This window comes from Hyphomonas sp. (genome assembly GCF_013823385.1).
GTDB lineage: Bacteria > Pseudomonadota > Alphaproteobacteria > Caulobacterales > Hyphomonadaceae > Hyphomonas.
This window is the reverse complement of the sequence record NZ_PNMA01000004.1, coordinates 1-115,343: the sequence shown is the minus strand read 5'-3', so window position 1 is coordinate 115,343 and position 115,343 is coordinate 1. Positions and strand designations below refer to the sequence as shown.

Below are 115,343 nucleotides of genomic sequence, written 5' to 3'. Positions count from 1 at the left end.
CGTAATCCGCATCGCCGACCAGCGTAAACGCGACCGCCGGCGCAGCGAGCCGGTTATCTTTGCCGACAATGACGACACCGAAGACCGCGTCGCCCGCATGTTCGGCACATCCAATCGCCGCTAAGCCGGCGCGCGGCGTCTAGACCAGGATTTCGTAGAGATCGGTTCTCCGGTCACGGAAGAAACCCCAGGCAGCCCGCGCCCGGTCGATATGGTCGAGGTCAAAGGTGGCGAGGATCACGCCCTCTTCCTTGCGGTCCATATCCGTGACGATTTCGCCGGTCTCATCGGTGATGAAGCTGGTTCCATAGAAAACCTGCCCCTGCTCATCGCCGACCCGGTTTGCCGCAACCACGGGGATGACATTGGCAACGGCATGGCCCTGCATGCCCCGGCGCCAGCGCGCGGCGGTATCAAGCGAAGCGTCCTGCGGCTCAGCGCCGATCGCAGTAGGATAGAGCAGCACATCCGCGCCCATCAGAGCCATTGAGCGGGCCGCCTCGGGGAACCACTGATCCCAGCAGATGCCGACGCCAATGCGGCCCTTCATCGTATTCCAGACGCGAAAGCCGGTATCGCCCGGCCGGAAATAGAACTTTTCCTGATAGCCGGGACCATCGGGAATATGGCTCTTGCGATAGACACCGAGCGGGGTTCCGTCCGCATCGATCACAACGATGGAGTTGAAATAGAGCGGGCCTTCCTTCTCATAGATCGAGACCGGAATGACGACGCCCAACTCTGCGGCAAGCTCCGAGAGCTGATCAACAGCCGGATGCGCCTGCCATTCGATGGCGCGGGCGAAATGCTCTTCTTCCTGCGTCTTACAGAAATAGTGGCCGCAGAAAAGCTCTGGCGGCAGAATGACGTCTGCGCCCCTGGCTGCAGCTTCGCGGACGAAGCCGGCAACCCGGTCGATATTCTCCTGAACATCATCGGTGGGCGTGAACTGGATGGCGGCGAGCGTGATCTTCCGGGTCAAGGGCAGAGCCTCCTTCTCAGGCAGGGATTTCGCGGGTCATGCAGTGGAAACTTCCACCGCCCGCCAGAATAGCGCGCGCCGGCAGGCCAATGACTTCGCGGCCCGGAAACAGCGCCTTGAGTTCAGACAGGGCAACCGCCGAGAAACGGTCTTCGTAGACCGGCACCAGCACAGCGCGGTTGGTGATCGTGAAGTTCATATGGCTTGCCGGAACCGGAACGCCATCCCCGAAATGCACGAGGCCCGGCGAAGGAATGCTGGACACCATCAAGCCGTGCGATACGAGCGTCCGCTCGATTTCCTGCAGCGTCTCGGCATTGGGATCATTCCGGTCGGCCGGATGCTGGCAGAGCACATGGCCGGGCGCGATGAAGCGCGCGATATTGTCGACATGGCCATCGGTATGGTCGTTCATCAGACCGTCGCCGAGCCAGATGAACTCGTCCACGCCGAGCGCCGCCGTCAGGCTCGCCTCGATCTGCGCCTGAGAGAGGGCCGGGTTGCGATTGGGGTTGAGCAGGCATTGGCGGGTGGTCAGCAGGCGGCCTTCGCCGTCCGCATCGATGCCGCCGCCTTCCAGGATCATGGCATGGCGGCGCGTGGGCAGGCCCTCCACGCCAGCAACGGCACCGGCCGTCTCGGTGTCGCCCTCCATCAGGTATTTGCCGCCCCAGCCGTTGAACTGGAACAGCTGCGCCTGGCGGGAAGCGCCTGCCCCGGTCACGATGGGGCCGGTATCGCGCAGCCAGATGTCACCCGTCGGGATCTCGACGATCTCCCCTGCCCCGCCCGTGGCAAGACGCGCAGAGGCGGCCGCTTCCCGCGATCCGCAGGCAATCTTGACCGGCACATAATCTGCCGCCTTGCGGATGAAGCCAGCGATTTCCGAGCGGGCAGCGGTCAGATCACCGCCCCATTCCTCGGCAAGGCGGGGCCAGCCCGCCCAGAGGGCGGCTTGCGGAGCCCATTCGGGCGGAAGATGCAGGGTCATATCAGTCATGTCACGCGGGCCTTGCCACAGCTTGGGTCAAACGAAAAGGGCGGCCCCGTAAGGCCGCCCCCTCATATAGTGAGCCTTCAGCGGATTTCCGCTTAGAACTCGTAACGGATGCCGATGCGAGCGCGCCAGGTCGAGAGCGAGTTCGAGCGGAAAGCGTTCGGCTGAGCCGTGAAGGAGTTGTAGCGGTACACGCAATCGCCTTCGGAGAGGCAGTTGACACGTGCCAGGTCGTTGTTGAGGGCAGGCGCGCCTGCAACACCGAGGTTGGCGACGTCCGAAGCCCGGACGAGGTCAGCCCGCACGATCGGCGACTGGCCGAAGTTGGGACCGTTGTAGAAAGTGCCCCAGTCATTGTTGAGCAGGTTCGCGAAGTTCTCGATGTCGAGCACCAGCTTGAACCGGTTTTCGCCAACAAAGTTCTCAGCGCCCCAGATGCCCGGCAGATCCTGCTGGAAGCGGAGATCCCAGCGCTGGTTCCAGGGCGACTCGTCGGAGTTCACTTCGTGGATCGATCCACGCTTGATACCGCGGGCTTCGATGAACGAGTTGAACGCCGCCTGGTTGAAGCCTGCTGCGTACACAACGCGGCTGTCGTTCAGGTTCGGAATGTAGACCGGGTTGTTGTCGTTCGGGTTTTCACCCAGGCCGGTCCGGCCGAAGAGGGCGTTGTTGTTGTCGATGTCGAAGGTGTAGGTGAACGGGCTGCCCGAGGTGAACTGGCCGAACACATCGATACGGCTGGCGAGGTCACGGATCAGCTTGCGCTCGAAGGAGAGGCCAAGCTTGAAGGCATGCTCGGTCTGGTAGATCGAGGTGCGCGCTTCAGGATAGTTCCGGTCTGCTGCGACCTGGCCACGATAGGCCGAAACGCCGCGGGAAGAAGAGCCTTCCGTCAGGGCTTCAATGTCCTGGTAGCTGTAGGAGCCGAACACGTCGACGCCGATGTCGAAGGTCTTGCCGAGCGAGAGCGTGTAGACGGTGCTGTCGCCGCCATAGCCGTTGGTGAGAACGGTACGGTTCGACGCGCCGAGGGCCTGGAGGTCCGCGTAGATCGGACGGCCATCGGGGGCAACACCGGGCGTGCGGCCGGCATTCGTGTGACCGTATTCACGCCACAGGAACGATTCCAGACCTTCCGTGTGGAGGACCTGAGCCGAGGCAACGTAGTTCTGGCCGAGGTTCACGAAACCGAAGTCCAGATCGAACTGCTGGTCGATCCGCAGAGAGGACTTGCGGTCGCGCGGGATCTGGAAGCTCGGGTCGAGAGCGTCGATGGCACGAACAACGCCGTTGGCCACGCCGGTGAGCGCGGCTGCCGGAATGACCGTCGGGTCGACGTTCGGGACGTTGGAGAGCTGCGAGGTGGCTACCAGCGGCGCAATCGCGTTGAGCGTCCAGACGCCCGGATCACCACCGGCGAACACACCGAAACCACCGGTGATCGTCGTGCGGTCAAACGGCGTGTAGCGGAAGCCGAAGCGCGGCATCAGCAGGTCAAGACCATCGGTCGTCGTGGTGTTCGGGATACCAACGTCGGCAGCGAAGGTCGGGTCGGTGACCGGCACATCATCCGTGAACAGACGCTCGTAACGCAGACCAGCGGTCAGCTCGAGCTCAGGCAGAACCTGAATACGTGCCTGGCCGAAGAGGGCAGCGCGGTCGTAGGCAAACTGCGTGATGTACTCGCTGGCGTCGTTGGAGCGGACGTTGCGGTACTGGAACGCGTTGGCCGTGCCTGCGAGGAGGTTGGGAACCAGCGTGGTGTTGCCAGCTGCGTTGGCACCAAAGGTGTAGAGGCCGCGCGAGAACTGCGAGAAGGCGTTCGCTGCTTCGATGGTCTCATATTCACCGCCAACGGTGAAGATGAAGTCACCCATCGTGTAGTCAGCAACGCCGGAGAACTGCAGGCGCTCGTCGGCGTAGGTGTTGGTGTGACGGAACTGGTCGCATCCGCCGACCACCAGACGGTTGGTCGTGGAGGTAACCGTACCGGCCAGCGGCGAACCGGCAACGTTGGCCGAAGCCGCGGTCACGTTGAAGTTCAGAGCGCCCACGCCGTCGCCGGCAAAGCAGTTCTGCTGGCGGTCATTCTCGGTATAGTTCACACGCAGACGGGTGGAGAGATTGTCCGTCCAGTCGGAGAAGAGCTGGACGCCATAGCTGTTGAGCTTGTTGGGCGACTGGTACCAGGCGGACTGGAAGGTCAGGGCGCCCACGCCTTCGACCACGACTTCTTCAGTCTGCTGGAGGTTCACCTGCAGACGGTGATTGTCGTTAATGTTCCAGTCGATACGGGCGAAGATACGCTCGGATTCTTCCGGCAGCGAGGTCGAGGACGGACGGCCGCCCATGTCGATACCGTAGCGGTCGAGCACGAGCTGGTTGAGAGCCGTGAAGAATTCCGGGGTCAGGCCGTTGTTGGCGTCAGCAGCTTCGAAGTCGACGCTGCGCGCATCCTGGAACTTGGAGTAGTTGACGAGGAAGAACAGGCGGTCCCGGATGATCGGGCCGCTGACGGTGAGGCCGTATTCTTTTTCCTCGAACACGCCGGGATTGAAGCTGCTTTCACCACCAAAGGTCTTGCTGCCAACGAAGTCCTGGTCGCGGTAGTAATAGTAGGCTGCGCCATCAAACTCGTTCGTACCGCCCTTGGTGACAACGTTCACGCCGCCGCCGGTGAAGTTGGAAGCGGTGACGGAGTAGTCTGCAGCAACGAGCTGCACGGACTCGACAATATCAAGGTCGATCGGCGAACGGCGGGTTGCGGCGAGGCCGGTGCCAAGGCCGAGATTGTCTTTCTGCACGGCGCCGTCGATGGTGACGCTGTTGAAACGCGGGTTCACACCGGCGATCGAGAGGTTGTTCGGGCCGCCCGAGATGGACAGCGGATCGCGCGCGAGAACAGAAGCGAGATCGCGGTTCAGCGTGGGCTGGTTTGCAATGTCGCGGGCGGTGAGGTTGGAGCCGACGCCGCTGTTGAGGTCGAGGACGTTGACGGCCGAGCCGGTCACCACAACGGTGTCGAGAACCGCAGTGTCGTCAGCAGCGCGCAGCGTGATGCGCAGGGGCGATTGCGGGCCGGGCGCGAAGTTCAGACCAGCGACCGCGCCACCTTCGAAACCGGGCGCCGACACGGTGATCGTGTACGGACCGCCGGTGCGCAGACCGGTCTGGAAGAAGTTGCCGTTGGAAGAAGTCGAGAGTGTGCTGGTTGTGCCAGTCGGCTCGTGCACAATCGTGACTGTCGCGCCGGTGACCGCAGCACCGGTGTCGCTAACCACAGTACCACGTACTTCAGATGCGGTTTCCTGAGCGTAGACGGCGGCAACCGGCGCAAGCGCCGCGAGAGCCGCAATCGATGCGCTGCGCGCAAAGAAATTCTTGATCATTTGGACTTCCCCGAAATTCGACCATCACCACAGCCCCCTCGCGAGACCGGGTTTGGCGAGGCCTTAACCCCGCTGAGTGACAGATTAGTGACAAGCGTTTGAAGGTTCAGCATCGCATTTCCACGGGCGTACGGTTTTTCCGCTGCGATGCAAAAATGACACGCTGTTAATACCTCAGAGGCGCCTCGAAGCGGCCTCTGCCCCTGTATCTGGGGCGATAATCCGGCCATAAGACAGGCACCAACCTCCCTGGAAGTGGCCATGACTCATTCGACAGCCCCCGCCCCAACGCCGCCTCAGACCTTTGAGCGGCTGATCCTGGCGGTCCTTGGTCTTCTGCTGATTCTGCGGCTCATTGCCGTGATCGCCTCCCCGCTCGACCTCTATGCCGACGAGGCCCAATACTGGCGCTGGGGCCAGACGCTGGAATGGGGCTACTATTCCAAGCCGCCGATGATTGCCTGGGTGATCCATGTGACCACGGCGCTGTTTGGAATACACGAATGGTCGGTGCGGCTGGCCGCGCCGCTGCTCCACACCGCAGCAGCGGGCCTGATCTTCCTCACCGGGCGCGCCATGCTCGATGCGCGCGCAGGCTTCTTTGCCGCCCTGCTCTACGCGCTGATGCCATCGGTGGTGCTCTCGTCCAATGTGCTGTCGACCGATGGCGTGCTGATGCCCTTCTGGTGCGCCGGGCTCTACCTTCTCTGGCGCCTGCGCAGCGGCGAGGGACGCTGGATCACGGCCGCCCTGCTCGGAGGCGCGATCGGTGCGGGCATGCTGTCGAAGTATGCGATGCTGTATTTCCTGATCGGCCTGGCGCTCACCTGCTTGATAGATGCGCCGACACGGCGGGCCATCCTCACGCCGCGCGGGCTGCTGGCGGGCGTCATCGCCGCGCTGATCGTGGCGCCGCATTTTGCCTGGAACGCCGCCAACGACTTTGCCACCGTCAGCCACACGGTGGACAATGCCAATCTCGGGGGGGACCTGTTCAATCCGGAAAACGCACTGACCTGGTTTGCAGACCAACTCGGCATGTTTGGGCCGGTCAGCTTCATCGCGCTGCTGGTGGGCCTCGTCCTCAACCGGTCGCGCAAGGGCGAGGCAGCCAGCCCTGAGCGCTGGCTGCTCTGCTTCGTCCTGCCGGTGCTGATCTTCATCCTCTGCCAGGCGGTTCTCTCGCGCGCCCACGCCAACTGGACCGCCACGGCCTATCCCGGCGCTGCGCTGCTGGTGGCCATCTGGTTCAGCCGGGGCAAGGCCCTGACGCTGTGGGCAAGTCTGGGGCTGAACGTGATGGTCGCGGGGCTGTTCATGGCAATGACGCTGCTCCCGCCCGCCGCCACGACCCATCTGGGGCTGGACAATGCCATGAAGCGGACGCGCGGCTGGGAGGCTTCTGCCCAGCAGGTATTCGCTGAGGCGGAGCGCCTCGGCGCAACCGCAGTTCTGGTGGATGAGCGCGAGGCCTGGCACGGGCTGGACTTCTATGCCCGCGACCGGACGCTGCCGCTGATTTCCTGGCGCCGCTATCCCGGACCGAAAAGCTTTTCAGAGAGACAGCCATTGGAAGGCGCGATTGCCGACCGGGTGCTGATCGCTTCGGTTCATGCGGATCTGCGGCCGCATATGCGCAGTGACTTTGCCCGCTTCGAGCCGGTGGGCCAGGTGCGGATAGACCTTGGCAAGCGCGGCAATGGCTGCCCGATCACCCGGGTGTTCCAGCTCTATATCGGAGAAGGGTACAGCCCGGCCGAGCGCACGCGCGAATGGGAGAACCGGTTCATCGGCGAGATGGAATTTCGAGAGCCGCCCTGCCCGACAGCCGCCTTTGGCGGCTGAAAAAGCTCAGAGTGCCGGGACCTTGGTGCCCCATACTTCCATGAGACGCTGATCGCGCCCGCAGGCTTCGCGCTTGCTGGCATATTTCGAGGCATTCTTCACATGGTAGTCCTGATACTGTTCCTCGGCAGGCCAGAACACCGTCAGTGGACGGATTTCTGTGGCGACGTTCTGGCCAAGAACGCGCTGCGCGCCGGAAACGGTGGCAACCGCCGCGTTCCGCTCGCTGCTGCCGGATACGAAGATCGCGCTGCGGAACGGCTCGCCCTTGTCGCAGAACTGACCGTTATCGTCGGTCGGGTCGATGGTGCGGATGAAGTTGGCGGCGAGCGCTTCGTAGGAAATCCGCGCCGGGTCATAGGTCACCTTGACCGCCTCGTAATGTCCGGTTTCGCCGGATTCAACCTGCTTGTGGGTGGGGCGCTCGACGCTGCCGCCAGTATAGCCCACAACCGTCTCGATCACGCCGGTCATTTTGTCGAAATCCGCCTCGACACAGGCAAGGCACCCGCCGGCAAACACAGCGGTCGCCACGCGAATAGGAGCGTACTCGGCCCGGCGGTCATCCACGCCGCCGCCAGACATGAACGCGATGCTCGAAGCGGCGAGCCCCGAAGCAATGGCAATAAGGACGGCTGGACGATTGGTAAGCACGCTGGACTGTTAACTCTTACTTTGCCGGCACCCAAAGGGGCGCTTTTACACGGCAAATCCGAATTAGTTGCTACAGGCGGCACAAAAAAGGCATCGAATGCGTAATACTGTATTTTATCTCGCGGCTGTGACCTGATGCACACAGACCGGTCAGGCGGGGTCTTCCGTCAGCACACGAACCCGCACCCGGCTGGACCGGCCAGCCCCGTCCACCGCCGTGACCAGATAGAAGCCTGGCTGAGCGGGCCGCCAGACTGCCGCGCCGGCATCGTCCAGCGGCGCAGGCTCCCCATCAATGAACCAGCTGAGCGCGCCCGCCCCCCTGCCCGCCAGCACGAAAGGCCGGGGCGCGCGCCCGTCCACCGTGCCTGCCCAGAGTTCAGCGCCCTGGGGCGGAAAGAGAATTTCCGGCGGCCGGTCAGTTGAAAAGGCCCGCAGAGCGCCTTTTGAGGGCGTCAGCGGGGCGGCGCTGAGGCGCAGCTCGCTATCGCCATCGTCGCGCAGATGGTGGGCAGCCCTGTCTGCCATTTCGAAGAGGATCGGCAAGGCGATGTCCCGCCCGGTCACGCCGGTGCGCGGGGCGCCGTCCGCGCGGCCGACCCAGACGATGATGACATGCTGGCCGGAAACCGCCGCCGCCCATGCATCCCGGTAGCCATAGGAGGTGCCGGTCTTGAAGGCGATCTGGGGCGCGTCCTGTGTCAGGCGTCCGGGCATCCGGCCTGCCGGCGAGGGAGAACCTTGCAGGATACGGAGAATTTCGGCCGCGCTTGCCTCGCCCATCAGGCGCCGGCCGGGATCGGCCTGGCTCGCGCGTTCTTCCTCTGCCCGCCAGACGAGCGGTTTGGCCACCCCGCCATCCCCCAGCGCTGAATAGAGCACCGCCAGCTCACGCCCGGTGAGCCCTGCCCCGCCAAGCGCAATTGCCAGACCTGCGGACTGCCCCCTCGCTCCGGAGACACGCGGCCGGGCCCCGGCAATCGCCAGCTGCGCCGAGAAACGCTCGGCGCCGACGCGGTCGAGCATCAGCACGGCGGGGACGTTCAGCGAATGCTGAAGCGCATCGGAGACGCGCACATCCCCATGGAACATCCGGTCGAAATTCTCCGGCTGATATCCGGCAAAGCGGCTGGGCAGATCCTGAATGCGCGTATCCGCAGAGGCCGTGCCATCATCGAAAGCGAGCGCATAAATGAAGGGTTTGAGCGTCGAGCCGGGCGAGCGCGGGCGGTTGGTGAGGTCGAGCCAGCCGCCTGCCCGCTCCCGCGAGGCGGAGCCGACCAGCGCGCGCACCGCGCGGGTGGGCACATGCACGACAATGGCGGAGACCTGAACATCCGTTCCTTCAAGCTGGGCCCGTGTCAGGGCGATGCGCTCCAGCTCTGCCTGCAGGGCAGCGTCCAGCGTCGAGCGGACATCCTCGCGCGGGCCGCTGGCGAGCGCCGCGTCTGCCCCATGCCAGGCACGGTCCGGGAAATCGAGACGGCGGGCGGGGATGGCGCTTGCGGCTACTTCCAGAACGTCATTTTCGGAGAAGACGCCATAGCGGGCGAGCTTTTCGGCCACCCAGTCGCGCGCGCGGGCGGCAAATTCCGGGCGGCGGTCCGGGCGGCGCACTTCGGGCGATTGCGGCAGGGCAATCAGCAGCGCGATCTCGTCAGTCGACAGCCGGTCTGCCTCATGCCCGAAATAGCTCCAGCTGGCGGCGCGCACGCCTTCCAGGTTTCCGCCATAGGGCGTCAGCGAGAGGTAAAGCTCCAGGATTTCCCGCTTGGAGAGGCGGCGTTCCAGCTGATTTGCCCGCCAGATCTCGATCAGCTTGGAGCCGGCATTGCGCGGGCGCGGCTCCAGCATGCGCGCTGTCTGCATCGTCAGGGTTGAGCCCCCCGAGACGATCTGCCCGGCCGCAGCACTGTCAAACGCCGCCCGGAAAAGTCCCAGCCAGTCCGTCCCATGATGATCCCAGAAGCGCTTGTCTTCCACCCGGATCAGCGCATCGACGAAATCCGGGTCGATCTGGTCAAGGTCAACACCGAAGCGCCAGCGGCCATCGGGCGTCGGGAAAGCCCGCAGGGGCTTGCCCGCACGATCGGTGACAAGCACGGAAACGCCCCCCGCCCTTTCAAGGGGCGGAGGGAAGATCACGTCAATCAGAAGGACGGCCGCAATCAGCGCGGCCAGTCCGGCAAGGAGGCGTTTCGGCACAGACTGGCCCAAACTGCCCTCCCTCTCGATCAGCGGCCGCCGGCTGCGCCCTGCGCGGCGAGCACGGTCACACGGCCGGGCGCCGAACGGGCGAAGACGTCGGGGCGGTACATGTCCTCGGCGACAACACCGGGGATGGCGAAGCTGCCGGGGCTGACCGCGCGAACCACATAGGCAAGCGTCACCGGGTTCTCGATCACATCGATGGCCGCCACAAAGCGGTCATCCTGAGACTGAGAGCTTTGCGCCCGGGCGATCTCACCGAGGAAACCGAAGGCGCCGGCACGCACGCGGTCTTCCCCCGAGCGCCAGTCATACTCGACGAGGCGCCCATCGGCAGGCCGCAGGATTGCCTCGATCTCGAAACCGGCGGGCAGAAGGTCGGCCACGATCACAGGGTTCACACGGCGTTCCTCCGGCGTGATCGTCAGTGCCACAACAACGCGCTCGCCCTGGCGGATCTGGTCAAGCTTTGTCTGTTCACCCCCCAGGCCATAGAAGCGTTTGTCGACGCTGAGCTTGGACGAGGCAGCAGGCGGCGGCGCAGACGGCGCGCCGGTAACCAGCACGGTGCGGAACAGGGGCGTGTCGCCGCCAAGGCGGAGGCTGACGCCGCTGCGGGCCTGGGCTTCGGTCAGGCTGTACTGGCGCTGATTGTCATTGCCCGTGCCGAGCCCTTCGGCCTTCACCTGAACATTGGCTTCACCCTTGCTGAGGCTGTTCACGGCGAGGAGAAGATAGGCCTTCTCCTGCGTCGTCAGGCTGGGCGCATCGGGCACATCCTTGCCAAGACGCTCTCCCAGACGGGCGACAACTTCCGGGAGCTGAGCTTCACCGGCGAGGGCAACAATGGCAGCCAGATCGCGCAGCGGCGTCTGGTAGTAATCGCCCGTGTTGCGATAGCCGAGCTTCTGTTCTGCAGACTTGAACGCCGAGGCGGCGCGTGCCCGGTCGCCAAGATAGGCGAGGCCTGCCCCGATATGGGCGCGGGCCAGCGGGCTCTCGATATTGCTGAGTTCCCGGTCATGCAGGTAACGCAGGCGGGAAATGTCGGCTTCCCCGGCCTTGGCCAGCACATAGAGCGCATAGGCCGAGGAGCGATACATCATCTGCTGCACGCTATCGTTGGAATAGCGGCTCTCATACACATCCGTGTCATAGCCATAGACCCGCCAGGTATCGCCGGTGGCGACAGAGCGCAGCGCGCCATAGGCCCGGGTGAGCGCTTCCTCCGGCACGGCATAGCCGGCCTCCTTGGCGCGGAAGATGAAGTCCGTCGCATAGGCGCCAAGCCAGGGGCTGGCATAACCGTCCCCTTCCCGCCACAGGCCGAACGCGCCGTCCGCCCCCTGACGGTTCAGCACGGTGTTCACGGCCGTCTGGATCTTGTCGCGCGGATTGTCCCGCGCTTCCTTGGCGCCCATCGTAACGAGCTGCTGCGAATAGAGAAGCGGCACGGCGCGGCTGGTGATCTGCTCGGTGCATCCATAGGGATAGCGGTCGAGCGAGGCATAGAGCGTCGGCGCGTCAATCGGCAGCGGCGAGAAGCCGACCGAGATTTCCGCCGAGCCCGGCACAAAGCCCGCCAGCGCCGCCTGGCTGATCGAGAAGGTCTCGCCCGGCCGCATCAGCTGCGTGGTCGCCCGCGTGACTGGCAGATAGGGTGAACGCGTCTGGATCTCGTAGGTCCGGTCGGTCTTGTAATTGTCCGGGCCGGTGACATTCAGGCTGAGGCTGGAAATGCCTTCGCCCGAGGCCGAAACGCGCACGGGAATATCCGCGCGCTGACCTTTCTGCAGGGTGCGCATCAGGGCGGCTTCGGCCACGCTGATCTGGCCGGTGCCGGCGACCCTGGCATTGAACTGGCCACTGGCAAGCTCGACGTTGTCGATGCTGGCGGTGATGATGGCTTCATCGCCCGGCGCCAGGAAGCGCGGCATGATGAGATCGGCCGGCGCCCGGTCGCGCACGATCATCTTCTTGTCGGCCGAGCCCACGCCGGTTTTGGACCAGGCCACCGCCATGATCCGCAACTGGCCATTGAACTCGGGAATATCAAGACGGATGCGTGCCTTGCCCGACCGGCCAACCTCGACCAGGCCGGAATAGAGCACGACCGACTTCACCGGAACGACCGAGAGCCCTTCCCCGCCAAGCTGGTCACCGCCGGAGCGGACCTCCGCCGGCATGCCCAGATTGGGATCAAGCAGGCGGCCATAATCGTCATAAAGCTCAACGCCGAGCGCCTTGCGGCCAAAGTAATGAGCCACCGGATCGGGCGACTTGAATTTGGTGAGTTGCAGAATGCCTTCGTCCACGGCGGCAACGGTCAGGAAGACCGGCTCACGCGGCCCGCCCTTGATGTCGACCTCCACCATCTGCTCCGCGCGGGGGCGGGCAAGGTCGGGGGAGTTGATTGTCAGGGCGAAGGTGCGCGCGGCCATATCCACCGGCACATGGGCAATGCCCACAGCGCGGCGGGGCTTGGCCCGTAGAACGGGATCGCGGCCCGAATAGACCGACACCATGACATAGGCGCCCTCGCCCCATTCTTCCGTAACCGGAAGGGTGATGCGGGTGCCTGAGGCGCTGACGGCAAGGTTCTGGACCGACAGCACGCGGTCTGTTGCGACCACCACCTGAGCCTGGCCGTCATAGGGCGGCAGGATGGTCATTTCGGCATTCTGGCCCACTTTGGGGGTCTTCTCGGCGGCCATGACCTTCACGCGGTCAGGCGCTTCGGTGCCGTCCGCGCTCGTCCAGCCACCCCAGCCGACATAGAAGCTGGTGGAAGCGCCCACCGAGGCATTGGCGCCCTGGCCTTCGACCACGAGTTCATGGCTGCCCCAGTCAAGCGCCGGCACCTTGATCTCAGCGGTGCCGCCGGCGGGCGTGTTGACGACGCCCTCATTGACCTTGGTGACCGTGCGCGAGCGGCGCCAGTTCCAGCTGTCGCCTTCGCGGTACCAGTCATAATGGAAGTCCACCTGCAGCACTTTCCAGCTAAGGCGCTGGGCAGAGGCTTCGCCATCGGCGTTGACGGCGACGACTTCAAATTTCGCTTCGCCGCCTTCCTGCACGGAGCTGTCAAAGCCGGGCTTGAGACCGACATAGAGGTTCTCCGGTCGGTACGGCACGCGGACACTTTCGGACACGGCGCGGCCACCGGGCTCAAGCACGCTGACAACCGTGTTGAGGCGCAGCGGAATGCCGGAATTGGACCCGGCGGTGCCGGGCGAGAGGCGCACCAGCGCCTTGCCGGCGCCATCGGTGGTCACGTCGTCAAATTCGAGGATCTGCTGCTCGAAGGTCTGATCATGGCGGCCATAGGTGAAGCCGTCGAACGCCTTGAAGGGTTTGGGGTCGGGCTCCATCCGCGCTTCGGTTTTTACCGTCAGGCCGGCGCCGGGGGCGCCATAGAGGAAGCGGGCGGCAATATCGACCGGGCGCGTGGCGCCCGCCTTCATCGGTTTTTCCTGATCGGCGGTCACATCCACCGCGATGCGCTGGGGCACGAAGTCCTCGACCGCAAAGCGCATTTCGCCGGCAGGGGCAGACAGCCCGTCAATCTCGATGCTGGCACGCCATTCGCCGCGCGAAGCCCCGCGCGGGACCGCAAAGCTCTGGGTCACCGCGCCGGATTTGGGATCGGTGAAGCGGGTCTTCGACGCGACGAGACCGTTCGGGCGGTAGATCACCAGATGACCATTGCGGCCGGTGACCTGGCGCCCTGCCCGGTCGCGCAGCATGGCGGTCAGCTCGACCGTTTCGCCGGGGCGGTAGATGCCGCGATCGGAGTAGACATAAGCATCCACCGGGCCGGGGGTGCGGCGCCCGCCGACGGTGTATTCGGAGAGATCCACCGGGGAGCGGTTGAGATCGAGCGCCGCGAGTTCGCCCTTCGCATTGGTGGCAACCACCAAGCGCGGCGCCATGGTGCCCCGGCCGCTCATCAGAGGCTTGTCGAAGGAGACGCGGCCAGAGGAGTCCGGCTTCTTCTCGGCCAGAACGGAGTTGTTGGACGCGATCAGCTGGACGGTGGCGTCGCTGACCGTCTTGCCATCCTTCAGGGAGCGGAGGGTCACGTCGAGGCCATGCTCGCCATGATAGGCTGTCAGCGCCAGATCAGTCAGCAGGATCCAACGGCCGGAGGCAGCGGGCGGGCCTTCGCCATCGGTGATCTTGGCCGCGTCTTCAACGCGGACGAAATAGGCGCCGGGCTTCATCGGGCCGACGACATCCTGCAGCGGAAACACCGTGATGACGGGCGCGTTCTGGACATTGGCCACGTCCATCTTGCCGGAGAAGATTTCCTCGCCGACATCCTCGGGCGAATCCTCGCCCCACAGCCAGAACCATTGGCCCTGACGGGTCGTCTGGCCTTCGCTGACATTCTTGAACACGATGGCGCGGTCGTTGACGCGGGTGACGGTGACTTTCACCTCGTCGACATTCACCGTTTCCACAGGGAGGCCGTCAGCATTCTCGCGGGGCAGGATCACGCCGGTGCCCTTGAAGCCGACGAAAGCGGGGCGGTCGGCAAAGTCGATCGGGACGGTTTCGCCGCGCTTCAGGGTGCGGCCGTCAGCAGCGGGGAGACCGGCGAGGATGGTGGCGGTGCGGCTGGTGCCGAAGGCGAGGCCGCCGACGCACAGCTCGCGGCCTTCCACGGTCAGGGCAGCGCGGAAGGAGGGGCGGAATTCGACATAGGGCGAATAGTCGGTCTGCGGATCAAGGGCGGCAGAAAACACAAAGCAGGCAAGGGGTTGCTCGGTGGAGGTGTCGATCCGGTAGCGGAAATAGGAGAAGTCCTGCGTCTCGGCTTCGCGGGCCTTGCGGCGGGCTTCCTCGCGCTTGCGGGCGGCGACCTGGTCGGACGGAGAGCGCTCGACCATGACGCGGGCATCGGCATCCTCATCCGCCGTGGTGGCCGTCTGCGAGCCGCCACAGGCAGCGAGACCTGCCAAAAGCAGAGAAAAAACAACCGTCTTGAGACCCTTAAGAGTCCCGCGAGTCTGCAATGCCATGATATACGTCCTCCGGAGTCCACCCATCTCACCTTACACCTGATAAGGTCGGCGCCAACAGGGCGCGAATGCGGCTAAGGCGCGAAAATCAGGGAAATATTTTGTCTGATTCTGCTGCCAGAATGGCGGCGAGGCCTTCGCGGTAGGTGGGATAGGCGGGGCGCCAGCCGAGGGCAGCCTTGGCCCGGGCATTGGAGACGCGCTTACACTCGGCATAGAAGCTGGCCGCCATGGGGGATAGGTCTGCGTCCTCAAACGCAATTTCCGGCGGCGGCGCGACGCCGAGCAATTCCGCGGCATAGGCGACGACGTCCTGCGGCGGGGCGGGCAGCTCGTCACAGAGATGAAAAACCCCCGTCACTTCAGGGCGCTGCATCAGGGCTTCCAGGCCCGAGGCGATGTCATCGACATGCACGCGGGAGAAGACCTGACCTTCCTTGACGATCCGCTGGGCCGTGCCGTCGCGCAGGCGGTCAAAGGCAGACCGGCCGGGTCCGTAGATGCCCGGCAGGCGGACAAGGCGGGCCTTGCCCCCCGTCAGCGCCTGCCATTGGGCCTCAGCCCGGACCCGCGCCGCGCCCCTGGGAGACCCCGGCGAAACCGGGCTCCACTCGGTCACCCAGCCGCCATTCATGTCCCCATAGACGCCAGTTGTGGACAGATAGGTGACAGTTTCGGACAAATCCGGACAGTTTGTGACAGCCTGCGCCGCCGGGCAGCCCTCCTTGCCGGGCGGCAGGGTGACCAGCCAATGGGCCCCGGCCGGCACGTCCACCGGCCCCTCCCCCGGCCAGACCTGGGCGGCGATCCCCCGCGACCGGAGCGCGGCGGCCTTCGCCTCGCTGCGCACCGTTCCGGCAACCTGCCAGCCGGCCGGCATCAGGCGGCTGGCCAACTGCTGGGCAGAGTAGCCAAGCCCGAAAACAAACAGCAGAGATGGCTGAGATGTCATTTGCCAAGGGTGCTCCGGTTGCGCCTAAGAACAATGAGATAGAGGCTTTGGAGTGTCCTGCCCATGTCGCTGATTGCCATGGCCGCCGGTGCGGCGCTTTTCCTGCAGCAGAATGCCAGCGCCGAGTTCGCTTCCGCTGAAGCCAGACGGCTGGAAGCCTGCGTTGCCAAGATCGAGCAGTCACCGGAAGAGGCCTATGAGGACGGCCTGGCCTGGAGCTTTGAGGGCAACCGCCCCGGCGCGCGCCAGTGCACCGCCCTCGCCCTTATTGCTCTTGGCAATGTGGAAGAAGGCGCCGTGCGGCTGGAGAACCTCTCCATGTCCAGCGATGGCGGCACGATGGAACAGCGCGCGGTGTATCTGTCTCAGGCGGGCAATGCCTGGCTGCAGATCGGCGCGGCGGAGGCGGCGGCGGTCTCCTTCACCGAGGCGCTGAAACTGGCGCCGGGCGAGAACGACCTGCTGCTGGACCGGGCAACGGCCTATATGCTGATCGACAAATGGGACGAGGCGCTGGTGGACCTCAACACCGCCATCGCCAATGAGCCGGGCGACGCGATTGCCCATCAGATGCGCGCCGAGGTTCACCTCAACAAGGACGCGCTCGACCTCGCCCTGAAGGATGTGGAAACCTCCATGGCCGCCGACCCGAAGAATATCGACACGCTGCTGGTGCGCGGGCGCGTGCGCGAAGCGATGCGGATAAAGGCGGGGAATTAGCGCTTCGCGCAAACCGTCTGCTCACAGAGCGGCGCCCGCCCTCCGGCAGCGCTGAGGAAGCCTTTCGCCGGGCATAACTGTTCCGATCCCAGCACGAAAAGCCGGACAGGGGCGACCCTTCCGGTTTTGCTGAAATGTGGCAGGCGGAGGCGGAATGCGCCGCGTGCGATGACGAGAGATGCGAGATGGAAGGTTCGCGACGCCCTCCGCCTCCACTGCCGGGGCCTGGCGAGCCCCTCACCCCGCGCCAGAAGGAAGAACATGCGCGCGGCGACAGGCGGGAATGTGCGCCCGGAGCGTTATGCGGCGGATAGCGCGGGCGGGATCTGGCGTGGAGGCTGGGCGGAGGGGGTGGACAAGGCACGGACTTGTTCGCGGATTGTGTGGGCCGGGAAGGAACGGAAAGAGGGACGTCCCTCCTTTCCTCATGTTCCGCGCCATCTCTACCCCGTCATCCCGGTTTCGCCGCAGGCGAAGACCGGGACCCCGACAAGGCGGGCGCTATGATTGCCATTTCTGGGTCCCGGATATTTGCTTCGCAAATTCCGGGATGACGGTGGAGAGGGTGTTCTGTTCAGGCCGCCGGGTAGCGTTTTTCCAGCATGGCGAAGACGGCGCGCAGGCCGCAGGCGGCGGCGCCATCCGGGCGGCCATACTTGGACTTGCGCCAGGCCCAGATGTCGAAATGCGCCCAGCTTTTGGCCGAGACGAACTGTTTGAGGAAAACCGCTGCGGTGATCGAGCCGGCCATGCCGGCGCCGCCGGAGTTTACAAGGTCCGCCACCGGGCTTTGCAGATAGGCGAGATAGGGATCCCAGAGCGGCATGCGCCAGACCGGGTCGCCCACCTCTTCGGCGGCGGCGAGGATGTCGGCGGCGAGCGCTTCGTCATCGGTGTAGAGCGGGGCAAGGTCCGGGCCGAGGGCGACCCGGGCCGCGCCGGTGAGGGTGGCAAAGTCGATCAGCAGGTCTGGCTGGTCTTCGCAGGCGCGGGCGAGCGCGTCGGCCAGCACGAGGCGGCCTTCGGCATCTGTATTGTCGATCTCGACGGTCAGGCCCTTGCGGCTCTGCAGGATGTCTCCGGGGCGGAAAGCATCCCCCGCGATGGCGTTTTCAGCGGCCGACACGAAGAGACGCAGATGCACGGGCAGGCGCGCCTCCATCACCAGCTGGGCAAGCGCGATGGCATGGGCGGCCCCGCCCATATCCTTCTTCATGATGCGCATGCCGTCGCCCACCTTGATGTTGAGGCCGCCGGTATCGAAGGTGATGCCCTTGCCGCAGAGGGAGACTTTCGGCGCGCCGGGCGTGCCCCATTCCAGCATCAGGAAGCGCGGCGCCTTGACGGCGGCGCGCCCGACGGCATGGACCATCGGGTAGTTTTCCTCGATCAGGGCCTCCCCCACCACAGCGGCAACGCGGGCGCCGTGGCGTTCGCCCAGCGCAGTCATGCGGGCGTGGATCTGTTCGGGGCCCATATCGGCGGCGGGCGTGTTGACGAGATCGCGCAGGGCGGCGACGGCGTCTGCCTCCTGCGACAGGCGGGCGGCGTTTTCGCTGGCCGGGATGAGGAGGCGCGGCGGGGCGGCCTTCTCGGTCCTGTAGCCATCGAAACGGTAGGCCCCGTCTGCCCAACCTGCGGCAATGGCCGCGAAGGGATAACCGCCCATAGAGGCGATTTCATAGTCAGCTTCCGGCAGCCGGGCCGAGAGGGCAGCTGCCGCCAGCTGGTCCTGACCGGCGCCGAGGCCATGAAGGACATGCGCCGTGCGCCCGTCCGGGCCGGGCACCAGAACGGTCTGCCCTGCCGCCCCGGTGAAGCCCTGCGCCCCGGCAATCGCCCGCGCATTCGGGAACGGATCGTTCTCCAATGCGCCGAACTGGCTGGCCGTATAGAGCCAGACCCGGACGGGAGCGGTTGCTTCGGACGTGAAGGATTTGTGCATTTCGGCGCCTTTCCGGGCTTCTCGGTGGTTAATGGCTGGGGCGGCGGCGTTAACCGAACCTTGACCCCGGCGGGGGCAATATATGCCCGACCTTCAGGGATACATACACGGAGCCTGCTGATGTCCAGTGCCAAAACACCCCTTCTCGGCTTCGCGCTCGCGCTGACGGCGCTGAGCAGCGCCTGCGCCTCAACCGGGGTGAGCAAGGAAGAGAAGGCTTTGGCGCAGGCCGTGGAAGCGGCGCTGGCGCCCGCCTCTCAGGAAGAACGCGAGGCGGCCAACCGGGCCGATCCGCTTACCCGCGCGAATTTCTGGGGCAAGGAATATCAGAAAGACCCGCAGAGCATCGAAAACGCCCTGCAATTTGCCGACGCCCTGCGCGCCATCGGCAGCCAGGATCGGGCGATTGATGTGGTGGGCAAGACGCTGGTGCTCCATCCGGGGAATGCGGACCTCTTGATGATGAGCGGGCGCATCCTGATGGCGCAGGGCAATCATGAAGCCGCCCGGGCCAGCTTTGAACAGGTGACCCGCGCCGCGCCCGGCCGGGCCGATGGCTGGGCCGCGCTGGGCACGGCATTCGACCAGATGGAAATGCACCGCCAGGCGCAGATGAACTATCAGCGGGCGCTGAGCATCGAGCCTGCCCGTGTGACGACGCTGACCAATTATGGGCTGTCGCTGCTGCTGTCGGGCGATCTGGCGGGTGCTGAGGCGCAGCTGCGCGCGGCCGCCGCCCAGCCGGACGCGGGCCCCCGCGTGACGGAAAACCTCGCCCTCGTGATCGGCCTGCAGGGGCGGTTTGACGAGATGAAGGAAGTCAGCGCCCAGAACGCGCCGGACAAGGTGGCCGAGCAGAACGCCGCCCTGCTGCGCGGGCTGGTGCAGCCGGCGCGCACCTATGACGCGCTGATCGGCGGGGGCAACACGTCCACCTCCACCGCGCCGGGCAGCAAGCGGCAGCTGCGCGGCACGCTGAACCAGTAATCCGCCTGCGGACCCTAATCCGGCAGGTCGAAGCGGATGCCCTGGGCGAGCGGCAGCGCGCGGGAATAGTTGACCGTGTTGGTGGCCCGCCGCATGTAGCCTTTCCAGGCGTCTGAACCGGATTCGCGCCCGCCGCCGGTTTCCTTCTCGCCGCCGAACGCCCCGCCGATCTCTGCGCCGGAGGTGCCGATGTTGACGTTGGCGATGCCGCAGTCAGACCCCGCTGCGGAGAGGAAGGTTTCGGCTTCGCGCAGGTCTGTGGTGAAGATGGCGGAGGAAAGGCCTGCGCCCGCGGCATTGTTCAGGTCGATGGCCTGCGAAAGATCCGTATAGGGCAGAACATAGAGGATGGGCGCGAAGGTTTCGCGCAGCATCGGGCCGGTTTGCGCGGGCATTTCCACCAGGGCCGGGCGGACATAGACGCCGGGGCCGGAAAGACGCTCGCCGCCGGTGACCACTGCGCCGAGCGCGCGGGCTTCTTCCAAGGCGGCCTGCATGGCCTCGGCGGCGGCCTCATCGATCAGCGGGCCGAGCAGCACCCCTTCCCCGCGCGGATCCCCCACTTTTGCCGAGGCGAAGGCGGATTTGAGGCGCGGCAGGAGCGTGTCCATCACGCTTTGGTGCACGAAGAGGCGGCGCATCGTGGTGCAGCGCTGGCCGGCGGTGCCGAGGGCGGAGAAGGCAATCGCGCGCAGGGCAAGGTCAATATCCGCAGACGGACAGACAATGCCGGCATTGTTGCCGCCAAGCTCAAGGATCATCTTGCCGAAACGGGCGGCGACGACGGGCGCCACGGCGCGGCCCATCCGCGTGGAGCCGGTGGCGGAGAGGACCGCGATGCGGGGGTCTTCCGCCAGGCGGGCGCCGGCATCTGCCCCGCCAATGAGGCAGGCTAGGAGGCCATCGGGCACGCCGCCGAACTTCTCGGCTGCCCGGGCGGCCACGGCACTGACCGCGCGCGCGGTGAGCGGGGTTTTCTCCGACGGTTTCCAGATCACCGGATTGCCGCAGACCAGCGCCAGCGCGGCGTTCCAGGCCCAGACGGCGACGGGGAAGTTGAAGGCGGTGATGACGGCGGTGATCCCGGCCGGGTGCCAGGTTTCCATCATCCGGTGGCCGGGGCGTTCCGACGCGATGGTGAGGCCGTGAAGCTGGCGGGAGAGGCCGGTGGCAAAGTCGCAGATGTCGATCATCTCCTGCACCTCGCCGGCCGCTTCGGCGGGGATCTTGCCCGCCTCCAGCGTGACGAGGGCGGCGAGGTCATCCTTGGCAGCGCGCAGCTCCTCCCCCAGCAGGCGGACGAATTCACCGCGCCGGGGCGCGGGCACCTCGCGCCAGCGGAGAAATGCATCGGCCGCGCGGCTGACAGCGGCTTCATGGTCCACAGCCGTGGCGGCGGGAAGATATCCGAGTACGGAGCCATCGAGCGGCGAGCGGCAGGCAATGGCGCCGCTGGCGGCGGGCATGGGAACGCCGAGACGGGCGAGGCTGGCGGCGGCAAGATCAAGCGGTGTCATGCCAGCGGTCTAGCCGCCCGGCGCGGCGGGGGGAAGCCCTCAGGCGAGATCGCTGGACGGCGGCGCCTGCGTAACCTGCGGGGCGGCCTCGTTTTCCTTCTGCATCGCATTGTACTTGATATAGGCCGGGCCGAGCACGACCAGGAACAGCACGGGCAGGAAGAAAAGGATCATCGGCACGGTGAGCTTGGCCGGCAGGGCGGCGGCCTTCTTTTCGGCCTCCGACATGCGCATCTCGCGGTTTTCCTTGGCCATCAGACGCAGCGCGTCGCCCAGCGGCGTGCCGTAACGCTCAGCCTGGCCCAGCGCCATACAGACAGCCTTCACGCCTTCATGGCCGGTCCGCAGGGCGAGGTTTTCATAGGCCTGGCGGCGGTCTGGCAGATAGGAAAGCTCGGCCACCGTGATACCGAATTCCTCGGCAAGCTCGGGAGAGGCCGAGCCGATTTCCTGGCTGACCTTGTTGAAGCCCATCTCAATCGACATGCCCGCCTCGACGCAGATCAGCAGCATGTCGAGCGCGTCGGGAAAGGCGCGCATGATGGACTTCTGGCGCTTCTGGGCGAGGTTGGAGATATAGAGGTTTGGCGCATAGAAGCCGGCGGCAGCGCCAAAGATGACCGAGCCATATTTCATGAACTGGCTGAGGCCAAAATCATTGACGAAGAAGATGTAGAAGAAGGTGAGCACGGCCCCGGCAAAGGGCATGGCCATCCGCGCGAAATAGAAGGCCGAGATCGGCCCCGGACCGCGCAGGCCGGCCTGGTTCATCAGCTTGACGACGTTGGGATCTTCCAGCGCCTGGGCGAGGTTCAGCTTGGAGGAAATCGAACCGACGACGCTGTCATCCTTGCGGCGCAGACCTTTCTTCTCCAGCGCTGCGCGGCTCTGCTTGCGGAGCTTTTCGCGCTGGCTGGCCACCGCCTTGAGACGGGTTTCCAGCTTGTTGCCCTGCAGATAGGGCAGGAAAATCGTCAGGAAGGTGCCGAACACGGCGGCCGCCACCAGCCAGGCGGCCAGCGTCTGTGGCTTGGTGAAGGAGAGAAGAAGATCGTACATCCTGCGCCGCGCCTCACATATCGAAATTGATCATGTTGCGCATGACCGTGATGCCGGTGCCCATCATGCCGGCGGCCATCACGAGGATGACGTGTCCGGTCTCTGTACGGAATAGCTCCATGATGTAATCCGGCGTGGTGAGAAACACCATGATGCCCACGGCAAAGGGAAGACAGCCGATGATCATGGCCGACGCCTTGGCCTCCGACGAGAGGGCCTTTACCTTCTCGCGCATCATCTTCCGGGAGCGGATGACGGTGGAGAGGTTATGCAGGGCTTCGGAAAGGTTGCCCCCGGCCTTGGACTGGATCATCAGCACGATGGCAAAGAAGTTGATTTCCTGCAGCGGCATCCGCTTGTAGAGCGCCGCCAGCGAGCGGTCGAGGCCCGCGCCCATTGCCAGATTGTCGGCAAAGGTCATGAATTCCTTGCGCAGGGGCTCGGGGCTTTCCTTGGCAATGACGCGGATACATTCGTTGAGCGGCAGGCCGGAGCGCACGCCGCGCACGATGATGTCGAGCGCATCGGCAAACTGGTTCACCATCTTGGTGTGGCGGCCCTTGATGAGGAAGTTCAGGATGAATTGCGGGACGCCCAGCGTGCCGCCGAAAAAGGCCGCAGCCACCAGAACGGGCCGGCTTTTGAGGGAAATGCCGTTGATCACCAGGCCATCGGCGCCCGAAATGTAGACAACCCCAGCGCAGACCAATCCGCACACAGCCGAAAGCATCCAGAACATCGGCACCGGAATTTCGAGGCCGGCTTGGGTGAGCTTTGACCCGATGTTCCGCATGGGATCATTCCGGCGACGTTCCTTGTCCTGCCTGCGCAGGCCTTCGAGCATTTCCTGGGTCTTGGCGCGGCGGCGGGCGTTTTCGTCGGCGAGCTTGCTGCCCTTGACCGGCCCTCCCCCGGCGCTGATCGCCCTGGCGCGCTTGCGCGCGGCATCATCGCGGTTGCCGGTGAGCACAAGACCGACGCCGACGATGGCAAAGAAGGCCAGCGCCGCAACAATATAGGGGACCATCGAACCCGCCATCAGCCGCCATTTACCTCATCAAGAGCTGCGGCGAGTTCCCGCTCGAGGTTATAGTAGGATGCCCGTTCCCAGAAGCGCGGGCGGCCTATGCCCATGCCCCGGTGGCGGCCGACGATCTTGCCGTTCTCGTCTTCGCCTTCGATCTCGTATTTGAGAATGTCCTGAAGAACGATGGTGTCGCCCTCAAGGCCGAGCACCTCGGTGATGCACATGATGCGGCGGGAGCCATCGCGCAGACGCGAAGCCTGGACGACCACATCAATCGAGCCGACGATCATTTCACGGATGGTTTTTGCCGGCAGCGAGAAGCCGCCCATGGTGATCATGGATTCCACACGGCTCAAGGCTTCGCGCGGGCTGTTGGCGTGCAGCGTGCCCATCGAGCCATCATGGCCCGTATTCATCGCCTGCAGAAGGTCGAACGCTTCGGGGCCGCGCACCTCGCCCACGATGATCCGTTCCGGGCGCATACGCAGACAGTTCTTGACGAGTTCACGCATGGTGACCTCGCCGGAGCCTTCGATGTTGGGCGGGCGGGTTTCCAGGCGCACGACATGGGGCTGCTGAAGCTGAAGTTCGGCGGAGTCTTCGCAGGTGATGACGCGTTCGCCCGGCTCGATGAAGCCGGTGAGACAGTTGAGCAGCGTGGTCTTGCCCGAGCCCGTACCGCCGGAGATCAGCACGTTGCAGCGGCTGTGGCCAATGATGCGCAGGATCTCGGCGCCAGGCTCGCTGATCGATCCGAAGCGGACAAGATCGTCAAGCTTCAGCTTGTCCTTCTTGAACTTACGGATGGTGAGCGTGGGGCCGTCAATGGCGAGCGGCGGGGCAATCACGTTGACGCGGGAGCCATCCAGCAGGCGGGCGTCGCAGATCGGAGAGCTTTCATCGACGCGCCGGCCAACCTGAGACACGATCCGTTGGCAGATGTTCATCAGCTGGGCATTGTCGCGGAAGCGGATATTCGTCCGCTCGATCTTGCCGTTGACCTCGATATAGGTCGTGTCGGCACCGTTGACCATGATATCGGCGATGTCGTCCCGCGCCAGAAGCGGCTCCAGCGGGCCATAGCCGAGCACATCGTTACAGATGTCGTCGAGCAGGTATTCCTGCTCGGAAATCGACATCACGACATTCTTGATGCTGATGATCTCGACGACGATATCGCGGATTTCCTCACGCGCGCTCTCGGTGTCGAGCTGGGCGAGCTGGGAAAGGTCGATCGTGTCGATCAGCGCGTTGAAGATGGTGGTCTTGGTGGCGTAATACTGATCGGAATGCTGGTTGACCTTGCGGACCGGCTCCGGCTTGACCTCAGGGGTCTTGAGCTTTGTTGCCGCAACGGGCGCGGGCTCCGGCGCGCGCGGCTTGACAGGCGCAGACGGGGCGGCCGGCGTGGGGGCAGCCGGCTTCGGCGCCGCCGCAGGCGCCGGCGAGGGCAGCGTTGCGGAAGATGTAACCGAGCGTTTGCCAAAAGCCATGATCTAACCCGTTATCTCAATCGTCCTACTTACCCAGCAGTTTCTTGAGGAATGATTTCTCAACCCTCTGGATCGTCCGCCCGCTCAGGGCCGCTGCCAGTTCATCGATGGCGATGGCCGGGCGCGATGCCGGGCCGGTTTCGGAAATCATCTGGCCATTATTGGCCGCCGTGCCGAAGACTTCAGGATCGAAGGGCACGATGATCTCCGGCTCCACGCCGATGGCGGCAGCGAAATCCTTCACCGGAATTTCCGGCCGCTTGGGCACGCCGCACATGTTCAGCACCAGCCGGGGCGGGTTGTCATTGACGCGGTGGCCCTTGAGCTGGTCGATCAGGTTCTTGCCGTTACGCAGGGAGGCAAGGTCTGGCTGGCAGACGACGATCACTTCGTCAGACTGGATCAGCGTGGTGCGCAGCCACTGGTTCCAGACATGCGGCAGATCCAGCACCATGAAAGGCACATTCCGGCGCACGCCCTGGATAACGGTCGTGTACGCATCATCGGGAATATCGATGATCTGGTTGATATGGGCCGGCGCGGTGAAGAGGGAAAGCCGCTCCGTGGCGCGGGCCAGCAGGCGTTCGATCACGGCGTCGTCGGCGCGCTCGGGCGCGAGCAGCGCGTCGGCAATCGTCTGGGGCGTTTCCTGGTTGAAGTCGAGCGCGGTGGTGCCGAAAGAGAGGTCAAGGTCGACGAGCGTGGTGTTGACCTTGATATTTTCCGCCAGCGACCAGGCAAGGTTGTGGGCGATGGTGGAGGCCCCTACCCCGCCCTTGGCGCCAACCACCGAAATCTGGCGGCCGACGAAGGGCGCGTCCGGATCGGTGAAGAGGCCCGAGATGGCACGGATGATCTGCAGCGGCTGGAACGGCGGAACAAGATATTCCGACACGCCGCGCGCCATCAGCTGGCGGTAGAGCATGATGTCGTTGACCGAGCCGATGACGACGACCTTCACATGCTCGTCGCAATGCTCGGCCAGAGCATCGACCTCGGCGATCACCTGCTCGGCCACCGAGCCGGACTCGATGAGGATGAGATTGGGTGTCGGGTTGCCCTGCAGATAATGGATCGCAGACGGAATACCGCCGGGCAGGCATTCGACCGTGGCACGGCCCATGCGCCGGTCCTGCGCGCAGAGTTCCATCAGCAGGCGGGTTTCCTCGCGCTCATAGAACAGCTTGATCGAAATTGCCGGCAGCAGGGCGTCGCCGCCCTCATCCCCGGACGAGAAGACCGGCATGTTGTAATTGGCCGGGCGCGCCGCGAAATCCACCACCGGCTGGACCGGCGAGGCCGCCGCAGGCGTTTCGCCAAAGATTGTCGCTGTCGCCCTGCCTATCGGCGTCGAGGGGCCCTCTTCGCCGAAGACATCTTCGAACTCAGGGTCGATGTCGTCTTCGAACATCGGATTGTCTTTGCCCATCTTCTTTGTGCTCCCCGTGGCTCCTGCCAAAACTTTACCGGACCGCCGATGAAACAGCGCCGGACTCCTGGTTCGACCGCGCGGATGCCGTGGTTTCTCCGGCACGGAACTTCTCCAGAATGACCTGGCGGCGGGAAAGATCGGACGGATCAAGCGCGCGCTTTCCGAGAAGATCACCCGGATCAATGATCATGGCGGCCAGATTGGTGCGGACCGAACAGCCCAGCGTCGGCAGCTGGTTGTTGGAATCGATATTGCTGAAATCCACAGTCGATTTGGGCGGGCAGTAAGGCGCAATCGCCTCATAGCTCTGATAGGCGAGGATCATCGGCTCACTGACGGGCGAACCGGCGCCGTGTGCGCGGCCTGTCATTTCCTCATACTCGACGCCGAGATCCCAGGCGATGGCGCGGGCCTCTGCGACGGCCGCGACCGCAAGCTGCGGATTGGCCGAGACCTGAGGCATCGACAGGACGAGCGGGCCGTGGCCGCGCTTCACATACCCGGCCAGGAATTCGCGGATACGCGCGCGGTCGCTGCTGGAAAGCTCGCTGGCCTGCGCATCGATGGCCACTTCCAGAAACTCGGTGCGCTTTTCGACCTGGATCGGATTGAGATCGAGCGGCGAGTTTTCAAGATAGGCCGCCGGCACCGCGGTCGGCGCGACACTGGCGCAGGCCGATATGGCCGCGGCGCCCGCGCCAAGGGCGATGAGAGCTGGTAGCGAACGGATCTGACGGGTCATGGTCTGTCTTGCCCTACTCTTCCATAAAGCCCACAGGGGCACGATATTCGTCAGCCTTGATGGGAGCGCCATCGCGGCCATAGGTTTCATTCAGCTTGCCGAAGAAGATGGTCTTGGCGTCCGAAGCATTGGCATAGCCGTCGGCAGGAGATTTCATGTTTGCCTTGCCGGCCGGGCCAACGAGATACGGCGTCACCATCACGACGAGTTCGGTTTCATCGGACAGGAAGTCCCGCGACTGGAACAGGGCGCCCAGAATGGGGAGCTTCTTGAGGCCGGGAAGCTGGTCGATGGTCTGGCGATCTTTCACCGAGATGAGACCGGCCATCATCATCGAGCCACCCGAAGGAAGTTCGACCACGGACTCTGCCCGGCGCACCGATAGTGCCGGCAGGGTTGCGCCCTGGATGATGGTGGTGTTGCCATCGGAGTCCGTGAAGGTCTGCGCGGCGCCCTGGAAGGCGCCCTGCGAGGTCAGCTCCGACACTTCCGTCGAGACTTTCAGCGAGATGCGGCCCTCCGAAAGGACGACCGGGGTGAAGGCAAGCCCCACACCATAGGGTTTGAACTCGACCGTGATCTGACCGTTCTGGTTCTGGCCGACCGGCACGGGGAATTCACCGCCCGCGAGGAATTTTGCGCTCTCGCCCGACATCGCCACGATGTTGGGCTCTGCCAGCGTGCGGACGATGCCGACACGTTCCATGGCATCGATGGCCGCCCCAACGGAGGATTGCAGGCGGCCGTTATTATAGTTGGTGTAGCCCGTTTTCAGGGACACCCCGCCCAGAGCCTGGCCCTGAACGTTGAAACTGTTGGACGCGCTGGCGCTCAATGTGTTGCTGGACGGGCCCGTGGGCTGGAGCATCTGAACGGCGGTGCCCTGCCCTGTGGTATTGTATTGGCCCGAGTCCGGATCAAAGAACAGCGGCAGGCCGCCCTGGAACACCTGCTGCAGCGACTGACTGGCAAGTTCGCCAAAGCTGGTGGAGCCGGAAAGGTTGATGCCGAGCTGCTTGATCACGCTGCGCTGCATTTCGACAATGCGCACTTCCAGCAGAACCTGATCCGCCGCATTGACGTTCAGCATATTGACGATCTGCAGGTTGCCGCCGGAGGACGCTTCTGGGAAGAAGGCCTTGACCAGGCGGCTGACCTGATCGGACTGGGAGAGGTTGTCCACCATCCCGGTAAGGATGATGCTGCCATTGACGCTTTCAATCTTCACCCGCGCATCAGGAACATGCCGGGAAATGGTGTCTTCCAGCGCGGCAAGGTCTGTCTCGACGGAGATGTTGAGATCCAGCAGCGTGCGCCCTGCCCGGTCGAAGATCAGCGCATTCGTCTGGCCGAACCTGATGCCGCGGAAGATGATCCGCTGAGCCGTCTGGACCACGGCGTCCGCAATGGCGGGATTGGAAATCACCACATCGGCGGCCGGCGCTTCCAGATCGACAATCATCGACTTGTTGACCCCGAGCGTCACCCGGCGGGAAACGGCCTGGTCACCCGGCTTGGTAATGCTGGTGCCCATGCCGTTGGGCACGGTCTGGGCCAGCGCCACCGGGCCAGCGGCCAATGCAAGGAGGGTCGCGCAGGTCAGCGCCTTCAGCGTGCGCATATCAGTTGCTCCCCATGGCTGTAAGTGTTGGCCGGCTATTGCGGATGATCATGATGGCGCTTCCGGCTTCATCGCCGCCATTGAGTTCCAGGCGCGGCGTGCGCGGGGCGCTGACAGCTTCCTCACTGAGCGGACGCAGAGCCAGAGAAAGCTGACCCTTGCTTTGCGACAGGGCCACCAGTTCGGCTTCGGCAGGCGTTACCTCAAGCGTGGCGGTGCGGCCAATGCGTGTGGACTCCTGCGGCGTGCTGGGCGCATAGGCCTGGTCAATCGCCAGCACACGCACATTCTGAAGGATGATCTTGGAGATCGTGCGCTCATCCGTGAGGCCGTTGGTCGCAGTGGGCTTCTGCTCATAGGTGAGGATCAGGTCCACCCGGTCATTGGGCAGAATGAAGCCGCCCGAGGCCGACTCAGGCGAAATGCCCACCGAGACAGCCCGCATGTCGGCGCCCATCAGCACGGGCAGAAGGCCTGCTTCGCCGCGCTTGACGATGCGCTGGGGCATCAGAGGTTCTGCCTTGTAGATCGGCATCTTCACCACCGCCCCGGCAATCTCCTCGATCGCGTTGGGCGCGGCGGTTTCGATAAACTGTCCCTCGACAACGCCTTTTTCAGGCCAGACGGACCATCGCAGATCCTCTGCCTTGATCTGTTCACCGATGGCGAAATCCCGCTTGGCGGTCAGAACCTTGATCTCGGAGACCTGTTCTGTCTGTACGATGGTATTGTCGCGGGTGAGCGTCTCGGTCACGACCTGCGGCTGGCTCATACGGCTTACAAGCAGGGCGGCCCCGCCGGCGGCCACAAGCGCCAGCACCAGGATAATAATGCGTATCGGCGACATGCGGCGCCTCTCCCTCCCAATTCCGTATGCAAAGGTAAATGCATACGGCCAGCCAGTTCATACTGTTGGGAAAATTGCACGCGCCGCCTAAAGGATCGTTAACCGGTAAATCCCGCTGCGCGGTAAAGGTCTGCCAGCAGGGGCGAGGCGGCGCCGGCCAGGAGAGCGCCCGCCGCAATCGCGACGCCATAAGGAACGCCGGCCTTGGGCTCGAACGGGGCACGCATGAAGCCGGGAATGGTTTCAGCCGGGGCGGTGCGGCGGACGGCCAGGATGAGGGTGGCGCAGATACCGCCGGCAATCGCCATCTTGAACGCGAACGGAAAGGCCGCTTCCGGCCCCATCCAGAGCACGACGGCGGGGATCATCTTGGCGTCCCCTCCTCCGAAGATGCGGAAAGCGTAGAGGCCAAAGGCAATCAGGAAGGCCAGGCCCCCGGCCATCAGATGGCCGCCGATGATTTCCAGCGGCAGGCCGGAAACGGCCGCAGCCGGAACAAAGAGGCCGGCGAGGGTAAGGTTCAGCCAGTTGGGGATCTTCAGCTGGTTTACATCATAAAGCGCCGCCAGCACGCAAAGGCAGAGGAAAAGGGCGGCGAGAACCATGAGCACCATAAGACGTCTCCCAAACATCAAGGTCAGCGGCCGAGCATGGCGCAAAAGCCTGAAAGAAGGCTTGAGGCGCGCGGGGGTAGGGCCGGAAAGAAAAGAGCCGCCGGTTATCCGGCGGCTCTCTGATATCGGATACGGACTACCGATTACTCGGTTTCGCCACCGCCATCAGCGCCGGCGGTGCCCATTTTGGCGGCAACCGTTTCGAACGTGGAATTGGCGTTCGAGCCAAGAGCCGAAACACCACCGATGATGGCGACAGCGATGAGAGCGGCGATCAGGCCGTACTCAATAGCGGTTGCGCCGGACTCGTCTTTCAGAAAACGTGCAAACATTGGAAACTCCCATCATGCGTTTGACAAGTTCCGGCTTGAAACTTTTTTTCCCGGAACAGGGATGGTTCTACAGGAGCAACTTTGAGATCTCGTTTCCGCAGTCAGAAAATTCATGAAGCGAAATCAGGGGGTTGTTTACTGATTCTGCTGTTGCACCTCCGGCACCTTCGCGCGCGCGATTCCTTATATATACACCTTGGGAAATCCCCTTCCCGGCGCAATGCCTGCGCGCCCGCCGAAAACGCATTAGGAAATGGGAAACCAAAATAGGCGAGGTTCCGGAAAACATGCGCCGGAGTTTCCGTATAATGAACATCCTCGTGAAGCCTGCCCTTGCTGCCCTCGCCAGCCTGGTTCTCGCCGGTGCCGCCCAGGCCCAGCAGCTGTCCATCGAGGCTTCCAAAACCGTTCCGCTGCGCCTCTCCGGCCCTGCCTCCAGCATCGTGGTGGGCAACAAGAACATCGCCGATGTGGCCGTGCATGACGAACGGCTGATCTTCGTGACCGGCAAGAGCTATGGCACCACCAATCTGATGGTGTTCAACAAGGCCGGTGAGGAGGTTTACAGCGCCGAAGTGGTCGTCACCGCCAACTCGTCCAATCTGGTGACCGTCAACCGCGCCGGCCAGAACCAGACCTATGACTGCGCCCCGGTCTGCCGGTCCGCCCTCAGCCTGGGGGATGATCCGGCCTACTTCTCCCGCCTCCTCCAGCAGCAGCTGCAATCGCAGGCCCTGACCGGCGGCAACTGACAACCGGCGGGCGATGCATGAAATTGCATCGACCTGCTAAACCAGCCACAAACCGGAACATGCTAGATCTGCAGGCTGATCCCATTGGGGGGAATAGCCTGATGATGCCCAGCATCCGTTACAGCCTTGCGGCGCGCCTGCAGGCGCGCTTTCGCGACTACGCCTGCGACCATCGGGGCGTCGCGGCGGTGGAGTTTGCGCTGATCGCCGCCCCTTTCTTCTTTCTGATCTTCGGCCTGCTGGAGGTCTGCATGATCTTCATCATGGCAGCGATCCTTGACCATGGCATCGCCGACGCCAGCCGGCCGCTGCGCACCGGCGCCGTGCAACAGGCAGGCGTGACCCCGGAAGAGTTCCGGGAACTGCTCTGCAGCAAGCTGATGGGCATGATGGATTGCAAGAACCGCCTGTATTTCGATGTGCAGACCATTGACGGCTTCAACCACGTTCCGATGGGCTCGCCCCTCAACGAAGCCGGCGCCATCAATGGCGAGGAGTTCGGCTTTCTTCCGGGCGGCCCCAACGACATCGTCGCCGTCCGCGTATTCTATGAATGGGATCTGATGACACCGGTCCTCAGCGCCCCGCTGTCCAACATGGCCGGCCACAAACACCTGATCCAGTCCAACGTCGTGTTCCGCAACGAGCCTTTCGGGAGCGAATCCTAATGCTGCTCAACCGCTATTTCAAAGCCCGGCTGGAGCGGAAGAACGCTCCCCGGAAGCTCGGCCTGAAGAGCCTCCTGCGCAATGAGGATGGGGTCTCTGCCGTCGAGTTTGCCTTTATCGCGCCGCTCATGGTGCTGATCTTCTTCGGCTGTATCGAGCTGAGTTTCATGATGCGCGCCGATCGCCGTGTCACCGCCACAGCCTCCAGCCTCGGGGACCTCACCTCCCGCCTTGCCTCGGTAACCGATGACGACATGCGGGAACTTTACAACGCCGCCACGGTGATGATGCAGCCCTATCACGCTTCGGAAACGCGTATGCGGATCACCTCCATCGTCGATAGCGGGAATGGCCAGAAGCGTGTGGCCTGGTCGGACGGTTACAAGATGGAACCGCGCGTCGCCGGCTCCATCGTGCCGGTGCCCGATGGCATTGTGCCCCAGCCCGGCTCGGTGATCCTGACCGAGATCGAGTATGACTATAAAAGCGGGTTCAGCGTGGTGATCGATACGTCGATCACGATGAGCGACACCTTCTACCTTCGCCCCCGGCGTGTTTCGAATATCGAACGCATCCGCCAGGGCGGCGGTGGACCGCCTGCCTTCGGCCCCACAAGCTAGGACCTAGCGCGCCCGCCGCGCTGGCGGATCGGACTTGACGGTGAGCAGCACCGCCAGTCCCAGGAAGAACAGAAACGCGATGGCCGACATGCCGATCCGCTGATCTCCCGACCAGCGGGTGAACTGCTCGATCAGCAGTGGCCCGAGCCAGACCGTCACCGTTCCGGCAATCGCAAACAGGCCGAAGAACTCGCCTCGCATATGCGCCGGCGCGACATGGATCAGCATCGAGCGGCTGGAGGAAATGTTCGCCGTGGCGAAGATGGCAATCAGCGCGCCTTGGACGAGATAGATCAGGTCGGACGATCCGGAGAAGAACGGGGCGTTCCACACGGTCACATTCGGCACCAGGCCGAAGAAGGCTGAGTCCCGCGTGACTGAAAGGCCAAGGAACAGGATCACCACAATGGCGGCGATCTCGACGATCAGCGCATTCTTGGGGCCAAGCCGCTGATCCAGCCAGCCGCCGAAAATGCCCCCTGCCACGCCCCAGGCAGACGCCCAGATGGCATAGATCGTCAGCTCGATTAGGCCCCAGCCGAGGAACAGGCTGACATACACCGCGCCGATGGTGAGGAGGGCGAACATGCCGTCGGCGTAGATGGTCCGGGCAATGAGGAATTTGAACGCCTCGCGGTGATGGGCTGCCTGGCGGATGGTGCGGATCACCCCCTGGGCGCCTTCCCGGATCGCCCGCACGGGCGAGGTACCTTTGACGCCCGTATCCTTGGCGTGGAGGAAGAAGGGAATCATCGCGGCCAGCATCCAGACCCCGCAGATCGGCCCGGCAATGCGGAACTGTTCGTACTGCGCCGGATCAATTCCGAAGAGTGGCTCAGGGAAAGGCCAGGCCCGCTCAATCGGCAGGGCAAACATGAAGACGATGGCGACGAACATCAGCGTGGCCATGCCATTGCCAAGCGCGAGCCCGAGCCCTGACACGGCCGGCAAGGCATCCAGCCGCGCCGCATCCGGCAGCATCGAATTATGCGCCACCTCGCTATAGCTGTAGCAGACATAGGCGATGATCAGCAGTGACATGACCGCGCCGGTCGACAGGCCTGCCGGGCCGGGGATCGCCCACCAGAGGGAAATACCTACCAGCGAGATCAGCGACAGGCAGAGGAAGATCAGCGGCTTGCGGCGCAGGCCCCGGTCAAAGGCGGCGCCGAGGAAGGGCGCGGTCAGGGCTGCGATATAGCCGGCCGTCTTCGACAGATTGGCGACCATCGCCTGGCCTTCGGCGCCCGCCACCCGGTGGGCCTCGTCCGGCGAAAGCCCGTCCAGCTTGCCGCTGGCCAGGATATCGGCGCCGACAATGTCCCGCGCGAAATACGGCGCGAACACATAGATGACGATCAGGATGTAGTAGGGGTTCCGCGCCGCCTCGAACCAGGCCCAGGAGAAGCCGGTCTTGCCGAGCGCGCCGCCTTCTCCCTTGTGAGTGTGAGCCAGGTTGCCGCCAGCGGCATCCACAATCGCTTGCGCCATTCGCATCCTCCCGGCGCGTATGCCCGCGCGTTATGCGGCGAGACTAGTCGCTATTACACAAAGCGGAAGGCGGTTTTGTCTGTGACCCAGCGTCAGCCCTGAAGCTTGCTGGCAAGCTCCCCGGCATAGCGGGTGATGTCCCCTGCTCCCAGGCAGACGACCATGGCGCCCGGCCCGGCCAGCGCCTTCACGGCTTCGGGCAGATCGGCGAGCGATGCCAGCGCGCGCGCGCTGCGATGGCCGTGCCGCTGGACCGAGCGGACAAGGGCTTCATGCGTGATGCCGGGGATGGGCGTCTCGCCCGCCTCATAGACCGGCGCGACCAGAACATGGTCGGCCTGGTCGAAGCAGCGGGAGAACTCCTCAAAGAGGTCGCTGAGCCGCGAATAGCGGTGGGGCTGGCAGACGGCGATCAGCGTGCGGTCGCCCTGCATGGCCCGGCCCGCCTTCAGCACGGCCGCAATCTCCACCGGGTGGTGGCCATAATCATCAATGATCTTGACTGGCTCCTGACCCGGCGCGGACACCCAATCACCCACCGGCGTGAAGCGCCGCTTGACGCCGCCGAACTTTGCCAGTGACCCGCGTATCTGCTCATCGGTTGCGCCCAGTTCGAGTGCCACGGTGATGGCGGCCAGCGCGTTCTGAACGTTATGCTCGCCCGCCATCGGCAGGGTCAGCCCGTCAATCCGGCGCGGCGCCTCGTCTTTTCCGCGGCGGATCTCGACATCAAAATGCGCCCCGGAAAGATCGGTGCGCAGGTTCACCGCGCGCACATCGGCCTGAAGATTGAAGCCATAGGTGATGCGGCGCCGGTCAGTCACGCGGGCGGCCAGCGCCTGCACTTCGGGATGATCCGTACAGAGAACGGCAAAGCCATAGAAAGGCAGGTTTTCGACGAAGGTGTCGAACGCCTCGCGCAGATTTTCCATGGTGCCGTAATGGTCCATATGCTCGGGGTCGATATTGGTGACGATGGCACAGGTGGGGTGGAGCTTGGCGAAGGTGCCGTCGCTCTCATCGCTTTCCACCACCATCCAGTCGCTCTCGCCGGCTTTGTAGTTCGAGCCATAGGCGTGGATGATGCCGCCATTGATCACCGTGGGATCGATGCCCGCGCCATCCAGCAGGCAGGCGACCAGCGAGGTGGTCGTCGTCTTGCCATGCGTTCCGGCGATGCAGACGGTGTATTTGAGGCGGGTGATCTCGGCCAGCATGTTGGCCCGGCGCACAACCGGGATGCCGGCTGCGCGGGCGGCCAGCACTTCGGGATTATCCCGGCGGATGGCAGTGGAGATGATGACGGTGCCCGCGCCGGAAACATTCTCGGCCTTGTGGCCGATGAACACTTTCACCCCGCGCGCCCGCAGGCGCTCGACATTGGCGCTGTCAGACACATCCGAGCCCTGAACCTCATAGCCCATGGTCAGCATCACATCGGCAATGCCCGACATGCCGATGCCGCCAATGCCGACGATATGCGCCGGGCCTACCGGAAACGGGGTTGGGGTGGTCATGGAAAACCTCGCGCTTCTAAATCGTCCGCCGCGTCAGAGACATCAAAAGCCCGGCAATCGCAACGACCAGCATCAGGCCCATCACCAGCGTCATCGGGCCTTCGCCCTTTTGCACCTGGGTGCCTTCGACCAGAACCTGCACATGCGTGAAATACGACATCCAGAAGATGCCGACCGTGACACCCCATGCGGCTGACAGCATGCGGGAGGAGCCCTGGTTCAGGGTGCGCAGGCCGCCCCAGATGAGCGCGCCTGCCGTGATGAAACTGACGAGCCAGAATGGCCAGGGCAGCCAGTGGCCCCAATTGCGCACGATCTCGAAGATCGTGAGGAACAGGCCAAACACGAGCGCGATGTAAGCAGACTTGCGGATCATAACTCCGCGATCCTCTCCGCCATTTCCGCCAGTTTCTGGGCCGCATCCGGGCGCGCGGCAGACTTTGCAGCGGCCGCGCGCGCCGCAAGGTCTGCGCCGTCGGAGAGGCGCGCCGAGATAAGCTCGCCCAAGAGCTTTGGCGTCACATTGGCTTCCAGGATCATGTCGGCGGCGCCAACTCCGGTCAGCGCTTCGGCGTTCGCCGTCTGATGGTCGTCCATGGCGATGGCGAGCGGAATGAGGATGGACGGGCGCCCGACAGCGGCCAGTTCACTGACCGTGCCGGCGCCCGAGCGGGCGATCACGAGGTGTGCTGCGGCCAGGCGTTCGGGCATGTCGCGGAAGAAGGCCGACAGCTCGCAGGCGACGCCTGAATTGCGGTAGATGTTCGAGACAATCTCATACTGTTCCTCGCGCACCTGCTGCACCACTTTGAGGCGCACGCGCAGCGGCGGGGAGACATGGTTTGCAATCGCCAGCGGCACAACCTCGCCGATGATGCGCGAGCCCTGGCTGCCGCCGGTGATGAAGATGTTCAGCGTCTCGTCCGTAGGCGGATAGGGAATCTGCCCGGCTTCCAGGATCGGCGCGCGCACGGGATTGCCAAGCGGCATATGGGCCGAGCCGGGGGGCAGGCGGTCAAGCCGGTCAAACCCGCTCGCCACCAGCTTGGCATGTCTGGCAAACTGGCGGTTGACCCGGCCGAGTACGGCATTCTGTTCATGGATGATGATTGGCACGCCGAGGCGGCGCGCCGCCGCCAGGGCCGGAAAAGCCGGATAGCCGCCGAAGCCGGCCACCAGCGCCGGGCGGTGCTGTTTCATCAGACGGCGGGCGCGGCTGATCCCGGCATTGATCTTCAGCGCGGCGCCCGGAACCGTCCAGGGTTTGCGGAAGTTGGGGCTGGCAGCCTCGATTTCTTCTTTCCAGTCTGCCGGGAAGTCAGCGGCATATTTCAAGCCGCGCGTGTCGGAAATCAGCGCCGTGTTCCAGCCGCGCGCGCGCATTTCATCGGCGAAGGCGCGGGCGGGGAACATGTGGCCGCCGGTGCCCCCGGCTGCGATGATGACGAGTTTTGAATCGGGTGTGTCAGCCATACTGGCCACGGCTCCTTGTGCCTTCGCCGCGGACGAGAGCAAGCGCAAGGCCGAGCGTCAATCCCATACCCACCATGGAAGAGCCGCCATAGGAGACAAAAGGCAGTGTCACGCCGGTTGGCGGCAGAACGGCGAGGTTTACGCCTATATTCACGACCGCCTGAAGGCTAAACAGGGTGAAGAGACCGGCCGCCGCCGTGCGGGCATAGCCGTCCTCGATACGGGCGGCGGCGCGGAAGCCGCGGATCGCCATCATCGCAAAGATCGCCATCAGCACGACAATCGCCACCAGGCCAAACTCCTCGGCCATCACCGCGAAGATGAAATCGGTATGCGCGTCTGGCAGCCGGGCCTTGACCAGGCCCTCCCCCGGACCGACGCCGAACAGGCCACCCCGGCTGATGGCTTCGGCCGCCTTGTCGAGCTGGTAGCGGTCCACAGTGGCGGGGTTGAGGAACACGTCCACCCGCGCCTTCACATAGGGCAGCAGGTTATAGAGCAGCACGGCGAGCACGCCGCCGCCCAGGCCAAAGATCCCCACCCAGCGTTTGGGCAGGCCGCTGACGAAGAAGGTTGTCAGGAAAGCCGCCGTCAGCAGCACCGCCTGGCTGACATCCGGCTGCAGCAGCAGCAGGCCAAGCGTCACCGCATAGAAGATGAAGGCGACCAGCGCCCAGGGGCCTTTGGGATAAAGCTCCCGCTGCGCCAGCAACCAGCCGCAGAGCAGGATGAGCGCCGGCTTCACCGTCTCGCTCGGCTGGATGGAAAAACCGGCAAAGCGCAGCCAGCGCTGGGCGCCCTTGGCCTCATGCCCGAAGCCGAGCACGGCAATCATCATCACGATACTGACGAGGAAAATCGCCGTGGCCGTGCGCCGCGCCCATTTCCGGTCAAGCGCGCTGAAACCCATCATGATCGTGAAGCCGAGCGCCGCCAGCCCCGCCTGCCGGTAGACGAAGTAATAGGCATCCCCATACCCGATCCGCGCCGAAGCAGACGGCCCGGCGGCGAGCGACATTAGAAGCCCGATGCTCAGCAGCAGGACAGCGCCGGCAACCAGCCCCCAGTCCAGCGTGCGGCGCCATTCGGTAAACCAGGATGTATCCGAACGCGGCAGAAGCGGTGCGTTGGCCGTGTAGCTCACGCGGTCACCTTGAGGCTCGCCGGCATCATGCCCTGCACGAGACGGCGGAACGCGTCGCCCCGCTGCTCATAATCCTTGAACTGATCAAAGCTGGCACAGGCCGGCGACAGGAGAACGACCGCGCCGGGCTCACCGGCCGCCTTGGCGTCCCGGTAGGCAGCTTCCACGGCCCGGTCGAGCGCGCCACACACCTGGCTGGGCACCTTGCCGTGCAGCGTGGCGGCAAAGACATCTTCCGCCTGGCCGATCAGATACGCCTTGGTGATGTTGGGAAAAAGCGGAGCCAGCGGGGCAATGCCTTCAGCCTTGGGCACGCCGCCGGCAATCCAGTAGATGTTCTTGAATGATCTCAGCGCCTGCTCGGCCGCCTGGGCGTTCGTGGCTTTTGAATCATTGATGAAGCGGATGCCGTCGATCTCGCCGACCGCTTCCATCCGGTGGGCAAGGCCCGGGAAGGAGCGCAGCCCCGCCATGATCGTTCCCGGATCAAGGCCGAGCGCCCGGCAGGCGGCATAGGCAGCAGCAGCGTTCTGGTAATTGTGACGGCCCAGCAGCGCAGGGCATTCGTCGAGCTTGCCGACGAACTCCGCCTTGCCCGACTGGTTGTCATAGAGGCGGCCATCGACCGCGCTGATGCCCTTGCCGAGGGTATAGGTGGAGGAAATCTGCACCACTTTCTGGGGGCCCTTGGCCGAGAGGCCAATGGCGATCGACTGGGTGTAGACATCATCAAACCCGATGACGGCGACATCTTTCTCCGTCTGGTTCTGGAAGATGCGCATCTTCGCAGCCTGATAGCCATCCATGCTGCCATGCCGGTCGAGATGGTCCGGCGAGAGGTTCAGGAAGACGGCCACATCGCAGCGCAGGCTCTTCACCAGGTCGAGCTGATAGGACGACATCTCCAGCACATAGACCGCGTTGGAATGCAGCGCGGCGAGATCGAGCACGCCGGTGCCGATATTGCCGCCAACGCGGACATCGCGGCCGGCCTGTTTCAGGATATGGCCGATCAGCGCGGTGGTGGTGGATTTGCCATTGGTGCCGGTGATGGCGACGATCTTCGGACGCGCCCGCTCCGGCAGAGCCTGAACCGCGCGGGCGAAGAGTTCCATGTCCCCGATCACCGGAACGCCGGTCATCTCTGCCATGCGCACAAGGCGGTGGGGCTGGGGATATTTGTAAGGGATGCCCGGCGACAGGACGAGCGCGGCAAAAGTCTGCCAGTCGCGCTTGTTGATGTCGGAAAGGGCGATGCCGGCGGCTTCGGCCTTGGCGCGGGTTTCCTCATTATCGTCCCACGCATGGACGCGCGCACCGCCAGCCTTCAGGGCTTTGGCCGCGCTGAGACCGGTGCGGCCGAGGCCGTACACCGCAACGTCTTTTCCAGCGTATTCGGTAATGGGGATCATGGCGCCTGCATCACCTCAGCTTCAGGGTGGCAAGGCCCATCAGGGCGAACAGGACGGAGAGAATCCAGAAGCGCACGACCACGCGCGTTTCCGGCCAGTTCTTCTTCTGGAAATGGTGGTGCAGGGGCGCCATCAGGAAGATGCGCTTGCCCTCGCCCGTCAGGCGCTTGGTGATCTTGAACCAGCCGATCTGGGTCAGCACCGACAGCGCTTCCAGCACGAACAGGCCGCCGATCACGACCAGCGCGAACTCATGCTTGGTTGCCACGGCGACCACACCGAGCATGGCGCCGAGGCCAAGCGAGCCGGTATCGCCCATGAAGACCTTCGCCGGATAGGCGTTGAACCAGAGGAAGCCCATGCCTGCCCCGATCACCGCGCCGAGGATCACGGCAAGCTCGCCCGCGCCTGGCGCAAACTGGATGCCGAGATAGGAGGCGAACACGAAGTTACCGGTGAGATAGGCAATCATCGCATAGGCGGCAGCGGCAAAGGTCATCGGCACGATGGCGAGGCCATCAAGGCCGTCGGTAAAGTTCACCGCATTGGCCGCGCCGACGATGACGATCATCCCGAAGAGGATGAAGAAGCCGCCGAGCGGCAGGAAGTAGTTGTTGACGAAAGGCACGGCCACGCCGCCCGAGAAATTCGGGTCTGCCGGCTGGACAGAGGTTTTCGGCGCAAAGCCGGCGATCCATTCCGCCAGCGGATTGAGCGGGCCCCATTCGGCATGGCCGGCGGGCGTGTGCGCCCCGTGCAGGCCCATGATGATGGCGCAGGCGAGCGCCGCGATGCCGAAGCCGGCGAGCAGCCGCGCCCCGGCGGACACGCCATCGGTCGAATGCTTCGTGACCTTGGCATAGTCATCCAGGAAACCGAGGAAGGCATAGGAGAAAGTGACGGCGAGGGTGACCCAGACATAGGGGTTCTGCCAGTTGCCCCAGAGGGCGACGGCGACGATCAGGCCGACCCAGATCAGCAGGCCGCCCATGGTGGGCGTGCCCTTCTTCGAGAGCTGCGCTTCGAGCGAGAGATCGCGGATCGGCTGGCCCTTGCCCTGGCGTGCGCGCAGGAAGTTGATCAGCCCGTCACCGATCAGCACCGTCACCAGAAATGCCGTGACGACCGCCGCACCGGTGCGGAAGGTAATGTAGTTCAGAAGATTGAATACGCCGCTGTCCGCGGCCAGCAGTTCATACAGCATCAGCTTACCCTCGCAGCTCCTTCTGAGCCGCCATCCATCTTGCCCATTCCGGCCGTCTGGCTCCATTGGCGCAGCCGGTCCGCTATTCGTCCCATCCCGGACGCATTCGACCCTTTGATCAAGAGCACATCCCCAGCGCGCAGTGCTTTTTGCAGCTGATTCCACAACTCATCCGCCGTCTGAGCAGATATTTGCTGCAAATCACGCGGAAGCGCCTCGGAAAGGTGTTGCATTTCAGTACCAGCCAGAAAGACCCCATCAACCCCTGCCTCAACGATCGGCCCGGCAAGGTTGCGGTGTTCCTCAACCGAAGAGTCGCCGATCTCGCGCATGTCGCCCAGCGCGGCGAGGCGGCGGGTGCCTGCGCGTTGAGAGAGGCCCTTGAGGGCGGCGCGCATGCTGGCCGGGTTGGCGTTGTAAGCGTCGTCGATCAGCGTGATTTCGCCGATTTCCGGCAGGTTGAGCGTTTCGGAAGTGCCCCGGCCCGGCGGCGGCGCGTAGCCTGACAGCGCCTCGGCACAATCTGTGACAGAGAGGCCGGACTGGCTGGCAGCGAGCAGGGCGGCGGCTACATTCTGCGCCCAGTGAGCGCCGACGGCATTCAGCGTCACACTCGCCCGGCGGCCGACGATATCCACATCCACCCGGCTGGTGTGGCCATCGGTTTCATAGGCGGTGATGCGCGCGGTTGCCTCCGGGGAGGTTCCGAACGTCTCGACATTGCCGGTGGGGCAAAAACTCCGGGCACGTTCGGAAAGATAGTCCAGGAATTTATCGTCCGCTGGCAGAATGATTGTGCCGCCCGCTTCCAGTCCGGCAAAGATGTTCGACTTCTCCTCGGCGATGCCTTCGACCGAGCCAAGCCCCTGAAGATGGGCCGCAGCAATGCAGGTGACGATGCCGGTATGCGGGCGCACCATATGGCTGCGCGGGGCGATCTCGCCGGGCGTGTTCATGCCGATCTCGAAGACAGCGCGCGCGGTGTTTTCCGGCATCCGCGCCAGCGTCAGCGGCACGCCCCAGTGATTGTTGAAACTCTTGACGTTCCAGTGGGCCGGGCCAAAGGCGCGGTAGATCTGCGCCAGCATCTCCTTCACAGATGTCTTGCCTGCAGAGCCGGTGACCGCCGTGCGATGGGCGCCGCAGCGCACGCGCGCGGCAATGCCGAGCTGGGTCAGCGCGTCAAGCACATCGGCCACCTGCACCACAGCCCCGCCGGAGATCGGCCGGGCCACCAGCGCCCCCGCAGCACCTGCCTTGAAAGCTGCTTCAACGAAATCATGCCCGTCGCGCTGATCCTTCAGCGCCACGAAGAGATCACCCTTCTGCAGGGTGCGTGTGTCGATGGAGATCGAGCCGGTCACCTCGAAAGGCGCGCTGGCCGCGCCGCCGGTGACGAGTTCGATATCGCTGGAGGTCCAGAGCGGCGTTGTCATCGGGCGGTCGCTTTCAGGGCGGCCAGCGCCTCATCCTGGTCGGAGAAGGGCAGCACCTGGGAACCGATGATCTGGCCCGTCTCATGCCCCTTGCCGGCGATCACCAGCGTGTCGCCTTTTTTCAGCTCACGGATTACGGTGTGAATGGCTTCGGCCCGGTCGCCGATTTCGCGGGCGCCCCTCGTGCCCCCGAGGATCGTGGCGCGGATCTTTGCCGGGTCTTCCGAGCGCGGGTTGTCATCGGTGACGATCACATCATCGGCCTGGCGGCTGGCGATCTCGCCCATGATCGGGCGCTTCCTGGCGTCCCGGTCGCCGCCGCAGCCGAAGATCACCTTCAGCCGCCCGGCCGTGTGCGGACGGACCGCGCGCAGCAGCACGTCGAGCCCATCGGGCGTATGGGCATAGTCCACGAACACGCCCGCGCCGGTCTCGGTCTTGCCGACAAATTCGAGGCGGCCCTTGACCGGCTTGAGGTTTGCCAGCCCCTCGGCCACGGCCGGGAACTCCATGCCCAACGACAGGCAGAGCGCAGCAGCTGCCAAAGCGTTCAGCGTCTGGAACTCGCCGATCAGCGGCAGCTCGATCGGCTTCTGCTCGACATCTTTCCAGTAAAGGAACAGCGTCTGGCCGGTGGCCTTGGGCATCAGCTCGTCGATCCAGAGATCCTCGCCGCGCCAGCCGAAAGAAACGACCTGAAGCCCGGCCTTGCGCGCGGTTTCCTCGACGATCTCGCGGTGATCGCTGTCAGCATTGACGATGGCGGGAATGCCCCTGGGCGCCAGATCGCGGAAGAGGCGCAGCTTGGCATCGAGATAGGCGTCCATCGTCGGATGGTAATCCAGATGGTCCTGGGTGAGGTTGAGGAAGGCGACCGCCGACAGGTCCACCCCGTCGAGGCGGTGCTGCTCAAGGCCATGGCTGGAGGCTTCCATCGCGCAATGCGTCACGCCCTGGCCCGCCAGCAATTTCATCGTTTCACTGACGGTTACCGGGTCGGGCGTCGTATGGCCGATATCGATCTTGCCGCCCGGGCCGATGGCGCCCAGCGTGCCCATGGAGGCGGCCTTGATCCCTGCCCGGCTCCAGATCTGGCGGGCAAAATCCACCGTCGAGGATTTGCCATTGGTGCCGGTGACGGCCACGACGAATTCGGGCTGCGCGCCGTAAAAGCGCCTGGCGGCCAGCGCCAGCGCGCGGCGCGGCTCATCGGCAATCACATGCGGCACGGACACCTCGCCCACACTGCCATCCGACAGGATCGCGGCGGCGCCCTGCGCGATGGCCTGGGGCACAAACCGCCCCCCGTCATGCACGCTGCCTTTCAAGGCCGCAAATAGCCAGCCGGGCTGCACCTTGCGGCTGTCAGCCGTCATTCCGAGGATCTCGGTCTCGCCATTCTCGGCAAGTGGGAAAAGGTCCCTGAGGTTCAAAGTTCACTCCTGTTCTGGGAGAGGGTCTGGGGCGGCGTGCTGGCAGGCCGGAGATCCTCAAATCGCGGATCGACCTCGAGCAGCGGCGCCACGCGTTCAATGATCCGCCCGGCAACCGGCGCAGCATTCACAGCCGCGGTCATGCTTCCGTCCTCGATGGCCTTGGGCTCATCCAGCGTCACAATCAGGGCATATTGGGGGCTGTCTGCAGGAAACACCGCAGCAAAGCTCGAAACATTCCGGTCCTTGGCATAGCCGCCAGGCACCGGCTTCTCGGCCGTGCCGGTTTTCCCGGCCACGCGATATCCGGGCACCTCTGCGCGCCGCGCCGTGCCGCCCACCACGGTCTGGCGCATCATCTCGGTTACGAGATGGGCCGTCTCTTTGGAGAAGAGGCGCACAGGCTCCGCCGTCGGTGCAGCTTCATCTTCCACCAGCACCGGCGCCACCATCAGCCCGTCATTGCCCAACGCAGAGAAGGCCAGCAGGAACGCCATGGGCGTGACCGAAATGCCATGGCCATAGGAAACCGTCGCCGCCGTCACTTCATCAAGCCGTCGCGGCACCAGCGGCGCTGCCGAGCCGGGCAGGCCCACCGGCGCGCGGCGGGTGAGGCCGGCGAGTTCCAGAAACTGCTGCTGGCGCTGGGCGCCCAGCGCATAGTTCACCTGCACGGTGCCGATGTTTGAACTTTCCGACAGGATCTTCCAGGCGTTGGCCTCGCGGGCAAACCAGTGCGTATCGGAAATCCGCCGGCCCTGGATCAGTAGCGGCTGGCCCACCTGAAACCGGTCTTCGGGCTTGATCGCGCCCACATCGAGGGCGGCAGCAATCGTCAGCGGCTTGAAGATCGAGCCGAGTTCATAAACCGCGCTGATCGCCCGGTTGGTGCGGGAAGGGTCGTCCGCAGGCGTATCACTGGCGCGGTTGGGGTCGAAAGGCGGCCAGCTTGCCATGCCGCGGATGGCGCCGGTGCGCGTGTCCATCAGGATCGCGGCGCCGCCTTTCATGTCATAATCCATCGCCGCGGTGGCAAGCTCTGCCTCCAGCGCGGCCTGCGCCCCGATGTCCAGCGTCAGCCGGACCGGCGCTGCCCCGCCCTGAAGCGCGGCCTCCTGGGCAAGCTCGACCCCGGCAATGCCCTGGCCGTCAACATTGGTATAGCCCAGCACCTGCCCGGCCAGCACGCCGCGCGGATAGGCCCGGCGGGCCTCCTCACGGAAATCGAGCCCTTCCAGGCCGAGCGCAGCGATCTGCGCCCGCTGGCGGGGCGTCAGCCCGCGCTTGACCCAGACAAATTTGCGCTTGGGATCAGACAGGCGGGCGGCAAGATCGGCCTCATTCAGGTCCGGCAGCACACGGACAAGCTGCCCGGCGACATCCGCGCCGTCCCAGATCAGGCTGGGATTGGCCCAGAGGGACCAGGAAACCACCGAAGTTGCCAGCAGTTCGCCATTACGGTCCACAATGTCCGCACGCTGCTGAAGCGCCGCCGTCATCGGCCGGGCCGCAGAACTGGACGGCGCGTCCGACAGGGCCAGATAACCGCCCCGGCCCGCCATCAGCACGAAGAGCAGGCCGATGGCCAGCCCGACGAACCGTGTACGATGCCGGGAGGCTTCGCTCATCTGGGCGCCTCCGCAACCGCGCCGGCCTCTTGATCCGCATCCGTCTTGCCGGCGGCCTCACCGGATACCGACATCACCTTCAGGGTGGTCACCGGCGGGCCAACCACCTCGTCGAGATCGCCCTCATTGGCCATCTGGCCGGGCTTGGGCGGGGCCATGCCCAGCTCCTTGCGGGCATATTCCTCGATCCAGTCCCGCCGGCTCATATGGGCGAGTTCGGTTTCCAGCAGCGCCTTCTCGCGCTGCGCTTCCTCGATCTGGGCCTCGACCGCCATCAGTTCGGCGGCTGTGTCCTTGGCGCCATATTTTGCCCGGTAGAGGCTGAAAATCAGCAACCCGGCGACCAGAAGACCAAAGAAAAATACCTTGCGGCTCATCGCGACTTCTCCAGCTCCGCGAGCGGCGGCAAGTTCATACCATCGCTCGCCTCATCCAGGGCCGCGTCCGCGTTGGTGCGGATCGCCGCCCGCAACTTTGCAGACCGTGCGCGTGGATTGGTTTCCACTTCCTTTTCAGACGGCTGCACCGCCTTGTTTTCCTGCAGTTCAAAGGCCGGTTTCGGCCCCTTGGACAGCAGCGGCATGTGGCGCGAGCCGGACGGGACAGCGCCCGCCTTCTGCTTCATCCACTGCTTTACCAGCCGGTCTTCCAGCGAATGGAAGGTAACAACCACCAGCCGGCCGCCCGGCTTCAGGATGCGCTCGGCCGCGCGCAGGCCGCGCGCCAGTTCGCCCAACTCGTCATTCACATACATGCGAATCGCCTGAAACGTCTGGGTGGCGGGATGGGACCGCGCCCCGCGCCGCCCGCCAACCGCCTCTTCAACCACAGCGGCAAGATCTGCTGTCGTTTCAAACGGCGCCTCTGCCCGGCGCTGCACCAGAACACGGGCAATCCGGCGGGAGTTTTTCTCTTCACCCAGACGGAAGATCACGTCCGCCAGGCCCTTTTCGCTCATCCTGTTGACGACATCGGCCGCTGACGGGCCGCTGCCGCCCATCCGCATGTCGAGCGGGCCGTCCTTCATGAAGGAAAAGCCGCGCTCAGCCTGGTCGATCTGGAAACTGGAGACCCCGATATCGAGCACAACGCCGTCCACGGACGCATAGCCTGCCTGCTCTGCCAGCGTGTCGAGATCGCCGAAGCAGCCGAGCAGGGGCACGAGGCGGGGATTGGCCTCAGCCATCTTCTCGGCCCGGACGATTGCGTCGAGGTCGCGGTCTATGCCGAGCACGGTGCAATTGGCAGCCTGCAGGATGGCGCTGGTATAGCCGCCGCCACCGAAGGTGCCGTCAATGATGACGTCGCCGTCCGCCGGGGCGAGGGCGGTGAGCACTTCGGCCAGCATTACCGGCAGATGGCCGGGTTCAGCAGGGCTGCGGGGCGTGGCGCGCACCGACATCAGCCAACCTCCCCACGTCCAGCCGCCGCACGGCGCTGGCGCACCCTGTTATAGGCAGTGGCAAACGCATCGAGCGTTTCGGGCGCATTGACGATCGACCGCATCCGCATCTGGTGCAGGCTGAACCGCTCCGGATTCCAGATCCGGAAACTGTCCATCTGGCCGGAGAACTTGATCTTGCCACTGAGGTCTGCCGCTTCGCAGAGATCCTCGGGCAGCTTCACCCGGCCGGTATCGTCGATCTTGAGATCTGCCGACGCGGCGATGATGCAGGTGACGATGGCTTCGCGGATGGGGGATTGCAGCGGCAGTTCGGCGAGGGTTTCGCGGTAGAGCTCCATCAGCTCCTCGCCACCCCCCTCCAGCGCGCCGGAACCATCCGGGGCCTGCCAGACGAAAACGCGGTTTGATCCGCCCAATGCGGCGCGGAAAGGCGCCGGGATCGAAACCCTGCCCTTTGCGTCAATAGCGCCCTCATAGGTGGAAACAAACACCCGCCTAGCCCAATCTTATCTGCCTAAACCCCGCCATGGGTAAACCATGTGTAAATTTGGACTATCATGGGCACGCATGGGCCTCAATGGGCACCACTGGCGAATCAGAATTTCCACATTGGACCAATTCCAGAACAAAAAGCGCTCAACTGCGGAACGCCAGATGACGCGCAGATGGGCGGGCATGGGAAACAGGGCAAAACCCGAAGAGAAACCGGGGTTTAGAGGGCCGTGTTGCGATGCCGCATCGGTTGCGCGCCAGAGATGTAATCGCGCAGCTTTTGCCCAATTCCTTACCAAGAATACATGCGCGCCGCACGGGGATTTCCCATGACAGTCCCCTCCCCGCCCAAAAAGAAGCCCCCGGGCCCATAAAGGCCCAGGGGCTCCCAATCGGGATTCGGAAAAAGGCTCAGGCCGGCTGGCCAGCCAGCGCTGCTTCCGCCGCCAGAATACGGGCCGCCGCATTGACCACCGCGCCAATACGGATGGCCGCCTGGATCTGCTCGCTGGTCATGCCATGCTTGCGCAGCTCAGCTTCATGCGCGTCGAGGCACATGCCGCAGCCATTGATGGCGGAGACTGCCAGCGACCACAGCTCGAAATCCGCCTTCTCGACACCCGGATTGCCGATGACGTTCATCCGCAGGCGGGCGGGCAGCGTGGTGTAGGTGGTGTTCGAAACCAGGTGCGTGGCGCGGTAATAGACATTGTTCATGCCCATGATGGCGCTGGCCGCCTTGGCCGCGTTCAGCGCTTCGGCCGAGAGCTTGCCGCGCACTTCCGCTTCGATGGCGCGCAACGTCTGGGGCTCGCCCACGGCATGGGCCGAGGCCAGATAGCAGCCATATTTCTGCTGGTCGTTCAGGATGGTTTCGTTCGCCAGAGAACCGATATTGAGACGGATATCCTTGGCGTAGTCCGGAATCAGGGTCTTCAGGGTTTCAAGCGACATCGCGCCCTCCTGTCAGTATTCGGAAAATTGAAATGGGAATAACCAGCTGGTCCCGGCCGCGCCCGCCAGGGGCGGGGGGACGTGGGGCAGGCGCAAGGCCCGGAACCAGCTGGCATTCAGTCTCGCTTAGGCGAGCTCAAGCGTCTTGCCGCCAACCGGGCGGTTACATGGGCAAAGCTCGTCGGTCTGCAGCGCGTCGAGCACGCGCAGCGTGTCCTGCGGGTTACGGCCAACGTTCAGGTTGGTGACGTAGACGTGCTGGATGACATTGTGCGGGTCGACGATGAAGGTAGCGCGGTAAGCAACGCCGGCGCCTTCTTCACGCACGCCGAGGCCATCGACGAGCGAGCCGTTGGTGTCCGCAAATTGCCAGATCGGCAGTTCTTTCAGGTCGCCATGTTCACGGCGCCAGGCAAGCTTCACGAACTCGTTGTCGGTCGAGCCGCCGAGCACCACCGCATCGCGGTCAGCAAACTCAGGCGCAAGGCGCGCAAATTCGGCGATCTCGGTCGGGCAGACGAAGGTGAAGTCCTTCGGGTAGAAGAAGATGACTTTCCAGAGGCCGGGGAAGCTGTCCTGGGTCAGCGGCTCGAAAGCGCTTTCGCCATTCTGCTCGTGTTGCATGAATTTCGGTTTCACGCCGGTGATCTGGAAGTCAGGCAGTTTCTGGCCAATGCCAAGCATAGGGAGGTCTCCTCAAACGGGTTGCTGGCCTGCTTCGGTGGCTGCAGGCAGTTCCCGAATTGGTGCAGTGCACGCAATAAAGAAAATTGATAATTCCGATTTATCGTATAGATTATCCCTATGATCCTTCCGACCCTCCGCCAGCTTCAATTCCTCGTCGCCCTGGGCGAAACGGGCTCTTTCTCCCGTGCCGCCGAGGCATGTCACGTCACCCAGCCCACCCTTTCGGCGGGCATAAAGGAGCTCGAAGATCTCTTCGGAGTTTCGCTGGCCGAGCGGGAATCCCGCGGCGCCACATTGACGCATGCCGGGGAAATAGCCGTCGCGCGCGCCTCCGCCCTGCTGGCAGACGCGCACGCCCTCGTTCAGGCCGTCACCAGCGCCGGCGCCCTCTTCTCCGGCCCGTTCCATCTCGGCGCCATCCCCACCATCGCGCCCTTCGTGCTGCCCCAGATCGTCGGCCAGCTCACCCGGCGCTATCCCGACCTCAAACTCTACCTCACCGAAGACCGCACCCACCGCCTGATCGACCAGCTGCGCGCCCGGACCCTGGACGCAGCCTTCATCGCGCTGCCCTGGGAAGCGCCGGGCATTGAGGTGATGACCCTGTTCGACGACGAATTCCTGCTCGCCGCCCCGGCCAGCCACCCGCTCAGCCGCAAGAACGGCCTCTCCCCGGAAGACCTTCAGGGCGAAGACGTGCTGCTGCTGGAAGATGGCCACTGCCTGCGCGATCATGCCGTCTCGGTCTGCCGCCTGAAGGCCGGCGCCGGGCGCGAGCAGGTCGCCGCCACCTCGCTCGGCACACTGGTGAACATGGTCGCCGGCGGCCTCGGCGTCTCGCTCATCCCGCGCCTGGCGGCCGATAACGGCCTCACCCTCGGCCCGGATGTCGCCGTGCGCTCCTTCGTCAACCCGATCATCGGCCGCCAGGTCGGCATCGCCTGGAAGTCCGGCAGCCCGCGCGAAGCCGAAGCCCGCAAGCTCGGCGAACTGGTACGCGAACGCCTGCGGCCCGATGGCAGCGCCATGACCTGAAAAGTCTTGGGCTGAGCCCCTACCGCATGCCCCCCAAGCAGAGTATCAGCGGAAAATCGGGGGCGTGGGACAAGGGACTTTGCATCAGCCATGACAGGGCCTGCAGCAGGGGTCAGCGGTAAGCCATCATGGGCCTGAGCGCATCCTGGCGCGCCGCGCTGGCGGCGGGCGCTGTCAATCTCGTGCTCGGCGCAAACCTGCCCTACCTGCCGGTCTGGATGGAACGCGTGGCCGGCATGTCCGGCGCCGAGATTGCGGGCGCCAGCACGCTCGCCATCCTAATCCGCATCTTCGCCGGCCCGCTGACCGCCGGCATCGCCCAGGATCACGGCCTGCGTGGCACACTCGCCGCCGTCATGGCGATTGCCCTGGGCGGTTATGTGCTGCTCTTCCCGGATACGCCGCGCGCGGTCGATTTCTTCCTCTGTGTCGTGATCTACAGCGCCATGAATGTGATGGGGCCGCTCTTCGAGGCGGTCCTCGTCTTTGGCACCCGCAATGGCCGGCCCGATTATGGCGAGGGGCGCGCCATCGCCTCGGCCGCCTTCGTCATTGCCAATCTTGCCGGCGGCGCCATCCTGGGCGCCTGGGGGCCGGACTGGGTTCTGATCTATCTGATCGCCGCCTGCGTGATCGCTGCCATCGCGCCCCTCTTCACCAAGCAGGGCGCGCGCGCCGCCGTGGCCCGCCGCCCGCTGATCTCCACCTTCACCGACTCCTTCACCCTTTACCGGATACCGGGCGTGTTCGTGTTCCTCATCGCCGCCGCCCTGATCCAGGCAAGCCATGGGGCGTACTATGCGTTCGCCTCCAATATCTGGATCGCCCAGGGCATCGATGGCAGCCATATCGGCGCCCTCTGGGCCATCGGGGTGGCCGCGGAAATCCTGCTGCTGCTGGTCTCGCGCCGGCTTCTGAAGAACACGAACTATTACGCCATGCTCTGGATCGGCGGGCTTGGCGCCCTGATCCGCTGGACGGCGGCGGGCTTCGTGCTGCCGGTCGAAGCGGTCTATGTGTTCCAGACCCTGCACGCCGCCAGCTTTGCCATGACCCATATCGGAACGATGCGTTTCCTTCAGGCGGCCCTGCCGGACGACAAGCTCTCCCTCGCCTATTCGGCCAATGGCGCGCTGATCTTCGGCCCGGCCATGGCCGTGACCGGCCTTGCGGCGGGCCTCGCCTATGACGCCCTAGCGCCCGGCGGCATTGACGCGCAGACCAAGCTCTACTGGCTGATGGTCGTCATCACCCTCGCCGGCCTCGCCCTCACCTGGCGGGCCACCCGCGCGCCCATCCAGCCGGTCAACCTGGACTGAGCGCAAAGGAAAAAGCCCCGGAGCCTGTCCGGGGCTTTTCTTTTGTCTGCTTGCAAAAAGGGGTCAGCCCGTTTCGCGTTCGCCGCGCACGTCCAGGTCGTATTCGCGTACCTTGCGGTAAAGCGTGGAGCGGCCAATGCCGAGACGGCGCGAGACTTCGCTCATATGGCCGTCATAGAAATCAATCGCATACTGAAGAAGGTCGCGTTCGATATCCTGCAGGCTGCGGATCTCGCCATCGGCGTCCTTGATGGCGACGGGCACATCCCCCACCATCGGCACGCTCGCCGGGCGGGCATCATTGGCCGGCACCGGCGGGGGCTCGGACGCACGCGCCGGCATGGCGGGCAGCATCTTCACTTCGCCCATCATGCTGGCAATCTGCGGGAAGTCCTGCGGGCGCAGCTCATCGCCGTCACACAGCACCACGGCGCGGAAGACCGCGTTCTCCAGCTGGCGGACGTTACCCGGCCAGTCATAGGCATAGAGCATCTGCAGCGTGTCTTCGCCTGCGCCGGTCACCTTGGTGCCTTCGCTGGCATTGAAGCGCGCAATGAAATGATCGACGAGAGCCGGAATGTCCTCGCGGCGTTCGCGCAGTGACGGCATGTCGATGGGGAACACGTTGAGGCGGTAGAACAGGTCTTCGCGGAAGGTGCCCGCTTTCACCTGGCCAGCCAGATCGCGGTTGGTCGCCGAGATGATGCGCACGTCCACCTTCGTCGGGCGGCGCGAGCCAACGGCGTCCACTTCGCCTTCCTGCAGGGCACGGAGCAGTTTCACCTGCGCGTCGAGCGGAAGCTCGCCCACCTCATCGAGGAACAGCGTGCCGCCATCGGCTTCAACAAACTTGCCGGGAGACTTTGAAACAGCGCCGGTAAACGCGCCTTTCTCATGGCCGAAGAGGATCGACTCCACCAGGTTTTCCGGAATGGCGCCGCAGTTGACCGTGACGAACGGCTTGCCCGCCCGCCCGCTGGCGCCCTGAATGCAGCGCGCGATCACTTCCTTACCCACACCGCTTTCGCCCAGGATCAGCACCGGAATATCCGACGCCGCCCCGCGCTCTGCCATGCGGATGACGCTGCGCATCGCCGGGGCCGAGGCAATCATGTCCTCGAATTTCATGCCGCCTTCTGCCTTGCGGACAAGGCGTTTCACTTCGCCCGTCAGGCTCTGCATCTTGAGGGCGTTGCGGATCGAGACGACCACACGTTCGGGGTTGGCCGGCTTGACGATGAAGTCCACCGCCCCGCGCCGCATCGTCTGCACGATCGTGTCGATGCCGCTCGTCGCCGTCAGCATGATCACCGGCAGGTCCGGGCGTTTGGTATTCAGCCGCTCCAGCGTCTCCATGCCCGAAAGGCCCGGCATGGTCAGATCCAGCAGCACGACATCCACGCCCTCGCGGGCGTCCGACGCCAGCTGCAGGCCGGTCTCGCCATCGGGCGCCGTGCGGCAGGCAAAGCCCGCCTTCTCCACCGCTGCCTGAAGCAGGCGGCGCTGCGTCGGATCGTCATCGACCACCAGGATCGTCTTCGCCATGGGAATACCCTTTAATCCAATCACCTGCGGCCAGGCTGCCTCGTCGGGCGTCCCGTGCCGTTTCGTTACGCCCCGTTCTGACACAGACGCATGGAGTTACGGTTTCACCGGCCGTTTGAATTTCATCGAAATCTTCCCGGAGGCTGGCAGGAGGGTTTGTGACAACCACATGACATCTGCAGCTGCGCGCTGGAATCTCGGGCGGTTCGGCTTGCAAATTGCCGGCGGTTGCGGCTGATGCGCGGCACATCGTCTAGAGCGCGGGGGCCTTCAATGGTGGACGGCAAGGAACCAACGATCGTCAAACAGACGCTCGATAAAGACCTTGCAAAGATCGGAAAAGCCGAAGCTGCCACCGCCACCCTGGCGCGCGGCCTCGTCGCTCCGGGCATTGCTTTTCTCTTCCTTGCCGGCATCGTCCTCATCGGCGGCACGCTGCTCGGCAACCAGACCAACGGCCTGCTGATCGTCGCGGCCGCCGCCATCGGCGGCTATATGGCGCTGAACATCGGCGCCAATGATGTGGCCAACAATGTCGGCCCCGCCGTCGGCTCGAAGGCGCTGACGATGACCGGCGCCATCATCATCGCCGCCATCTGCGAAAGCGCCGGCGCCCTGCTGGCCGGCGGCGATGTCGTCTCCACCATCTCGCGCGGCATCATCGACCCCACCACGGCGGCCAATACCGAAACCTTCGTCTGGCTGATGATGGCCGCGCTGATCTCCGCCGCCCTCTGGCTGAACCTCGCCACCGTGCTCGGCGCGCCGGTCTCCACCACCCACTCGATCGTCGGCGGCGTCATGGGTTCGGGCATCGCGGCGGCCGGTTTCAGCGCCGTCAACTGGCCGGTGATGGCCGGCATTGCCGCCTCCTGGGTGATCTCGCCCGTCATGGGCGGCGTCATCGCGGCCGCCGTCCTCGCCTTCATCAAGGTCGCCATCATCTACCGGGAAGACAAGATCGCCGCGGCCCGCCGCTGGGTGCCCGTGCTGATCGCCCTGATGGCCGGCGCCTTCGGCACCTATATGGCGCTGAAGGGTGTCAGCAAGCTGATCAAGATTTCCCTGCCCCATTCCCTGCTCATCGGCCTTGGCATTGCCCTCGTCGTCTGGGTCGTTGTCCGCCCGCTGATCCGCCGCCAATCCGAGGGCATGGAAAACCGCAACCAGTCCCTGCGCCAGCTTTTCGTCTGGCCGCTGATCTTCTCCGCGGCCCTCCTCTCCTTCGCGCATGGCGCCAATGATGTGGCCAACGCCATCGGCCCGCTCGCCGCCATCGTCCACGCCCTGCAGGACGGGGAAATGTCCGACCGTGTCACCATCCCGCTCTGGGTCATGCTGATCGGCGCCTCGGGCATCTCCTTCGGCCTGATGCTGTTCGGCCCCAAGCTCATCCGCATGGTGGGGGACTCGATCACCAAGCTCAACCCGATGCGCGCCTATTGCGTAGCCCTGGCGGCTGCCATCACCGTCATCATCGCCAGCTGGCTCGGCCTGCCCGTCTCCTCCACGCATATTGCCGTGGGCGCGGTGTTCGGCGTCGGCTTCTTCCGAGAATGGTTCACCGCCAATTCGCACACGCGCCTGTCTTACGTGCACGCAAGGTCGCCCAATGGCGCGGACACCGAATTCTCCGGCCTTGCCCGCCGCAAGCCCGCGCGCAAGCTCGTCCGCCGCCAGCATGTCAACACCATCGCCGCGGCCTGGATCATCACCGTCCCCGCCAGCGCCACCCTCGCCGCCGGCGTCTACCTGGCCCTGCAACACCTCTTCAACATCGTCTGAGGGCGGACAGCCGGCCGCCCGCACGCCCGCACGCCCGCCCCTAAATTCTCCCCTTGCGCGAAGGTTAACAAAGCGTAAAGGTAGAATTCCACAGGGAACTATCGGGTGAGGAGACGCGTGACATGGGCCGCAAGGGCGCAGCCGCGAGCAGGGACAGGTTTCAACACTTCCGGGCAGCATGGAGTTGGAGCGCGACCGCGATCTTCTCCAGCCTGATGCTGGCCGCCACCGGCGCCTTCCTCCTCGCGGCGCCCTTCTTCCCAGACGTCGCCCCAGCCACTGTCCGCGCCGACTGGCTCGCCCTCGCCGCCCTGGTCACCGGCCTCTTCACCGCCAACATGGCGCGGATGCTTCAGATCTGGGCGAAGTTGAAGCCTGTTGTCCGCATACAGCCGATCAAGCGACTGGAGGCACAACGCAAAACGGCTGACCGCAGCTTCCGGGAATTATTCATTTATCTGTTTGCTGCTTTTGGCGGGCTAACCGCGTTTACCTTTCTGTCCGCCCAACCTGGCATGCTGCCTTGGGAAAATCTCGGCCTGCACGGCGTTGGAAGCGATATCACCAAGCCACGGCATGTTGCGGCTCTGATTGCTTCGGTTGGTCTGGCGCTCATCCCTTTGATTTCAGGATTCTATCTGCAGTCTCGCGAGGAACAGGATGCCCTGAAGCGGGAGATGCTGCGCGATGATGCGATTTCCGCCTCTTCCTTCTGGATGGGTGCCGCTCTTCTAGCGGGCATCATCGCGCTGGCTAGCTGGGCGGCCCAGGTTTCGCAGAACCAACAGGAAGGTGTTGCCGCCAATCTCGCTTACTGGATCACATTTGCCGTCGTCGCGCTCTTCGTGGCCTTCATCTTCCTGCCTCATATCCAGCGTTACATTGATCATCTGGCCGAGAGCGAGCGCGAACCGGGAGACACAGCGGCCAACACTCCCCTACTGATCGGCGCGCCCGCGATCGCGCTGAGCTGGTTCGACTCAGTTCTCGTTCGCTTTATTGCGCCGCTGACGGGCGCGACACAGCACGGCCCACTAGTTCCCCATGGCTTCGTTATCCTGTCACTGGTTCCCCTGACAGCACTTGGGTTCATCCTGCCGCAGCCTTATGGACTAGCTCCTATTGCTCTAGGCATGCTGATGGTAATCGCGCTCGGCCGGCGCTGGGCGTGGATCGAAGAAGACCGCGAAATCGCTTCGCGCCTGTTGCGGACAGATGGCAAGCAAATCCAGATCGGCTTTGAGAACGACCTCAAGGACGAAGCGCTCCTCGGGTATGCCTTCCTGTTCATTTTGGTGCCGCTGGCGCTTCATCAGATAAATGGCGTTTTCCACGCGTTCACGGGCGCCGATGGCGCCCCGATCTCCGATCCGTTCTTTGCCTGGCTGAGCTTTTTTGGTGGGGAACTCGCCAAAGCTGTCCCATTCGTCGACTGGTGGGAAATCTACAGCGTAGATATCCGTACACCCGTCGCGGGCGCCTGCGTTGCAGGCGACTGCTCCGGCACTCAGGCTCCGAATATCGTTCCGGCGGCCAAGCACCTCACCTTTGCGGCACGCGCCATGGTGGATCTCGTTATCATGGCAGCGCTCTTCCAGGCCATCGGCATCTGGCAACGCAGCCGTGCACAGGACCGGCTATACGACGCTGGACAATTGGATGCTTTCGATCCGTTTACGGAAGTTCGTTTCTTCAAGCAGGGCATGAAGAAGGCGGAGAAAGGCGGAAAGACAGGAAAAGCTTACATTGCGCGCAAGAAATTCGAGGAGCGCGTTGAAAAGCACATGCAGCTCCGCAAGGATCTTTACCTGCCCAAGGTTCCCTACAATCAGTTCCGCCTCGGCGAACTGCTTCTGCATGCAGACCCGGAAGTAAGAGCAGGCGCGGAGTGGATGCTCGATCAGTATGGCGTGCTTGCAGGTACGCCTTACCAGAAACTGCAGCAGCTCTCCGAGCAATGGCGGAAGGCATGGTTTGAAGGCACCCCTGAGAGCGCCGCAATCAGGAGCCTTGCAAAAGAGGAACAGCAAGTGTGGCGCCGCGCGGAAAAGCTGCGCCTGGAAGCGCTTCTCGACGAGTTGATGGATGATGAGGACGAAGAAATTCCGGCTTTCATGTCACCAAGGGATGTTGCCAATGTTGTCCAGCTCGTTGTGATCGCTGGCGCAGCGGCGGAGTTTCACTACGCACGGGTAATCGTTATGGAACTGCTTGCCCGCATTCCCGATCCTAGCGCCTTCTGGGCGCTTGCAGCTCAAGCCTGCCGAAATGGCCCCTGCCTCTCAGATTGGCGCAGCCAGATCGATGCGATGTTTGCTGATGATGTCCGCACTCAAAATGGCGTTTGCGCCAGTGCCCATCACGGGCGTCAGGAAATGCGCGCCCTTTGTTACACAGCCATTGCGGAACAAGTGAACGGCTATCAGGAAGGCGACCTGATGAATCGCACCGTTCTCAATTTCCTTGAGGATGCCGAAAGCTGTGGCGAAGGAACTATTGCGGCCGAAGCGCTCAAGAAAGCCATCAAAGGCGTCCGCATCTTTGTGCCCCCTGCCCAGCAACGCCACAGACCGCCGAGACCTTCCGCGCAGGCGTTTGAGCTCGACGTCGAAACAGAAGATGAGGACGAACCCGAGTTTGAGCCCACCTAACCCCGCAAAATCTTCCCCATCGCCTTCCCCTTCGCCAGTTCGTCCACCAGCTTGTCCAGGTAGCGGATTTCCCGCATCAGGGGGTCTTCCACCGCTTCCACGCGCACGCCGCAGACGACGCCCGTGATCAGCTCGCGCGCCGGGTTCAGCGCCGGGGCCTGCGCAAAGAACGTCTCGAAATCCACCCCCGCCGCGATCTGCGCCTCCAGCTCCGCCTGGCTGTAGCCTGTATGCCAGCGGATGATCTCGTCGACCTCCGCTTTCGTGCGCCCCTTCTTCTCCGCCTTGGCGATATAGGCCGGATAGACCCTGGCGAACGCCATCGCGAAAACCTTGTGGCCCGGCATGATGCCGCCTCCCTCTTCCGTCTGCGGGGCCCCTCCGGCCTGCAGCTTGCGCCCGCTCATGGGGCCTTACGCGCAGTCTAGCGCATCGAACAATACAAGAACACCCTTTACTCTCTCCCCGCCCGGTCCAATATGGCGGCCATGGCCCGCTCCTCCCGTCCCCCCGCTCGCGGCGTCGCTGACGCTTCTGCTGCCTTCGCCCTGGATGGCGCCGCGCTCGATGCCGCCGGCGCGCTCTCTTCCGACCAGTGGACACCCCACCGGCCGGATCGCGACTGGGTGAAGCTGGAAGGCGGCAAGCGCTTCCGGGTGGCCTCCGAATACGAGCCCGCCGGCGACCAGCGCACTGCCATCCCCGAACTTGTCGAGGGCATCACCAGCGGCGAGCGCGACCAGGTCCTCCTCGGCGCCACCGGCACCGGCAAGACCTTCACCATGGCCAAGGTCATCGAGGCCACCCAGCGCCCCGCCCTCATCCTCGCCCCGAACAAGACCCTCGCCGCCCAGCTCTATGGCGAGTTCAAATCCTTCTTCCCGGACAACGCGGTCGAATACTTCGTCTCCTATTACGACTACTACCAGCCCGAGGCCTATGTTCCGCGCTCGGACCTTTACATCGAGAAGGAAAGCTCCATCAACGAGGCCATCGACCGGATGCGCCACTCCGCCACCCGCGCGATCCTCGAGCGCGACGACGTCATCATCGTCGCCTCCGTCTCCTGCCTCTATGGCATCGGCTCGGTCGAGAGCTACACCTCCATGACCTTCACCCTGAAGGCCGGCGACCGCATCGACCCCAAGGAGGTCACCCAGCGCCTCGTCGCCAACCAGTACACCCGCAATGATGTCGCCTTCGGCCGCGGCGCCTTCCGCGTGAAGGGCGATGTCATCGACATCTTCCCCGCCCACTATGAGGACCGCGCCTGGAAGCTCTCCTTCTTCGGCGACGAGCTGGAATCCATCACCGAGTTCGATCCCCTCACGGGACGGACGATCCAGAAGCTCCCCCAGGTCAAGATCTACGCCAACAGCCACCATGTCACGCCGCGCCCGACGCTCAACCAGGCCATCGAGAAGATCAAGGCGGAGCTGAAATCCACCATCGCCCATTTCGAGAAGAACGGAAAACTCCTCGAAGCCCAGCGCATCGAGCAGCGCTGCCAGTACGACCTCGAAATGCTCGCCGCCACGGGCTCCTGCAACGGCATCGAGAACTATTCCCGCTACCTCACCGGCCGCAAGCCCGGCGAGCCGCCCCCGACGCTCTTTGAATACCTGCCCGCCAACGCCCTCGTCTTCACCGACGAGTCCCACCAGACGATCCCCCAGATCGGCGCCATGTTCAAAGGCGACTTCTCCCGCAAATCCACCCTCGCCGAATACGGCTTCCGCCTGCCCTCCTGCCTCGACAACCGCCCCTTGAAATTCGAGGAATGGGACGCCATGCGCCCCCAGACGGTCCACGTCTCCGCCACCCCCGGCAAATGGGAGATGGAGCGCACGGGCGGTGTGTTCACGGAGCAGGTCATCCGCCCCACCGGCCTCATCGACCCGCCGGTCGAGGTCCGCCCCGTCTCCAATGACGGCGCCAACCAGGTCGACGACATCATGGCGGAGGCCAAGACGGCGGCCGCAAACGGCATGCGCACATTGATCACCACCCTGACGAAAAAGATGGCGGAAAACCTGACAGACTTCCTCCACGAGAACGGGGTGAAAGTCCGCTACATGCACTCGGATGTCGACACCATCGAGCGCATCGAGATCATCCGCGATCTGCGCCTCGGCGTGTTCGATGTCCTCGTCGGCATCAACCTCCTGCGCGAAGGGCTCGACATTCCCGAATGCGGCCTTGTCGGCATCCTCGACGCCGACAAGGAAGGGTTCCTCCGCTCAGAAACCTCCCTCGTCCAGACCATCGGCCGCGCCGCCCGCAACGCGGATGCAAAAGTCATTCTGTATGCGGACCGGATCACCGGCTCCATGCAGCGCGCCATGGACGAAACCAGCCGCCGCCGCGAAAAACAGACCGCCTACAATATCGAACACGGCATCACGCCGACCACGATCAAACGCGCCGTGTCAGACATCCTCTCCGAACTCGGCGAAAAACCCTCCGCCTCCAGATCCCGCCGCAACCGCGAACGCGGCGTCAGCGAAGAAAAGCCCTTGCCACTTCGGGGAGAAACCGGGCACAACCTCAAGGCTGCCATCGCCAGCCTCGAAAAACAGATGCGCGAAGCCGCCGCGAACCTCGAGTTCGAAACGGCCGCAAGGCTCAGGGACGAGGTAAAGCGGCTACGGGAAGAGGATCTAGGAATATAATCTTTTGCGTAACGGAAACGCCATTACGTGATCCGATACGCCCCTTACCATAATTCATCTCACTGTTTTTTAATGCTTATTTTAGACTGGGCATTTTTTTTAACGCTTGGACGTGTTTCGCCCGCAATGTAATGTTTGTTATACAAACCTATAAGTCCGATTTGCCGTGGCTCATTCTTCAATCCCGTATAGCTGATATCTGATATACATACCGATCTCGTCCGTTAGAGATTCTTTCTTGACAAGGGTTAATTTATTCTCCTTGACTAAACGTAATGCAGCATCATATTTTCTGCGTTAACGAGTCAGGAGAACCATCAATGGACGAACTTGAGGCTATGAAGATCGCGCACGACGCTCTTGCCGAGCTCGACGAAGACTCGCGCGCGCGAGTCATACATTGGCTTGCGGCAAAGTATTGCAGCTCACCTGCAGAGCCTCCGCCGCAGTCGCAAAGCGGATTGCGCGGTGGTCCAGAGACCGTCCCTCATCCTTCAGGTACATCTAGGCATAATACTTTTGCAGAATTTCTTGCTGTTACAGGCGCTGAATCGGATGCTGATCGAGCCTTAGTGGCGGCGTATTGGCTTCAGGAAGTCCTTTCAGAAGAGGCCGTTGATACCCAAAGCGCCAACACTCTTCTCAAAGATACTGGTTACCCAATCGGCAATGTAACGAGGGCATTTGACAGGTTGAAGTCCATGAAACCGTGCCCAGTCGTGCAAACTCGTAAAACGGGGTCCACAAAGCAGGCGCGAAAGCTCTATAAGGTATCAGCGCACGGAATAAGCACCGTGAAAAAAATGGAGAAAGGTGATGTTTAAGTTCGCAATTAATCGCAAGGAGGGGAGCCTTACCATTGAGTCGGAATCCATGCTCGATGTTGAGACCCTTAAGGAACTAATCGGCTTGGCTGACATGGTACCGATGGCGCCCCCCCAGCCGCCAGAAGCTCCCGTTCACTCGAACTCGAACCTCGGGCATAAAGCCGAAGCCCCGCCAATAAACGCTGCGGTCGCAAAGCTCGGAGCGAAGTCGCTTCGCGAGATTCTTGAAGCTGCTGCTTTGGTAGAATTCATGAAAAGCAGCGAGGGCATCTTCTCGAAAAAAGCTTGGTTCGATACGGCGCAAAATGCTCTGCTTTGGAAAGAGTCATTTATGAGCAATCGCGCCGCTGCGGTCAAAGCGATGATCACCAGCGCAGAGATTTATGAGAAAGGCGGAGATAACTTCACTCTGGGCCCTCTGCTTCAGTCAAAGTTGAGTCAGCTGAATGACATTTAGCGACGCGTTTGCCGAATTCATTTCCCAGAAAAGCCGTCCGCAGAAAGACATTTGTTTGGCGGCACTGGTCTATTTGGGTGGAGAGGCAAAGGGGACGGAAATCAAAGCCGCCTTGAAAGCTCATGGTTTCCGAAATGCCCATTCGCTAAATTTGCATACCGCGCTTCAGCGCACCGAAGGAATGGTTGTTAATCATGCTGCGACTTGGAAACTTCTTGCCCCTGGGGAGCAATTTATAGTTGCAGCGGGACTGGACTTGCGCAGCACCAGATCCCAGCAACTCGATGCCTCACTTCGCAGTGAGCTAGATAAATTGACCGATGGAAACAGGAAAACTTTCATGCTGGAGGCTGTTTCCGCATTCGAAAGCAAGCTTTATCGCGCCGCCGTAGTTCTGTCCTGGGTAGGAGCAGTCAACGTATTGCACGAATTCATTGCTGTTAATCACCTTGGCGCGTTCAAGCGAGCCTATGAAGCAAGATACCCGAATTCTAAGTTGACTGTTCAAAATGTCGCTAGTCTTACTCAAGTTAAAGAATCAGATTTTCTTCAAGTGTGCCAAGACTGCGGGATCATTGATAAATCAGTCAAAAATGAGCTGGCAACACGCCTTGATCTTCGAAACCAAGCTGGACATCCAAATACTCTGAAAATCGGGGAGAATATGGCTGCTGCCCACATCGAGTGTTTGTTGAAGAATGTATTTCTTGTGTTCTAGTTTCTCGGCTGCTTCCTCACTCCCGCCGCGTGAACTTCACCGGAAACGCCTCCTCCATGCCGTAAAGCTTCTTCCCGCCCGGTATCTCCGGCTCGGGCTGGGGCAGGATACTCCGTCCACGGGAGACCGCCCTTAAAGGGGGCGGGTCTCCGCGGCCGGGGAAGAGGCGCCATTTCTTCACCTCCTCTTTCAGCCGCCAGTATTCCCGCGTGTCCTCTTCCAGATTGTGCAGGCGGTCGCGGCGCATTTCGTCTTCCTCCGGCGCCCGGCCATCGCGCGCCTGCGTCATCCGCTCCACGCGGGCGTCCTCGATGGCGTCCCAGATGCGGCCGTCCTCCGCCGCCTCCCGCGCCTGCTCCGGCGTCAGTTCGCGGAACACCGGCGCGCGCCCTTCCTTCTCCGCCTGCACCATCTCCTCAAGCGCTTCGAGCCCACGGCTGACGAGATCGTCCCCCGCCTCTTCCTCCGGCGGCGGATAATGCTCCAGATGCTCCTTCAGCGCCTTGTGCCCGCGCTCCAGCTTCTGGGCCTCGCGCAGCCATTTGAGGCCATAATCGAGATACCCCTCCTCAATCGCCGCCACCGCGCGCAGGCGGGCCTCTCCCGAAAGCTCCCCCAGCCGCTCCAGCCGCGCGCGCGGGGCCAGCTCCTTCAGCTCCGGATAGTCCGCCTTGTCGGGCAACGCCGGCCCATGCGCCAGGCTCGCCCGCGCGCGAATGTCCTTGCGGCGAAACCCGTCCTGCCGCGCCCATAAATGGATCGTAGACGGCGCAATCTTGAGCCGCCGCCCAATATCCGCCAGCCGCTCCCCCCTCTCGGCCCACTCGCGCGCCAGATGCCGGAGGGAACGGCACGTGGCCTGCGTGTTCACATGCTTCGTCCGCTTCGGCGGTGAGGGGGCAGAAACATCCGTCATCCGCGCATCATACGCGCCCCGGATACCCGGTCGGATAAGCCCGCCCCTATCCTCCCCCCGGTTCGTCACCCTCGACGGGCGCAGCCCGTCTGAGGGCCCATCTCCCGCTCTCTCATCTTTGCAAAAGCGGCGCGGTCAGGAGATGGGCGCTCAGATGCGCTGCGCGCATCGAGCGTGACGAAAATGGAGAGCTGAGGAGGAAATCCTCTCACCCTCCCTTAACCCCTCCCTGCTACCCCTAGCGCCGCAAATCAAAGGAGACCCCCAAGATGTGGATTCACCGCAAGGAACATTTCCGGAATGCCAACTCGACCCCGGAACGCTCCCGCGTGGCGGCCACGATCTATTACCGGGCCGACGCCAAAGACGCCCCGCCCCGCCAGGGCTGGGCCGAGAACTGCCCCGTCTGCGGCGCGCCTATCCGCGTGTCAAAGCCCTCCCATGGCGGCACATTTGTCTCCGAAATCCTCCCCTCCGGCCGCCACATCCCCCACCCCTGCTTCGACCGGATGAAAGGCAAACGCCCGAGCGACGAAACGCTGGACCTTTTCGAATGGGTGCCGAACTAGCGGCGCAGCGCAACCCGCTCCTCCCCCGTTCACGGGGGAGGTGCCCGAAGGGCGGAGGGGGGAAGCCCCACACACCGCCGCCGTTGAAGCCTCGTTAGAGCTTTCCCGCCCCCCATTGGAGTTTCCGTTGGAGTTTTTTACTCCGTCCACCCCCGCGGGCGCCGGGAGTGTTGCACCGGGAACACATTGACAGCTTCCGCCTCCCCTGCCATTTCAACATCTGTTGAAAATCAACAAGCGTTGAAAAAAGCTCAATAACGGGCATACGGGAGGACAATATGGCCGTAAAGTTCAATAGATTCATGGCGTTGGCGATGTGTGCCACGGCGCTCACGCCGGTCGCCGCCTACGCCCAGACCGAAACCGAAGAGACCGCCGCGTCCGATGAACGCCGCTTCGGCGCCATCGTCGTGACCGCCCAGCGCCGCGAGGAAAACCTCCTCGACGTGCCCCTCTCGGTCTCCGCCTTCAGCGGCGACCTGCTCGCCGATCTCGGCATCCAGACCATGGACGAGGTCGCCAAGATCTCCCCCAACGTGACCCTGGAAGTCTCGCGCGGGACGAACAACACCATCTCCGCCTTCATCCGCGGCGTCGGCCAGCAGGACCCTGTGTCCGGCTTTGAGGCGGGCGTGGGCATCTATGTCGATGACGTCTACCTCAACCGTCCGCAGGGCTCGGTTCTGGAGGTCTATGACGTTGAACGGATTGAAGTTCTTCGCGGGCCGCAGGGCACGCTCTATGGCCGCAACACGATCGGCGGCGCGGTGAAATATGTCACCAAGGGCCTCTCGAATGACCCCACCTTCAAGGCGCGCGGCGTGCTCGGCACCTATGGGCAGAAGGATGTGGTGGCGTCCGGCTCGGTGCCGCTGGCAGACACGTTCCGCGTCGGCGGCGGCATCGGCGTCTTCACCCGCGACGGCTTCGGCGAAAACCTCATCACCGGCGAAGATAACTACAACAAAGACGTCCTCTCCGCCCGCCTCTCCGCCGAATGGGATGTGACGGACGCCTTCCAGCTGCGCCTCTCCGGCGATTATATGAATGACGAGTCCAATGCCCGGCAGGGACATCGTCTGATCCCGGATCTTTTCCCGCCGTCCACCTTCCCTGTGCTCGGCAATGTCTACGACAACCGCGCCGGTCTGGATGTGGTGGAGCAGAAGGTGGAAGTCTACGGTGGATCGCTCGTGGCCGAATATCAGGTCAACGACAATATCACGCTGAAGAACATCCTCGCCTACCGCGAAGATGAAGGTACCAGCCCCATCGACTTTGATGCCCTTCCGGTCGCAGACGTCGACGTTCCCGGCATCTACACCAATGATCAGCTGTCGAACGAATTCCAGATTCTGTATTCCGGTGACCGCCTGAACGGCATTGTCGGCGCCTATTATCTGGATGCCAACTCCTCCACGGTGTTTGACGTGCTTCTCGGCACGACGGGCGCGCTGCTCGGCCTCCCGGGCCTGAACGCCCAGACCTTTGGTGAAGTCAGCACCGAAACCTGGTCGATCTTTGCCGATTTCACCTATGATCTGACCGATCAGTTCGCCATCTCGCTCGGCGGGCGGTATACGGAAGACAAGCGGTCCTCGATCGTTCTGCGCCGCACCTATGTTGGCGGCTTCTCGCCCTTCTTCGGTGGGCCTGGCGTTCCGATCGCGACGACTTCAAACTTCGACGGCTCTGCCAAGTTCGACGATTTCAGCCCCCGCGTTTCGCTGACCTACAAACCGATTGAAAGCCAGACCCTGTATGCGACCTACTCGCAGGGTTTCAAAGGCGGCTCCTTCGATCCGCGCGGCCAGACGACCGCCGCGCCGGATCTCGACCGGGATGGCACGGTCTCTCCGGAAGAAGTCTTCGCCTTCATGCAGTTTGAGCCCGAAGAGGTCGACAGCTATGAAATCGGCTGGAAAGCCAGCACCTTCCAGGGCCGCCTGCAGACGAGCCTTGCCGGCTTCTTCATGGACTATCAGAACGTCCAGATCCCCGGCTCGGTTGGCATCGACACCAACGGCGACGGCGTCAACGACACCTTCACCGGCGTGACCACCAACGCCGCCTCGGCAGACCTTTGGGGTATCGAGTTTGAAGGCACGGGCGTTCTCGGCGAAGAGATCTTCAACGAGTCCGACATGTTCACCTCGGCCGTATCGATTGGCTATATCAACGCTGAATTCAATGAATTCATCGACGCCTTCGGCAATGACGTGGCGAACCAGCGCGTGTTCCAGAATACGCCGGAATGGACGGGCAGCCTCCGCCTGACCTATGACACGCCCTTCCACATCCTGCAGAAGCCCGGCCGCCTGACTCTCAACACGCTTGCCTCGTATCGCAGCAAGTCGAGCCAGTTTGAAGTTCGCAGCCCGCTGGACCAGGAAGCCTATACGCTGATCGATCTCGGCCTTCGCTGGAAGCCGGATGACAGCCGCTGGGGCTTCACCTTCACGGGCAAGAACCTGACGGACGAGCGCTACAAGGTTGCCGGATACAACTTCATCAACCCGGCCAACGGGGCCCCCACGCTCGGCCTGGAAGGCGTTCTCAACGCATATTACGGCGATCCGCGCACCTTCAGCATAGGTGTGGACTACGAGTTCTAGGTCTGGAGCGTTTCCTCCCGGCTGTGCCTCACGGGACACTGAGGCACAGCCTTCCAGACCTACCTTCAGGGCGGCGCCTCACGGTGCCGCCCTTTTTTCCTTATACGGAACAGACTGGATCAGGCAGTGCGGCGGGGGGCCGGCTCAGGCTTTTCTGGCGGCGCGGCGTTTAGGGCTCGTGGTGGTCAGCGCAGCGGGCGCGGCGCGGCGCGCGGCCTCAAATCCTCCGGTGATGAAATACACCATATGCTCGCAGGCATCAGCCAGATCGTCAGACCGGCACACGCCTCCGGATAGATGGTCGATACGGCCCGTCTGGGCGAGCGCCAGCGTCAGCGCGCCAGAGAAACACTGATAGCCCCAATAGAGGTCTTTCTCGTCCATTCCCGGAAGCGAGAGGCGCAGCGCGTCCAGAAACTGGCGGATCAGCGGATCAAAATGCTCCGCCATCAGCCGGCCGCCCCAGCCGGGTGAGTTGTTCACATAGGCGACCAGCGCGTAATAATTCTTCCAGCCCTGATCCTCCAGATGCGGCCCGGTCAGCATCGGTTCCAGATAGGCCCGGATGATCGCCTCGACGGTCGGCGGCTGCGGGCTGGCGGCCTCGATGGCGGCCTTCAGCGCTTCTTCGCGCCAGAGGTTCACGATCTGCGCGCGGCGAATGAACACCGCATCGAACAATTGCTTCTTGGGACCGAAATAATAGTTCGGCAGGGCAAGGTCGACGCCTGCCCGCTTGGCTATTGTCCGCAGGGTAACACCATCGAATCCATGGGCACTGAACTCGGCTTCGGCCGCATCCAGGATGGCGGTCCGGCGATCTGCTTTCGGCGGCAGCGTCTTGTTTCGCGCGCTCAGGGTGTTCCTCCTCAGGCCTTGTTACCCTTCAGGGTATGGACCAGACAGCCTGCTTGTCAAAGTGGCCCATTGCGCTTGCCTTTGTGCAGGGTTTGCGTCTATTTTTCAACATCTGTTGAAAACGGGACATCAGCTTCCGTAGGGGGAGACAAGGCGCATGCTGCCAGAGGGCACCGATATCACCTGGACATCGCAGGATGGTCTGGCGCTCTACGCCAGATCCTACGGCCCGGTAGACGCGCGCCTGACGGTGCTCTGCATTCATGGCCTGACGCGCAATCATCAGGATTTCGAGCCGATGATCGCCGCCCTGCCCCGCCACTACCGCTATATCGCGGTGGACGTGCGCGGGCGCGGAAAGTCCGCCTATGATCCGAACACCAACAATTACCAACCGCCCGTCTATGCCAAGGACATGCTCGCCCTGCTCGACACGCTCGGGATAAAGCGCGCCGCCCTGATCGGCACATCCATGGGCGGGCTGATCTCGCTGCTGATGGCGCGCTCCGCGCCGGGGCGCGTGGCCGGCATCGTGCTGAATGATATCGGCCCCACAGTGGAAAAAGCCGGCATCGCCCGGATCGCCGCCTATGCCGGCAAGGTCGCCCCGGTGACCGATTGGGCGAGTGCGGCGGCCGCCGTGAAGACGCTTCAGAGCGCCGCCTTCCCGGATATGACCGATGAGCGCTGGATGGATTTTGCCCGGCGGACCTATAAGGAGCTGCCCAATGGCGAAGTCATCCTCGCCTATGATCCGGGCATTGCCCGCTCGCTGGGAAAGGTAAAGCCCGGCGCATTCACTAATTTTGTGATGTGGCGCCTGTTCGGTGCCTCGAAAAAGGCGCCGCTGCTGATCGTCCGTGGAGAGATTTCCGATATTCTCTCGGCCGAAACTGCGGAGAAAATGGCAAAGCGGCACCCCGATGCCACCCTTGCCACCGTGCCGAGGGTGGGCCACGCGCCGATCCTGGATGAACCCCAGGCCGTTTCCGCCATCACTGCCTTCCTCAGCCGTCTGGAGACCGTGGCATGACCAGCCCCGCCCCGCCGCAAGCCGCACCAAAAATTTCCGGCCGCGCCTGGATCCTTGCCGTCCTGACACTGACTTATACCTTCAACCATGTGGACCGGCAGATCCTCGTGATCCTGCTGGAGCCGATCAAGACAGAGCTTGGCCTGCGCGACAGCCAGCTTGGGATGCTCTCCGGCCTCGCCTTTGCCGCCTTCTATGCAACGCTCGGCATTCCCGTGGCGATGTGGGCGGACAGGGGCAACCGGCGTAACATCATCGCCATTGCGCTTGGCCTCTGGTCTGCCATGACGGCGCTTTCCGGCCTCGCCCAGAATTACTGGCACCTGCTTCTGGCCCGCATGGGCGTCGGTGTGGGAGAGGCGGGCGGCACGCCGCCGGCCACGTCGATGATTGCAGACCTCTACCCCCCGCAAGAACGAGCCACCGCCCTCGGCATCTACACCTCAGGCATAGGCATCGGCATCATGGCCGGCTTTGCGATCGGGGGTTATGTGAATGAGATCTATGGCTGGCGCGTTGCCTTCTTCGTGGCGGGCATACCCGGCTTGATCCTTGCCCTGATCGTCCGCTTCGGCATCCGCGAGCCGGTCCGCGGGCTGGCCGATCAGCGCAAGGACGATGGCCCGGCGCCCTCGCTGGGGGAGACGCTGAAATTCATCTTCAGCCAGTCTTCCTATCTGTGGCTGATGGCAGGCTGCCTGCTGATCTGCATCTCGGCGAACGCCTTCCTCGTCTTCACCTCCAGCCATCTTCAGCGCACCTATGGCCTTTCCCCTGGCCAGGTCTCGCTACCACTTGGCGTCCTGATCGGCGGGGTGGGCAGTGTCGGCGCCATCGTGCTCGGGCGGGTCTGCGATACGCTGTCCAAGAAAGATTTGCGCTGGCGGCCTCTGATCATTGCCATCTGCGCAGCCATCGCCCTGCCCTTCGCCTGGATGTTTCTGCGCGCGCCCACGGTGGAGATGGCCTATGTCTGGAATATCGTGCCAAGCTTCATCGGCCTCATCTATGCCAGCGTCGCCTATACTGCCTCACAGGAGCTGGTGAAGCTCAGGATGCGGTCCTTTGCGTCGGCCTTCATGCTGTTCTGCCTGACGCTGATCGGCATTGGCTGCGGGCCATGGATTGCCGGGGAGCTGTCAGATCATTTTGCCCGCGCAGGCGCCGGGCAGCCACTCGCCCGGTCGCTGGAGATCATCCTGTTGTTCAACGCGTCCAGCATCGCATGCCTCCTGATGGCCACGCGCAGCTACCGGAAGGATGCCGCCAGAGCCGCGCTCTAGCGTCAGGCCTTCAGCTTGTAGCCCTTGCGGAACAGCAGCCAGACCCAGACCATAGAGACCAGCGCCAGGATGCCGGTATAGACCGCGCCCACCAGGATGGACCCATTGGCCACGCCAAGGTGGCCATAGCGATAGCCGTCGATCATGTAGAAGATCGGGTTGAAATGGGCGATTGTCTGGAAGGGTTCGACCATCACCTTGATGTCGTAGAAGGTGCCCGACAGGAATGTCAGCGGCACGATCACGAAATTGGTCACGGCGGCCAGATGGTCGAACTTGTCCGCCCAGATGCCGCCATAGGCGCCCAGTGCCCCGAGAATGATCGCCGAAGTGAGGGTGAACCACACGATCGGCCAGACATGCGCCACCGAAAGATTGGCAAGGCCCGACAGCTGGATCGCGATGGCCGAAATCGCCGCCACCACCAGTCCGCGCGTCACCGCCCCGCCCAGGAACGCAATCGTCAGCTCCAGCGGAGACAGCGGCGGCATCAGGAAGTCCACATGGGTGGAATTGAACTTGGCCTGCAGCAGGCTTGAACTCGTATTGGCGAAGGCGTTCTGCAGGATCGCCATCATGATCAGGCCGGGCGCGAGGAAATCATTGTAGTTCATGCCCTCGAAATCACCGGTCAGCCGCCCGCGATCGCCAAAGGCCAGCTTGAACACCGTCATGAACAGCAGCGTGGTCACCACAGGGGCAAACACGGTCTGCATCCAGACTTTCAGGAAGCGGCCGACCTCCCTTTTGTAGAGTGTCCACAAGCCAAGGCCGTTGAAGGCGCCATATTGGCGAAGGCGAGATTGCGAAGTGCCGGGAATCGTATCCATGCAAGGCAAATAGGCGATGCGCGCGGGTTGCGCGAGGGGTGCGCCCCGACTTTTCCGGCCTGCCTGCCTGTGGAATCCTTAACACAACATATAGAAACTCTGTGGAAAGCGCGGGGCCCATGTTGTGTTTCATTTCGGTCCTGATACGATATCTAGGTGTCGAGAGGGGCGGCGTTTACCAGCCGTCACAACATCTAGTGGGTTTGGGCTCTGTGTGGGGCTCCGCCCAAAGCGGGAGACCTGCAAGCCATGTCATGGACTGATGAACGGGTAACAGTGCTCAAGAAGCTGTGGGCCGAAGGCCATTCGGCTTCTCAGATCGCCAAACAATTGGGCGGGGTGACCCGTAATGCCGTGATCGGCAAGGTTCACCGCCTTGGCCTGTCTGGCCGCGCGACCCCCTCGCGCCCGGTAAAGCGTCCGCCGCGCCTGGCACGTCCGAAGCCCCGTTTCGTGGTCGAGGCTGCGGCCCCCGCCGCTGCAGCACCTGCAGCAGCGCCAGCCGCAAAAGTGCTCCCTGGCCTGACCGATGTGCCAGCCGCCCCGGAGCGGACCACAGCCCTCGCCCCGCTGCCGCCCCTGCCGATGGCAGACGGTACGCCGGCCACCATCCTCACCCTGCGCGATTCCATGTGCAAATGGCCGATCGGCGACCCCGCCGACCCCAAATTTGCCTTCTGCGGACGCAAAGCAGACTGCGGACCCTATTGCACTGAGCACGCAGCCGTTGCATTCCAGCCTGCAAGAAAGCGCGAAAGCCGCAAAGAATACGACTACGTCCGGCGCATTGCAGGCTGACAAGCCCAGCATTCCATCTCGCCAGACGGAAGGAAGCCCCCGGTGCCCCCCGCCCCGGGGGCTTTACCGTTCAGGGATAATCAGTTGCCCTGGTTCTCACGGGCCGCAGGCAGCCAGACCCCAAACGCCGTGCCCTGCCCCATCACCGTCTCCACCGCCAGCCCGCCGCGATGGTGCGCCATGATGTGCTTGACGATGGCCAGGCCAAGCCCCGTTCCGGTGATCTTGCCGCCCCGGCTCTGATCGGCGCGGTAGAACCGCTCGCCCAGGCGCGGCAGGTGCTCCCGCTCGATGCCCGGCCCCTGATCCTCCACCCGCATCCAGACTGTCGGCTCATTGATGGCCACGCGGTTGGAGGTCTGCAGCAGGGTCATCCGCTCGCTGTCCGGCCAAGCGTGCGCCGCCTCGGTCCGCGCCGCAAACGCATCGGGCGCCACGCCGCAGCGGATCGTCACCTTATGCCCGCCCTTGGAATATTTGATCGCATTCGAGACCAGGTTCTCGACTACCTGGATCAGCTCATCCCGATTGGCCGTGACTGCCGGCAGAGCCTCAGGCTCGTCAAACAACAGCGCCACACCCTTGTCGCTGGCCAGCGGCTGCAACGCATCGACAGAGTTCATGACGATGTCGCCGAAATGCTCGCGCGCGGTCGGCTGCACATGCTCGGCGCTCTCGATCCGCGACAGGGACAGGAGGTCGGCGATCAGCCGGCTCATCCGCTCGGTTTCTCCCGCCATAATGCCAAGAAACCGGTCCCAGGAATCCTTGTCCTCGCGGGCCGGGCCGCGCATGGTTTCTATAAAGCCGGAAATGGCGGTCAGGGGCGTGCGCAGCTCATGGCTGGCATTGGCCAGGAAATCCGCCCGCGCCCGCGCCGCACGTTTGACCGGGGTAAGGTCTTCCAGCACGACCATCAGGTTTCCGCTCACCGGAAGGGGATGAATGTGCGCGCGCCACTGTTCCTCCGGGCCGATTTCCATCTCGATTTCCGCTGAGCCGAGCCCCGACGCATTGAAACAGGTCTCGATGGCAGCCAGCAAAGCGGGCGCGCGGATGATGGCGCTGGCGCGGGGCGGCGCAGACCGCCGCTGGCCGAGCCGAAGGAAGACCGCTGCAGGCTGGTTGAAAGCCGTGATCCGCTGCTCATCCCGGCTGACTTCAAAGGCCGGAAGCGGCAGGGCCGACAGAAAGTCTGCAATGGCCATCCCCTCGCGCCGCGACGCCTCAAGCGGCTTTGCTGGCGCGGGCACCTGCATGGCAGCAGAACCGACATAATAGGCCGCCGCGATGGCCCCGATTACGAACATTGCCGTCAGCGCCTCGATCAGGCCCAGAGAGCCTGTCAGCGCCAGGATCAGCATCACGGTTCCGGTCGTCAGGACGAGGACTGCGAAGTCCCGCGTGCGGCGCGTCATCGACTGCCGGGAAGGCTGTAAACCGTCTGTTTCAGATCCATCGTTCATAGATACGCCACCTGTAGCTTCGAATCCTATCCGGTCCTTCGTGTGGCGGCTACCGCGCCCATAACGGGAAGCCAAGATCGGCAAAACTGTAGGTCCAACCCGTATGTTGATGAGCAAGGGCAAAAAGTTATTGAAAATCGATAATTTCTCATTGACGCTCGGCAAGTAGAAGCGTATCGCAACCCCAAGGCAGCCCGGAGCGCCGGAAACCGCATGAAAAATTCTTTCCTTCTGATGGGCACGGCCATGCTTGCGGCATGCGCCACTTCCCCGAGCGCCGTAGAGCGTCTGGCCACCGACCGGGAAGCCCTGTTCGCCACTGCGCCGGATGCACCCGCGCAATGGGCCGCGCGCGGCGTGGCCGGTGTGGCCGAGACGGGCAACTGGCTGGACCAGTTCAACGACCCTGTAATGAACGAACTTGTGGCAGAAGCTGTTGCCGCAAACCCCACCCTTGAGTCCCGCGCCGCCAGCCTGCGGGCATCCGCAGCGCTTGCCCGCAGCGCGCGGGGCGCGCGGTGGCCCTCCCTCTCCGCAACGGGCAGCTTTGGCGGCACGTCAACCGGCGTGGTTCTGCCCGGCGGCGGCACAGACCGGATCAATGGCGAAAGCTATGGCCTCGGCCTGAATGCCAGCTGGGAGTTCGATCTCTGGGGGCGGATTTCAAACGGCATCGCGCAGGCAGACGCAGACTATGCCGCCACAGCTGCCGACCTTGCCGCCTCGGAGCTTTCGGTGGCTGGCCAGACCGCCATTGCCTGGATCAACCTGAATGAGGCACTCGCTCAGGAACGCATAGCGGTCCTCACCTATGAAGCGCGCCAGCGCGTGGTGGACCTTACCGAGCCGCGCGTGCGCGCCGGTATCTACGGTCCGCTGGAATTGCGCACGGCGCGCAGCGCGCTTGCCCAGGCCGAAGCGGCCATCGCGGCGCAGCGGCAATTCTCGACCCAGGCCACCCGCAGCCTCGAAGTGCTGCTTGGCCGTTATCCTTCCGCAGAGCTGACCGCGCCGGCCATCCTTCCCGAATTGCCGCCGATGGATGTCGTGGGCAATCCCGCCTTCCTCCTGTCGCGCCGCCCGGACATCGCTGCGCTGGAAGCCCGGATCGTCGGCGCCGGCCTGCGCGCCGAAGAAGCGCGGCTCGCGCTGCTGCCCAGCCTCAGCCTCACCGGATCTGCCGGCACCTCCGAGACCGACATTTCCGACGCGCTTGATCCCTCGCTGATCGCGGCCCGCCTGATCGGCAGCATCACGCAACCGATCTTCAGCGGCGGCCGTCTCACGGCGCAGCGCCTGGCGGCCATTGCCCAGGCCGAAGCCGCCGTCGCCAATTACGCCAGCGCCGCGCTGGACGCCTGGCGCGAGGTGGAAAATGCTCTGACGGCTGACATCCTGATCGCCCGTCAGGAAGAAGCCCAGGCCCGCGCCCTGGAAGAAGCCCGCTTCGCCGAGGAAATCGCCGAGCGCCAGTATTCCAGCGGTACCGTGAACATATTCAACCTGATCGACGCGCAAACGCGCCGGCTGAACGCAGAAAGCCAGCTGGTATCCGCGCGGGCAGACCGCGCCCGCAACCGCATCAACTATCATCTCGCTCTGGGTGGCGGGGTTCCGGGTATGGAACTCGCCTCCGAGGAAGACCTGTTTGACACTGACGCCGCCGAAAGCGGCAGGAGATAGACGCCATGGGACGCTGGATCGCCATCATCGCACCAATCGCCATCGTTGTTGTTCTGGGTGTCGGGGGCGTCATCGCCATCACCGCCATGAAGCCGGAGCCGGCGAAGAATGACGAGCCGCGAGCCGGTCTCAATGTCTTTGCCGAACCCGTGAAAGCTGGCTCCCTGACGATCACCGTCGAAGCGCAGGGTGAAGTCCGCCCCAAGCGCGAGATCATCGTTGCCCCGCAGATCGCCGGGCGCGTCACCTATGTGTCCCCCGATTTTGTCGATGGCGGTTTCATCAAGCGCGGCCAGGTGCTCGTCCGTGTCGAGCCGGCTGACTATGAACTCGCCGTGGTGCGCGCCCGGTCGATTGTCGCCAGCGCCGAGCAGGGGCTTGCCCGTGAGATTGCGGAAGCGGAACTGGCGCAGAAGGATCTCACCGACCTTGGCCTGGCCGACGCCTCCCCGCTCGCGCGCCGGGAGCCGCAGCTCGCCGAAGCGCGCGCCGCTCTGGAATCGGCCAAGGCGCAACTCGCCGAGGCCGAACTCAGCCTTGGCCGGACCGCCGTGGTCGCCCCCTTCGATGGCCGCGTGCGGGAACGCTCGGCCGACATTGGCCAGTTCGTCTCGCCGGGACAGTCGCTCGGCAACATCTTCGCCACGGATGTGGTGGAAGTTGCCCTGCCGCTGAAGGACGCTGACCTTGGCCAGCTTGGCCTGCCGATCGCCTTTTCCGCAACGCCGCAAAACCCCGGCCCCCGCGTCGAATTCTCCGCCGTCGTCGGCGGCCAGCCCCGCACCTGGGCCGGCGAAATCGTGCGCACCGGCGCCGCCATCAACTCGCAGACCCGCCAGATCAATGTATTTGCCGAGCTGAAAGACCCCTTCGGCGAAGGCGCGGACGACGGCGCACCGATGGCACCGGGCCTGTTCGTCAACGCCCGGATCGAAGGCGCAAAGCTGGACAATATCCTGATCGCGCCGCGTGCCGCGCTGCGCGGCGACAACCGCCTGTTCATCGGTGACCCCAAGAACGGAAAGCTCTCCATCCGCCCTGTGGATGTGGCCTATTCCGATCGCACCGGCGCCTATCTGCGCTCGGGCGTGGAGCCGGGCGAACTTGCCATCACCAGCCCCATCCAGGCTGCCTTCGACGGCATGAGCATCACCGTGCTGGAACGCCTGCCGGACGGGACGGTGAAGGTTCATGGCGAGAAGAAGAAGGCTGATGCCGACGCGCTCGCTGACGCCGGCACCAAGGAAGGCGGCGAAGGGAGCGCGCAATGAACGGCCTGGTCGCCTGGTTTACCCGCAACGCGGTCGCCGCCAACCTCCTGATGATCATCGCCTTTGCAGGCGGCGTGTTCGGCTACAGCGCGATGGAGCGGGAAATGTTCCCGGTCGTGAAGGTTTCCGGGGCCTCGGTCTCGGTTGCCTGGAACGGCGCCTCGCCGCGCGACATTGAGGAACAGATCGTCACCCGCATCGAGGAAGCGGTCGCCAGCATTAACGGGCTCGACCGTATCACCTCGGTTGCCACCGAAGGCTCCGGCGTCGTCAACATCCGCGGCCGCGATGACATCGACATGGATGTCTTCCTCGACGAGATCAAAGTCCGCGTCGACCAGATCAACAACCTTCCGCAGGCGGCCTATCGCCCGCAGGTGACCCGCTGGGAACAGCGCAACTGGTTCTTCGGCATGGTGGTCCATGGCGATGTCGACCAGAAGACCCTCCGCCGGATCGGCAAGAAGATCCGGGATGACATTGCCCGCCTCCCCGGCGGCGAACTCGCCATCATGCAGGGCACGATGGATGAGCAGGTCAGCATCGAAGTTTCCGAAGAAGCGCTGCGCCGTTTCGGCCTGTCGCTGAATGATGTCGCCGCCGCCGTGCGCAGCACTTCGCTCAACTCCTCAGGCGGGCGCATCGAGTCCCCCGTGGGCGACGTGTCCCTGATGTCCCGCAACATCGCCGACTCGGCCGAGCAGTTCGGCGACATCATCATCCGTCAGACCAGCAATGAAGGCACCGTTCGCGTCAGCGATGTGGCCACCGTCATTGACGGCCTCGTCAGCGACAAGCTGAGCACCACGTTCAACGGGCGTAATACCATCTTCGTGATGACGCCCGAGCCCGACAAGATGGACATCCCGAGATACGCCAAGGGATTCCGCGACTATATCGAGCGCGCGAATGACCCGGCCAACGGCCTCCTGCCGGAAGGCATGAAGATCGACATCCTCTGGGACGATTCCAAGACCTTCGACGCGCGGATGGACCTGATCACCAACTCGGCGCTGCAGGGCGCCCTGCTGGTGATGCTCGTGCTTATCCTGTTCCTGCGTCCGGTCGTGGCTTTCTGGGTCACCGTCGGCATCGTCACCGCCTTTGCCGGCGCCGTCATGCTGATGCCGTTCTTCGGCGTCTCCTGGAACATCCTGTCCACCTTCGCCGTGCTGCTAGTGATCGGGGTTATCGTCGACGACGCCATTGTCGTGGGCGAGAACATACACAGGGAAGTCGAAACCGGCCGGCGCGAAGGTCTCGAAGCGGCCATTGCCGGCACACAGATGGTGATGAAGCCGGTGATCTTCGGCGTGCTGACGACCATCATCGCCTTCCTGCCCTGGGCCTTCATCACCGGCCCGACACGCATGTTCACCCAGCAGATCAGCTTTGTGGTGGTGGCCGCCCTCACCTTCTCGATCATCGAGTCGATGCTGATCCTGCCCAACCACCTCTCGCACATGAAGAAGCAGGCGTTCGACGGGCGCACGGGCCGCTTCATGGCCATGCAGCGGCGCATCGCCGACAGCATGCTGTGGTTTGCCAACAACCTCTACAAGCCGGTGCTCGAGCAGGCGATCCGCTTCCGCTACGCCACGGTCGCCTTCTTCTTCTCGCTGTTTGCGATTGCGGTGACGCTGCAATCGACCGGCATCGTGCCCTTCAAGTTCATGCCGGAAATCGAGGCCGACCTCATCCAGGTCAGCATCGAGATGCCCGACGGCACGCCCTATGAACGCCTGCTCCAGGTGCGCGACCAGCTGCAGAACGGTGTGGACGTCGCCAAGGCGGAACTCTCCAAACAGTATCCGGACGTCAAGGACGGGCTGATCCGCGATGCGTCGCTCATTGCCTCCGGCCGCCGGGTACAGGCCTTCATCGGCCTCGTCCCGCCTGAGGAGCGTCCCGAAACCATCCGTTCCAAGGACATCGCCGAACAGCTGCGCGCAGCCACCGGCGAGATCCAGGACGCCGAAACAATCGAGTTTGCCTTCACCTTCAACGAGGCCGACAATGGCGTGCAGTTCGCGCTCAGCCATCCTGATCTCGACCGGCTCCGCGAGGCGGCAGACTATCTGAAAAACCACCTGGCCACCTATTCCGAAGCCTATGATATCTCCGACAACCTCTCCTCATCCGCCGAGGAAATCCGCGTCACGCTGAAGCCCGGCGCCGAAACACTGGGTATCTCCCTTGGCGATGTTTCCAGCCAGGTGGCGCAGGCCTATTACGGCATCGAAGCCCAGCGCAATCCGCGCGACGGCGAAGATGTGCGCGTCATGGTGCGCTTCCCCGAATCGGCGCGCCAGGATCTCGACAGCCTCGAAACGCTCCGTATCCGTACAGCCGATGGCCGCGAAATTCCGATCACCCAGGTCGCAGAGTTTGAATTTGCACCGGGCATCAACCGCATCGTCCGCCGCAACCGGATGCGTTCGGTCACCATTTCCGCCGAAATCTTCGGCGATGGCGGGCGGGGCCGTATCATGGGCGCCATGGAACAGGATTTCTGGCCTGGCTTCCGTCAGCAATTCCCCGATGTGATCCGCGGCGAAGCGGGCGGGTATGAGCAGGAGCAGCGCTTCTTTGCCGAAATCGGCCGCCTGCTGCTGATCGGTGTCGGGGCGATGTACATGCTGCTCGCCGTGGCTTTCCGGTCCTATTCCCAGCCGCTGCTGCTGATGATGGCCCTGCCCTTTGCCTATTGCGGCGCCATCTTCGGCCTGGCCATCAGCGGCGTGCCGATGGCCATGTTCGCCTTCTTCGGCATCGCGGCCGCCGCCGGCGTCGTCATCAACGACAACCTTGTGCTGATTGACTATGTCAACCGGCGGCGCGAAGAAGGCGCCGGCGCCGTGCAGGCCCTGGTCGATGGGGGCGTCTCCCGCTTCCGGCCCATCCTCCTCACCTCGGTTACCACCTTTGTCGGCATCCTGCCCCTGATGGCAGAGCGCTCCGTACAGGCACAGTTCCTGCAGCCGATGATCGTGTCGCTGGGCTATGCTGTGGCCTTCGCGCTCTTCGTGTCGCTGCTGATGGTGCCTGCGCTCTACGCAGTCGGTGTGGAAATCGGACGCATCTTCCGCTGGACATGGGGCGGCAAGCCCTACCGCCAGATCGGCGAAGGCTATACCGGCCATGTGACGCTGGATGAGGAAGCTCTGATGGGCACCAGCCAGGGCGGCCATGACGCCCAGGCCCGGCCCGCAGAATAGTCCCATGCATCCCTGCCCAAATTAATCAGTAAGCCGATGGCCGGGTATTCCGGCCATCGGTAGTTTTTGCAAACAGTCGGAGGACCGAAAATGAAACGTTTGCTCCTTGGCGCGGCAGTCATCGCGCTTACTACCGCCTGCGCGACAGCGCCCGCATCCTCGCCAGCCGCCGGGCTTGCGCCCGCTGACACCCCTCCGGCCACCAAGGCGAGTGACGGAAAATATCCGACGCCTGAGGGCCTCGTTCTTTCCGCGCCCGACACCTGGGGTGACTGGGGCGTAGACCTCACGGCATTCAATGCCGAAGTGCGCCCCGGCGACGACTTCAATACCTATGCAAACGGCACCTGGATCGACACGATCGAAATCCCGCCGGATCGTTCGCGCTATGGCAATTTCGACCTGTTGCGCGAGAAATCCGAGCAGCGTGTGCGCCTGATCATCGAGGATCTCGCCAAGGCTGGCCCGGCGCTGGATACGCCGGAAGGCAAGATCGGCGCCTACTACGCAGCCTATCTCGATATCGATGCGATCAACGCTGCCGGGCTGGAGCCGGCGAAACCCTACTTCGATCAGATTGACGCGATTGCCAGCATCGAGGATGTCAGCCGTCTGACGGCTACTGTCGGCTTTTCGTCTCCGATCAGCGGCTATGTGTTCGTTGATGACAAGGACCCGGAAACCTACATCTTCCAGATGGGTCTCAGCGGCCTTGGCCTTCCAGACCGGGATTATTACCTGAAGACCGACGAGAAATCCGTCGAGCAGCGCGCCAAATATGTGGAGCTGCTGACAACCCTTCTGGGCAAGGCCGGGTATGCCGATCCGGCAGCGGCCGCCGCGGACGTCATGGCGTTTGAAACAGAGATGGCCAAAGCACACTGGGACCGCGCCCTCTCGCGCAACCCGGAAATCACCTATAACAAAGTCTCGCGCGCTGAATTCTATGCCATGGCCGGCCCCTTCCCCGCCGCCATCGCGCTCGACACGATCGGCGTCGGCGAGCAGGGTCATTTCCTCGTCGCGCAGGTTCCTCCGACGCCGGAAGAACTGGCTGAGGCAGGCATTTCGGCAGAAGACGCCACCAAGCTGGGCGGTGGCTTCCCGGCCATGTTCCAGCTGGCGGGCGAAACCCCGCTCGACACCTGGAAAGCCTATCTGAAAGCCCATTTCCTGATCGACCATTCGGACGTCCTGCCCGATGAGATCGACCGTGAAGTCTTTGCCTTCTACGGCACCACCCTGCGGGGACAGCCCCAGCAGCGCGAGCGCTGGAAACGCGCCGTTTCCTCAACCGAGGGCGTTCTGGGCGAAGCCATCGGCAAGGTATTTGTCGAGCGTTACTTCCCGCCGGAGAACAAGGCAGCAATGGACGAGCTTGTGGCCAATCTGCGCAAGGCCATGGCAGTCAATCTCGAAGAGCTCACCTGGATGAGCGACACGACCAAGGTGAAGGCCGAAGAAAAGCTCTACAGCTTCAACCCGAAGATCGGCTATCCCGACACGTTCGAGACCTATGACACTCTGGTCGTCACCACCAACGCACTCGACAATTCCATGGCGGCCGCCAAATGGGCGCTGGAAGATAATCTGTCCGACCTCGGAACAACGGTTGACAAGACCAGATGGTTCATGACCCCGCAGACGGTCAACGCCTATTACAACCCGGCCTTCAACGAGATCGTGTTCCCCGCTGCCATCCTGCAACCGCCTTTCTTCAACCTGTCTGCTGATCCGGCGGTGAACTATGGCGCTATCGGCGGCGTCATCGGCCATGAGATGGGTCACGGCTTTGACGACCAGGGCGCCAAATACGCCCCGTCCGGCGCGCTCAGCAACTGGTGGACCCCGGAAGACCAGGCAGCCTTCCGCCAGCTCGGCGACGCTCTGGTGGCGCAGTATAACGGCTATTGCCCGCTCGATGACGGCGCAACCTGCGTCAATGGCCGCCTGACCCTTGGCGAGAATATCGGCGACCTTGGCGGCCTCTCGATGGCCTACAAGGCTTACCAGCTCAGCCTGGACGCGAATGGCGACGGCGTCGTCAGCGCAGAGGAACAGGCGCCCGTCATTGATGGCCTCACCGGTGATCAGCGCTTCTTCCTGGGCTGGGCGCAGGTCTGGCGGTCGAAATACCGGGATGAAGCCAAGCGCCAGCAATTGCTGACCGATCCTCATTCCCCGCCGGAATACCGGATCAACGGCGTCGTGCGCAATCTCGACGAATGGTACGCCGCCTTCGGTGTCACCGAAGGGGATCCCCTCTACCTGCCCCCGGAACAGCGTGTCCGGATCTGGTAACGGCTGAAACAAGGATTGACCGGGAGAGTGTCCCGCTCCCGGTCAGTTCTGCCTTTAACCATCTGATTCCCAGGCGGTCGGCCCACGGCCATGTTCCGGCATGTTTCTTGCTTTGGGTTGGCTATGTCTATGCTGACACGCCTCTTCGCAAACCGGAAAACCGGAACGGTCGCCCCGTCACGTATCGAAAACGTGACGTCTGCGCGGCGTAGTGAAGACTTTGCCCGGCCGCTGCGCGCGCATGTATACCGGGAAGCCACCGTCACTCTGGAATCGGGCTATACGCGCAAGGGTATCGTGCTGGACTATTCCGACACAGGCCTGCGCATCCGCTTTCCCACCAATGAAGCCATGCCGCGCCTCCTCACCGTGAACGCCCGCACCGTCGGCATTGCCGGCCGCGCGCAGGTCATCTGGCAGAAGGACTCCGAGGTCGGCCTCAAGCTGATCTGAGCCGCCCGGCCTCTTCAACATCACAAGCATTTCATCTCGCATGGGGATGACGCGGCCTTTCAGCGGCCTATACTTCCTGTGGATATTGTCAGGAGACGCGCCTATGCGCCTAGCGATGCTTGCCCTTGCCACCTCTGCGCTGCTTGCAGCCTGCTCCGAAGCGACCGCCGGCCCCAAGGACGGCGCGCCCACCCCGCCCGCAGCCCAGGAGACCGGCATCCCCATGTCCGCCACCGAATTCACCAGCATTGACGGCAAGCCGCTCAACCTCACCGCCCTCGATGCGAAGGCCATCCTGGTGGTAAACACCGCCTCGCGCTGCGGATACACGCCGCAATATGCCGGCCTTCAGGAACTCTACGATGCCAACAAGGCGGATGGCTTCCTCATCGTCGGCGTCCCCTCCAATGATTTTGGCGGCCAGGAACCCGGCACCGAGGAGGATGTGAAATCCTTCTGCGAGATCAATTACGGCGTCACCTTCCCGCTGACCAAGAAATACGCCGTCACCGGCCCCGATCAGCACCCCTTCTACAAGGCCGCCGTCACCACGCTGGGAGAACCTGCCCAGCCGAAATGGAACTTCCACAAGATCCTCGTCCGCGCCGATGGCACCCCGATCAAGGCCTACCCCTCCTCGGTCAAACCGAATGACAAGGCGCTGGCGGCAGACATCGAAGCGGCCCTCGGCAGCTGACACTCGCCCGGAACCGGCCTCCCCGGCCTTGACGAAACGGCATGTCCGGCGCCTATTCTACCGCGCCGCACAAGAAACCATTGTCAGGAAGGAACGCCCCCCATGTCAGAGAAAGATCCGGTCGTCATCGTAGGTATGGCCCGCACGCCCATGGGCGGCCTGCTCGGCGAACTCGCCAGCTTCTCGGCCAATGAGCTTGGCGCTCATGCCGTGAAAGCTGCGACCGCCGAAGCCAGGCTCGGCGCCAGCGAAATCGACGAGATCATCATGGGCAACTGCCTGCCCGCCGGCCAGGGCCAGGCCCCGGCCCGCCAGGCCGCCATCAAGGCCGGCCTCGACAAGAAAACCGAGGCCACCACCATCAACAAGATGTGCGGTTCGGGCATGGAAGCCGTCGTCATGGGCCGCAACGCCCTGCTCGCGGGCGAAGCCACCGTCATCGTCGCGGGCGGCATGGAATCCATGACCAACGCGCCCCACCTCCTCACGCTCCGCCAGGGCCACAAATACGGCGCCGCCAGCGCACGCGACCATATGGCCACCGATGGCCTGGAAGACGCCTATGAAGGCGGCCCGATGGGCAACTTCGCCGACATGATCGCCCGCGAATACCAGTTCACCCGCGAGCAGCAGGACGCCTACGCCCTCGAAACCCTGAAGCGCGCGCAGGACGCCACCAAGAACGGCAAGTTCAAGCGCGAAATCGCGCCCCTCACCGTGAAAACCCGCAAGGGCGAAACCGTCATCGACACCGACCAGCTTCCCCGCGAAGCGATGCCCGACAAGATCCCCAGCCTGAAGCCCGCCTTCAGCAAGGACGGTACGGTCACCGCTGCCAACGCCTCGGCCATCTCTGACGGCGCCGCCGCCCTCGTGCTGATGCGCGAATCCGAAGCCAAGAAGCGCGGCCTCACGCCGATTGCCAGGATCGTCTCGGCCTCCAGCCACGCCCAGGAGCCGGCCTACTTCACCACCGCCCCCGTGCCCGCCATGCAGAAGGCCCTCAAGAAGGCGGGCTGGAAAGCGGAGGATGTTGATCTCTGGGAAGTCAACGAAGCCTTCGCGGTCGTCCCGATGATCGCGATGAAAGAGCTCGGCATCAGCCATGACAAGCTCAACGTGAATGGCGGCGCCTGCGCCATGGGCCACCCGATCGGCGCGTCGGGTGCCCGCGTGCTCATCACCCTGCTGGCGGCGATGGAAGATCGCGGCCTGAAGAAGGGCGTTGCCTCCCTCTGCATCGGCGGCGGCGAAGGCATCGCCATGGCAGTCGAGCGCGTCTGACCGGCGCGCCATGCCGCTCCGCAACCGGGTCGATCCGTTCGGGCATCTGCATGCAGTGCCCGAACGCGGTCTGTTCATGGGAAACCGGGGCGGCTGCTTCCACCGGGAAGACCAGTCCCTGAAAGCCCGGCAATGGGCCAGCCCGCGCTGGATCATCTGCCGGCTGGACTTCAAAGGCCGGCGCCGCCCGCTGATGCGGCCCGGCCATTATACCGAACTCTTCTTTCTGGATGAGGCGACCGCGCTCGCGGGCGGCCACCGCCCCTGTTTCGAGTGCCGGCGCCAGGAGGCCGAAGCTTTCCGGCAGGCTCTGATCCAGGCGGGCCGCCTGCAGCCGGGCGCCTCCATCTCCGAAGTCGATGCCCTTGCCGCCGGCGCGATGCAGCAGGTGCTTGCAGGCCGCCGCGCGAGAGAGAGCATCACACCCGCCCAGCTTCCAGACGGCGCCATGTACGCCGTTGAAGGCAAAGCCTTTCTTGTTCATGCCGGCCGCGCCCGCGCATGGTCTTTCGGCGGTTACGGCCCTGCCCTGCCCCTGCATGAGGCAGGAACAAGATTAACGCCGGAAATCAGCTGCGCGGCGATAAATTCCGGCTATGAAGTCGCCTTGCATACGTCTATCGGTAGTGTGTGAGCGAAGGGGCACAACCGCGTGGCGGGTACAACTAGGGACGATATTCTCGCGCATTTCCGCGAACAGGCAGGCTTCTGCGCTGCGCTGGGCTCTCCCTTCATGGAGGCCCTGTGCCTTGCCATGGCCAGTGACATCGAGACCGGCGGGCCGGTCGGGCGGCTGGTAAAGGGCTGGGCGAGCGATCCCCGCCGCGATGCCCTGTCCCTGCGGGTGGCCGGCTATCTTCATTATGCCGTTCTTGGCGGCAAGGCGCCGGAACTCGCCGCCGTCTATCCCGCCAGCAATCCGGGCTGGACGATGGATGCTGTCTGGCCAGTGGCGCGCAACTGGCTGGCAAGGCATGAGCGGGCCGCAAAGGTTTTCATAAAATCACCCCCGCAGACCAACGAAACCCGGCGTGCCATTGCACTCGTGCCAGGCTTCCTGAAGGTGGCGAGCCTCTTTCCGGGACCGATGCATATGCTCGAACTTGGCGCCAGCGCGGGCCTCAATCAGAACTGGGACAGGTTCAACTACCAGACCAGCCGCTGGGAGCTTACCGGCAACAGCGATGTGACCATTGATACGGACTGGGTTGGTCCGCCCCCGGATCATATCGACATGTCGTTCAACGTCACCTCGCGCGCTGCCTGCGATCAGGCGCCGATCAGCCTGTCAAAGGCGTCAGCGGCGCGGCGGCTGAAATCCTATGTCTGGCCCGATCAGCCCGGCCGCCTGGCGCGGCTTGACGCTGCGATCGCCCTTGCCCGCCGCACCCGCGTTCGGGTTGACAAGGCAGACGCGGCAGACTGGCTGAAGGCAAAGCTCGCCGCGCGGCCTGAAGAAGGCCCGACCGTGATCTTTCATTCCGTCTTCCTGCAGTATCCGCCGGCTGAAACCCGCCGCGCCCTTCAGGCCATGATCGAGGAAGCCGGCGCCGAGGCCAGCTGGGAACGTCCGCTGGCCTGGGTGTGCTTCGAGCCAGCTGCCTTCTTCCAGGGGCCGGATCAGACCGGCATCCACCCGAACGATTTCATCACCTATCTGCGTGTCTGGCCGGAGGGCGAAGATTATCACCTGCTGCGCTCTGACGGGCATGTGATCCGGGCCGAACGCCTCTAGCGGAAATCTTCCTTCGCCCAGTCGATCAGCTCACCCGTCAGCTCACGGATGGCTTCGTTGGCCTCTTTCCCGGCCGCGTTCGTGTTGACGATGATGACCACGCCCGGCTCCGGCAGCACGACCACCTGAGACAGCCACATCGTGTTCGATCCGGCGTGGAGGTAGACCGGCTTGCCGTCCTCGCCCGTCTGCACGCCCCAGCCCATGGCATAGTCCGCCGACCCGTCGGGATAAGGCGCCATCAGCTTCCGGCGCATTGCTTCCGGCAGCGCTTCGGGGCCATCCAGGAAAGGCAAGAGAAGCGGCGCATGCCCGGCAAGGCTGATGTGAACCGTTCCTGCAGAAGCAAAAGCGGCCGCATTGTCGGCAGACGGGCCGGTGCCGACCGGCTTCAGCCCGCCAAACAGTCCACCCCTGTGCCCCTCAATAGCGTCTGGCGGCCCAAACCCAAATCCTGCCCCCGCGCCCTCCGGCGCCTGCCCGATCACCAGGCGGCGCATCAGCTCCTCATAGGTCTCCCCTGTCCCCGCCACCTGCTCCATCGCCCGGCCGGCAATGATGTAGCCCAGATTGGAATAGGTGAACTCGCCGCGCTTGCCGGACGGGGGCTTCTGCAGGGTGCCCGCCACCAGGCGCGCGCGCTGCTGCGCCACCGGGTCGCCATTGCGCGCTGCCCCCATCATCCAGAACGCGCCCGGATTGGCCGCCGCGCCGGAGCGATGCGCCAGCAGCTCCTCAATGGTCACGTCCTGCCAGCGAGGGTGCAATGTCTCGCCCTCGAAGATCTCGCCCAGCGTCAGGCCCCAGCGGGCTGAACCTGCCTCCACCAAACGGGCCCAGCCCAATGCCGTCAGCATCTTGGTATTGGACCCAATGTGCCAGGCGTCCTCGGTCTGGAGGACCGCGCCGCCGCGCGCGCGGTCGCCGCTCACCGCCAGGGCGATGAGCCCGTCCTCCGGCGTGGCGATCACCGCGCCAAGCCCGATCAGGCCGTGCTTGTCCCGCGCCGTGTCCAGAAGTGTCCGGATCTGTCCGGATTTGTCCGGATTTGTCTCCGCCATGACCGCGCCTGTCACCAAACTGGCCGCCAGAATGCACGCAAAAGCGCGGTTTGCCGCCCGCCAGGCGCTAGTCGCTGGACTTGGCCGATTGCCGCACGAGACCGAGCGGCAGGGCCGTGGTTTTCTTCGCAACGCGGATGACAATCCGCGACTGAACGTCAGAAACCAGTTTGGAACCAAGGAGTTTGTCGCGCAGGAAGTTGTCATAGGCATGCATGTCCGTTGTTACGATATGCATCGAATAGTCTACCGCCCCAGTCACGGTCATACATTCGACCACCTCCGGCCAGAGCTGCACAAGTGCTTCAAAAGCCTCAAGATTTTCCTTGCTCGGCAAGGCCAGTTTGACACTGGCAATCACCTCGAAGTTCAGCCCCAGCGCATGATTGTCAATCAGTGTCACCCGCCCCTTGATGAAGCCGGCCTCCTCCATGCGCTTGATGCGCCGCCAGCAGGGTGAAGAAGAAAGTCCCACACGCTCTGCAATTTCGGCGACCGACAGGCTCGCATCGTGCTGAATCAGATCGAGGATGCGGGCATCAATGCTATCAAGCTCTTGGGACAATTTACCGGGAACCCCTCAACAATTGGAAGAATATTCCCGGAAATAACAAAATTCTTGCAAGATAGGCAAGCAATTTCGTTCGTTTTTCCCAATAATATGCCGCAGACATTGGAGCGCCAGTCTGCCATGAAACACCGTGAAGTTACGCTGGACGACAAATACGAACTTGTCGAGGGCAAGGCTTATATGACGGGCATTCAGGCCCTTGTCCGCCTACCCATTGACCGCAAGCGGCTGGACCTCGCCGCAGGCCACAATACCGGCGGCTTCATTTCCGGCTACCGGGGCTCCCCTCTCGGGGGCTACGACCAGCAGCTGCGCGCCGTCCAGAAACTCCTTGATTCCCATGACATAAAATTCTGGGAAGGCCTCAACGAAGACCTCGGCGCCACCGCCGTCTGGGGCTCGCAGCAGCTTGGCCTTTTTCCCGGCGCCAAGTTCGACGGCCTGTTCGGCATCTGGTACGGCAAAGCCCCCGGCGTTGACCGCACCGGCGACGTTTTCAAGCACGCCAATGCGGCTGGAACCTCAGCCCTAGGCGGCGTCCTCGCCATTGTGGGCGATGACCACAACTGCAAATCCTCGACCCTGCCCTCCCAGTCCGACTACGCAATGATAGACGCCGAAATCCCCGTACTCAACCCGGCCTCGATCCAGGATGTGCTGGATTACGGCATCCATGGCTGGGAAATGAGCCGCTTCTCCGGCGCCTGGGTCGGCCTCACCGCGCTCGCAGATACGATGGATTCCGGCTCGGTCGTCGATGTGACGCTCAGCCGGCTCTCGATCCAGCGACCCGCCTTTCCCTTCCCGGAAGGCGGCGTCCATATGCGCCGGGGCGACATCCCCCTCAACAAGGAAGCCCGCCTGCGCCAGATCAAGCTGCCGGCGGCTCAGGCCTATGTCCGCGCCAACCGGCTCGATCATGTGATCCTGCCTTCGCCCAAGCCGCGCGTCGGCATCATCGTGACCGGCCAGGCCGCCCGCGATGTGTTCGAGGCCCTCGCCGCCATCGGCCTGACGCCGGAAGAAGCCGGCCGCATTGGCCTCAGCATTTTCAAGGTCGCCATGCCCTGGCCGCTGGAACCCCAAGGCATCCGCGAATTCTGCGCGGGTCTGGAACGTGTTGTCGTCATCGAGCACAAGCGCCCCCTGATCGAAGCCCAGCTGAAAGCGGCCCTCTACGACCTTCCCGAAAGCCGGCGCCCGGTGATCGAAGGCAAGTTCGATGTCGAAGGCCGCCCCCTGCTTTCCGACATCGCTTCGCTGAGCATTCCGGAAATCGCCAACGCGCTGATGCGCTCCATTCCCTCAGGCTGGGATACGAGCCGCGCCGAGGCCTATTTCAACCGCGTTGGCAGCGCTAGCGAAGCTGCGCGCACAAATGCCTCTCCCACCGTGCGCTCGCCTCACTTCTGCTCAGGCTGCCCGCACAATACCTCCACCAATGTTCCCGAAGGCTCCCGCGCGCTTGCCGGCATCGGATGTCACTACATGGCGAACTTCATGCCGGACCGGAAAACCGACATGACCAGCCAGATGGGCGGCGAAGGCATCGCCTGGGTGGGCCAGCACTGGGCGACGGAGGAGCCTCACGTCTTCGTCAATCTCGGCGATGGCACCTATTCCCATTCCGGCTCTCTCGCCATCCGCGCCGCCGTCACCTCCGGCGCGAACATGACCTACAAGATCCTCTACAATGACGCCGTGGCCATGACTGGCGGCCAGCATGTGGAGTCGGGCCAGACACCCGCGCAGATTGCCCAGCAGGTGGAAGCCGAAGGTGTCAAGACCATCCGTATCGTGACGGAAGACCCAACGCGCTATGCCGCCGTCACCGGCCTGCCGCGCGGCGTGAAAATCTATCACCGCGACGATCTGGAAGAAGTGCAGAAGGAACTGCGCCAGACGCCGGGCGTCACCGTCATTATCTATGACCAGATGTGCGCGACCGAGAAACGCCGCCGCTCCAAACGCGGCATGATTGCTCCGGACCGTGTACGCACCATCATCAATACCGAAGTCTGCGAGGGCTGTGGCGACTGTTCGATCAAGTCAAACTGTCTCTCGGTAGAGCCGGTCGAGACCGAACTTGGCCGCAAGCGCCGGATCAACCAGTCGACCTGCAACACGGACCTTTCCTGCGTCAAAGGCTTCTGCCCGAGTTTTGTGACCATCAAGGATGGCGAACCGGCCTGGGAAGACCAGCCGCGCCTTGTCTTTGATGCTGACGGCCTGCCCCTGCCCGAAACGCCCAGCCTCGCCCAGCCTTGGAACGTGCTGTTCACGGGCGTCGGCGGAACGGGCGTGACCACCGTTGCCGCCGTGCTGGCCATGGCCGCGCATGTGGACGGCAATGCGGCCTGCACACTGGACATGACGGGCCTCGCGCAAAAAGGCGGCCCGGTGCTTAGCCATGTGCGCTTTGCCCGTGAGCCGGAGATGATCTCTACCGGCCGCGTACCCCCGGCAAGCGCTGACCTTATCATCGGCTGCGATCTTGTGGTGGCCGCCGGCGGCGACGCGCTCAACCTGATGGACCCGGAGCGCACGGCTGCCTACACCAACTCGGACGTTACCCCTACGTCGGAGTTCATCCGTAACCGGTCAAAACGCTTCGAGAGCGACCTGCTCTCGGCGCGGGTGAAGCGCCAGACTGCAGAGTTCGGCGCCTTTGACGCTGAAGCGCTCGCCGTGGGCTATCTGCACGACGCCATCTACACCAACATGATCATGGTCGGGTATTCCTGGCAGAAGGGCAAAGTGCCTGTCAGCCTGCGCGGCCTTTATCGCGCCATCCGGCTTAACGGCACGAAGGTTGAAGATAACATGGCGGCGTTCAATATCGGCCGCATCGCTGCCGCCGCGCCCGAGCGCCTGGCGCCGCAGCAGGACCCGCGCGGCCACATTGAGCCCAAGACCCTCGACCAACTGATTGAGGATCGCGCTGGCCGCCTCATCGCCTATCAGAATGCTGATTACGCTGCTCGATACCGGACACTCGTGTCAGAGGTTCGCGCGGTGGAGACGCAAGCCGGCCTCGGCGAGACCCTGACGCGCGCCGTCGCCACCTATGCCTACAAGCTGATGGCTTACAAGGACGAATATGAAGTTGCCCGTCTCTATACGGATGGAAAATTCGCAGAGCAGCTTGCCAGCCAGTTCAAGGGCGGCAAGCTCCGCTTCTGGCTCGCCCCGCCCATCCTCTCGAAGAAGGATGCCAACGGGCATCTGGAGAAAAAACATTTCGGCGCATGGATGCTGACAGGCTTCCGCGTTCTCGCCAGGCTGAAAGGCCTGCGCGGCACAAAGCTCGACCTCTTCGGCTATACTGAGGAGCGCAAGATAGAACGCGCCCTGCGCGATGAGTATCTCGCCAATATGAGCCGCATTGCGCGGGAACTGACCGCCGCCAACCATAGCCTGGCCGTCGAGATCGCGCGTGTACCGGACGAAATCCGCGGCTTCGGCCATGTGAAGGAGGCCGCCGCCGAAAAAGCAAAAGCCTATGAGGCAGAGCTTTGGGCCGGCTGGCCGGAGGGCAAGCTGCCCAAAGCGAAAGTCTCTCTGATCGCTGCAGCGCGATAGCCGGGCCGCTTCCCGGCTGCATTGCGCGCGGCGAAACTGCACCCCTGGTTCGCGAGAGCGGACCAGGGGTTTTCTTTTTCAACGATCAACGGAGCGGCGACACTTCCACATCGACCACCTTGCCCTTCTTGCTCATCTTCTTGATTTCCCGTTCGACATATTTGGCTTTGACTTCGCGCGTCTCGGTGCGCGTACCCTTGCCCTTCTTGTAGGTCACCTCGAGGCGGACCATCTCGTCGGGCCCGTCCAGCGCATCGCCCGTCACCCGGACGGCCGTGCCGCCCACATACACCACGCCCTTGGCGGTCGCCTCCAGCGCGTCGCCTGCCAAGCTGACCGGAACGGTGACGATCTTGGTCGCCACACAGCCCGTCAGCGGCATGGTCAGAACGAGGGCGGCAAGAATGAGAGAACGCATGGGCAAAGAGCCTCCTTGAGAAGGCTCCTCTATAGCGCGGATCTACGTTACTTTCAGCTTACCGCTCATCCACGCGCGAGCGCGTCGTCGATCAGCCTGGCGGTCTCGGCAACGCCATAGAGGGCGGCAAAGCTGCCAAAGCGCGGCCCTTGCTCCTGGCCGAGCAGCACTTCGTAAAGCGCCTTGAACCATTCACGCAGGTTTTCGAAGCCATGATCCTTGCCGACGCTGAAGGTCAGCGTCTGCAGGTTCTCGCCGGTCGGCTCGTCGCTGAAGGCCTTGAAGCGCGCAGAAAGGTCCGCCATTGCGGCACGCTCCTGGTCCGTCGGTGCCCGGAAGGTTTTGGCCGGCAGCACAAAGTCGCGGTAATACCGCATGGCGTAGCCCGCCAGCTCATCCAGCAGCGGATGGGTCTGCGGCGAAGCTTCAGGGGCATAGCGGGTGATATAGGCCCAGAGCTGGGAGGTATCCGTCGGGTTTGCCACGGCGACAAGGTTCATGAGCAGCGCGAAGCTGACCGGGCTCGACCATTGCGGCGGGCGGCCGGAATGGATGTGCCAGACAGGGTTTTCCAGCTGCGCAGCGGCTTCTTCCTGCGGGAACTTCTCGAGGAAGGTGAGGTATTCGTCCACAGTCTTGGGGATCACGTCGAAATAGAGTTTCTTCGCCACGCGCGGCTTCTGGAACTGGAACAGCGCAAGGCTCTCGTCCGGCGCATAAGTCAGCCACTGCTCGACAGAGATGCCATTGCCCTTGGTTTTGGAGATCTTCTCCCCCTTCTCGTCCAGGAAAAGTTCGTAGACATATTGTTCCGGCGGGCGGGCACCGAGGATGCGGCAGATCTTGGAATAGATGGGCGCGTTGGCCTGGTGGTCCTTGCCGAACATTTCAAAGTCGATTCCGAGCGCGGCCCAGCGCATGCCGAAATCCGGCTTCCACTGCATCTTCACCGCGCCGCCGGTGACGGGCAGGGTCACATCCGTGCCGTCTTCATCCGTGAACGTGATTTCACCGCGCGCTGCGTCCACCTTCTTCATCGGCACATACAGCACCCGTCCCGTGCTCGGGCTGATCGGCAGGAAGGGCGAATAGGTGGCCCGCCGCTCTTCGCCCAGGGTTGGCAGCATCACATCCATGATCGCCTGATACTTCTCCGCCGCGCGCAGCAGCATCGCGTCAAACCGGCCGGACTTGTAACAGTCGGTTGCCGAAAGGAACTCGTACTGGAAGCCGAACTTGTCGAGGAAGGCGCAGAGACGCGCATTCATATGCGCGCCATAGGAAGCATGGGTGCCGAAGGGATCGGGCACCGATGTCAGCGGTCTCTGGAGAAAGGCCTCCAGCGATCTGGGATCAGGCACGGTATCGGGAACCTTCCGCATGCCGTCCATGTCATCGGACACACAGATCAGGCGCGTGGTATATTTTCCCGCCGTCAGTACCTCAAACGCATGACGGACCATCGTGGTGCGCACAACTTCCCCGAAAGTGCCGATATGCGGCAGGCCCGATGGGCCGTAGCCCGTCTCGAAGATGACCGGCGCGTCCGCCTCGCGCTCGCCAGCCTTCACCTGCTCGGCCACGCGCTTTTCCAGCGCGCGGGCAAGCTCGAAAGGCCAGGCCTTGGCGGTTTGGGCGAGTGTCGAGAGGTCGGTCATCTTGGTGTCAGTCACAGCTGATTAATGGTCCGCCGGACCTAGAGGCCACGCCGGGGGGCGTCAAGCGATGGGGGACCAAATTGTAAAATATGTTTGACATGTAAAAGATTTCAGGCCAGCTGCCGATGTATATAATTTTTGACATCATTGGAGACTGCCATGTCTGTCATCGAAACCGTCGCGGACATGTCGTTCCGGGAAAAGTCGGCCTGGGGCATGGGGCTCGTGTTGAGCGCGGGCGCGTTCTTCTATTTCAGCAAAGTGATGAGCCTTTCCGAGGCGCTTGGCAGAACGGCCCCGCCGATCATCGGCTTTGTGATCGCCTATGTCGTCTTCATCGTCATTGCTTCGGTGATCGTGATGTCCGTTCTGGCTGGCACTGCCGGCAAGGAGGCGAATGCGCCGGCGGATGAGCGGGAAAAGGTCATTGCCGACAAGGCCGGCAACTGGTCGGGCTATGTGCTGGCCGTTCCGGCGCTCGGGGGCCTCTGGCACTACTCCGTGAACCTCGATGGCAACATGCTGTTCCACCTGATCTTTCTCAGCCTCATGCTGTCGCAGATATCGGAATACGTCTTCCAGATAGCCCTCTATCGCCGGGGCGCCTGAACCATGGCCAAGGCCCCTCCCATCACGAATCGCATAAGGACGCTGCGCGAAGCTCAGGGCGGCATGAGCCAGGCGGCACTTGCTGAAGCCATCGGGGTTACCCGCCAGACGATCATCGCCATAGAGCTTGGAAAATACTCCCCCTCCCTGGAAAGCGCCTTCCGGATATCCAGGGTCTTCGGCCTTGGAATTGAAGATGTTTTTGGGTGGGAAACGCCGCCCGGCGGCTGATCATTTTCTGAAAGGCAAATTTAGGCTTCCCTCTCAGCAAAAGTCCGATTGACACTCATTCGCAAGTGTTGCAAATGGTTCGCATGATCATTTGCGTCTGCAATCGTATCAATTGCCGGTCGGTCCGTGAGGCCGTGGATGCTGGCGCGCGCAGCCCCAAGGCTGTGCAGGCCCACCATGGCTGCAAGTTCAATTGCGGCAAGTGCTCCACCACGATCGGTGAAATGATTTCCGAGAAGATGGACGCTCAAGGCTCCTCCCTGCCAATGATGGCGGCTGAATAAGCCGGCTGCAGCAAACGGTTTCTTCCTGAAAACTCAAAGCACTGGCTGGGCCTGCCTTGCGCAGGCGCCAGAGCCATGCCTGCTGCAACTGTGTCGCACTTTCATATGCAATTGATTTTATTGGATTTTTTGATTGCCCACCATTGAGCACTCGCTTATACGACTAGGTAGATTCACCTACACAGCCACACAGCGGAGCTCCCCATGAAAGGCGACAAGAAAGTCATCGACTTCCTGAACCAGGCCCTGAAAAACGAGTTGACCGCCATCAACCAGTATTTCCTGCATTCCCGCATGCTTCGGGACTGGGGCGTCTCCAGGCTTGCCAAGAAAGAGCATGAGGAATCGATCGAAGAGATGCATCATGCCGATTGGCTGATCGAACGCGTCCTCTTCCTCGGCGGCCTTCCCAATCTTCAGGATCTGGGCAAGCTGCATATTGGCGAGAGCGTTCAGGAAATCCTCGAATGCGATCTCAAGCTGGAGAATATCGCCATTCCCCTGCTGCGCGACGCAATCGAATATTGCGAGCAGGTGCGGGATTACGGCAGCCGCGATCTGTTCTTCAAGATCCTCCATAATGAGGAAGAACATGTCGATTATCTTGAAACCCAGTTCGCCCTGATCGAACGCATCGGCATTGAGCGCTACACGCTGCTCCAGTCCGAAGCGAACGAAAAAGGAGACTAATCAAGCCATTGTACGGCCACATTAAAGGTTCGATAGTTTGCGCGGCCTGCAGGTCTTTCTGCAGGCCGCCTTCACATCTGACCTTATGGGGACCTACATGAAACGCCCTTCCGCAATGCGCGCCCTCGCCTGCTTGTTCCTGGCGATGAGTACCGCCGCCACGTCTCTGGCCAGCGCGCAGACCATGCCCGACTTCCAGAACGAAGCCTTCACAACACCCTACTGGACGAGAAACCCTGTCATCGAGGTGCTTGGCCGGGCCAATATGGAGGTTGCCCCGAACCGAGCCTCTTTCTCGGTTACCTATCTGGAGACCGACAAGGATTCGAAGAAGGCCATGCAGCTGGCCGTCGAACGCGGACGCCTCGCCTATGACACGATCAAGAAGACCGCCGGCAAGAGCGCCGTCATTCAGTCCTCGGTAAATGTCACGGCGCTTTACGAGCAATACAAGGACAAGGACGGCAATCGCATCGACAATGAACGCTCCGACAAGATCCGGGCTTATGAAGCGCGCGTTTCGCTGAGCGTGATCGTGGACGACGTCTCCAAGGCCGGCGCGGCACGCGCAGGGGCGCTGGCGCTCGGGCCGGAAAATTCCTCCGGCCTCTCGACCTATCTTGAGCGCACCACCGACATGAACCTCGCCGCCTATGAAGCCGCCGTGAAAGATGGCGCCGCCCGCGCCAGAGCCACGGCCGCTGCCAGCGGCGCGACGCTCGGCAAGCTGATGGTTGTGCAGGAAGGCGGCGGGCCCTGCCTTGGTCAATGGTCCTCGATGGCGGGCAGTGATTACGACTATTATCGCTCTTCCCCCGCCGCAATGGCGCCGCCCCCACCTCCGCCGCCCCCGCCCCCTCCTGTTGCCAGCGGTATGGTTGGCGGGCGCCAGGTGACGATCACCCAGGCCGACATCGACACGCTCAATCTGCCATCGGATGATAAACCCCAGCAGATTTCTTCGAGCGTTTGCATGATTTACGCGCTCAATAAGTAAAATCCGTATACTGACACATCAGGCAGAAATGCGCAGGCTGTGCATTTCTGCTTGATCCTTCCGGCGAAGCGGGGTCTACATGCCCCCGAGGCTTCAGGCCTCCCTCGCAATCCCTGTGGCATTCTCCGCTTCGCCTTTCTGCGCTGAAGTGGACCAAGGAAGGAAATCAAAATGGCAAAAGCCACCACCAAGGCGCCAAGCGCCAAAGAAGTGCTTGTTGAGAAGTATATCGCAGACCTGAAGGAAAAAGTCGGCGAAGCGCGCCCGGATATTGCCCTTCTCGATGCTGTTGTCAGAGCCTGCGGCCCGGCCATCTACAAAGCTGACTCCGCCACTGTCGCCGCCTCCGACAAGGACGAACTCGCACGCGTAAGGACGAATTTCATCGGCAAGCGCCTCGGCGTAACCGATGAGGCAAAAGCCGATGCTGCCATCAAGGCAGCCGTAGAGAAGTATGGCCGCAGCGTGCGCGCCAAGCATCGCCCGGTGCTTTACTACCTTATTGCCAAAGAACTGAAAAAAGCAGCCGCGCTCAAGAACACCTGAGACTGCCACACAGACAAAACAAAGCCGCCGCCCCGATCCCCGGAGCGGCGGCTTTCTTGTTTTTCCCTGCGTGCTCAGCGCTTGGCGTCGCGTTTGGCCTGGCTGCGCGCATTATTGGCGCGCGCCGCGCCTTTCATCGTCTTCAGATTCGGAAAGGCTTCCCGTTTGCCCGATGGCGCAGAGTTCATCCCCTTGCCGGCCTTGCGGGATGCGGGCTTCCCTGGGGAAGCGGCCTGCTTGCGCTTCAGCGCTGTCTGCAGGGCCGCCTGTGCCTTCTCTTTCTCTGCCGCCGCACTTTCACGCGCCGTTCTCCGCTCCACGATGCCAAGCTTGGCTTCAAAGCGTTCCAGCGTTTCGGCGAAGAAGTCGCGTTTCGTCACGGTGGCTGCATTGCCGGTGGGCGCCTTCTGACGGGTGGGCGCCGCCTTGCCGCGGATCTCCCGGGCCTGCTTGCTTGCCAGATCGGCGTATTTATCACGCAGCTTCCGCGCACGATTGATCCGCTGGCGGAGTTCTTTTTCGTTCAGGTTTCCGACGGCGGGAGGATAGCTCTCATTGGCCAGCGCAAACTCGGCAGCCGTGCAGAGGGGTTTTGCATCGCGGCGTGAAACGGTCATTGGGGTCTCCTTCTCGACGTTATGTAGAACTTATAGTTCCACATAACGCTCGAAAAGGAAAACCAAACCGGAAAGAACCGAGATTTTTCTCAGAAACCGGCGAGACGGGCGTAACGATCCCGGTGCCAGCTGGCTGACCCGTAGAGGGCTTCCTGCACACGTGCGCGTTTCATGTAGAAGCCCGGCTCTGCGGCATCTGTCATGCCGATGCCGCCATGCATCTGAACGCATTCGTTCGAGACCAGATGCACAAGCTCGCCAGCCTTGGCCTTTGCAAGGCTGGCGAGTTCCGCCAGATCCCGCTTGCCTTCATCTGCAGCTGACAGCGCCGCTGCAACGCAGGACCGCGTCATTTCGAGCTCAACAAACATCTTCGCTGCACGGTGCTGGAGTGACTGGAACGAGCCGATCAGCTGGCCGAACTGCTTGCGATTGTTGAGATATTCCAGCGTCATGTCAAATGCGGCCTGGGAAGACCCAAGCATCTCGGCGGCCAGACCGATCGCCGCCCGGTCAAGGAGGGGATCAAGAATATCAGCGCCCTGGTCAGCAGGACCGATGAGAGCGCCATCTGCCACCATCACATCATCCAGCGTCACATGTGCGGCGCCGTGGCTGTCCACAGTCTTCAGCTCACTGATGGTTACGCCCTTTGCATTAGCCGGCACAAGGAAGAGGCTGAGACCGTGGCGATCTCCGCTGCTGCCAAAGGTGCGCGCGACAACGATCAGCATGTCGGCATGATGCGCGTCGGGCACAAATTTCTTCATGCCGTTGATCGTGTAACCCTGCCCGTTGCGTTCAGCTTCGGTCGAAACGCTGTAGGGGGCGAAATGCGCCGACTCGTCGAGTGCCAGCGCGAAGGTCACCTCGCCTGCCGCAATTTTCGGCAGCCATTCGGCCTGCTGGGCGGGGCTGCCGCCAAGCTGGAAGGCCGAGGCTGCGATTAGCGCCGTCTGCAGCAGGGGCGTTGCCGCCAGGGTGCGCCCCTGCGCTTCGAGGATCTGCCCAAGCCCGGTCAGGCCAAAGGTCTCTGCGCCCGGCTCGTCCGGGATGATCACGCCAAAAAAGCCAAGCTCGGCCAGTTTCTGCCGGGTTTTTGCATCCTTGCCATTGGCGCCGGCATCGCGCAGCGCGCGCAGATGATTGACGGAAAGTTCCTCGCGCGCGAACGCCATGGCAGTTTCGCGCAGCATTTCCTGGTCTTCAGTCAGTACAAAGCTCATTACTCTGACACCTTAAATTCTATCTCGTAGGGTGATTTCGGAAAGCGGGGGCGGTGCCCGGCTTACTGATGATCCTTCAGGCCGAGCACACGCTTGGCGATGACGTTCAGGTTGATCTCGGACGTGCCGCCTTCGATGGAGTTGCCCTTCGAGCGCAGCCACTGACGGGTGACGCGCAGAGCGCCCTTGTCGAAGCCCTCCCCTGCCCAGCCGAGCCCCTCAGTGCCGAGCGCTTCGATCAGCAGTTCGTGCCGGTCCTGGTTCATCTTGGCCGCGCCGTATTTGAGGATAGAGGCGGTGTGGCCCACGGCCTGGCCGGCCTTTGCCTGTTCCGTCTGGCGCTGCACGGTCAGCGCAAACGCCTTGGCGTACATCCGGTGATCGGCAAGGCGCGCCCGCAGATCGCCATCCAGAAGACGGCCGGACTCGTCGGTGCCGATCAGCTGCTTCGCATATTCCTCGGGCGAGAGCGACCCGGTGCCGCCAAAGCCGCTGGAAGAAATCGACGAGCGCTCGAACTGCAGCAGGCGTTTGGCGATTTCCCAACCACCGTTGAGCCGGCCAACGAGTTGGTCTTTCGGCACTTTCACGTCGGTGAAGAAGGTTTCGCAGAACGGGCTCTCGCCAGAGATCAGCTGGATCGGACGCGCCTCCACGCCGGGGCTCTTCATGTCGAACAGAATGAAGCTGATGCCCTCATGCTTTGTGCTGGTATCGGTGCGCACCAGGCAGAAGATCCAGTCGGCCTTGTCGGCATAGGAGGTCCAGACCTTCTGGCCGTTGATCAGGTAGTGATCGCCCTTGTCCTCGCAGCGCGTCTGCAGGCCAGCGAGATCGGACCCCGCGCCCGGCTCCGAATAACCCTGACACCAGCGGGTCTTGCCCTTCACGATATCGGGAATGAAGCGCAGCTTCTGTTCGTGATTGCCGAACTCCAAAAGCGCCGGGCCAAACATCCAGAGGCCGAACGAGAACAGCGGCGCGCGCGCCTTGATGCGGCGCATCTCCTGCTCCAGCACGCGGGCTTCAGCGCGCGTCAGTCCGCCGCCGCCATATTCCTTGGGCCATTCCGGCGCGGTCCAGCCCTTCGCGGCCATCCGGTCGAGCCACAGCTTGGAATCGGGGTTCTTGAAGGTGGCGTTGCGGCCGCCCCATACAACCTCATCATCCACCATCGGCGTGCGCATGGAGGCTGGGCAGTTGGCTTCCAGCCATTTGCGCGTTTCGAGTCGAAACTCTTCGAGTTGCTCGGCATTATCGTAAGCCATTGCGGTGCTCCCTGGGTGGTGTCTGTCTCTACGTCACCCTATTCCGCCACCTTCCCTGCGCCAAGCGTTCACCCGGCGTCAAAGTGTGAAGGCCCGGGCGTTCTCCGTTTCACCCGCGAACGCACAGAGAACGTTTCGATTTCGAAACAACTCAAGTCTCAGATGAGTGAATTCGCCTGACAGGGGTTGCCTGTTTACGGGCGGCCATCGGCGGGGGGCAACCATGGGGCGTCTTCGCCCAGAAATGAGGTCTGCGCACCAGGCTGTATACCGCCCGCACCATAGCGATGGATTGCAGAGGCCAGTACAGGGGCAGCGTGAACGCCAGCACATAGCGGCGCAGGTCTCGCTCTCCCGGCGCCGCCAGCGCCATGGCGATGCTTGCGGCATAGGAGGCGCCGATAAACCACAGGAAAACAGGGGCAGGTCCGATACCGGGCAAAACCAGTGTCGCCCCAAGCCACACCGCCCAGGGTCCGTGAACCATGGCGGAGAGGATAGCCGCCCCCAATGTCAGCTGCAGCGCCAGAAAATTGCCCGCGCCCATCTCTCTCATGGCTTTTAAGGGACGCCGCATCACTACCAGCCATGTCTGCAGAAACCCCTTCAGCCAGCGCGATCGCTGGGCCAGCCACACCCCGAGAGCTTCCGGGGGAGCTTCCAGTGTCGGAGGCTCAATGACACCTACCTGCAGCCCGCTGCGGGCAAGACGCAAACCCAGGTCAGCATCCTCCGTCACATTCCAGGCGTCCCACCCATCCACGTCTTCCAGCAGCGCCCTCCGGAAATGATTGCTTGTTCCGCCCAGCGCGATGGGAAGCCCAAGGGAAGCAAGGCCCGGCAATATCCGCCTGAACTGAACAGCATATTCCAGCGCCCACTGCCCCGCGATCCAGCCCCTGTCCCCGTCTCCAACGAGAGGCGCCTGCACGCAGGCCAACTCGCCGCCCCCCGCGCGAAATGCCTGCACGGCCATTTTCAGCTGATCCCTATGCGGACGATCCTCGGCATCGTATACAACGATAAACTCGCCCTTTGCACGCAACAGTCCATAATTGAGCGCGCGGGGTTTTGTTCTCGGTTGCCCGGGCGGCACAATCAGAAGCTCAGTGCCCGGCGGCCAGGCCTGAGCGCGCAGCGCTTCCCAGGTAGCTTCGTCCCCCATCTCGACAAGCAGTTTTATGTCCAGCCGATTTCGCGGGTAATCCAGATTGCAGATTGCCCGCGAAAGCTGGGCAGCGCTTTCCGCCTCATCCTTGAGCGCAATGAGCAGCGTGTAGACCGGCCAGAGAACGCTGCCTTCACTGGCCATTTCCTGATCGGCCTGCCGCTTGCGCGCGATCACCTTGGCGCCGTGAAGATATATGGCGCCGCGAAAGGCAAGCGCCGCCACAAAGAAAAAGAACGCCATCAAGCTCAGCGCTGCAAAGGTTGCATCCGGGGCGCGCCAAACCAGAGCGCTAAGCACCGACAGCAAAAAACCGGCACCCCACATCTGGGCGGCAGTCAGTGTCTGCATGGCGGAATCTGCGGGCCGGTTGGCGGCAAGCGCATGGGCCGCCGCATGGGCCTTGGCAACATCTGGAGACGGCTCGCGAACGCCGCCGCCGCAAAGTGGCAACATCAATTGCCTGGCTGACTCGCCATCTGCCCCCATGTCCCTCCCCCAGGAACCGCGCCTCCAACGTTTAAACCTTTAATCACATTCGTTTCACTATCGCAACGAAACGGTGTGCTTCGATTTGGGAGCCCTGCGCGGAGGGATCGGAAACCAGCTACACGAGGAAACCGAGGCGGGCAGAACGGCGTGCTGGCGCTTCTCGTCTTCGCCCCTTGCAGCTTAAGGCAGTTTGTTCTATATTTGTTCCATGTCTGGTGTGCATGTCATCTGGTTCAAGCGCGATCTGCGTGTCCACGATCACGCAGCGCTCATGGCGGCCGCCGCAAGCGGCGCGCCCCTGCTGCCGCTATATATCTTCGAGCCAGGCTATTGGGCGCTGCCGGAACACTCGCGCCGGCAGTTCGACTTTGTGCGGGACTCCCTTGAAGAGCTCGACGCAGCGCTCAGGGCGCGCGGATCGGCGCTCGTGATCCGCACGGGAAACGCGATCGACGTATTCTCGTCGATCCACCGGAAACATGGCATCGACGCAATCCACGCGCATGAGGAAACGGGCCTGCAATGGACCTTTGAGCGCGACAAGGCAGTGCGCCGCTGGGCGCGCAATGCTGGCATATCCTTCCGGGAACAGCCCCAGAATGGCGTCCAGCGCGCCCTGAAATCCCGCGGCGGATGGGCCAGCCAATGGGAGGTATTCATGCGCCGTCCACGGATGATTGCCCCTGAAACCCTGATGTCCGCTGAGGCGCAGGGGGAGGACTATCCCTTGCCGCAGGATTTCGGGCTGGGGCCGGATGACTGCCCGCTGCGCCAGAAGGGCGGGCGCACACCCGGCGTCGAATGCCTGCGCAGTTTCCTGGAGTTTCGCGGTCAGGCCTATCAGCGGCAGATGTCGAGCCCGCTGACGGCCGCCCATGCTTGCTCGCGCCTCTCGCCCCATTTTGCCTTTGGAACGGTCTCGATGCGGGAAGCCTGGCAGGGGGCGCAGAAGGCGAAAGAAATTCACACCCGTGACGGGAATACGGAATTCGCCGCCTCAATCGGCAGCTTCATTTCCCGCCTGCACTGGCACTGCCACTTCATTCAGAAGCTGGAAGACCAGACCTCGATAGAATCCCGCAACCTTCATCCGGCCTATGACGGGTTGCGCCCGGCGCCGGAGGCCGGCGACCCCCGGCTCACGGCGTGGATCGAAGGGCGCACGGGCTTCCCGTTTCTGGATGCCTGCATGCGGTCGCTCAGGGCTACCGGCTGGCTGAACTTCCGCATGCGCGCCATGACGATGGCTTTTGCAGCGCATCATCTCTGGCTGGACTGGAAACTGCCTGCCGAGCGCCTTGCCAGCCTCTTCACCGATTTCGAGCCCGGCATCCATTATCCCCAGGCGCAGATGCAATCGGCGACCACCGGCATCAACACGCCGCGCATCTATAACCCGGTGAAGCAATCCCGCGATCAGGACCCTGATGGCACCTTCATCCGCCGCTGGGTGCCGGAGCTTTCGGCATTGCCTGACGAGTGGCTGCATGCCCCGTGGGAGGCGCCGGCGTCGGTGCGGGCGCGCGCCGGCATCGTTCTTGGCCAGACCTACCCAATGCGCATTGTTGATCACATGGCAGCTGCCGAAGAAGCCCGCAGCCGGATCTTTGCGCTGCGCCGGAACGCTGAACATGCCGCAGAGGCCGAGCAGATCCAGGCCCGCCATGGAAGCCGGCGGTCGGGCATCCCGTTCCGGGGCCGGCAGGCCACCTCCAAGAAGAGGACACCGGCACCGGGAGACGCGGCACAACTCAGCTTTGATCTCGGGATGATGCAGGAACGCCGCGCCCATGCCTCGTAAAACCGGTTCCGGCAAAGCCGTCCGCAAATCCGATCTGCCGGCCAAAATCTGCGCCAGCTGCGGGCGCCCGTTTTCCTGGCGGAAAAAATGGGAACGGGTCTGGGATGAGGTGAAATACTGCTCTGACCGCTGCCGCCAGCAGCGCTGACCCCGCAAATCCAAAATTATCGAATTACAATAATTCGCCCGAGCGCCTGCCGAAACGGGGAATTATCGTTATTCGATGATATTATCTCCTTGATTTTATTGAGACTTATTTTTTTTCGATAATTTCATATTGAAAAACAATAATTCATGGGCTATCTAGTCTGTGTCGGCGGCGGGAAGAGCCCACCGAAGACACAACGGACAAACCGATCATCAAGAAGGAGTATGAAGTCATGTCCCCCCGCGCCCGTCTCAGCGACAACGGCAGCCTGGTTTTCGAAGGTGTTCTGGCCTACGGCCTGATCGCCAACGATGCCGCCCTCCGGTCCCTGCCGGCTAATGACGATGGCTCGGAGGGCCGCCTGAACCTCCTGGTCGCTCGCCGCCGCCGTCAGAACCGCCGCGAAGCCCGCAACTAAGCGGCACCCCGCGCAGCCAGTTTTCCCCTGGCTGGCTGCGCGACCCTCCCTCCCCCTCCCTCAGAAAACTCGCATCAAGGAAACGCCCATGAAACGCTTCATCATCGCCGCTACGCTCGCCGCCACGGCCATCGCCGGTCCTGCTCTCGCTGCCAGCGACAAGTTCGAAATGGATGTGAATTATTCCGCGAAAAAACTCTCCACCACCGCCGGCGCGGAAATCGAGTACGAGCACATCCGCAAGCAGATCGAAGATCGCTGCGTGGCTGAGAATTCAGGTCTGCGCGTGCCCCGCGCCTATGTGGAAGCCTTCTGTGTCCGCAAGACGATGGATAGCGCCGTTCGCACGATCAACAGCGAGCTGCTGACCCAGGTTCACGCAGAACGCCGCTGACCGGCCCCAGATCCACGGTTCCTGACCCCGAAGCCTCTCAAGCCCAACTCTCCACGGAACCGTGGCTCCTTCCGCCTCTTGCCCCCTAAAAGGGTGAGGGGCGGTTTTTTTAGAGGCGCTCTGCGCGAAAGTCCTTGGCGCGAAGGACACTCACCAGCCGGAAGTTTGCGGGCACAAAGGCCCCCTCCCCTTCGGTCTCGAACAGCGCAGCGCAACTTGTCGGGAATTTCTCATGCAGCCGCAGCGAGGCAGCATGATCGCGCGAGCCGCCCTCTCTCAGAATGCTCAGCGCAAAATCATGCAGGCCCGGATTGTGCCCGATCAGCATCAGAACACCCGCGCCGTCATTCTGGGAAACTGCTTCCGTCAGCCCCCTCACACCCGTAAGGTAAAGAGCCTCCATCGGGCGCACCTTTTCCCCCGTCACCACCTTGGCGACTTCAGAACAGGTCTCCCTGGCCCGCCTTGCGCTGGAAACCAGGATGCGCTCCGGGCTCCAGCCCATCGCCACGATTTCCTGAGCAATCCGCGTGGCATCCTCATGACCTTGCGCCGTCAGCGCGCGGCTGAAGTCGTCGATCCCCTCATTCCAGGGTTCGGTCTTGGCGTGGCGCATCAGGATAAGACGTTTCATGCGGACGCAGATACCCGGAAGTGGGGACAAGGGATCATGGGCGGAATCAGGCGGTCTAAATTGATAAGGCAGGTCTTAGGCACCACTAATACAGGGGAAATCAATAGTCTGGAGGTCAAAAGATGCCAAAGTATCCCTGCTCCGGGCCGCCTCGGTAATATTTTTCCCGGCCCATCTTCCGTCCCGCATAGGGATAGGCCACACCCGCTCCCAGCGATGCACTCCTGGGGATGATCGATGATTTTTGTGTATCTCGTGCTCGGCCTGATCCTGCTCGTTGCGGGCGGCGAATTTCTCGTCAAGGGCGCCGTCAATCTCGCGGGGAAGTTCCGCATTTCACCTCTGCTGATCGGGCTCACACTGGTAGGCTTCGGCACTTCCACACCTGAACTCGTCACCAGCCTGCAGGCGGCCTTCGCCGGCTCGCCGGGCATCGCCATCGGCAATGTCGTCGGCTCCAACATCGCCAACATCCTTTTCATTCTCGGCGCGGCGGCCCTGATCTTTCCGATCGCCGTGGCTCGAAACGCCTTCAGGCGGGACGGTGTGGTGCTGGCCATCGCAACCGCACTCTGCATCGGCGCGGTGGTTTCGGGCCAGTTGTCACGCTGGATGGGCATCATTTTCGTGATCGGGCTTGCCTCCTACATCTGGTTTGCCTTCCAGCAGGACCGAAAGGCCACGAGCGCGGCCGCTGTCGCTGCCGGCGGATCGGCGGCGCCGCCAAAACCCTCCGCTCGCGCGATTGGCTTTGATCTCGTATTCGTGGCTGGCGGCCTTGCCATGACAATGTTCGGCGCCCGTTTCCTCGTCAGCGGCGCGATTGACCTTGCCCGGATGTTCTCGATCTCCGAAACCATCATTGGCCTGACGATTGTAGCGGTAGGCACATCTCTGCCCGAACTGATCACGTCCATCATGGCCTCGCTCCGCAAGCAGAGGGACATCGCCTTCGGCAACATTGTCGGATCGAACATCTATAATATGTTCGGAATTCTGGGCGTGACGGCCATCGTCAAGCCCATTCCCGTGCCTGCCGAAATCATCCGCCTGGATATCTGGGTGATGCTGGCGGCAACTGTGCTCCTCTTCCTCGCCGCCATGTCGCGCTGGCGTATCGGCAGGATGGAGGGCGCCATAATGCTTCTGGGGTATGCAGCCTACATTGTCTGGCTGGGAATGCACGCGGCTGCCTGATGCGCGCGCCCCATCCCATCCTTCTGGTCTGTTTTGGCGTGGTCTTCGGCTGCGGCATTGACGCCTTGATGAAATATGTGATGCAGGGCGCCACCAGCGTGCTGACAGCCACCACCTGGCGCTATGGGCTTGGCTCGGTGATCATGCTCGCGCTGTTCCTGCAGGCGCGGCGGCCCTTTCCTTCGCTGCCGGCCATCCGCTTTCATGCCCTCAGATCTCTGGCGCAGGTCATCTCCGCTTTCTGCTTCTTCTACTCGCTGACGCAGATTGCCCTGGCCGAGGCCGTGGTGCTGGGTTTCACGGCGGCGCTGATGATTGCCCCCATCGCCCGCCTCATCCTGGGTGAGAAGATGAGCCCGGTGACCATCGCCGCCTCTCTCGTAGGCTTCTGCGGCGCGGCGCTGGCCGCCACGGCGGAAACGTCAGGCGCGCCGGCTGATGGCAACCGGCTTTATGGCACCGCTGCTGTGCTAGCCTCCGCAGTCCTATACGCGCTGAACATCGTTCTCCTCCGCCTGCGGACGAGGGAGGAAGACAGCCTGACGCTCGTCACCTTCATGAACATCTTCCCGGCGCTGTTCCTGCTGCCCTTCCTGCTGGTGTTCAGCGATCCCTTGCCTGCAGACGGGGCGTGGACGCTGCTGACCGGCGCGGCCGTTTTCGGCATCGGCATCTGGTGGCTGATGACCATGGCCTATGCGCGCGCCAAGGCGCAGACCCTCGCCCCGTTTGAATATACCGGCCTTATCTGGTCGGCGCTGCTGGGTTATTTCTTCTTCCAGGAAATTCCCGGCTGGCGCGTCTGGGCAGGCGCCGGCATCATCATTGCTGCCTGCCTCGTGGTTGCCTTCGAAACCCACTTTGCCGCCCGCCGGGAAGCAAAGCTCCCCGCGAGCGATATTCTTACCTGACACGCCGCAACGGGTGACTGCGGCGATTAACCTTACACCTTAATTTTTCATCATTTATTCACTTGCCGCCCATCAATCGAACGGTAAGGATCGGGTAACTTCAGATTACCCGAGGGGCTCATGACACTACGATCCACCCAGCGCCTGAAAGGCGCTGCCGCCGCTGTTTTTGCCGGCCTTACCCTTGCCGCCTGTGGCGGCGGCGGGGGCAGCGGTGGTGGAAGCGCCCCGGTTTCTCCCCCTACACCGCCACCCCCGCCCCCGGTTAACGCCGCCCCGACGGCGCAGGCCACCGCCTCGCCCACCGCGCCGCAGGAAGGCCAGCCTTTTACGCTAAACGCCTCCGCCTCAACAGATCCCGAAGGCGCCGCGCTCACCTATTCCTGGACCCAGCTTTCCGGCCCGCCCGTACCGCTCACCGCACCAAACCAGGCCGTGCTCCAACTTGCCGCCGCCGAAGTCACAGAGGATACCGGAGCTGTCTTCCGCGTCAGCGTCTCGGACGGAACAAATACTTCGTCTACGGATGTTAGTGTGACCTTCGTCAACATTGACCAGACCCCGCTTTATACTGACATATCAGGGCCAGTAGACACCCTTACCTTGCCAGATAGACCGCTCTATATCTGGGGACTGCCTGACCTAGGCCCCGCCGTCGTCAGTGAGCAAGTCCGGGGAGGCGACGTCTCGTTGTCTCGGATAAATATTGATCCTGTCTCCAGAGCCATCTCGGTCGCAAACGCATTTGGTATCAAGCTTGCCCCCGATGCGCAGCTGAGCTTGGTTGTGCATGCCCTCCCTGGTCCAATTGGTACGCTGGAGCTTCGCCTTACAGCTTTGGAGCCATCCCGGGGACATGTCCGCTTTCTGAAATTTACCAACAACACACCTCAGGAACTGGAAGAGGATTTCCGGCTGAGCGCGCCGGGCGCTTGCGGCTTTTTTGGAACAGTCTATTCAACACCCAGCTTCACCAATTTTCGGAGGTACTATCTCGGCCTCCAGAACACCGGCTTGTCGGTTTATGATGGTGGTAGCCTTCAGGATGAAACGGCGACAGTCACCAAGGTCGCCGACTTCATAAACAATCAGTCGCTCTGCAATATTGCGCTGGTCGGCTCGAGCGTATTTGGCAATTCCTTGAGTACCGGGTCTCCCTTCGTCCCATTCCTGCGTCTCAATGAAGAGACGCAGACACTTGAGTTCTACACGGACTTCAACGGAAGCGGAAATTACACGCTGGTCAGTAGCAGCCCTGTTGTTACAGGCATTCCATCCGGACAGCGCCTCGCCGGAACCCGCCTTTACTACGGTCCGGGAAATGCCACTCAGATTTTAATGCTGTACACTGATGACAACCATCAGGGACAACACCGGCTGGTTGTCGCGGGCATCGACGACACCGGAGATATCCTTCAATCGCAGCATGCCTGGCCGCTTGGGATTCCCGGAGACATCCGGATCATTGATGGCAACGGGGATGGATTACGCGATGTGGTGATCGTTTCACCGACATCGCCCCAGGCGATCATCTTTTCCCAGACTGGCTCGCCATCAGCCCAGAATCCGATGGGGCTCACCTCCGAGCCGCGCTATCTTGAGATAGGTCTGGGCGCCTCCTCCCTATCGGCCCTCGGCGCTCAAATCCCTGATTTGTTCGCCGCCACTTACCCGGAAAAGAAAGAGCTCAGGATATTTGCCCGCGACTGAACCGGTAAGGTGAGGCCCCACCAAAGACCATGGTGTCTGTGGTGGGGGCTATCCCTAAAGCGCCAGTTCCAGCTTGCCGTTGCAGAGGTTGGAATAGTCCTCCGCCAGCGTCAGGGTGATGTTGCCTGGCTTGTAGCGATGCTCGCCGATCTCGGCCACTGGGGTGATCTCGGCGGCCGAGCCGGTGATGAAACACTCGCTGAAGGTCGCCAGTTCGTCCGGGAAGATCGCCCGCTCGACCACCTCGATCTGCCGCGCCTTGGCCAGCGCAATCGTCGTCTGGCGCGTCAGGCCGTTGAGGAAACAGTCCGGCGTCGGGGTGTGAAGCACGCCGTCGCGCACGAAGAAGATGTTGGCGCCGGTCGCTTCGGCAATCTGTCCGCGATAGTCCAGCATCAGCGCGTCCTGATAGCCGGCCTTCTCGGCAGCATGCTTGGAGAGTGTGCAGATCATGTAGAGACCGGCCGCCTTGGCATGACAGGGCGCGGTATCGGGCGCAGGGCGGCGCCATTCGGCATGGGTGAGGCGGATGCCCTTCATCTTGTCAGCGAAGTAATCGCCCCAATGCCAGACAGCCACGGCCAGGTGGATCGTGTTGTTCTGCGCCGAAACGCCCATCATCTCAGATCCGCGCCAGGCCACCGCGCGCACATAGGCGCTGTCGAGGCCGGATTTCTCCAGCGCTTCCTTCTTGGCCTTCTCCAGCTCCTCAACGCTGAACGGAATGTCGAAGCCCATGATCTTCGCCGAATTGTGCAGGCGTTTGGAATGGTCGAGCGAGCGGAAAATCTTTCCGCCATAGGCCCGCTCCCCTTCAAACACGGAGGAAGCATAGTGCAGCGCATGGGTCAGCACGTGCACCTTGGTGTCGCGCCAGGGTACGAAAGACCCATCCATCCAGATGTATCCGTCACGGTCATCATAAGGGATGGCAGCCATTGAGTACGCTCCTCGCTTGCACTTTTGTTGCGGTTCGCGTTCATTTCCGACTTATGGCTCAATCCGTCAACCTGACCCGCCCATTTGACCCCCGCCTCTTCCTGACCGACCAGGAACTCGACAGAGGCGCAGGACTCCTGATTTCAGGGGCAGATGAGCTTATGCGCGCGGCAGAGTCGGCCCGCAAAAAGGCCGGTCTGAGCAAGTCTGAGATGCAGATTCTCATGGCAATCCGCTACCGGCCGGGCCTCACGGTCAGCCAGCTGCGCGGCCAGCTGGGCATGACCGTGCCGACTTTTGCCCGGATCATCGGCCAGCTGGACACGCGCGGGCTGATCGAACGGGCCCGCGAAGGCTCCGATGGCCGCCGCCGCAAGCTCACCCTGTCTGAGGCGGGCACCACGCTGACGACCCCGATCACCATTGAGCTGCGCGAGCGCCTGCGGGTCGCCTTCCGCGCCTGCGGGCCGGAAGCGGTCGCCGGCGCGCGCTTCCTTCTGGAAGCTCTGGTGAAGTAAAGAGACCGCCATGAGCCTCAGAGACCCCGCCCATATCCTGATCGTCGACGATGACGACCGCATCCGCGACCTCACCAAGCGTTTCCTCACGCTCAAGGGCTACCGGGTGACCAGCGCGCCAGACGCCGCCGGCGCGCGCCGCCTGATGGACAACATGACGTTCGATCTGGCGGTACTGGACGTCATGATGCCGGGCGAAACGGGCCTCGAACTGCTCGAACGTATCCGCTCAGGCCCGGCCAGGGCCACGCCGGTCATGCTGCTGACGGCGCGCGGCGAGGCCCGCGACCGGATCGAGGGCCTGCGCCTCGGCGCGGATGATTACCTTGCCAAGCCTTTTGAGCCCGAAGAACTCGCCCTGCGCTGCGAAGCGATCCTGCGGCGCTCGCAAAAGCCCGCCCCTCCCCCAGAGGAGATTGAAATGTCGGGCCTCGTGTTCAATGTCGAGCGCGGGGAACTGAAGGCCGGCGACCAGCGTATCCGCCTGACCGATGCAGAAGTGCAGCTCCTGACCATCCTGGCGCGCGCGCCCGGCGAAGCGATCAGCCGCGAAGACCTCGCCGAGATGACCTCGGCCGGCCTTGAGCGGTCGGTGGATGTGCAGGTGACCCGCCTGCGCCGCAAGATCGAGCCCAATCCGAAAGAGCCGATCCATATCCAGACTGTGCGGGGCATCGGCTACCGCCTGATGCCGGACTGAACCGCGCATGCTGCGCCTGAGAGACATCACCCCGCGCGGCCTCTATGCCCGCAGCCTGCTGATCATTCTGGCCCCGGTCCTGATCATCCTTTGCCTGATGACCTGGTATTATTATGCCAATCATATTGCTGAAGTGAACCGCAAGCTGGGCCAGGGGATTGCGCGCGACGCCGCCCTGATCCGGGATGCCTGCGTCAATCCGGATTACGGGCCGGCGGATCTTGACCGTATTCAGTATCTTCTGGAAACGGAGTTCACTTGCCGCTTACCACCGGATGCCGTTCCAGACAGCGGACTGCGCCAGAGCTTTTCCTATAATGATACGCTCAAAAGCGAACTTATCGGACGGCTTGGCAACGAGATCGTGGTCGGCCTGATCCCGAATGACGCGAAGCTGCACATCCGCTTTCCCGCCGGTGGAACAACGGCGGAAATCGTGATGGACCGGAAACGGGCGCTGGTCATCAATTCGCACTTCTTCATTGTCTGGGTGATCTTCTTTTCCCTGCTGATGGTGGCCCTGGCGATCGGGTTTCTCAATCAGCAGGTCCGCTCCATCCTGCGCCTTTCGGAGGCGGCGCGGGCTTTCGGCCGGGGGCGGGATCTGGACGGCTTCCGGCCATCTGGTGCCACCGAAGTGCGCGACGCGGCCCGCGCCATCATCGACATGAAAAACCGCCTCACTGCCTTTGCCGAGCAGCGCACCGCGATGCTGGCCGGCGTCAGCCATGATCTGCGCACCCCGCTCACGCGCCTGAAGCTCACCCTCGCGCTCATGCCGGAGACGGAGGATCTGAAAGCCGCCCAGTCAGACCTCGACGACATGGCGATGATGCTGGACGAATATCTTGCCTTTGCGCGCGGCGAGGAGGGCGACGAGCCCGGCACGTTTGATCTTGGCGCGCTGGTTCACGATGTCGTGTCCGGTTTCGGGCCGCATGTGCCGGTCACGGGGCCGCAATCGCTCAGCGCCAGGGGCCGGCCGCTGGCCCTGAAGCGCGCGATCAGCAACCTTGTCTCCAACGCCCTCAAATATGCCAGCCATGCCCGTGTCACGCTCGTCAACGGGCCGCATTGGGCCGAGGTGATCGTCGATGATGATGGCCCCGGCATTCCGCCGGAACGCTATGACGAGGCCTTCCGCCCCTTCTCGCGGCTGGACGAGGCCCGCAGCCAGAATGCATCCGGCTCGGGCCTCGGCCTGACGCTGGCGCGCGACACTGCCCGCATGCATGGCGGGGATGTGCGTCTTGCGCCGAGCCCCCTTGGCGGGCTACGCGCTATCTTAAGAATACCGCACTAGATCAGGGCGCAGGACGTTCATTGGAGAAACCATGACAGCCACACGCACGAAACTCGTCATCCGCAATGCCAAGCCGAAGGATATTGCGGGCATCCGTCCGCTCTATGACAAGGTCTACGGCGTCGCGGACGGCTATACGGTTGATCAGATCGCCGGCCAGATCAACAAATTCCCCGATGGGCAGTTTGTTGCCGAGTTTGAAGGCCAGATTGTCGGCCATTGCGTCACGTTCGTCATCGATTCTGCCACCGCGCTGTCCCAGCATACCTGGAACGAGATTACGGGCGGGGGCTTTGCCGCCCGGCATGATCCGGAAGGCGACATGCTCTACGGCATGGATGTCATCGTCGATTCCGAATTCCGCCGTCTGCGCATCGGCCAGCGTTTCTACAAGGTCCGCCAGGACCTCTGCCAATGGCTGGAGCTCAAAGGCATCGTGTTTGGCGGGCGTATGCCCGGCTATCATCGCCACCAGAAGGAATTCCCGAACCCGGCCGACTATATCGACGCAGTCAAGGCCTCCAAGCTGCGCGACCCGGTGCTCAGCTTCCAGCTGCGCCAGGGGTTTGAGGTCGTCGGCGTGCTGAAGAACTATATGCCCGAGGATATCGACTCCTGCGGCCACGCTACCCAGATGTTCTGGCGCAATCCGCTGGAACAGGAAACCATCAAGGCCAAGCCGAGCCTCGGCGACACGACCCTGCCCGAGCGGGTTCGCCTCGCAACCGTGCAATTCCAGATGCGCCGCATCAACTCCATTGATGAGTTCGAGCAGCAGGTGGAGTACTTCGTCGACATCGCCTCCGATTACCGCTCCGACTTTGTGACGTTCCCGGAGCTTTTCACGTTGCAACTCCTCTCCCTGGAAGGCAAGCCGCTGGGACCCGCAGATGCCATCGCGCGCATCTCTGAATATACTCCCCGGTTCATCGCGTTCATGGAGCGCCTGGCGGTTTCCTACAACATCAACATCATTGGCGGCTCTCACCCCTCCCGGATGCCGGACGGCGATATTCACAATGTCGCCTACGTCTTCCTTCGCGATGGATCTGTCCACACGCAGGAGAAGCTCCACCCCACGCCCTCGGAGCGCAGCTGGTGGAATATCAAGGGCGGCGAAGGCAACTCCGTCATCCACACCGATTGCGGCCCGATCGGCGTGATGATCTGCTATGATTCAGAGTTCCCCGAAATCGCCCGCCACCTGGTCGATCAGGGCGCGCTGATCCTGTTCGTTCCCTTCTGCACCGATGAACGCCGCGGCTACCTCCGGGTACGGTATTGCAGCCAGGCACGGGCGGTAGAAAACCAGTGCTATGTGGTCATGTCGGGCGTCGTCGGCAATCTGCCGAATGTCGAGAATATGGACATCCACTATGCAGAGAGCTGCATCCTGACGCCCTCGGACTTCCCCTTCTCGCGCGACGGGATTGCGGCGGACGCAGCGCCCAATACCGAGACGGTCGCGATTGCAGACCTCTCCCTGTCAGACCTGCTCACGGCCCGCCAGTCAGGTTCGGTGCAGAACCTGAAAGACCGGCGGTTTGATCTCTACCGGGTTGCCTGGAAGTAGGGCTCAGCTGAGCTTTGCCGCCAGCTGGTCCATGAAGCCGGCGAGTTCGAGGTCCTTCTGCGTGACGCCGTTAGCGTCATGCGTGGTGAGGATCACGTCCACCTTGTTGTAGACGTTGAACCATTCGGGATGGTGGTCCATCTGCTCGGCCTTCAGGGCGGTGGCCGACATGAAGGCGAAGGCCGTCTTGAAGTCGGCAAAGCGGTAGGCTTTGGAAATCGCGTCGCGCTCGCCTTCGGCGATCTTCCAGCCCTTCAGGGCCTTGATGGCGGCGTCTGCCCCGATCTTTGACATGTCCTATTCCTCTCCATCCTGGCCGAGTACGAAATATACCCAGCGGCCTTCCGCCGATATCGCCGTGCGCATGCCGGGATAGCCTTCGCCCGCACGGATGCGGGCGATGCCATCTTCGCCGATCAGTTCGCGCAGGCGGCGGCGTTCTACAAAAGTCAGTTTTTCCGGGATCAGATCGCGCACATCCTTGGCGGCGATGTCGGGCCAGACGAACCAGATCTCGCCATCGATCTCGCGCTTGCCCGGCGGCCCCTCCAGCAGGTCGCGCAGCTTGCGGTTGGGGTCCACGCCGGTGCGGCGGAGGAGATCCCAGAACTCGAAATGGTCACGCCCGCCGACATTCGACATGAAGCCTTCCTGCCCGTCGGCGAGCCGCGCGAGGCTGCGCAGGGCGCCGCGTTCGGCTTCGCGCAGGATGGCGGCTTTCATCGCTTCGGCTTGAGGCGTCAGCTCGACAGGTTCTGGCGGCTGGGGCGGACGGGTGAGGGACTCCGGCGGCACCGGCGGCCCGGCAAGCGGTGCCTTGGCTGGCGCGGCCGGCGAGCAGGCCGCGAGCATCCCCAACAGGAGGGCGAGCGTGAAGCTAACGCACCGCATAGCCGGTGATGGCTTCCAGATCGGCCAGCAACTGTTCTTCGCTGGTCACCTTGATGGTTGCCATGCCCATTTCGCGGGCCGGCTTCAGATTGATCCCGAGATCATCGAGATAGACGCAATGCTTCGGGTCAACATCGAGGGCTTCGCACATCAGGGCGTAGATGCGCGGATCAGGCTTGCGGATGCCGAGTTTCGAGCTTTCGATCAGGTGATCGAACTGGGCGAAGACTTCGGCGAGCTGGGCGGCTTTCTCGTCGTCATGGGTCATCGAGGCGCCCTTGCCGATGGGGGCATTGTTGGTGATGCAGCCGACCTTGCCATGGCCCTTGCAGACCTTCAGCGCCTGCACGACGCGCGGGCGCAGATGGCCGGAGAGAAGCCCGAGAATGTCCTTGCCGGGGACATCATGGCCCATCGCTTTAGCTTCAGCCCGGAAAAGCCCGTCAAATTCCTCGGCGCCGACGAGGCTGCGCTCGAGCTTGGCCCAGGCGTTTTCCAGCGGATTGACCGCATTGATCGAGCGGATGAAGTCTTTCGGCAGGCCCTTTTCGGCCTCATACCGGTTGAATGCCTCGAAGGGCGAGGAGGTGAATACCCCGCCGAAATCCCAGATTACTGCCTGAAAGCTACGTGTCATGACCGGCTTGCTAGCCGCTTGGGCGCGGTATTTCAAACCTTGATTTTTCCACCGCCTCTTGCCCCGGCGCTGATGGCCAGTAGTGTCCGGCGCGAAACAGACAGGAGGAAGACATGGGTGTTCTCGACGGCAAGGTGGTTCTGGTAACCGGCGGCGGCAATGGCATCGGCAAGGAAACAGCGCTTCTGGCCGCGCGCGAAGGCGCCAAGGTGATCGTCAACGATCTCGGCGGCGGGCTGAAGGGCGGCGATGAGGGCGATGCGGGCCCGGCTGAGGCTGTCGCAGCGGAAATCCGCGCCGCCGGCGGCGAAGCAGTCTCCAACTCCGAAAGCGTGACCGATTACAACGCCGTGGCCGGCATGGTGACGCAGGCGCTCGACACCTACGGCCGCCTCGATTCGATCGTCAATCCGGCCGGCATCCTGCGCGATGGCATGTTCCACAAGATGAGCGAAGCTGACTGGAAAGCCGTGATCGATGTTCACCTGCACGGCTCGTACAATGTGGGCCGCGCAGCCGTGGAATATTTCCGCGAGAATGAGCGCGGGTCCTATGTGTTCTTCACCTCCACCTCGGGCCTGATCGGCAATATCGGCCAGGCCAACTATGCCGCTGCCAAGCTCGGCATTGTCGGCCTCTCCCGCATCCTCGCCATGGAAGGCGCGGCGAAGAATATCCGCTCCAACGTGATTGCGCCCTTTGCCTGGACGCGGATGATCGCCTCGATCCCGGTGAAGGATGAAGCCAGCGCCCAACGCGTCGAGCGGATGAAGAACGGCATGCGCGCCGATCAGGTGGCCCAGCTCGCCGTGGCGCTCTGCTCGGATCAATCGTCCAATGTTTCAGGCCAGATTTTCGGCGTGCGCGGCAATGAAGTGATCCTGTTCGACCAGCCCCGCCCGGTGAAATCGCTCGCCCGGCTGGAGGGGTGGAATCCGGAAAGCCTGATCTCACAGGCCTTCCCGGCGATGAGCCCGGACTTTACGGATCTGGGCGCGACCGCCAGCGTGTTCCCTTACGAGCCGATCTGAGCAGCCGTTTCACGCGCCCTTCCCTTTCCGTTCGTCACGCTCGATGGACACCGCGCAAGCGGGGTTCATCTGAGCGCCCATCTCCCGATCTATCCGCTTGAGCATGAGGAGAAGGTGGGAGATGGGCACTCAGATGCGCTGACGCGCATCGAGTGTGACGATGGAAAGGAGAGGTTTGGTTTTCTCCAGAACAATTGCCCGGCGCAGCCCTCAGGCTGCCCGGCAAAAGCGCTGATCCCCGGTGATCCGGGGACGGAAAATGAGCTTAAGACGTGTCGGGGTGGGCTGCGGCCTGCCCCGATTGCGTTTGGGGCATGGCTGGCAGCAGAATGACAAACGCCGGAACAGGCGCAGGCGGGGTTTCTTCTTCGGCGCAGGTGGCTGTCAGCGAGGCT

At 63.0% G+C, this 115,343-nt stretch carries 100 protein-coding genes and 1 pseudogene (1 of these 101 running past the window's edge); 48 read left to right on the top strand and 53 right to left on the bottom strand.

The features are described 5' to 3' along the window. A protein-coding gene (locus C0456_RS04310; protein WP_291048715.1) for a diguanylate cyclase crosses the window boundary here: on the top strand, positions 1-124 show its 3' end. It extends 1,691 nt beyond the left edge of the window; only the last 124 of its 1,815 coding nucleotides appear in the window; the start codon falls outside the window, past its left edge; the stop codon is at positions 122-124. Positions 125-139: 15 nt separating this feature from the next. Here the strand turns inward: C0456_RS04310 and aguB are convergent, their stop codons facing one another. The 3 genes from aguB to C0456_RS04295 form a co-directional block, all read right to left on the bottom strand. Beyond that, complete coding sequence (gene aguB / locus C0456_RS04305) at positions 140-982, bottom strand: N-carbamoylputrescine amidase (protein WP_291048712.1); 843 nt, start codon at positions 980-982, stop codon at positions 140-142. A gap of 16 nt (positions 983-998) precedes the next feature. After that, positions 999-1,982, bottom strand: a complete 984-nt coding sequence (locus tag C0456_RS04300) for an agmatine deiminase family protein (RefSeq protein WP_291048710.1) — start codon at positions 1,980-1,982, stop codon at positions 999-1,001. 92 nt (positions 1,983-2,074) lie between these two features. After that, on the bottom strand, positions 2,075-5,371 hold the full coding sequence (locus tag C0456_RS04295) for a TonB-dependent receptor (RefSeq protein ID WP_291048708.1): 3,297 nt from the start codon (positions 5,369-5,371) through the stop codon (positions 2,075-2,077). A gap of 261 nt (positions 5,372-5,632) precedes the next feature. Here C0456_RS04295 and C0456_RS04290 point away from each other — a divergent pair, with 261 nt between their 5' ends. Further along, positions 5,633-7,216: a glycosyltransferase family 39 protein gene (locus C0456_RS04290; protein ID WP_291048706.1), complete on the top strand. Its 1,584-nt coding sequence runs from the start codon at positions 5,633-5,635 to the stop codon at positions 7,214-7,216. A 6-nt stretch (positions 7,217-7,222) separates the two neighbouring features. Here the strand turns inward: C0456_RS04290 and msrA are convergent, their stop codons facing one another. From msrA to C0456_RS04270, 4 genes are all read right to left on the bottom strand, one after another. Then, positions 7,223-7,870, bottom strand: a complete 648-nt coding sequence (gene msrA / locus C0456_RS04285) for a peptide-methionine (S)-S-oxide reductase MsrA (protein ID WP_291048704.1) — start codon at positions 7,868-7,870, stop codon at positions 7,223-7,225. Between the two features lie 150 nt (positions 7,871-8,020). Continuing rightward, positions 8,021-10,087 carry a penicillin-binding protein 1C gene (gene pbpC / locus C0456_RS04280; protein WP_291048702.1) on the bottom strand — a complete coding sequence of 689 codons (2,067 nt, stop codon included), beginning with the start codon at positions 10,085-10,087 and terminating at the stop codon, positions 8,021-8,023. 17 nt (positions 10,088-10,104) lie between these two features. Then, the gene (locus C0456_RS04275; protein ID WP_291048700.1) at positions 10,105-15,102 is read right to left on the bottom strand and encodes an alpha-2-macroglobulin; all 4,998 of its coding nucleotides are present in this window, start codon (positions 15,100-15,102) and stop codon (positions 10,105-10,107) included. A gap of 88 nt (positions 15,103-15,190) precedes the next feature. Continuing rightward, on the bottom strand, positions 15,191-16,054 hold the full coding sequence (locus C0456_RS04270; protein WP_291048698.1) for an SDR family oxidoreductase: 864 nt from the start codon (positions 16,052-16,054) through the stop codon (positions 15,191-15,193). A gap of 63 nt (positions 16,055-16,117) precedes the next feature. On the opposite strand from C0456_RS04270, the gene C0456_RS04265 reads away from it, so the two are divergent. Then, positions 16,118-16,774: a hypothetical protein gene (locus C0456_RS04265; RefSeq protein WP_291048696.1), complete on the top strand. Its 657-nt coding sequence runs from the start codon at positions 16,118-16,120 to the stop codon at positions 16,772-16,774. 574 nt (positions 16,775-17,348) lie between these two features. Here C0456_RS04265 and C0456_RS04260 read toward each other — a convergent pair. Further along, the gene (locus C0456_RS04260; RefSeq protein ID WP_291048694.1) at positions 17,349-18,719 is read right to left on the bottom strand and encodes a M17 family metallopeptidase; all 1,371 of its coding nucleotides are present in this window, start codon (positions 18,717-18,719) and stop codon (positions 17,349-17,351) included. Positions 18,720-18,839: 120 nt separating this feature from the next. On the opposite strand from C0456_RS04260, the gene C0456_RS04255 reads away from it, so the two are divergent. Further along, entirely contained in the window at positions 18,840-19,706 is an 867-nt protein-coding gene (locus C0456_RS04255; RefSeq protein ID WP_291048692.1) for a tetratricopeptide repeat protein, read from the top strand. 14 nt (positions 19,707-19,720) lie between these two features. On the opposite strand, the gene C0456_RS04250 is transcribed toward C0456_RS04255, so the two are convergent. The 10 genes from C0456_RS04250 to C0456_RS04205 form a co-directional block, all read right to left on the bottom strand. Continuing rightward, a complete protein-coding gene (locus tag C0456_RS04250; protein ID WP_291048690.1) occupies positions 19,721-21,223 on the bottom strand; it encodes an aldehyde dehydrogenase family protein in 1,503 nt (500 codons plus the stop codon). A gap of 39 nt (positions 21,224-21,262) precedes the next feature. Beyond that, positions 21,263-22,282 carry a type II secretion system F family protein gene (locus C0456_RS04245; protein ID WP_291048688.1) on the bottom strand — a complete coding sequence of 340 codons (1,020 nt, stop codon included), beginning with the start codon at positions 22,280-22,282 and terminating at the stop codon, positions 21,263-21,265. Positions 22,283-22,295: 13 nt separating this feature from the next. Continuing rightward, a complete protein-coding gene (locus C0456_RS04240) occupies positions 22,296-23,321 on the bottom strand; it encodes a type II secretion system F family protein (RefSeq protein ID WP_291048685.1) in 1,026 nt (341 codons plus the stop codon). Continuing rightward, positions 23,321-24,802, bottom strand: coding sequence for a CpaF family protein (locus tag C0456_RS04235; protein WP_291048682.1), 1,482 nt, complete (start codon positions 24,800-24,802; stop codon positions 23,321-23,323). Before C0456_RS04235 ends, C0456_RS04240 begins: the two co-directional genes overlap by 1 nt. Positions 24,803-24,827: 25 nt before the next feature. Continuing rightward, positions 24,828-26,231 carry an AAA family ATPase gene (locus C0456_RS04230; protein WP_291048679.1) on the bottom strand — a complete coding sequence of 468 codons (1,404 nt, stop codon included), beginning with the start codon at positions 26,229-26,231 and terminating at the stop codon, positions 24,828-24,830. Positions 26,232-26,265: 34 nt separating this feature from the next. Then, the gene (locus tag C0456_RS04225; protein WP_291048677.1) at positions 26,266-26,976 is read right to left on the bottom strand and encodes a CpaD family pilus assembly lipoprotein; all 711 of its coding nucleotides are present in this window, start codon (positions 26,974-26,976) and stop codon (positions 26,266-26,268) included. 13 nt (positions 26,977-26,989) lie between these two features. Then, entirely contained in the window at positions 26,990-28,597 is a 1,608-nt protein-coding gene (locus C0456_RS04220) for a type II and III secretion system protein family protein (RefSeq protein WP_291048675.1), read from the bottom strand. A 1-nt stretch (position 28,598) separates the two neighbouring features. Continuing rightward, entirely contained in the window at positions 28,599-29,444 is an 846-nt protein-coding gene (cpaB, locus tag C0456_RS04215) for a Flp pilus assembly protein CpaB (RefSeq protein WP_291048673.1), read from the bottom strand. A gap of 98 nt (positions 29,445-29,542) precedes the next feature. After that, positions 29,543-30,058, bottom strand: a complete 516-nt coding sequence (locus tag C0456_RS04210) for a prepilin peptidase (RefSeq protein ID WP_291048672.1) — start codon at positions 30,056-30,058, stop codon at positions 29,543-29,545. A gap of 143 nt (positions 30,059-30,201) precedes the next feature. Beyond that, positions 30,202-30,390, bottom strand: coding sequence for a Flp family type IVb pilin (locus C0456_RS04205; protein ID WP_291048671.1), 189 nt, complete (start codon positions 30,388-30,390; stop codon positions 30,202-30,204). A 308-nt stretch (positions 30,391-30,698) separates the two neighbouring features. Here C0456_RS04205 and C0456_RS04200 point away from each other — a divergent pair, with 308 nt between their 5' ends. The 3 genes from C0456_RS04200 to C0456_RS04190 all read left to right on the top strand — a co-directional run bounded on the left by C0456_RS04200 (position 30,699) and on the right by C0456_RS04190 (position 32,430). Then, positions 30,699-31,142, top strand: a complete 444-nt coding sequence (locus C0456_RS04200; RefSeq protein ID WP_291048669.1) for a pilus assembly protein N-terminal domain-containing protein — start codon at positions 30,699-30,701, stop codon at positions 31,140-31,142. Positions 31,143-31,243: 101 nt separating this feature from the next. Continuing rightward, on the top strand, positions 31,244-31,810 hold the full coding sequence (locus C0456_RS04195) for a TadE/TadG family type IV pilus assembly protein (RefSeq protein ID WP_291048667.1): 567 nt from the start codon (positions 31,244-31,246) through the stop codon (positions 31,808-31,810). Beyond that, the gene (locus tag C0456_RS04190) at positions 31,810-32,430 is read left to right on the top strand and encodes a TadE/TadG family type IV pilus assembly protein (protein WP_291048665.1); all 621 of its coding nucleotides are present in this window, start codon (positions 31,810-31,812) and stop codon (positions 32,428-32,430) included. The genes C0456_RS04195 and C0456_RS04190 overlap by 1 nt, the downstream gene beginning before the upstream one ends. Positions 32,431-32,433: 3 nt before the next feature. On the opposite strand, the gene C0456_RS04185 is transcribed toward C0456_RS04190, so the two are convergent. The 15 genes from C0456_RS04185 to C0456_RS04115 all read right to left on the bottom strand — a co-directional run bounded on the left by C0456_RS04185 (position 32,434) and on the right by C0456_RS04115 (position 48,703). Beyond that, a complete protein-coding gene (locus tag C0456_RS04185; protein ID WP_291048662.1) occupies positions 32,434-33,921 on the bottom strand; it encodes an MFS transporter in 1,488 nt (495 codons plus the stop codon). A gap of 92 nt (positions 33,922-34,013) precedes the next feature. After that, positions 34,014-35,438 carry a UDP-N-acetylmuramate--L-alanine ligase gene (gene murC / locus C0456_RS04180; RefSeq protein ID WP_291048659.1) on the bottom strand — a complete coding sequence of 475 codons (1,425 nt, stop codon included), beginning with the start codon at positions 35,436-35,438 and terminating at the stop codon, positions 34,014-34,016. A 16-nt stretch (positions 35,439-35,454) separates the two neighbouring features. Continuing rightward, on the bottom strand, positions 35,455-35,814 hold the full coding sequence (locus C0456_RS04175; protein ID WP_291048656.1) for a hypothetical protein: 360 nt from the start codon (positions 35,812-35,814) through the stop codon (positions 35,455-35,457). Continuing rightward, a complete protein-coding gene (gene murG / locus C0456_RS04170; protein WP_291048653.1) occupies positions 35,811-36,911 on the bottom strand; it encodes an undecaprenyldiphospho-muramoylpentapeptide beta-N-acetylglucosaminyltransferase in 1,101 nt (366 codons plus the stop codon). Before murG ends, C0456_RS04175 begins: the two co-directional genes overlap by 4 nt. Beyond that, complete coding sequence (locus tag C0456_RS04165) at positions 36,904-38,055, bottom strand: FtsW/RodA/SpoVE family cell cycle protein (protein WP_291048650.1); 1,152 nt, start codon at positions 38,053-38,055, stop codon at positions 36,904-36,906. Before C0456_RS04165 ends, murG begins: the two co-directional genes overlap by 8 nt. Further along, on the bottom strand, positions 38,052-39,467 hold the full coding sequence (murD, locus tag C0456_RS04160) for a UDP-N-acetylmuramoyl-L-alanine--D-glutamate ligase (RefSeq protein WP_291048647.1): 1,416 nt from the start codon (positions 39,465-39,467) through the stop codon (positions 38,052-38,054). The genes C0456_RS04165 and murD overlap by 4 nt, the downstream gene beginning before the upstream one ends. Positions 39,468-39,477: 10 nt before the next feature. Then, positions 39,478-40,671 (bottom strand): phospho-N-acetylmuramoyl-pentapeptide-transferase, encoded by a 1,194-nt coding sequence (mraY, locus tag C0456_RS04155; protein ID WP_291048644.1) that lies wholly within the window; start codon positions 40,669-40,671, stop codon positions 39,478-39,480. Next, complete coding sequence (gene murF / locus C0456_RS04150; RefSeq protein WP_291048642.1) at positions 40,671-42,107, bottom strand: UDP-N-acetylmuramoyl-tripeptide--D-alanyl-D-alanine ligase; 1,437 nt, start codon at positions 42,105-42,107, stop codon at positions 40,671-40,673. The genes mraY and murF overlap by 1 nt, the downstream gene beginning before the upstream one ends. Continuing rightward, positions 42,104-43,540 (bottom strand): UDP-N-acetylmuramoyl-L-alanyl-D-glutamate--2,6-diaminopimelate ligase, encoded by a 1,437-nt coding sequence (locus C0456_RS04145; RefSeq protein ID WP_291048639.1) that lies wholly within the window; start codon positions 43,538-43,540, stop codon positions 42,104-42,106. Before C0456_RS04145 ends, murF begins: the two co-directional genes overlap by 4 nt. Then, positions 43,537-45,168: a penicillin-binding protein 2 gene (locus C0456_RS04140; RefSeq protein WP_291048636.1), complete on the bottom strand. Its 1,632-nt coding sequence runs from the start codon at positions 45,166-45,168 to the stop codon at positions 43,537-43,539. The genes C0456_RS04145 and C0456_RS04140 overlap by 4 nt, the downstream gene beginning before the upstream one ends. Next, the gene (locus C0456_RS04135) at positions 45,165-45,545 is read right to left on the bottom strand and encodes a septum formation initiator family protein (RefSeq protein ID WP_291048633.1); all 381 of its coding nucleotides are present in this window, start codon (positions 45,543-45,545) and stop codon (positions 45,165-45,167) included. Before C0456_RS04135 ends, C0456_RS04140 begins: the two co-directional genes overlap by 4 nt. Next, positions 45,542-46,570, bottom strand: coding sequence for a 16S rRNA (cytosine(1402)-N(4))-methyltransferase RsmH (gene rsmH, locus C0456_RS04130; RefSeq protein WP_291048631.1), 1,029 nt, complete (start codon positions 46,568-46,570; stop codon positions 45,542-45,544). Before rsmH ends, C0456_RS04135 begins: the two co-directional genes overlap by 4 nt. Beyond that, entirely contained in the window at positions 46,570-47,064 is a 495-nt protein-coding gene (locus C0456_RS04125; protein WP_291048629.1) for a hypothetical protein, read from the bottom strand. Before C0456_RS04125 ends, rsmH begins: the two co-directional genes overlap by 1 nt. A gap of 412 nt (positions 47,065-47,476) precedes the next feature. Then, positions 47,477-48,019 carry a carboxymuconolactone decarboxylase family protein gene (locus C0456_RS04120; protein WP_291048627.1) on the bottom strand — a complete coding sequence of 181 codons (543 nt, stop codon included), beginning with the start codon at positions 48,017-48,019 and terminating at the stop codon, positions 47,477-47,479. A gap of 126 nt (positions 48,020-48,145) precedes the next feature. Next, on the bottom strand, positions 48,146-48,703 hold the full coding sequence (locus C0456_RS04115; RefSeq protein WP_035600292.1) for a peroxiredoxin: 558 nt from the start codon (positions 48,701-48,703) through the stop codon (positions 48,146-48,148). 120 nt (positions 48,704-48,823) lie between these two features. Between C0456_RS04115 and C0456_RS04110 the strand changes: the two genes are divergently transcribed. Next, positions 48,824-49,741: a hydrogen peroxide-inducible genes activator gene (locus tag C0456_RS04110; RefSeq protein ID WP_291048624.1), complete on the top strand. Its 918-nt coding sequence runs from the start codon at positions 48,824-48,826 to the stop codon at positions 49,739-49,741. Positions 49,742-49,869: 128 nt separating this feature from the next. Further along, positions 49,870-51,060 (top strand): MFS transporter, encoded by a 1,191-nt coding sequence (locus C0456_RS04105; RefSeq protein WP_291048622.1) that lies wholly within the window; start codon positions 49,870-49,872, stop codon positions 51,058-51,060. 63 nt (positions 51,061-51,123) lie between these two features. Here the strand turns inward: C0456_RS04105 and C0456_RS04100 are convergent, their stop codons facing one another. Beyond that, a complete protein-coding gene (locus C0456_RS04100) occupies positions 51,124-52,605 on the bottom strand; it encodes a sigma-54 dependent transcriptional regulator (protein ID WP_291048620.1) in 1,482 nt (493 codons plus the stop codon). Between the two features lie 273 nt (positions 52,606-52,878). On the opposite strand from C0456_RS04100, the gene C0456_RS04095 reads away from it, so the two are divergent. Continuing rightward, entirely contained in the window at positions 52,879-54,390 is a 1,512-nt protein-coding gene (locus C0456_RS04095) for an inorganic phosphate transporter (RefSeq protein ID WP_367179208.1), read from the top strand. A gap of 122 nt (positions 54,391-54,512) precedes the next feature. Continuing rightward, complete coding sequence (locus C0456_RS04090) at positions 54,513-57,041, top strand: hypothetical protein (RefSeq protein ID WP_291048616.1); 2,529 nt, start codon at positions 54,513-54,515, stop codon at positions 57,039-57,041. On the opposite strand, the gene C0456_RS04085 is transcribed toward C0456_RS04090, so the two are convergent. Beyond that, positions 57,038-57,388 (bottom strand): DUF2200 domain-containing protein, encoded by a 351-nt coding sequence (locus C0456_RS04085; protein WP_367179207.1) that lies wholly within the window; start codon positions 57,386-57,388, stop codon positions 57,038-57,040. The genes C0456_RS04090 and C0456_RS04085 overlap by 4 nt on opposite strands. 141 nt (positions 57,389-57,529) lie before the next feature. On the opposite strand from C0456_RS04085, the gene uvrB reads away from it, so the two are divergent. The 4 genes from uvrB to C0456_RS04065 all read left to right on the top strand — a co-directional run bounded on the left by uvrB (position 57,530) and on the right by C0456_RS04065 (position 61,715). After that, positions 57,530-59,713: an excinuclease ABC subunit UvrB gene (uvrB, locus tag C0456_RS04080; protein WP_291048612.1), complete on the top strand. Its 2,184-nt coding sequence runs from the start codon at positions 57,530-57,532 to the stop codon at positions 59,711-59,713. 320 nt (positions 59,714-60,033) lie between these two features. Continuing rightward, positions 60,034-60,537, top strand: a complete 504-nt coding sequence (locus C0456_RS04075; protein WP_291048610.1) for a hypothetical protein — start codon at positions 60,034-60,036, stop codon at positions 60,535-60,537. Continuing rightward, entirely contained in the window at positions 60,530-60,997 is a 468-nt protein-coding gene (locus C0456_RS04070) for a hypothetical protein (protein WP_291048608.1), read from the top strand. The genes C0456_RS04075 and C0456_RS04070 overlap by 8 nt, the downstream gene beginning before the upstream one ends. Next, positions 60,987-61,715: a hypothetical protein gene (locus tag C0456_RS04065; protein ID WP_291048605.1), complete on the top strand. Its 729-nt coding sequence runs from the start codon at positions 60,987-60,989 to the stop codon at positions 61,713-61,715. The genes C0456_RS04070 and C0456_RS04065 overlap by 11 nt, the downstream gene beginning before the upstream one ends. Positions 61,716-61,731: 16 nt before the next feature. Here the strand turns inward: C0456_RS04065 and C0456_RS04060 are convergent, their stop codons facing one another. Beyond that, positions 61,732-62,631: a hypothetical protein gene (locus C0456_RS04060; protein WP_291048602.1), complete on the bottom strand. Its 900-nt coding sequence runs from the start codon at positions 62,629-62,631 to the stop codon at positions 61,732-61,734. Between the two features lie 269 nt (positions 62,632-62,900). Here C0456_RS04060 and C0456_RS04055 point away from each other — a divergent pair, with 269 nt between their 5' ends. Together C0456_RS04055 and C0456_RS04050 are read left to right on the top strand one after the other, a co-directional pair. Further along, positions 62,901-63,200, top strand: coding sequence for a hypothetical protein (locus tag C0456_RS04055; protein WP_291048600.1), 300 nt, complete (start codon positions 62,901-62,903; stop codon positions 63,198-63,200). Between the two features lie 278 nt (positions 63,201-63,478). After that, entirely contained in the window at positions 63,479-65,815 is a 2,337-nt protein-coding gene (locus C0456_RS04050) for a TonB-dependent receptor (protein WP_291048598.1), read from the top strand. A 144-nt stretch (positions 65,816-65,959) separates the two neighbouring features. Here C0456_RS04050 and C0456_RS04045 read toward each other — a convergent pair whose 3' ends face one another. Continuing rightward, positions 65,960-66,484, bottom strand: a complete 525-nt coding sequence (locus C0456_RS04045) for a TetR/AcrR family transcriptional regulator (RefSeq protein WP_291048596.1) — start codon at positions 66,482-66,484, stop codon at positions 65,960-65,962. 9 nt (positions 66,485-66,493) lie between these two features. After that, a pseudogene (locus C0456_RS04040) lies at positions 66,494-66,619 on the bottom strand (helix-turn-helix domain-containing protein); the annotation flags it as partial. Positions 66,620-66,830: 211 nt separating this feature from the next. On the opposite strand from C0456_RS04040, the gene C0456_RS04035 reads away from it, so the two are divergent. Both C0456_RS04035 and C0456_RS04030 read left to right on the top strand, forming a co-directional pair. Continuing rightward, positions 66,831-67,706: an alpha/beta hydrolase gene (locus C0456_RS04035; RefSeq protein WP_291048593.1), complete on the top strand. Its 876-nt coding sequence runs from the start codon at positions 66,831-66,833 to the stop codon at positions 67,704-67,706. Next, positions 67,703-68,989 carry an MFS transporter gene (locus C0456_RS04030; RefSeq protein WP_291048591.1) on the top strand — a complete coding sequence of 429 codons (1,287 nt, stop codon included), beginning with the start codon at positions 67,703-67,705 and terminating at the stop codon, positions 68,987-68,989. The genes C0456_RS04035 and C0456_RS04030 overlap by 4 nt, the downstream gene beginning before the upstream one ends. A 2-nt stretch (positions 68,990-68,991) precedes the next feature. Here C0456_RS04030 and C0456_RS04025 read toward each other — a convergent pair whose 3' ends face one another. Next, on the bottom strand, positions 68,992-69,819 hold the full coding sequence (locus tag C0456_RS04025) for an ABC transporter permease (RefSeq protein WP_291048589.1): 828 nt from the start codon (positions 69,817-69,819) through the stop codon (positions 68,992-68,994). A gap of 249 nt (positions 69,820-70,068) precedes the next feature. Here C0456_RS04025 and C0456_RS04020 point away from each other — a divergent pair, with 249 nt between their 5' ends. Continuing rightward, the gene (locus C0456_RS04020) at positions 70,069-70,617 is read left to right on the top strand and encodes a GcrA family cell cycle regulator (protein ID WP_291048587.1); all 549 of its coding nucleotides are present in this window, start codon (positions 70,069-70,071) and stop codon (positions 70,615-70,617) included. Between the two features lie 80 nt (positions 70,618-70,697). Here C0456_RS04020 and C0456_RS04015 read toward each other — a convergent pair whose 3' ends face one another. Beyond that, the gene (locus tag C0456_RS04015) at positions 70,698-72,035 is read right to left on the bottom strand and encodes an ATP-binding protein (RefSeq protein WP_291048584.1); all 1,338 of its coding nucleotides are present in this window, start codon (positions 72,033-72,035) and stop codon (positions 70,698-70,700) included. A 261-nt stretch (positions 72,036-72,296) separates the two neighbouring features. On the opposite strand from C0456_RS04015, the gene C0456_RS04010 reads away from it, so the two are divergent. From C0456_RS04010 to C0456_RS03970, 9 genes are all read left to right on the top strand, one after another. Then, the gene (locus C0456_RS04010) at positions 72,297-73,766 is read left to right on the top strand and encodes an efflux transporter outer membrane subunit (RefSeq protein WP_291048582.1); all 1,470 of its coding nucleotides are present in this window, start codon (positions 72,297-72,299) and stop codon (positions 73,764-73,766) included. Between the two features lie 5 nt (positions 73,767-73,771). Next, a complete protein-coding gene (locus tag C0456_RS04005) occupies positions 73,772-75,037 on the top strand; it encodes an efflux RND transporter periplasmic adaptor subunit (RefSeq protein WP_291048579.1) in 1,266 nt (421 codons plus the stop codon). Next, entirely contained in the window at positions 75,034-78,255 is a 3,222-nt protein-coding gene (locus tag C0456_RS04000) for an efflux RND transporter permease subunit (protein WP_291048577.1), read from the top strand. Before C0456_RS04005 ends, C0456_RS04000 begins: the two co-directional genes overlap by 4 nt. Positions 78,256-78,345: 90 nt before the next feature. Beyond that, positions 78,346-80,556: a M13 family metallopeptidase gene (locus tag C0456_RS03995; RefSeq protein WP_291048575.1), complete on the top strand. Its 2,211-nt coding sequence runs from the start codon at positions 78,346-78,348 to the stop codon at positions 80,554-80,556. Positions 80,557-80,679: 123 nt separating this feature from the next. After that, positions 80,680-81,009 (top strand): hypothetical protein, encoded by a 330-nt coding sequence (locus C0456_RS03990; RefSeq protein ID WP_291048573.1) that lies wholly within the window; start codon positions 80,680-80,682, stop codon positions 81,007-81,009. Positions 81,010-81,112: 103 nt separating this feature from the next. Continuing rightward, positions 81,113-81,706 carry a glutathione peroxidase gene (locus tag C0456_RS03985; RefSeq protein WP_291048570.1) on the top strand — a complete coding sequence of 198 codons (594 nt, stop codon included), beginning with the start codon at positions 81,113-81,115 and terminating at the stop codon, positions 81,704-81,706. A 102-nt stretch (positions 81,707-81,808) separates the two neighbouring features. Then, entirely contained in the window at positions 81,809-82,990 is a 1,182-nt protein-coding gene (locus C0456_RS03980) for a thiolase family protein (RefSeq protein ID WP_291048568.1), read from the top strand. A 10-nt stretch (positions 82,991-83,000) separates the two neighbouring features. Beyond that, positions 83,001-83,624 carry a hypothetical protein gene (locus C0456_RS03975; RefSeq protein ID WP_291048566.1) on the top strand — a complete coding sequence of 208 codons (624 nt, stop codon included), beginning with the start codon at positions 83,001-83,003 and terminating at the stop codon, positions 83,622-83,624. A gap of 18 nt (positions 83,625-83,642) precedes the next feature. Continuing rightward, the gene (locus C0456_RS03970; RefSeq protein WP_291048564.1) at positions 83,643-84,725 is read left to right on the top strand and encodes a DUF2332 domain-containing protein; all 1,083 of its coding nucleotides are present in this window, start codon (positions 83,643-83,645) and stop codon (positions 84,723-84,725) included. On the opposite strand, the gene C0456_RS03965 is transcribed toward C0456_RS03970, so the two are convergent. Further along, on the bottom strand, positions 84,722-85,786 hold the full coding sequence (locus tag C0456_RS03965) for a serine hydrolase (protein WP_291048562.1): 1,065 nt from the start codon (positions 85,784-85,786) through the stop codon (positions 84,722-84,724). The genes C0456_RS03970 and C0456_RS03965 overlap by 4 nt on opposite strands. Positions 85,787-85,853: 67 nt before the next feature. Next, positions 85,854-86,351 (bottom strand): Lrp/AsnC family transcriptional regulator, encoded by a 498-nt coding sequence (locus C0456_RS03960; RefSeq protein WP_035601403.1) that lies wholly within the window; start codon positions 86,349-86,351, stop codon positions 85,854-85,856. A gap of 126 nt (positions 86,352-86,477) precedes the next feature. On the opposite strand from C0456_RS03960, the gene C0456_RS03955 reads away from it, so the two are divergent. After that, on the top strand, positions 86,478-89,939 hold the full coding sequence (locus C0456_RS03955) for an indolepyruvate ferredoxin oxidoreductase family protein (protein WP_291048557.1): 3,462 nt from the start codon (positions 86,478-86,480) through the stop codon (positions 89,937-89,939). Positions 89,940-90,024: 85 nt separating this feature from the next. On the opposite strand, the gene C0456_RS03950 is transcribed toward C0456_RS03955, so the two are convergent. Further along, positions 90,025-90,357, bottom strand: coding sequence for a DUF6726 family protein (locus C0456_RS03950; RefSeq protein ID WP_291048554.1), 333 nt, complete (start codon positions 90,355-90,357; stop codon positions 90,025-90,027). A 65-nt stretch (positions 90,358-90,422) separates the two neighbouring features. Next, positions 90,423-92,015: a lysine--tRNA ligase gene (locus C0456_RS03945; protein WP_367179206.1), complete on the bottom strand. Its 1,593-nt coding sequence runs from the start codon at positions 92,013-92,015 to the stop codon at positions 90,423-90,425. Between the two features lie 159 nt (positions 92,016-92,174). Here C0456_RS03945 and C0456_RS03940 point away from each other — a divergent pair, with 159 nt between their 5' ends. The 6 genes from C0456_RS03940 to C0456_RS03915 all read left to right on the top strand — a co-directional run bounded on the left by C0456_RS03940 (position 92,175) and on the right by C0456_RS03915 (position 95,372). Continuing rightward, positions 92,175-92,624, top strand: coding sequence for a hypothetical protein (locus C0456_RS03940; RefSeq protein WP_291048548.1), 450 nt, complete (start codon positions 92,175-92,177; stop codon positions 92,622-92,624). A gap of 3 nt (positions 92,625-92,627) precedes the next feature. Continuing rightward, positions 92,628-92,855: a helix-turn-helix transcriptional regulator gene (locus C0456_RS03935; protein ID WP_291048546.1), complete on the top strand. Its 228-nt coding sequence runs from the start codon at positions 92,628-92,630 to the stop codon at positions 92,853-92,855. 83 nt (positions 92,856-92,938) lie between these two features. Further along, positions 92,939-93,139, top strand: a complete 201-nt coding sequence (locus C0456_RS03930) for a (2Fe-2S)-binding protein (protein ID WP_291048543.1) — start codon at positions 92,939-92,941, stop codon at positions 93,137-93,139. 204 nt (positions 93,140-93,343) lie between these two features. Then, complete coding sequence (gene bfr / locus C0456_RS03925) at positions 93,344-93,829, top strand: bacterioferritin (protein ID WP_291048540.1); 486 nt, start codon at positions 93,344-93,346, stop codon at positions 93,827-93,829. A gap of 97 nt (positions 93,830-93,926) precedes the next feature. After that, positions 93,927-94,826: an SIMPL domain-containing protein gene (locus tag C0456_RS03920; RefSeq protein WP_291048538.1), complete on the top strand. Its 900-nt coding sequence runs from the start codon at positions 93,927-93,929 to the stop codon at positions 94,824-94,826. A 171-nt stretch (positions 94,827-94,997) separates the two neighbouring features. Beyond that, positions 94,998-95,372 carry a DUF2853 family protein gene (locus tag C0456_RS03915; RefSeq protein WP_291048537.1) on the top strand — a complete coding sequence of 125 codons (375 nt, stop codon included), beginning with the start codon at positions 94,998-95,000 and terminating at the stop codon, positions 95,370-95,372. A 74-nt stretch (positions 95,373-95,446) separates the two neighbouring features. On the opposite strand, the gene C0456_RS03910 is transcribed toward C0456_RS03915, so the two are convergent. The 4 genes from C0456_RS03910 to C0456_RS03895 all read right to left on the bottom strand — a co-directional run bounded on the left by C0456_RS03910 (position 95,447) and on the right by C0456_RS03895 (position 100,107). Further along, complete coding sequence (locus tag C0456_RS03910) at positions 95,447-95,989, bottom strand: hypothetical protein (RefSeq protein WP_291048535.1); 543 nt, start codon at positions 95,987-95,989, stop codon at positions 95,447-95,449. An 89-nt stretch (positions 95,990-96,078) separates the two neighbouring features. After that, a complete protein-coding gene (locus C0456_RS03905) occupies positions 96,079-97,215 on the bottom strand; it encodes an acyl-CoA dehydrogenase (RefSeq protein ID WP_291048532.1) in 1,137 nt (378 codons plus the stop codon). A gap of 62 nt (positions 97,216-97,277) precedes the next feature. After that, positions 97,278-98,483 carry an acyl-CoA dehydrogenase family protein gene (locus C0456_RS03900; RefSeq protein WP_291048529.1) on the bottom strand — a complete coding sequence of 402 codons (1,206 nt, stop codon included), beginning with the start codon at positions 98,481-98,483 and terminating at the stop codon, positions 97,278-97,280. Between the two features lie 151 nt (positions 98,484-98,634). Next, a complete protein-coding gene (locus C0456_RS03895; protein WP_291048527.1) occupies positions 98,635-100,107 on the bottom strand; it encodes a glycosyltransferase in 1,473 nt (490 codons plus the stop codon). 244 nt (positions 100,108-100,351) lie between these two features. Between C0456_RS03895 and C0456_RS03890 the strand changes: the two genes are divergently transcribed. The 4 genes from C0456_RS03890 to C0456_RS03875 all read left to right on the top strand — a co-directional run bounded on the left by C0456_RS03890 (position 100,352) and on the right by C0456_RS03875 (position 102,904). Continuing rightward, positions 100,352-101,944 (top strand): FAD-binding domain-containing protein, encoded by a 1,593-nt coding sequence (locus tag C0456_RS03890; protein WP_291048525.1) that lies wholly within the window; start codon positions 100,352-100,354, stop codon positions 101,942-101,944. Next, complete coding sequence (locus C0456_RS03885) at positions 101,934-102,092, top strand: DUF2256 domain-containing protein (RefSeq protein ID WP_291048523.1); 159 nt, start codon at positions 101,934-101,936, stop codon at positions 102,090-102,092. The genes C0456_RS03890 and C0456_RS03885 overlap by 11 nt, the downstream gene beginning before the upstream one ends. Before the next feature lie 232 nt (positions 102,093-102,324). Continuing rightward, entirely contained in the window at positions 102,325-102,510 is a 186-nt protein-coding gene (locus C0456_RS03880; RefSeq protein ID WP_291048520.1) for a hypothetical protein, read from the top strand. A gap of 88 nt (positions 102,511-102,598) precedes the next feature. Beyond that, the gene (locus C0456_RS03875; RefSeq protein WP_291048517.1) at positions 102,599-102,904 is read left to right on the top strand and encodes a UrcA family protein; all 306 of its coding nucleotides are present in this window, start codon (positions 102,599-102,601) and stop codon (positions 102,902-102,904) included. 109 nt (positions 102,905-103,013) lie between these two features. Here C0456_RS03875 and C0456_RS03870 read toward each other — a convergent pair whose 3' ends face one another. Continuing rightward, the gene (locus C0456_RS03870) at positions 103,014-103,538 is read right to left on the bottom strand and encodes a histidine phosphatase family protein (protein ID WP_291048515.1); all 525 of its coding nucleotides are present in this window, start codon (positions 103,536-103,538) and stop codon (positions 103,014-103,016) included. Positions 103,539-103,775: 237 nt separating this feature from the next. On the opposite strand from C0456_RS03870, the gene C0456_RS03865 reads away from it, so the two are divergent. The 3 genes from C0456_RS03865 to C0456_RS03855 all read left to right on the top strand — a co-directional run bounded on the left by C0456_RS03865 (position 103,776) and on the right by C0456_RS03855 (position 107,356). Continuing rightward, positions 103,776-104,735 carry a calcium/sodium antiporter gene (locus C0456_RS03865; protein WP_291048513.1) on the top strand — a complete coding sequence of 320 codons (960 nt, stop codon included), beginning with the start codon at positions 103,776-103,778 and terminating at the stop codon, positions 104,733-104,735. After that, on the top strand, positions 104,735-105,646 hold the full coding sequence (locus tag C0456_RS03860) for a DMT family transporter (protein ID WP_291048511.1): 912 nt from the start codon (positions 104,735-104,737) through the stop codon (positions 105,644-105,646). The genes C0456_RS03865 and C0456_RS03860 overlap by 1 nt, the downstream gene beginning before the upstream one ends. A 120-nt stretch (positions 105,647-105,766) precedes the next feature. Then, entirely contained in the window at positions 105,767-107,356 is a 1,590-nt protein-coding gene (locus C0456_RS03855) for a hypothetical protein (RefSeq protein ID WP_291048508.1), read from the top strand. 54 nt (positions 107,357-107,410) lie between these two features. On the opposite strand, the gene C0456_RS03850 is transcribed toward C0456_RS03855, so the two are convergent. Continuing rightward, a complete protein-coding gene (locus tag C0456_RS03850) occupies positions 107,411-108,295 on the bottom strand; it encodes a branched-chain amino acid aminotransferase (protein ID WP_291048506.1) in 885 nt (294 codons plus the stop codon). Positions 108,296-108,348: 53 nt separating this feature from the next. Here C0456_RS03850 and C0456_RS03845 point away from each other — a divergent pair, with 53 nt between their 5' ends. From C0456_RS03845 to C0456_RS03830, 4 genes are read left to right on the top strand one after another with little or no spacing between them, the layout of a single operon-like run. Next, on the top strand, positions 108,349-108,813 hold the full coding sequence (locus C0456_RS03845) for a MarR family winged helix-turn-helix transcriptional regulator (protein WP_291048504.1): 465 nt from the start codon (positions 108,349-108,351) through the stop codon (positions 108,811-108,813). A 10-nt stretch (positions 108,814-108,823) separates the two neighbouring features. Next, positions 108,824-109,513, top strand: coding sequence for a response regulator transcription factor (locus C0456_RS03840; protein ID WP_291048502.1), 690 nt, complete (start codon positions 108,824-108,826; stop codon positions 109,511-109,513). 7 nt (positions 109,514-109,520) lie between these two features. Continuing rightward, positions 109,521-110,816: an ATP-binding protein gene (locus C0456_RS03835; RefSeq protein ID WP_291048500.1), complete on the top strand. Its 1,296-nt coding sequence runs from the start codon at positions 109,521-109,523 to the stop codon at positions 110,814-110,816. A 31-nt stretch (positions 110,817-110,847) separates the two neighbouring features. Beyond that, positions 110,848-112,389: a carbon-nitrogen hydrolase family protein gene (locus tag C0456_RS03830; protein WP_291048498.1), complete on the top strand. Its 1,542-nt coding sequence runs from the start codon at positions 110,848-110,850 to the stop codon at positions 112,387-112,389. Between the two features lie 3 nt (positions 112,390-112,392). Here C0456_RS03830 and C0456_RS03825 read toward each other — a convergent pair whose 3' ends face one another. Genes C0456_RS03825 through C0456_RS03815 form a run of 3 tightly spaced genes read right to left on the bottom strand, consistent with a single transcriptional unit; the run spans position 112,393 to position 113,917 of the window. After that, positions 112,393-112,683 carry a 4a-hydroxytetrahydrobiopterin dehydratase gene (locus C0456_RS03825; protein ID WP_291048496.1) on the bottom strand — a complete coding sequence of 97 codons (291 nt, stop codon included), beginning with the start codon at positions 112,681-112,683 and terminating at the stop codon, positions 112,393-112,395. Positions 112,684-112,686: 3 nt separating this feature from the next. Continuing rightward, positions 112,687-113,280, bottom strand: a complete 594-nt coding sequence (locus tag C0456_RS03820) for a hypothetical protein (RefSeq protein WP_291048494.1) — start codon at positions 113,278-113,280, stop codon at positions 112,687-112,689. After that, positions 113,267-113,917, bottom strand: coding sequence for an HAD-IA family hydrolase (locus tag C0456_RS03815; protein ID WP_291048492.1), 651 nt, complete (start codon positions 113,915-113,917; stop codon positions 113,267-113,269). The genes C0456_RS03820 and C0456_RS03815 overlap by 14 nt, the downstream gene beginning before the upstream one ends. Before the next feature lie 113 nt (positions 113,918-114,030). Between C0456_RS03815 and C0456_RS03810 the strand changes: the two genes are divergently transcribed. Beyond that, a complete protein-coding gene (locus C0456_RS03810) occupies positions 114,031-114,948 on the top strand; it encodes an SDR family oxidoreductase (RefSeq protein ID WP_291048490.1) in 918 nt (305 codons plus the stop codon). Positions 114,949-115,343: the final 395 nt, after the last annotated feature.

Bases quoted from the DNA above. Each gene is read 5' to 3' on its own strand.
- C0456_RS04035 (WP_291048593.1), top strand. From the start codon at position 66,831: ATGCTGCCAGAGGGCACCGATATCACCTGGACATCGCAGGATGGTCTG.
- C0456_RS03815 (WP_291048492.1), bottom strand. From the start codon at position 113,917: ATGACACGTAGCTTTCAGGCAGTAATCTGGGATTTCGGCGGGGTATTC.
- C0456_RS03870 (WP_291048515.1), bottom strand. From the start codon at position 103,538: ATGAAACGTCTTATCCTGATGCGCCACGCCAAGACCGAACCCTGGAAT.
- C0456_RS04060 (WP_291048602.1), bottom strand. From the start codon at position 62,631: ATGACGGATGTTTCTGCCCCCTCACCGCCGAAGCGGACGAAGCATGTG.
- C0456_RS03980 (WP_291048568.1), top strand. From the start codon at position 81,809: ATGTCAGAGAAAGATCCGGTCGTCATCGTAGGTATGGCCCGCACGCCC.
- C0456_RS04300 (WP_291048710.1), bottom strand. From the start codon at position 1,982: ATGACTGATATGACCCTGCATCTTCCGCCCGAATGGGCTCCGCAAGCC.
- C0456_RS03810 (WP_291048490.1), top strand. From the start codon at position 114,031: ATGGGTGTTCTCGACGGCAAGGTGGTTCTGGTAACCGGCGGCGGCAAT.
- C0456_RS03950 (WP_291048554.1), bottom strand. From the start codon at position 90,357: ATGCGTTCTCTCATTCTTGCCGCCCTCGTTCTGACCATGCCGCTGACG.
- C0456_RS03990 (WP_291048573.1), top strand. From the start codon at position 80,680: ATGTCTATGCTGACACGCCTCTTCGCAAACCGGAAAACCGGAACGGTC.
- C0456_RS03865 (WP_291048513.1), top strand. From the start codon at position 103,776: ATGATTTTTGTGTATCTCGTGCTCGGCCTGATCCTGCTCGTTGCGGGC.
- C0456_RS04030 (WP_291048591.1), top strand. From the start codon at position 67,703: ATGACCAGCCCCGCCCCGCCGCAAGCCGCACCAAAAATTTCCGGCCGC.
- C0456_RS03850 (WP_291048506.1), bottom strand. From the start codon at position 108,295: ATGGCTGCCATCCCTTATGATGACCGTGACGGATACATCTGGATGGAT.
- cpaB (WP_291048673.1), bottom strand. From the start codon at position 29,444: ATGTCGCCGATACGCATTATTATCCTGGTGCTGGCGCTTGTGGCCGCC.
- C0456_RS04275 (WP_291048700.1), bottom strand. From the start codon at position 15,102: ATGGCATTGCAGACTCGCGGGACTCTTAAGGGTCTCAAGACGGTTGTT.
- C0456_RS04000 (WP_291048577.1), top strand. From the start codon at position 75,034: ATGAACGGCCTGGTCGCCTGGTTTACCCGCAACGCGGTCGCCGCCAAC.
- C0456_RS04110 (WP_291048624.1), top strand. From the start codon at position 48,824: ATGATCCTTCCGACCCTCCGCCAGCTTCAATTCCTCGTCGCCCTGGGC.
- C0456_RS04055 (WP_291048600.1), top strand. From the start codon at position 62,901: ATGTGGATTCACCGCAAGGAACATTTCCGGAATGCCAACTCGACCCCG.
- C0456_RS04185 (WP_291048662.1), bottom strand. From the start codon at position 33,921: ATGGCGCAAGCGATTGTGGATGCCGCTGGCGGCAACCTGGCTCACACT.
- C0456_RS04260 (WP_291048694.1), bottom strand. From the start codon at position 18,719: ATGCACAAATCCTTCACGTCCGAAGCAACCGCTCCCGTCCGGGTCTGG.
- C0456_RS04175 (WP_291048656.1), bottom strand. From the start codon at position 35,814: ATGATCCGCAAGTCTGCTTACATCGCGCTCGTGTTTGGCCTGTTCCTC.
- C0456_RS04015 (WP_291048584.1), bottom strand. From the start codon at position 72,035: ATGACGCGCCGCACGCGGGACTTCGCAGTCCTCGTCCTGACGACCGGA.
- C0456_RS04295 (WP_291048708.1), bottom strand. From the start codon at position 5,371: ATGATCAAGAATTTCTTTGCGCGCAGCGCATCGATTGCGGCTCTCGCG.
- C0456_RS03935 (WP_291048546.1), top strand. From the start codon at position 92,628: ATGGCCAAGGCCCCTCCCATCACGAATCGCATAAGGACGCTGCGCGAA.
- C0456_RS04235 (WP_291048682.1), bottom strand. From the start codon at position 24,802: ATGGCTTTTGGCAAACGCTCGGTTACATCTTCCGCAACGCTGCCCTCG.
- C0456_RS04195 (WP_291048667.1), top strand. From the start codon at position 31,244: ATGATGCCCAGCATCCGTTACAGCCTTGCGGCGCGCCTGCAGGCGCGC.
- C0456_RS04075 (WP_291048610.1), top strand. From the start codon at position 60,034: ATGGACGAACTTGAGGCTATGAAGATCGCGCACGACGCTCTTGCCGAG.
- C0456_RS03835 (WP_291048500.1), top strand. From the start codon at position 109,521: ATGCTGCGCCTGAGAGACATCACCCCGCGCGGCCTCTATGCCCGCAGC.
- C0456_RS04255 (WP_291048692.1), top strand. From the start codon at position 18,840: ATGTCCAGTGCCAAAACACCCCTTCTCGGCTTCGCGCTCGCGCTGACG.
- C0456_RS04085 (WP_367179207.1), bottom strand. From the start codon at position 57,388: ATGCCGGGCCACAAGGTTTTCGCGATGGCGTTCGCCAGGGTCTATCCG.
- C0456_RS03915 (WP_291048537.1), top strand. From the start codon at position 94,998: ATGGCAAAAGCCACCACCAAGGCGCCAAGCGCCAAAGAAGTGCTTGTT.
- bfr (WP_291048540.1), top strand. From the start codon at position 93,344: ATGAAAGGCGACAAGAAAGTCATCGACTTCCTGAACCAGGCCCTGAAA.
- C0456_RS03920 (WP_291048538.1), top strand. From the start codon at position 93,927: ATGAAACGCCCTTCCGCAATGCGCGCCCTCGCCTGCTTGTTCCTGGCG.
- C0456_RS03985 (WP_291048570.1), top strand. From the start codon at position 81,113: ATGCGCCTAGCGATGCTTGCCCTTGCCACCTCTGCGCTGCTTGCAGCC.
- C0456_RS03965 (WP_291048562.1), bottom strand. From the start codon at position 85,786: ATGGCGGAGACAAATCCGGACAAATCCGGACAGATCCGGACACTTCTG.
- C0456_RS03940 (WP_291048548.1), top strand. From the start codon at position 92,175: ATGTCTGTCATCGAAACCGTCGCGGACATGTCGTTCCGGGAAAAGTCG.
- C0456_RS04005 (WP_291048579.1), top strand. From the start codon at position 73,772: ATGGGACGCTGGATCGCCATCATCGCACCAATCGCCATCGTTGTTGTT.
- C0456_RS03830 (WP_291048498.1), top strand. From the start codon at position 110,848: ATGACAGCCACACGCACGAAACTCGTCATCCGCAATGCCAAGCCGAAG.
- C0456_RS04225 (WP_291048677.1), bottom strand. From the start codon at position 26,976: ATGACCCGTCAGATCCGTTCGCTACCAGCTCTCATCGCCCTTGGCGCG.
- C0456_RS04245 (WP_291048688.1), bottom strand. From the start codon at position 22,282: ATGTACGATCTTCTTCTCTCCTTCACCAAGCCACAGACGCTGGCCGCC.
- C0456_RS03905 (WP_291048532.1), bottom strand. From the start codon at position 97,215: ATGAGCTTTGTACTGACTGAAGACCAGGAAATGCTGCGCGAAACTGCC.
- murF (WP_291048642.1), bottom strand. From the start codon at position 42,107: ATGACAACGCCGCTCTGGACCTCCAGCGATATCGAACTCGTCACCGGC.
- C0456_RS04270 (WP_291048698.1), bottom strand. From the start codon at position 16,054: ATGACATCTCAGCCATCTCTGCTGTTTGTTTTCGGGCTTGGCTACTCT.
- C0456_RS04220 (WP_291048675.1), bottom strand. From the start codon at position 28,597: ATGCGCACGCTGAAGGCGCTGACCTGCGCGACCCTCCTTGCATTGGCC.
- C0456_RS03900 (WP_291048529.1), bottom strand. From the start codon at position 98,483: ATGGCTTACGATAATGCCGAGCAACTCGAAGAGTTTCGACTCGAAACG.
- C0456_RS04020 (WP_291048587.1), top strand. From the start codon at position 70,069: ATGTCATGGACTGATGAACGGGTAACAGTGCTCAAGAAGCTGTGGGCC.
- C0456_RS04090 (WP_291048616.1), top strand. From the start codon at position 54,513: ATGGGCCGCAAGGGCGCAGCCGCGAGCAGGGACAGGTTTCAACACTTC.
- rsmH (WP_291048631.1), bottom strand. From the start codon at position 46,570: ATGTCGGTGCGCGCCACGCCCCGCAGCCCTGCTGAACCCGGCCATCTG.
- C0456_RS03995 (WP_291048575.1), top strand. From the start codon at position 78,346: ATGAAACGTTTGCTCCTTGGCGCGGCAGTCATCGCGCTTACTACCGCC.
- C0456_RS04065 (WP_291048605.1), top strand. From the start codon at position 60,987: ATGACATTTAGCGACGCGTTTGCCGAATTCATTTCCCAGAAAAGCCGT.
- C0456_RS03890 (WP_291048525.1), top strand. From the start codon at position 100,352: ATGTCTGGTGTGCATGTCATCTGGTTCAAGCGCGATCTGCGTGTCCAC.
- C0456_RS04210 (WP_291048672.1), bottom strand. From the start codon at position 30,058: ATGGTGCTCATGGTTCTCGCCGCCCTTTTCCTCTGCCTTTGCGTGCTG.
- C0456_RS04070 (WP_291048608.1), top strand. From the start codon at position 60,530: ATGTTTAAGTTCGCAATTAATCGCAAGGAGGGGAGCCTTACCATTGAG.
- C0456_RS03910 (WP_291048535.1), bottom strand. From the start codon at position 95,989: ATGACCGTTTCACGCCGCGATGCAAAACCCCTCTGCACGGCTGCCGAG.
- C0456_RS03845 (WP_291048504.1), top strand. From the start codon at position 108,349: ATGGCTCAATCCGTCAACCTGACCCGCCCATTTGACCCCCGCCTCTTC.
- C0456_RS03820 (WP_291048494.1), bottom strand. From the start codon at position 113,280: ATGCGGTGCGTTAGCTTCACGCTCGCCCTCCTGTTGGGGATGCTCGCG.
- C0456_RS03930 (WP_291048543.1), top strand. From the start codon at position 92,939: ATGATCATTTGCGTCTGCAATCGTATCAATTGCCGGTCGGTCCGTGAG.
- C0456_RS04025 (WP_291048589.1), bottom strand. From the start codon at position 69,819: ATGGATACGATTCCCGGCACTTCGCAATCTCGCCTTCGCCAATATGGC.
- C0456_RS04230 (WP_291048679.1), bottom strand. From the start codon at position 26,231: ATGGGCAAAGACAATCCGATGTTCGAAGACGACATCGACCCTGAGTTC.
- uvrB (WP_291048612.1), top strand. From the start codon at position 57,530: ATGGCCCGCTCCTCCCGTCCCCCCGCTCGCGGCGTCGCTGACGCTTCT.
- C0456_RS04190 (WP_291048665.1), top strand. From the start codon at position 31,810: ATGCTGCTCAACCGCTATTTCAAAGCCCGGCTGGAGCGGAAGAACGCT.
- C0456_RS04265 (WP_291048696.1), top strand. From the start codon at position 16,118: ATGTCGCTGATTGCCATGGCCGCCGGTGCGGCGCTTTTCCTGCAGCAG.
- C0456_RS04205 (WP_291048671.1), bottom strand. From the start codon at position 30,390: ATGTTTGCACGTTTTCTGAAAGACGAGTCCGGCGCAACCGCTATTGAG.
- C0456_RS04010 (WP_291048582.1), top strand. From the start codon at position 72,297: ATGAAAAATTCTTTCCTTCTGATGGGCACGGCCATGCTTGCGGCATGC.
- C0456_RS03875 (WP_291048517.1), top strand. From the start codon at position 102,599: ATGAAACGCTTCATCATCGCCGCTACGCTCGCCGCCACGGCCATCGCC.
- C0456_RS03975 (WP_291048566.1), top strand. From the start codon at position 83,001: ATGCCGCTCCGCAACCGGGTCGATCCGTTCGGGCATCTGCATGCAGTG.
- C0456_RS04095 (WP_367179208.1), top strand. From the start codon at position 52,879: ATGGTGGACGGCAAGGAACCAACGATCGTCAAACAGACGCTCGATAAA.
- C0456_RS04120 (WP_291048627.1), bottom strand. From the start codon at position 48,019: ATGTCGCTTGAAACCCTGAAGACCCTGATTCCGGACTACGCCAAGGAT.
- C0456_RS04050 (WP_291048598.1), top strand. From the start codon at position 63,479: ATGGCCGTAAAGTTCAATAGATTCATGGCGTTGGCGATGTGTGCCACG.
- C0456_RS04105 (WP_291048622.1), top strand. From the start codon at position 49,870: ATGGGCCTGAGCGCATCCTGGCGCGCCGCGCTGGCGGCGGGCGCTGTC.
- C0456_RS04240 (WP_291048685.1), bottom strand. From the start codon at position 23,321: ATGGCGGGTTCGATGGTCCCCTATATTGTTGCGGCGCTGGCCTTCTTT.
- C0456_RS04250 (WP_291048690.1), bottom strand. From the start codon at position 21,223: ATGACACCGCTTGATCTTGCCGCCGCCAGCCTCGCCCGTCTCGGCGTT.
- mraY (WP_291048644.1), bottom strand. From the start codon at position 40,671: ATGCTGTATGAACTGCTGGCCGCGGACAGCGGCGTATTCAATCTTCTG.
- C0456_RS04100 (WP_291048620.1), bottom strand. From the start codon at position 52,605: ATGGCGAAGACGATCCTGGTGGTCGATGACGATCCGACGCAGCGCCGC.
- C0456_RS03945 (WP_367179206.1), bottom strand. From the start codon at position 92,015: ATGACCGACCTCTCGACACTCGCCCAAACCGCCAAGGCCTGGCCTTTC.
- C0456_RS03855 (WP_291048508.1), top strand. From the start codon at position 105,767: ATGACACTACGATCCACCCAGCGCCTGAAAGGCGCTGCCGCCGCTGTT.
- C0456_RS03885 (WP_291048523.1), top strand. From the start codon at position 101,934: ATGCCTCGTAAAACCGGTTCCGGCAAAGCCGTCCGCAAATCCGATCTG.
- murD (WP_291048647.1), bottom strand. From the start codon at position 39,467: ATGATCCCCATTACCGAATACGCTGGAAAAGACGTTGCGGTGTACGGC.
- C0456_RS03955 (WP_291048557.1), top strand. From the start codon at position 86,478: ATGAAACACCGTGAAGTTACGCTGGACGACAAATACGAACTTGTCGAG.
- C0456_RS03880 (WP_291048520.1), top strand. From the start codon at position 102,325: ATGTCCCCCCGCGCCCGTCTCAGCGACAACGGCAGCCTGGTTTTCGAA.
- C0456_RS03860 (WP_291048511.1), top strand. From the start codon at position 104,735: ATGCGCGCGCCCCATCCCATCCTTCTGGTCTGTTTTGGCGTGGTCTTC.
- C0456_RS04140 (WP_291048636.1), bottom strand. From the start codon at position 45,168: ATGAGCGAAGCCTCCCGGCATCGTACACGGTTCGTCGGGCTGGCCATC.
- C0456_RS03895 (WP_291048527.1), bottom strand. From the start codon at position 100,107: ATGTTGCCACTTTGCGGCGGCGGCGTTCGCGAGCCGTCTCCAGATGTT.
- murG (WP_291048653.1), bottom strand. From the start codon at position 36,911: ATGGCTGACACACCCGATTCAAAACTCGTCATCATCGCAGCCGGGGGC.
- C0456_RS03840 (WP_291048502.1), top strand. From the start codon at position 108,824: ATGAGCCTCAGAGACCCCGCCCATATCCTGATCGTCGACGATGACGAC.
- C0456_RS04115 (WP_035600292.1), bottom strand. From the start codon at position 48,703: ATGCTTGGCATTGGCCAGAAACTGCCTGACTTCCAGATCACCGGCGTG.
- murC (WP_291048659.1), bottom strand. From the start codon at position 35,438: ATGACCACCCCAACCCCGTTTCCGGTAGGCCCGGCGCATATCGTCGGC.
- C0456_RS04290 (WP_291048706.1), top strand. From the start codon at position 5,633: ATGACTCATTCGACAGCCCCCGCCCCAACGCCGCCTCAGACCTTTGAG.
- C0456_RS04200 (WP_291048669.1), top strand. From the start codon at position 30,699: ATGAACATCCTCGTGAAGCCTGCCCTTGCTGCCCTCGCCAGCCTGGTT.
- C0456_RS04135 (WP_291048633.1), bottom strand. From the start codon at position 45,545: ATGAGCCGCAAGGTATTTTTCTTTGGTCTTCTGGTCGCCGGGTTGCTG.
- C0456_RS03825 (WP_291048496.1), bottom strand. From the start codon at position 112,683: ATGTCAAAGATCGGGGCAGACGCCGCCATCAAGGCCCTGAAGGGCTGG.